We start from the raw sequence: 114,116 nt of genomic DNA on the forward strand, positions 1-114,116 counted from the left end.
TCCACGCGCATTTGTGTTTGACACCTTGGAATTGCCCGATCGGCCGACCGAACTGCACCCGCATCTTCGCGTATTCCGACGCGGTGGCGACGCACCAGGAAAGCACTCCGACCGCTTCGGCACCGAGCACCACGGCGGCGATCGACCGCGCCCGCGTCAGGCTGAGTCGGGAGAGAACCCGCTCGCTGCTGACGTCGAGACCGGCGATCTCGACCCGCGCCGAACCGCGCACGATGTCGATCGAGTCCTGGCGCGTGACCGTAGCGTCGTCCGCGTCCACTGCGATCCACACCGGTTCACCGTTGCGCCACAACGGAAGAAGCAGCACATCGGCGTGCTCGGCACCGAGCACTGCCTGCCAGCTGCCGTGCACTGTCGCGACATCACCGGACCACGCGGCTTCGACGATCCCCGAGCTCTCCAGCGCGACAGCCGCGGTCGTGGTCCCGTCGATCAGCCGCGGCACCAGTTCGTCGGCGGCTTTCCCCGCGTCCGCAACAAGCAGCGCGGACGCCAGCACTGTCGGCACGAAGGGGCCGGGAGCCCCAGACCTGCCGAGAGCCTCGAGCGCCACCGCGAGCGTCAGCAGCCCGCCGCCCACTCCGCCCCGGTCCTCGGGAACGTGCAGGCCGAGCAGGTCCAGTTCGGTCAGCGCCGGCCAGAACGGCGGGAACTTTTCCTCGGCGCCGCGGTCGATGTCGCGGCGGATCAGCTCGGAAGTGACGGTGTCCTCGGCGAATCCGGCGACGGCGTCCGCGAGGGCGACGTGCTCGTCGCTCAGGCCGAGCCCGAGTGCGTAATGCTGTCGTGCCACGGGAAGTCCTCTCAGCCGATCCGGTCGGCGATGTCGGCGATGGTCCACGGGCCTTCGGACTCGACGGTGGCGACGTCGTGCCAGCCGGCGAGTTCGGAGATCCCGCCGCCCTGCACCGCGAACACCTTGCCGGTCACCGCGCAGTCCGCCGCGGCCAGCCGGGCCACCAGCGGCGAGATGTTGGCCGGATGGAAGGCGTCGAACTCGCCCTCGGGCACTTCCGCCGCGAACAGCGCGCCCATGCCCGGAGTGGCGAGGGTCAGCCGGGTCCGCGCGACCGGCGCGATCGCGTTGACCCGCACCCCGTACCGTTCGAGTTCGTCCGCGGCGACGAGCGTCAGCGCGGCGATGCCCGCTTTGGCCGCACCGTAGTTGGCCTGCCCGGCATTCGGCATGAAGGTGCCGGACGCGGACGCGGTGTTGATCACTGACGCTTGGCGGTCAGCGCCCGCTTTGCTTTGCGCCTTCCAGTAAGCCGCCGCGTGGTGCAGCGGCGCGGCATGGCCCTTGAGATGCACGGTGATGACGGCGTCCCACTGCTCCTCGGTCATGCTCGCGACGAACGCGTCGCGCAGGATGCCCGCGTTGTTGACGAGGATGTCCAGCCCGCCGAACGTCTGCACCGCCTGGTCGACCAGGGCTCGCGCACCGTCCCAGCTCGCGACGTTGTCGGTGTTGGCAACGGCTTTCCCGCCGTCCGCGGTGATTTCCTCGACCACTTGCTGCGCGGGCCCGGCGTCCGAGCCGCTGCCGTCGTTCGCTCCGCCGAGGTCGTTGACCACGACGCTGGCGCCCTCCCGGGCGAGGAGCAACGCGTGCTCCCGGCCGATGCCCCGGCCCGCGCCGGTGACGATCGCGACGCGGCCTGCCAAGCTGCCCATGAAATTTCCTTCCGCGTAGGGATTAGCGGGTGACGACGGCGAGCCCGTCGCGGATCACCAGGTCGGAACCCGCCGAGGTGGCGAAGCCGTAGCTGGTCTCCGCGGAGTCGGAGGACAGCTCCCAGAACCGGGTGGTGATGTCCTGCCCGGGAAGCACGGGCTTCGCGAACCGCACGGCGAGGCGCTTGAGGCGGCCGACGTCCCCGTCCGCGAACTCGCGGAGCGCGGCCCAGGAGGTGAACGCCATCGTGCACAAGCCGTGATTGATGATCCCGGGCAATCCGGACAGCCGCGCGATTTCCTCGTCGAGGTGGATCGGCATCGGATCGCCGGACGCGGGCGAATACCGGAACGTCTGGTCCTCGTCGACGTGCTGCGTCACCTCGGCGAGCGGCGGCTTCTCGGCGATCGCGTCGTCGAGCGTGTGCCGCGGAGCCTGTTCGCCCGCGGTGGCCCCCGCGTTGACGCCGCGGAAGAACGCCGCCAGCCACTGCTCGTTGACGAGTTCGCCTGCCGCGTCAACGGTTTCCGCGTAGACCGTCACCGTCGAACCGGTGCTCAGCGCGGCGTAACCGGTGGCGCGCGCCCGCGTGGTCAGCACGTCGCCGGGGCGGATCGGCCGGCGGAAGTGGAAGTCCTGCTCGCCGTGCACGAGTTTCATCAGCAACGACACCGGAGCGACCTCCAGCGCCGCCGGCGCGAGCGAGAAGAACGTCGGCACCACCGCGAAAACCGGCGGTGCGATCTCCCCGGCGCGATGTGCGGGAATCGGATCGTTGGTCGCCGCGGCGTACTCCGCGATGCGTTCGGCGGTGACCTCGAAAACCTGCTCTTCGGTCCACTCGCCGAGGCCGGAGTCGGTGAAGGACACCGGTTCCGTCATGTCCCGGCCTCCGCTCAGGCCGCGACGAGCTGCGCGAACTTCGCCAGCGAACCGTCCAGGTCGGCCTGGGTGTTCTTGGCGACCGCCTTGCCGATCGGGCCGACGATCATCGTGCCGGTGAACGACGCGTCGATCTGCGCGGTCGAGCCGCCTTCGGCGGGTGCCACCGACAGGGTGAACTCGACCTTGACCCCGGCCATCCCGGTGCCCGCGATGGTGACCGTGTGCGGGGCGTCGACGTGCGTGATGGTCCACTCGATTTTGTTCGCCATGCCCATCACGGACACGACCTCGGTGACCCGGGTGCCCTCGGTGACCTCGGTCGGCAGTTCGCTTTTCCAGTTCTGGTGGATGCTCAGCCAGTTCTCCCAGCCCGCGAGGTCGGACAGCGCGTCCCACGCCTTCTGCGGGTCGACGGGGAGGGCCTGGGTGACGGAAACGCTTGCCATGACAGTGCTCCTTGCTGAATCAGGTACGGATGAGTGCTGCGGATCAGTGCTCGGCCTTGCGGTACGCGGTCACCACGACCGCTCCGCCGAGACCGATGTTGTGCTGCAACGCGACGCCGTCCTTGCCCGCGGCCGCTTCGACCTGACGGGCGCCGGCAGTGCCGCGCAACTGCCAGGTGAGTTCGCTGCACTGGGCGAGACCAGTGGCGCCGAGCGGGTGGCCCTTCGAGATCAGGCCGCCGGAGGGATTGACGACCCAGCGGCCGCCGTAGGTCGTGTCGTCGTTGTCGATGAGCTTGCCCGCGTCGCCCTCGGCGCACAGGCCGAGTGCTTCGTAGGTGAGCAATTCGTTGGCGGAGAAGCAGTCGTGCAGTTCGATGACGTCGAGGTCCGCCGGGCCGAGGCCGGCCTGCTCGTAGACCTTCGCGGCCGCCTTGCGCGTCATGTCCGCGCCCACCAGCGAAATCGCCGACTTGTCGGCGAAGGTGCTGTTCATGTCGGTGACCATCGACTGGCCGACGATTTCCACCGCCTGCCCGGCGAGACCGTGCCGGTCGACGAAGTCCTCACTGGCGAGAACGACCGCGCCGGAACCGTCTGACGTCGGCGAACACTGCAGCTTGGTCAGCGGGCCGTACACGGGCTTCGAGGCCAGCACCTCTTCGAGCGTGTAGACGTCCTGGAATTGCGCGTACGGATTGTTCGCCGAATGCCGGTGGTTCTTCACGCCGACCTTGGCGAACTGCTCGTCCGTCGTGCCGTACCGCTCCTGGTGCTCCTTGCCCGCCGCGCCGAACATGTACGGCGCCGGCGGCATCGCGAACTCCTGCAACTCGGCCAGCGCGAGAAGGTGGCGCATCATCGGCTGCTCGCGGTCGTCGAAGGTCGAGCCGAGCGAACCCGGCTGCATCTTCTCGAACCCGAGCGCCAGCGTGCAGTCGGCGAGGCCGCCCCGGATCGCCTGCGCGGCCAGGTACAGCGCCGTCGACCCGGTCGAGCAGTTGTTGTTGACGTTGACGATCGGGATGCCGGTCAGGCCGAGTTCGTACACCGCCCGCTGCCCCGACGTCGACTCGCCGTAGACGTAGCCGACGAAGGCCTGCTCGACCTCTCCGTACTCGATCCCGGCGTCCTCGAGCGCCTTCGTCCCGGACTCCCGGGCCATGTCCGGGTAGTCCCACTCGCGGGCGCCGGGCTTCTCGAATTTCGTCATGCCGACGCCGACGACGAAGACCTTGCTGGCCTGGGTGCCCACGCAGCACCTCCGATCTCGCTTCGCGATCTACCTTGGACACGTTGTCGAAGGCAATCTATGGTGGACACCATGTCCAGTCAAGTGCCGGGCCGCGCCGGTTGCGCGGGCTCGCGGCGTTAGGATCCGGTCGATGAAGGCCCCGAAATTGGCGAGCAGCGGCGACGGCCGGGACACCCGGTGGGACGAGCACCGCAGCGCGCGCCATGAACGGCTCCTCGCCGCGGCGCTCGACCTCATCGACCGGGAAGGCGGCGACGTCGGCGTCGCGGCCATCGCCGCCGAGGCGGAGATCCCGCGCTCAGTGGTCTACCGGCTGTTCCGCGACCGCGACGACCTCGACGAGCAGATCCGCGGCCGCATCATCGACGACCTGATGGAATCGATCTCCCCGGCGCTCGCGCCGAGCGGCACCATCCGGGAAGCGGTGCGCGCGGCGATCGAGACCTATGTGGACTGGGTGACCCGGCATCCGCACCTGCACCTGTTCCTCAGCCTGGGCTCGGCGACCCGCCGGTCGGTCGGCTCGCGCGCGGTGACCGGGACGAAGACCGCCATCGCCCTCAACGTCAGCGCGCTCATCTCGGAGACTCTGCTGTCCCGCGGCGAGGGCGACGGGCAACCCCAAGGGACGGCGGACAACCTGGCGTTCGGGCTCGTCGGCCTGGTCGACAGCGTCGTCAACCGCTGGGTCGCGCACCCGGAGTCCCGGAGCACCGCCGAAGCGCTCGGCGAATTCCTCACGAACGCGGCGTGCGCCCTGATCGAAACCACAGCCCGGGCGGCCGGGACGGGCATCGGGCTGGACGACGCGCTCCGGTGAGGGGCGGAGGGAATTCCGGCGCGGCCAGTGGGCCCAAGGCGCACGCAGAAAGAGCACCGCGATCCGCCCAGGCATCGTCGAAACACCCATGACGGACAAATTTTCCGGCGGCACGCCAGAAGGCCGTGCCCTGGTCGTCGACGGCATCGCTTGACCGGCCCGAGCCGATGCTGACCGTCTCCCCCGTGGCGAACCGGAGGCCCGGCTCCGGCGGGGAAAACCCCTCCGGACCGCGAACCGTCCACACTAGACGATCTTGGGCGAAGATCGTTGCGGCGCAACCCATCCCTCATTCGGCGCGATCATGTAACGACCGCGCCTCCGGCGAACGACTCCCTCATGGTCCGCCTCCGACGTGGGACCGCGCGGACCGTCTCCCCCGTCCCACGGAGAGGTGTCACGATGACTGCGTCTCGTTCCTCCCGTCGCGCGTTCGTGCTGGGATCCAGCATGCTCGCCGTCCTCGCCGGAGCCGGCCTGGCGTCGGCCGGGCCGCTCGCGGCCTCGCCGCCGGTCCAGTCGCCGGACAAACCGCTCGCCGGCGCGTGTTCGGCGCTCGTCGCGCAGCAGACCGCGGCCGGCAGCGTCAACTACCCCGGTTCCGAAGTGGAACCGCAGATAGCGGCGGACCCGACGGATCCGGACCACCTGGTCGGCTCGTTCCAGCAGGACCGCTGGAACGACGGCGGCTCGAACGGCCTGACGAACGTCGTCTCGCACGACGGCGGCGCGACCTGGTCGCTCGCCGCGACGCAACCGGCGTTCTCGCGCTGCGCCGGCGCCGCGCCGGGCTCGCCCGGCTACTTCATGCGCTCCACCGACCCCTGGGTCAGTTTCTCCGCCGACGGCAAGGTCGTCTACTCGATCGCCGACTCGTTCGACACCGGCGGCCCCGCATTCGGCGGCGCCAGCTCGATCATGATCAGCCGCTCCCTCGACGGCGGAACCACCTGGCAGCAACCCGTCACCGCCCGGCTGGACCGGTCGGACACCGTCCTCAACGACAAGGAGTCGGTGACCGCCGACCCGCTCAAGTCCGCCAGCGCGTACGCGGTCTGGGACCAGCTCGTCTCCCCGCAGTCGCACGCCAATCCCGACGCGTTCCTGCACAGCATCGCCTACCGCGGACCGTCGTACTTCTCTTCGACCGCCGACCAGGGCGCGACGTGGAGCCCCGGGCGGATCATCTACGACCCCGGGCAGAACGACCAGACCATCGGCAACCAGATCGTCGTGCCCACCACCGGCCCGGCGAAAGGCGTGCTGATCGACGGTTTCAACCTGATCACCAACAAGGGCGGCAAGTGCCTGTACACGCACGGCGGACAGCACTGCGCGGGCAACTCCACCTCCACCGCCGCCCTCGTCCGCTCCACTGACGGCGGCACGACCTGGTCCGACGCCATCGGAATCGACGTCCAGCAGGTCGCACCGGTGTCGATCGCCGGGCACCCGGTCCGCTCGAGCGACGACCTGCCCGAGTTCGCCGCGAACCCGGTCACCGGCGCGATCTACGCCGTGTGGCAGGACGGCCGGTTCGCCAACGGCACGTCGAAGATCGCCTTCGCGCAGTCCACGGACGGCGGCCTCACCTGGAGCACCACCATCCGCGCCGACCAGTCGCCCGGCAGCACCCCGGCGTTCGTGCCGCAGATCCAGGTGTCGGCCGACGGCACCGTCGGACTGACCTACTACGACCTGCAGAACGCGACCGCAGCCCAGCCCGGCCTGGCCGACGCCTATGTCGTGCACTGCCACGCGACCACGACCGACTGCACCAACCCGGCGTCGTGGACCGCGGGCGGCCAGACCAGGCTGTCCTCCACCGGATCGTTCGACTACACCACCGCCCCGGACGCGGGCGGCTACTTCCTGGGCGACTACACCGGACTCGCCCGCCGAGGCACGTCGTTCACGCCGTTCTACGGAATGTCCCAGCCGATCGCGACCGCGGGCCGCTCGGACATTTTCAGCAACTCGGTGCATTAACCACACCCGTCGCGGCAGCCCCTGTCCCGACGCCAGCGAAATGGAGGTCTTTCCGCGCAGTGCGGGCAGGCTCGCCTCGAACGAGGCGGCCTGCCCGCACTGCGGAACAATCCGCAGAAGGGAGCGTCAACCGGCACGACCTGCTGCCGGAATGCGTGCGTCAAGAACGAAGGGACCGCAGGCCGGTGCGGATTTCGCGGACCAGGATTTCAGGCTGTTCCCAGGCCGCGAAATGCCCGCCCTTCTCGGCCTCGCCGTAGTGGATCAGATTGCGGTAGGTGTCTTCTATCCAGCTTCGCGGCAAGCGCGGGATGTCCCGCGGGAAGACAGTCACCGCGACCGGAAGAGTCAGCTTCGGGCCAGCGAAGGTGGCCGATCGGTTCTCCCAGTAAATGCGGGCGGACGACGCCGCGGTGTTGGTGAACCAGTAAAGGGAGATCGCGTCGAGCATGTCGTCGACGCCGAGGGCCTCCTCGGCGAGCCCGTCGTTGTCGGTCTTGGACTGGAACTTCTCGTAAATCCAGGCGGCCTGGCCAGCGGGAGAGTCCGCCAGCGCGAATCCGGCGGTCTCCGGTTTCGTGCCCTGCAGGTGGTTCGACCCGCCGAGCTCGCCGGTGTAGCGGGCGAGGGTCTCGACCGCGTGGCGCTGTTCGGGCGACAAGCTGTCGGGAATCTGTGCGGGAAAAGCGTATTGGGTGTTCAGGTGAATTCCGAGAAGCCCTTCCGGCTGCATGGCCCCGAGAGCAGTGGTGACGACCGCGCCCCAATCCCCGCCTTGCGCGGCCCACCTCGGGTAGCCGAGACGCTTCATCAGCTCCGCCCACGCGCTGGCGATGCGCGACACCGTCCACCCGGTTTCCGCGGGCTTTTGGGAGAACCCGAATCCGGGGAGCGACGGGATGACGACGTCGAAGGAATCGGCGGCGTCCCCGCCGAACGAAACCGGGTCGATCAGCGGTCCGATCAGTTTCAGGAACTCGGCGATCGAGCCCGGCCATCCGTGCGTGAGCAGCAGCGGCAGCGCACCGGGATTCCGGGACCTGACGTGGACGAAATGGATGTCCAGTCCGTCGATCTCGGTCAGGAACTGCGGGTAGCGATTGAGTTCGGCCTCGAAACGCCGCCAATCGTAGCCGTGCTCCCAGTAGCCGACGAGCGCTCTGGCGTTCTCCACGCGAACGCCTTGCGACCAGTCGTCCACCGTTTCCGGATCCGGCCATCGAGTTCTGGCCAGCCGCTGCTTCAGCTCGTCGATCTCCTCATCCGGGATCGAGACGGCAAACGGGCGGACGAGAGCCGGCGACGTCGGTGCGGTCATGGGCTTCTTCTCCTGAACGTCGAAGCACAGCGCAACTCTTCATTGCACACTGGTGTGCAACCTACGCCATTGCACACCAGTGTGCAATGATGGCGGAGTGCCTGCCGAGTCCTCCCGCGCGCGCTCGACGAACGAGACCCGCGAGCGCATCCTCGACGTCGCCCTCGACCTGCTGGGAGAGAATCCCGACGCCGGCATGGGCGACATCGCCTCCGCCGCCGGCGTCGTCCGCCGCACCGTCTACGGCCACTTCCCCTCGCGCCTCGACCTGATCCGGACACTCACCGAACGGGCCGTCGCCGAGATGACAGCGGTGCTCGCCGAAGCCGACGCCTCCGCCGCGAAAGCGGACGCGACATGGGTCGAATTCGTCAGCCGCGTCTGGCCGGTGGCGCACCGGTACCGCGTGCTGCTGGCTTTGCGCCGCGGCGAGTACGGCGAGGCGATCCACGGCCTGCTCGGGCCACTCGACGAACTGCTCGCCGACCTCGTGAAGCGGGGCCAGGACAGCAAGGTGTTCGCACGGCACTTGCCCGCGGACATTCTGAGCCAGCTCGCCTACGGCATCGTGTTCTCCATCGCGGACAGCGACCGGTCGAACGAGTCCCTCGGTGCCCGAGCGGCGACGATCACGAGCCTGCTGCTGCTGGGAGTCCCCGAGAAGCGCGCCGTCGCTCTTGCGGACGAACAACCCTGACCCGCAGCAGACCCTCGACGAGGTGGTCATCCGGCTGGTGGCCCTCGGCAACCCGGTGGCGGCACACGCCGCAGTGGACCGGCTACGAGAGCTGCTCCTGCGGGCGGTCTTCCCTTGACAGGTCTCGTTCTCGGCCAGTTCAAGCGTTTCGCGGAAGCTCGGGCTTCTCTCCTGCTTCGCCGCATACTCGCCCCCAAAGAATCCCTTGTGGACAATGCCGGATCCCTGGCACGAAAAGCGAACCGAAGTCTCCGCCGACGCCACCCGGCGCCGGCGGCGGTCAGCCGACCGCCTCCATGAACTTCTCCAGCTCGCGCTCGATCTGCGCACCGCACGGCTGGAACCCGAGTTCGGTGACGCCCTGCTCGGCGTAAGCCGCGACCCTTTCGCGGATCTCCGCCGGACTCCCGGTAAGCGTCACGTCTTTGAGCATCGCGTGACCGCCCGCGTTCCAGGCAGCCTCGTCGGCCTCGTTGAGACGCATCAGGTGACCGTCGTGCACGGCGAAATGACGCTCCGGCTCAGGAGTCTTCTCGATCCGTGCCGCCCAGGCTTCGCCTCCCGGCATGGTGCGGACCGCGTCAAGGCCGCCCATGAACTCCATGCCGACGTGATAGGCGATGGACCACGCCGGTCCGGCAGTCTCCTTGACCCGGTCGGCGTCGACCGGCTCGTCGCCCTCCAGCACGGTGCCCCCGATGAACAGGGAGCCCCACGTGAAGTCCTTCATGCCGGCCGGAACCTGGCCGAAGGACATGATGCCGTCGACATCGAGGTCCTTGGTGACCTGCTCGCCCCTCGGGCCGAGGGCCGAGATCAGGATCGGAACGTCGGCCGCGGCCCGGTCGAGGCGGTCCGGCGAGGTGAGCATCTTGATCGGCGCGCCGTCCCAGGTCACCGTCTCGCCGCGGATCAGGCCGCGGTATGCGCGCACGTAGGCGGCGACCGCCGACCACGGGAGGCCCTTCTGCCCCATGGCGCTGCGGCCGGTGAAGCCGGTGCCGAACGCCACGGCGACGCGCCCGGGCGCACGGGACGCGAGCGTCGCCGTAGCCGCCGCGGCGGACATGGGGTGCCGCAAGCTGGGGACGAGAACACCGGGTCCGAGCCCGATCGTGCCGGTCAGCTCGGCGGCGCGCCCGAGGGTCATCCAGACGTCGGGACTCTGCTGGGGCGTGTCGAAGAGCCAGGCCCGCTCGTAGCCGAGCCGTTCGGCGACCGCGATGTGCTCCGGCGAGAGGAGGGTCGGGGCGAGGACGCAGGAGATGCGCATGGTGTTCCTTCGGCGAGTTCGGTGACGTCGTTGTCGAACCGGCAGGCGCCGGGCCGCAGGGAAATAGGCATACCAGCATTGCATACGTCAAGGCAATCGGCGAGTCTGTGCGTGACACACCTGCTTTCCACTTAATGACCGCCGAATCTGAACTTGTGCGACGTAGCTAAGCTAGCTACGGTTCAGTCTCTCGATGAGGGTGGCCCTCGTCGACGACAAGGAGACGGAACAATGACGTTTCGACGAAGGCACCGGCTCGCCATCGCCGGATCGGTCGCGGTGCTGGCCGCGCTCGCGCCCGCCGCGGCGACCGCGGCCGAACCCAGCCCGATCGCCGCCGCGCAAGCAGCGGTCGCAGCGCTCCCGGCGCCCTACTCGAACTGGAACGTGACCCTGGGCGCCAGCACGAGCGAACCGGGTGCGCTCACGCTGTCCTACGACAGCCCGGCGCTGGGCGAACGCACCGAGAATTCCGTCTACCTGCCCGATTCCTATTCGCCCACCGGCGGTGCGGCACCAGTGATGTACTACCTGCACGGCACCGTGGTTCCCTCTCTCGACAACCCCAGCCTGGCGCCGGTGACCAGCTACGAATCGCTGCTGAACATGGTCGGCTCGGGCGGCGGCTTCACCCAGACGAAGCTCGAGGACTTCCCGTCGCAGGCCGGCCGCGCGAACTTCATCGTGGTGGCCCCGGACACCGATCCGAGCCGCAGCTGGTGCCACACCTGCATGTGGACGGACGGCAAGCCCGGCGCTCTTCAGGCGCCACCGCTCACCGCGAGCACCGTCCCGGCCGAGACGGTGGTCATGAAGGAGATCATCCCGCTCACCGAAGCGATCTTCAACGCCCGCACCGACCGCGGCGGGCGCGGCGTCATCGGCTTCTCCATGGGTGGGGGCGCCGCCGAGGTCCTGGGTTTCCGCCACCCCGACGAGTTTTCCTACGTCGGCGCCATCAGCGGACCGTTCGACGTCGTCGACGACCCGTACTGGAACCCATGGGTGGAGGCCAACGGCTACTTCCGCGACCAAGGCTACGGAACATCGCTGACGGACAATGTCGAGTGGCGCAACGTCAATCCCAAGGACCTCGCGGGAAACTGGGCCGGCACAGGCGGTCATCTGATGCTGAGTGCGGGCGACGCGTGCGCTCCTCCCACCGACGCCGAGGGCGCGGCCGACTGCACCCGCTACCCGGCCCTCACCAACCCGGCAGCGACCCTCACCGAAACGCAAATGCGCCGCTCCGCCGACGAATCCGTCCCGCAACTCGCCGCGGCCGGCGTCCAGGCCGAGCAGTTCCGCGCATCCGGCATCCACGGCGCGAACAACCACCGCGTCTACGCCGATGTCATCGTCCCGCAAGCGAACGCCCTGTTCGCCAGCACAGTGCCCACGCCGGAAAAGGTCAACTACAAGAACGCCTACCAGACCTTTTCCGCTTGGGGCTACACCGTTTCCCGGTCGAGCACCACGCCGGCGTTCGTCACCCTCACCGACGCACGACTCGACGCCGGCTCGTTCACCGTGAGCGCGGAAAGCCCAGCGCAGGTGACGACCCCCGCCGCGTTCACGCCGGGCCGCACCTACCGCGTCGGCATCGCCAAACCCGGCAGCAGTCCGGAAAACAGCGACATCGTCGCCGACGGCGCCGGACGGCTCACGCTGCAACTCGACCCGTCGGACGGAGCCGTCACGGTCACCGTCGACACCACCGCATGACTTTGTCCCCGCTACCGGAAGGATCAGTCTCGTGATCGGGTTCGGACGGGTCCCCGTTACGCCGACCGCGTTCCTGCAGAGGGCCGCCACGGTCCACGGCGACCGGACGGCGGTCATGGAGGCGGGCAAAAGCCTTACCTACGCGGACATGTTCGATCGATGCCGCCGATTCGCCGGCGCGCTCGTGGGCCTGGGCGTCAAGCCCGGGGACCGGGTTTCGGTGCTGGCTCCCAACAGCGGCGCCATGCTCGAAGCACACTTCGGAGTCCCCTGGGCCGGAGCGATCCTGAACACGATCAACACGCGGCTCAGCCCGCAGGAGATCGCCTACATCGTCGATCACGCGGGCTCGAAGGTCCTTCTTGTCGACGCCGAGCTGGCGACGCTGGCCAAGGAAGCACTCGCCTGTGCCGCCGGACGTCCCCAGCTGATCCTCTGCGGCGGTCCGGCCGGGGAATCGTTCGAAGATCTCCTCGAGAACGCACCGCCGGTCCAGCTGCCCGTCGAGGACGAGTATTCGGTGCTGTCGATCAACTACACCAGCGGGACCACGGGCCGGCCCAAAGGCGTCAAGTACTCCCACCGGGGCGCGTTCCTGCAGGCGCTCGCGATGATGAACCACGTACGGCTCGACGCCTCGTCGCGCTACCTGTGGACGGTGCCGATGTTTCACTGCAACGGATGGTGTTTCCCCTGGGCGGTCACCGCGGCGGGCGGACAGCACATCCTCGTTCGCAGACCCGATCCCGCCACCGTGTGGAACGCGATCGCCGAGCACGGCGTGACCCATCTCAGCGGCGCGCCGACCGTCCTGATGCGGCTCGCCGCCGAACCGCCGAGCGTCGCGCCGGCGCTGCCGATCTCGGTGACAACCGGCGGGGCCCCTCCTTCGCCGACGTTGCTGGCCCGCCTCGGCGCGCTCAACTTCGACGTCATGCAGGTGTACGGGTTGACCGAGACCTACGGGCCGGCCGCGATCTGCGACTGGCGTCCGGAATGGAACTCGCTGGACGCCGAAGCCAAAGCCGTTCTCAAGGCACGTCAGGGTGTCGGCAACGTGGTGAGCGAGCCGATCAGGGTGTGGGCGGACGGGCGCGAGGTTCCGCACGACGGCAAGACCGTCGGCGAAATCCAGTTGCGCGGCAACAACGTGATGCTGGGCTACTACAAGGACGACGAAGCGACCTTGGCCGCCACGTGCGACGGGTGGTTCCGCAGCGGCGACCTGGGCGTGATCCATCCTGACGGTTACCTCGAACTCCGCGACCGGTCGAAGGACGTGATCATCTCCGGCGGCGAGAACATCACATCCGTCGAGGTGGAGCAAGCGATCGACGCCCATCCGGCAGTACTGGAAAGCGCCGTCGTCGGCCAGCCCGACGACGAGTGGGGCGAGATCGTCACCGCGTTCGTGACCCTCGCGCCCGGACAGTCGGTCACCGAGGCGGAGCTCATCGAACATGTCCGCGCACGGATCGCCCGGTTCAAGGCGCCGCGCCGCGTCTACTTCCGCGAACTTCCGAAAACCGCGACGGGCAAGATCCAGAAGTTCCGGTTGCGCAACCTCGACTGATCACCCTGCTGTCTCGCCGCACCGATTCCCGGGAAAGCGATCTGCGCGTATTCGCGAGACCGGCACTGTCCGCCTGGCTGTTCGAGACAGCCGTCCCTTCGCCTGCGGGAGCATGATCATGGAGCACAGGACACTGATCGTCGCCGCCAACGGGCGGGTCGCGAGCCGCGTCGCGGCGAGGCTTGCTGCCGCGGGCGACCCGCCCGATGTGCTCGTGCGCGACGCGGCCAAGGCCCAGCGCGTCCTGGTCGACGAGCACGGCCGCCCCGCCTACCGCGACTTGTTCGTCGGCGAACTCGCCAACGACGAGACGATGCGCCGTGCCATGTCCCGGGCCGCCGTCGGGTTCCTTGCAGTCGGAAGCAGCCCGGCCCAAGCGGATCTCGAGCGACAGGTCATCGACGCGGCCCGGCAGGCTTCACTCGGCCACCTCGTCAAACTGTCGGCCGCGTTGGCAGCCCACGACGCGGTCTCGTCCGTCCTTCGCGTCCACGCCGAGATCGAGGACTACCTTGCGGAAAGCCAGATCCCGCACACCCTCATCAGTCCGACGTCGTTCATGGACCTGGTGCTCGTCGGCGCGGCGTTCATCCGCGAAAAAGGCCGCTGGACTGGCACGGCACCCGACGGCGTCAACGCGCTGATCGACTCCGAAGACGTCGTCGACGCGGTGGTCCAAGTGCTCCGCGACCCCGCCCAACGAGGCGGAACCCACCTCCTCACCGGACCCGACGCCCTCAGCTGGCCCGACGTCGCCCGCGCGATCTCCGCCGTCACCGGCCGCACGATCGTCTACGACGCGGTATCGACCCGGGAACGACGGCACCAGCTGGAAAACGCCGGCCTTCCGGCGTGGCGGATCGATCTCCTGCTCGGCATCGACGAACTGAACCGGCACTCGGTCTACCGCACTCCGAACGACTCGGTCCGCCAGCTCACCGGTCATCCGCCTCGCGGCATCGAAGACTTCCTTCGCCGTCATTTCGCCGTCCTCGCACCGCCGGAGGTCCCGCCTTCCCGCTGACGGCCGTCTCGGGAATTACGCAGTGCGAAGGGGCGCGAGCCCGGCATCGCTTGCGAGTCTCACCACGTCGTCGAGATCTGGTTCCCTGCGGCCGCTACGGCGACCCGGGCCGGGGCTCCTTGGGCAGACCGAGCAGCAGCTCCCCGACGATGCCGCGCTGCACCTGCGATGAGCCCGCGTAGATGGTGCCGGCTCGGGCGTTCAGGTAGACGCTCGACCAGGACGCGGACGAGTTGGGCGCGCCGGGATCGTCGGTGTGGTACCAGTTCGGCGAGCGGCGTCCGGACGGAGCCAGCGCGTCGAGGCCGAGCACGTCGAGCGCGAGTTCGGTGACCGCCTGGTGGTACTCGCTCCACAGCAGCTTGAACACCGCCGCCCGCGGACCCGGCTCCTCGCCGTCGATCAGCTGCCGGGCCGTGCGCAGGCCGTGGCAGCGCAGCTGTTCCACCTGGACGTGGCACCAGGCCGCGCGCTGCCGGATGTCGGGGTCGCTGTCCAGCCCGCGGTCGCGGATCAGGCCGAGAAGCCGGTCCAGCTCGTTCCGGAACCGGATCGGCGCGTGCAGGGCGGTCTCGCCGCGTTCGAAACCGAGCAGCGTCATGGCCACCCGCCAGCCCTGGTCCACCTCGCCGACCACCAGCTCCCGGTCGGTCACCGCGCCGTCGAAGAACACCTCGTTGAAGTCGGTGTCGCCGGTGATGTTGCGGATCGGGCGGATCTCGACGCCGGGCTGGCCGAGCGGCACGAGAAGCATGCTGATGCCCCGGTGCGGCGGCGCGGCGCGGTTGGTCCGGGCGAGGACGAACATCCAGTTCGCCAGGTGCGCTCCGGAGGACCACAGCTTCTGCCCGGTGAGCACCCAGCGGTCGCCGTCGAGTTCGGCGCGCAGAGCCAGTGCGGCCAGGTCGGACCCGGCGCCCGGTTCGGAGAATCCCTGCGCGAAAACGTATTCGCCGGAAGCGATCCGGGGCAGGAAGCGGCTGAGCAGGGCGGGCGGGGACCAGCGCAGCATGGTGTTGCCCAGCATGCTGACGCCGAAGCTGTCGTTGTCGGAACCGAACGGGATCCCGGCCGCGGACAGCTCGTCCACCAGCACGACCAGTTCCGCGGCGGTCAGCCCGGCGCCGCCGTACTCCACCGGCCAGAGCGGCGCGACCCAGCCGCGTTCGGCCAGCCCGGCGCGGACCTCGGACCGGAAGCGGGCCCGGGCCGCCGCGTCCATGCCGCCGATCCCCTGCCAGTCCGCGGGGACCATCGCCTCGGCGAACTCCCGGACGCGGGCGCGGAACGCCGCGCCGCCGGGTTCGGTCCGCGGCATCGCCATCACGCCTCCCGATCGCCACAACATCGTGTCTACCTTCACAGTTGCGTAATGAGACTCATTAGTCAATGCTGAACGGCGACCGGTTCGAGGAGGAGCCCATGTCGATGCCGCTGAGCGCCGAACAGCACGAGCTCGTCGCGGTCGCCCGGAAGCTGCTTGCCGGGCCGGCCGGTTCGCTGCCGCCGGCCTGGGAGGCCCGGGACGCGGGGGCCGACCGGGCTCTCTGGCGGTCGCTGGGCGAGCTCGGCCTGCTCGGGTTAGGCGTGGCCGAGGACCGCGGCGGGTCCGGCGGGGGCATGCGCGAGCTGTGTCTGGTGGCCGAACAGGTGGGCATCGCGGTCGCCCGCATCCCGTTCTCGGGTGCCGCCGCGGTCCTCGCGTTCGACCACGAGCACGCCGACGCGGTCGCCCGCGGTTCGGTTCTGGCCATACCGGCGTGGGAGACGTTCCCGGTGGTTCCCGGTCGCCGCGCCGCCGCACTGGAACTGACCGGATCCACAGTGGACGGTGAGCTGCGCTCAGTCGGCTTCGGGATGGACGCCGACCTGGTGCTGGCCTTCGCCGGCGATACTCCGGTGCTCGTCGACCTCGCCGGTCCTGGCGTCGCAAGGTCGCCGCGAGAAGCGTTCGACGTGACCGAGCCGGTTGCCAGCATCCGGCTCACCCGCGCAGCGGCGACGGTGCTCGCACCCGTCGAGTACGCGCCGCGGACGCTCACCGTCGTCGCCGCGGAGCTGGTCGGCACCGGGCAGCGAGCCCTCGACGGGGCCGTCGAGTACGCCAAGCAGCGCCACCAGTTCGGCCGTGCCATCGGCTCGTTCCAAGCGATTAAGCACCTGCTCGCCGATCGCCACGTGCAACTCGACGGCACCCGGCTGCTCGTGGAACGCGCCGCCGCAGCGATCGACGAGGGGCGACCCGACGCAGAGCTCGCCGCGCGCACCGCACTCGCGGCGGCCACCGAGGCCGCCCAGCGCGCGGCCGGCGACGCGCTCCAGGTGCACGGCGGAATCGGCTTCACCTGGGAACACCCGTCGCACGTCTTCCTCAAACGCACCCGGGCACGCCGGTCGCTGTTCGGCTCGCCGGCCCGGCAACTCGACTCGCTCGGCGCTCGCCTGTTCGCCGCGCCGACAGGAGGCTGAGCCCATGAAACGGACGTCGTTCGCGAACTGGCCCTGTTCGATCGCGCGCACCATGGATCTGCTGGGCGACTGGTGGACGCCGCTGGTGCTGCGCGAGGCCATGTACGGGATCTCCCGGTTCGACGAGTTCCAGGAGCAGCTGGGCATCGCCCGCAACACCCTCGCCGACCGGTTGCGAAGACTGGTCGACGAAGGGCTGCTGGACAAGCGGCTCTACCACAGCGAGCCGCGCCGTTACGAGTACGTGCTGACCGAGAAGGGCAAGGATTTCTTCGGTGTGCTCGCCGCCCTCTCGGGATGGGGCGACCGGTGGCTGGCCGGCGAGGAAGGCGCGCCGGTCACGTTCCATCACGACTCGTGCGGCCACGACACCCACGCCGAGGTCGTCTGCGCCCGCTGCGGACAGCCCCTCCGGCCCGAGGAGACCTCGATGCGGATGGGACCGGGCTACCCGGAGCGGCTGAAGAGCCGCCCCGACGTGCAGCGCCGGTTCGGGGTCGCGTGAGCCGCATTTTTCTTATCAGCCAATCCCTTTGAGGACGAGGAGGCCTGACGGCTATGGAGTGGACGGGCGCACGGTACGCGGACAAACCCTCGGTCGAGGTGCGGACTTGGATCGACGCGCCGCCCGAACGGGTGTGGCCGTTGATCTCGGACGTGGACCGCATGCCGGACATGAGCGACGAACTGCAGGCGGTCGAATGGCTCGACGGGGCGGAGGGGCCCTCGGTGGGGGCGCGGTTCGTCGGGCACAGCAGGCACGAGGCTCTCGGGGAATGGTCGACCACGTCCCATGTCGTGGAGTACGAGCCCGGCCGGGTGTTCGCCTGGGCGGTCGAAGACCCGGCGAACCCCTCGGCAGTCTGGCGCTTCCGCATCGAACCTCGCGACGGCGGAACCGAGCTGTCGCAATGGATGCAGATGGGGCCCGCGCGTTCCGGGCTGTCCTTCGCCATCGACCGGATGCCGGAGAAGGAACAGAAGATCGTGTTCGTGCGGATGCGGGAGTTCGAACGCAACATGACCGCGACGCTCGGATGCATCAAGAAGCTGGCGGAGGAGGCGTGATGCGCACCGCGACGACGGTCGAGGCGTCCGGCGCCGGCAGTTTCGGCGAGGTGACGGACTTCGTGGTCGAGGCGGAGAAGCTCGGCCTCGACATCTGCTGGGTGGCTGAGGCGTGGGGCTCGGACGGGCCGTCCGCGCTGGGGTATTACGCGGCGCGCACCGAACGGATGCTGCTGGGCTCGGGGATCATGCAGGTCGGCACCCGGAGTCCGGTCGCCCTCGCGCAGACCGCGATCACGTTGTCGAATCTGTCCGGCGGACGGTTCTTGCTGGGGCTGGGAGCTTCGGGCCCGCAAGTGATCGAGGGGCTGCACGGCGTGCCGTTCGCGCGGCCGCTGGCGCGGATGCGGGAGACGGTGGAGATCGTGCGCCGCACGTTCGAGGGCGGCAAAATCTCGTACTCCGGTTCGGAATTCCGGATTCCGCTGCCCGGCGGGGACGCGGTGCCGATGCGGTTGTCGATGCGCGCCGAGCACGAGATCCCGATCTACCTGGCGACGCTGTCGCCGTCGATGCTCCGGCTGACCGGGGAGGTCGCCGACGGCTGGCTCGGCACCAGTTTCGTGCCCGAAGGCGCGGCGGAGGCGTACTTCTCGCATCTGGACGAGGGTCTCGCCCGCAGTGCGCGCACGCGGTCCGACCTGGATGTCTGCCAGGGAGCCGAAGTCGCCTTCGCCCCGGACGAGGACGCGTTGCGCGCGATGGTGGCCGGCCGGAAGAAGGAGCTGGCCTTCAGCCTCGGCGGGATGGGCTCGGCCTCCACCAACTTCTACAACAAGGCCTACAGCCGGCAAGGCTGGGCCGAGGCCGCCGCCGAGGTCCGCGAACGCTGGCAGGCCGGCGACCGCGACGGCGCCGCGGCCTCGGTCACGGACGAGATGGTCCTGGGCACCACGTTGATCGGCACGGAACCCATGGTGCGCGAACGGCTTCGGGTGTGGCGGGACGCCGGCGTGGACACGGTGCGCCTCTACCCCGCCGGCGACACCCTCGACGCCCGCCTCGCGACGCTGGCCAAAGCCATCGACCTCGTTCGCGAGATCGGGAGCAGGTGAGCGCGAGGGACCTGAAGTCCGTGAAGGGCCCCATGGGGGAATCTAAGGCCCTCAAGGGGCCCTTCACGGACAGGTCCGGCCGGCTCAGCCTCCGCCGAGTGCGGTCTGGGCGAGCGGGGAGGCGAACTGTCCGGCGAGTGCGGCGATCCGGCCGAGTACGGGACCGGACTGGCTGGGGTCGGTGGTGTCGCCGAGACCCGGGACAGGCTGGACGATCTGGGCGTACTCATCCGCCAGCGGGGCGACCGCGACCAGGAACGCTTGGTCCGCCAGCCGGGCCGCGAGGGGCGGCGTGCCGGAAAGCACCGGGGCCGGTTGGGGACGCGCGCCCGGTTCGGTGTCGCGCGCCCCGTTGCCCGCGCCGACGTACGTGTCGCTGAACTGGATCATCCGCTGGTGGGCCAGCGGCGCAGTGGTGGCGAGTTCGACGTCGTGGCCCGTGCCGGGGACGGCATAGGCCTCGACCGTGTTTCCGGCGGAATAGAAGGCCCGCTCATGCGCCTGCAGGGTGGCCGAGCTGGTGCAGTCGGCGGCGTCCAGCCCGCAGAAGATCGGGTCGTCCGTGCCGGTCACCGCGAGAACCGGGACGTGGATGTTCGCGATGGCGTTGGCGAACGGGTACTCGGCGAAGGTGGCGAGTTCGGTGAGGGTGTCGGTGTCCTTGAGGGTGTCCTCGTCATAGGCATCCAGGGCCGGCTCGGTGTTTTCGGGGTTCGTGAACACCGCGCGCGTTCCGGGAATGGTGGTGAAGTAGAGCGGATCGAGGCCCGAATCCGCGAACCGGGGGTCGCTGGTTGCCGGATGGACGTGCCCGGCGACCCGGGCGGTCGCGTTGACGTAGTTGAGCATGCTCGAGAAACCCGTGGTGATGATCGCGTCGACGTCGCCGAACGCGCCCGCCTCGCCCTGGGCGAGGATCGAACCGAGGCTGTGCCCCACGGTGACGACCTTCGGGTATGCGGTGCCGAACGCTCCGCCGCGTGCCGCGCGCACGACCTCGTGCAGGGTGGCGACGTCGGCTTCGAAGGTGTCGAAAAGCGAGAGCGGATGCAGCGATTGCCCGGCGCCGAGCCGGTCGATCGCGAGGGTGGCGTAGCCGGCCCGGTTCGCGGCGCGGGCGTAGGAGTAGGTGTCGGGCTCGACCGCGACGTCGAAGTAGGCCCGGTTGTAGGTCAGCCCTGGAACCAGGATCTGCAGGGACGTGGCGCCAGGCGGGGCGCACAACGTTCCGGCGATGGCGCCGCTTTGGCCGCCGACAGCGACCGGGACGGTGACGTTGCCGCACGTGGTCACTGCGTCGGCGTCCGCGTCGGCCACGCCGCCGGTCAGCATCAGGACGCATCCGGCGACGGCCGCCGCGATGGTCGGCAAAGATCGGGATCGCATGGGCAGTTGCCTCCGCGTCGTTGGGGAAGCACCTCGATGAAGTGCAGAGTTGCAGCCGCCTTCAGGACCGGGGTTTCAGTGCCCGGACATGCCGCCGTCCACGGCGAGCGTCGTGCCGGTGATGTAGGACGCGGCGGGGCTCGCGAGGAACACGACGGCGGCGTCGAGTTCCTCCTGCCGGCCGAGCCGGCCGAGAGGGCTGTGCTGGCCGATGAACGGCAGCAGTACTTCATCGGGCACTTCCGCGGTCATCTCGCTGGCGAAGTAGCCGGGCGCGATGGCGTTCACGCGGATACCCCGCCGGCCGGACCATTGCTGGGCCAGGTCCCGGGTCAGGCCGAGGACGCCTGCCTTGCTGGCGGCGTAAGCGGCCTGCGGCGCATAGGATTTGATCAGGGCGAGAACGCTGCTGATGTTGACGATGCTCGATCCTGGTTCCATCAGCCGGCCGCACGCCTGCGCGGCCCAATAGGCGCCATTGAGGTTGACGTCGACGACCCGGCGAAATTCGGAAGGCGATTCCCGTACGGCGGGGACGGCGGTGCCGACTCCGGCATTGTTGACCAGAATGTCGAGGCGGCCCCATTCGGCGACCGTTTCGCGGGCCATCGCCTCGCAGCTGTCCGGGTCTGTCACGTCCGCGTTCACCACCAGGGCGCGCCGGCCGAGGTCGTGCACCTGCTTCGCCACGTCCGCGAGCTTGTCGGTGCGGCGGGCGGCGAGCACGACGTCCGCGCCCGCTTGGGCGAGCGCCTTGGCGAATCCGGCGCCCAGCCCCGAACTCGCCCCGGTCACCACGGCGACTTTTCCGTCGAGCCGGAACAGATCCATCACGTTAGTCACCGTGCCTCCTGCTCAGAGCTTCGCCGTCGCGCGCAAACCGGCGGCCACCAGCGGTGCCACCGCGTCGCCCGCCGAGTCGAAACCGGAGCCGCGGGTCACGCCTTGCCGGAACCGCGCGTGGATGCCTTCGGCGATGACGGCGATCTTGAAATAGCCGAGTCCCAGGTAGAAGCCGAGCCGGCTCAGGTCGCGCCCGCTGGCGTCGGCGTAGTGCTGGGCCAGCTCGCCGGCCGCGGGCAGCCGGTCGCTCGTGGACGCGGCCGAACCGGCGAGCACGGGCGCGAACGCGGGGTCGGAGTACGCGAGGTGAAGCCCGAGATCGGCCAGCGGGTCGCCCAGCGTGGCCAGTTCCCAGTCCACGATCGCCCGCACGGTCCCGGGGCCGTCCGGGTCCAGGATGGCGTTGTCGATCCGGTAGTCCCCGTGCACGATCGAAGCGGCGCTCTCCGCCGGACACGCCGCGGACAGCTTCGCGTGCAGGGTGTCGAGGTCGGCCAGCGGCCTGGTCCGGACTCTCGTCCACTGGTCGAGCCAGCGGCTGATCTGCCGGCCGAGATAGCCCTGCGGACGGCTGAATCCGCTCAGGCCGACGGCTGCGGGCTCGACGGCGTGCAGCCGGGCAAGCACATCGACGAGGCCGTAGGCACAGCGTTCGATGCCGCCGCCGGGCAGAGCATGGAGTTGGGCGGTCGTCCTGATCACGGCGCCCTCGACATAGTCCACGACGGAGAATGGGACGCCCAGGACGGTGTCGTCGCCGAACTCGACAGCGTGCGCCACCGGTACGCCGCTCCCGCCGAGGGCGGCGATCACCCGGTACTCGCGGGCCATGTCGTGGGCGGACGGAGTAAGCCCGCCCAGCGGCGGACGCCGCAGGACCCACCTGTGGTCCCCGTCGGTCAGCAGGTAGGTGAGATTGGATCGTCCGCCTTCGAGCAGTTCGGCGGACAGCCGCCCGGAGAACCCCGGCACCCGCTCGGTGAAGAACCGCTCGAGCGCCGGCAGGTCCAGGCCGTCCAAAGCGGGTCGCGCCGAGCTGGTCACGAGCCGGCCGTTTTCTCGTGGTGGCGAAGGACTCGCCGGGCGATCGCCCACCGATGGGTCTCCGAGGGACCGTCGTAGATCCGGAACGGGCGGACCTCCCGAAGGAACCTGCCCAGCGGCAGATCGCCGGAGACGCCGAGCGAACCGCAGATCTGGAGCGCCCGGTCGACCACGCGCCAGATCGCTTCCGCGCAGAAGGTTTTGGCGATCGCGGTCGCCTGCCCGGCGCGGCCGCCCTGGTCGAGTTCCCAGGAGGCCTGCCGGATGAGGGCTCGCGAGGCGGCGATGTCGATTTCGTTGTCGGCGATCATCTGCTGGGTCATGCCCAGGTCGCCCAGCCGCGCGCCGAACAGCCGCCGGTCGGACGCGCGGGCCACCGCGATGTCCTGCGCCCGCTGGGCGATGCCGAGCCAGCGCATGCAGTGCGTCATCCGCGCGGGTCCCAGCCTGATCTGGGCGTAGCGGAAGCCCTCGTCCACCTCGCCGAGCACTGCTTCGTCAGGAACGACGCAGTCGTCGAAAAGGAGCTCGATATGGCCGCCGTAAAGGCTTTCGTCGAGAGTCTCGATGTGCCGGACCGTCCGCATGCCGGGGTTGTCCTGGTCGACCAGGAACATGGTGGCGCCGCCGCGGTCGCCCGGCTCTCCCGAGGTCCTGGCCATGCAGATCGCGAATCCGGCGCCGTCGGCTCCGGTGATGAACCACTTGCGGCCGTTGATGCGCCAGCCGCCGTCGACGCGGTCGGCGCGCGTGGCCAGCGCGTCGGGATCCGAGCCCGCGCCCGGCGCGGGCTCGGTCATCGCGAAGCAGGACCGGATGGCGCCCGAGGCGAGGGGACGCAGGTAGCGTTCCTTCTGCTGCTCAGTGGCGATGGCTTCGAGCAGGTGCATATTGCCTTCGTCGGGCGCCGCGATATTGAGCGCGAGCGGTCCCAGCAACGAATATCCGGCCGCTTCGAACACGACCGAGCGGCCGCGCATGTCGAGTCCGTGCCCGCCGTATTCCCGCGCCACGTGCGGGGCGAAGACGCCGGCTTGTTTCGCGGCGTCCTGCAGGTGCGTTCGGACGTCCTCCGAGCGCACGACGCCGCGGTGCTCTTCCTCGAGAGGGAGCACGATGTCGCGGACGAATTCCGCCGTCCGCTCGGCGAGCCGAGCCGCGACCGGATCCGGGCTGAGATCAATGGGCATGGGCGTTTTCCGTTTCGCGGGTCATTCTCGGATGGATCCGGACGGGGACCATGAAGTGGTGTCGATCGGCGAGAAATCGGCTGGCTTGTCGTCGAGCCGCTGCATGCGCGCATCCCGCCGGGCGTCGAGGACGTGCTCCTCGACCGGCGTTGTGAACACGTTCTCGACGAGGGTGTACTCCGCCGCCAACCGCCCGACGGGATTGAGGGCCGCCGTGTCGATGCGCCCGCGATCCAGATAGAGGTCGTCACGGATGTGGAACCGCTCGACCACCCCGAAAACGATGTGGTCGTCGAGGTCGCCGATCGGGATGATCCGTTCGAGAGTGCACTCGAAGGAGATCGGAGCGCCCGCGACCCGGGGGACCTTCACCGCCTGCGACGGCGCCTTCTCCAGTCCGACGGCCTCGAATTCGTCGACATCGCTGGGAAACTCGGCCGCGGTGCGGTGCATCTGGTGCGCCTGCGGCAACGTCGCCAGGTTCGTGCAGAACTCGCCGGTGTCGCGGATGTTCACGAAGGTGTCCTTGAGCTGGCCGTCGGAACGTGCCTGCATGGACAGCGACACCATCGGCGGCTGCCGGCCGACAGCGGTGAAGAACGAAATCGGCGCCAGATTCGCGACACCGTCGACGGACAGTGTGCTCACCCAGCCGATCGCGCGGGGCAGGATGCTGCCGATCAAGAGCTTGTAGGCAGCGGTGGGGTCCAAAGCAGACCCGTCGATGATCATCAGTCGGCTCCGATCGTCGGTTTCGCGGCATCCCTGCGTTTCCGGCTCATCCCTTGGCCGAGCGTGCTGATCCCCACGCGGCTCCCGGATTCACCCGGTCGGGATATTTCTCGAGCAGGAGGCGGTAGAGCTCCAGCGTGGTCGAGGTGCTCGCGGCCATTTCCTCGAAATCCCGGAGGTACTGCTTCGTCTGCCCGATGATCTCCGGATGATCACCGCGAGCGGGATTCTTGTGACCGGCCACGACCGCCGACGGATCCAGGGCGGCGAGGGTGTCCAGCGCGGCGATCCACGCGGCGCGCCCTTCGGCCGGAGATTCGGCGAGATAGAGGTGCACGTCGTTGTAGGCCGCGTCGCCGGCCACGACCAGCCCGATCGACGGCACATGCAACGCGGTGGTGTCGTCGGTGTCGGTGTGGCCGAGCTCGACGATCCGGATCTCCTCGCCTTCGAGCTCGAAGGCCTCCCCCGTCACGGGTTCCGGCAGGGCGAACCGATCCGGGATCTGCCCGGGGAACCGGGACTTCCAGAACGACTCGACGAACTCCGGCGAGCACTGGTTCCGGGCGTGCGCCACGACGGCGGGAGTGGCGATCGCACGAGCCCCGGGAAAGCGCTCGAGGAGGGCGGACAAGCCGAACCAGTGGTCCCCGTGGCCGTGCGTGAGGTAAATCGTCGTGAGGTTCTTGCCGCTGGCCGCCACCCAGTCCCCCAGCCGGCGCGCCTGCTCCACCGTCATGAGCGCGTCGACGAGGACGGCGTCGGATTCGCCGCTGATCAGGGTCGAGGTGATCGGCGACCACCACCGGCGGTCGAGGTCGGGAGGAAGATCGGGGATGGCGGTCGGGATGGAAGGGGCGACGTGGACGTCGTAGCGCAGTTTCGGCATGGCGGGAGCGCTCACCGGCCCTGGAAGGGCATCGCGGGCCGGGGTTCGCCGGACCGCATCGCCTTGACAGCGGTGGGAATCGCGGTCCGGCCGTCCTCGGTCTCGAAGAGCGGCAGAGCGATGTCGAACATGGCTTCGTCGGCCGCCGCGACCCCGCCGACCGCCCAGGTGCGCAGCAGCGCCTTGTGCGCCGCGTGTGCCTTCGTCGGTCCTTGCGCGATCTTGCGCGCGAACGCGGTGGCCGCGTCGTCGAGTTCGGCGTCCGGCACGACCTTGTTGACCACCCCGAACCGTTCCATCTCCGCGGCCGGGACCCGTTCCGACGTCAGCGCCCACTCCATCGCCCGGGACCGTCCGGCGCGCTCGGCGACCCGGTATACGCCGCCCAGCAACGTGACGATGGCGATGGACTGTTCCGGATGGCCGAACCGGGCGCTTTCGCCGGCGAACACGACGTCGCTGCGGACGGCCAGTTCGAAGCCGCCGCCCAAGCAGAGGCCCTGCACGGCGGCCACGGTCGGCACCGGCAACCGCTCGAAGTGGTTGAACGTCTGCATGAAGGCCTCGAACTCGGTGCGCATTTCGCGCTCGGTCCAGTCCGGCCACGGCTCGATGTCGCCGCCGTAGCTGAAGTCGGGACCGTTCGCCCGGAGCAGGACCGCGCGGACTTCGCTGGTCTCGATCGTATGCAGCGCCTGCCGGAGTTCGTCGATCAGCTGGACGCCGAGGCGGTTCTGGGGCGGGTTGTCCAGGCAGAGGATCGCGAGGTCGCCCTCGAGGGTGCAGCTGAGGTGGGTCATTTCGGTCGCCTTTCGATGAAGTGACGGTTCGCCGGTCAGCGCGGTCCGGGAACGGGAAGGAGAGGCGGCTCCGTTGCCGCGCGGACGTCGTCGGCTGTCACCCCTGGCGCCAGCTCGACCAGGCGCAGTCCCTCGCGCTCGACATCGATCACGGCGAGGTCGGTGATGATCCGGTGCACGACGCGGCGGCCGGTCAGCGGGAGCGTGCAGCGCCGCACGATCTTGGGAGAGCCGTCCTTGGCGACGTGGTCCATCAGGACGATGACCCGGCGCGCGCCGTGCACGAGGTCCATGGCGCCGCCCATGCCCTTGACCATTTTTCCCGGCACGATCCAGTTGGCGAGGTCGCCCGACTCGGAGACCTGCATCCCGCCGAGGATGGCGGCGTCGATCTTCCCGCTCCGGATCATCCCGAAGCTCGTGGCGGAGTCGCAGAAGGACGCGCCCGGCCGCAGGGTGACCGTTTCCTTGCTGGCGTTGACTAAATCGGCGTCGACGTCCGCCGGCGCCGGGTAGTCGCCGGTGCCGAGGACTCCGTTTTCCGACTGGAGCACGACTTCGATGCCCGCCGGGATGTGGGAGGGAACGCGGGCAGGGGCGCCGATTCCCAGGTTGACGTAGTCGCCGTCGGAGAGCTCCCGCGCTGCTCGGGCTGCCATCTGATCTCGGGTCCAGCTCATTCCGCGGTCTCCCGGGTGACGAGTTTCTCGATGCGTTTGTCCGCCGCTTCTTCCGCGGAGAGGGGAACGACGCGCTGGACGAAGACGCCGGGCAGGTGGACGTCGTCCGGCTCGATCTCGCCCGGCTCGCACAGTTCCTCGACCTCCGCGATCGTCACCTGGCCCGCCATGGCGCACAACGGGTTGAAGTTCCGGGCCGAGGCCCGGAAAACCAGATTGCCGTGCCGATCTCCGCGCCAGGCGCGGACGAGCCCGAAGTCGGTGCGAATGCCGGTTTCGAGGACGAATTCGCCGTCGAATCCCTCCGCGTCGAAAGTTCTCGTTTCCTTGGCGGGAGACGCGATCGCGACGCCGCCCGCGTTGTCGTACCGCCACGCCAGTCCGCCGTCGGCGACGGCGGTGCCGACGCCGGTCCGGGTGTAGAACGCGGCGATGCCGGAACCTCCGGCGCGCAACCGTTCGGCGAGAGTGCCTTGCGGCGTCAGTTCGACCTCGAGTTCGCCGGCGAGGTACTGCCGGGCGAACTCCTTGTTCTCCCCGACGTAGGACGAGGTCATCCGGCGGATGCGGTGCTCGCGCAGGAGAAGGCCGAGGCCCCAGTCGTCCACGCCGCAGTTGTTGGAGACCACGTCGAGCTCGGCCGCCCCTCGGCGGAGCAGCGCCGCGATCAGCACGCTCGGAACGCCGCACAGCCCGAAACCGCCGACCGCGAGCGACGCGCCGTCCCCGATATCGCGCACTGCCTCGTCCGCGGAATCGACAACTTTGTCCACAGTGGATCAATCCTTTCCGGCCGGGCGGGGCACGACGGGAAGCACGATTCGCGACGGGCGACGGCTGTCGTGAAACACGGTTTGCTCGGCCGCGCGCAAGGCGGTGTCGGTGCCGACCGGCGCGCCGGTGCCAGCATTGCGGTCCCACCGCGGGAAATCGCTCGAGGTGACGTGGAGCCGGAGCCGGTGGCCCGCGCGGAACACGTGGCTGATGTTCCACAGCCGGATCGTGAACTCGCAGGGCACGCCGGGCTCCAACGGCGACGGCTCGACGAAGGACTCGCGGAACTGGCCGCGCACGATGCCCTCGGCGAGGTTCTGGGCGTACCCGTCGGGGCGGACGTCGGAGATGACCGCGACGAAGTCCGCGTCCGCGGCGGTCGTCGCCGCGTGCAGGCGGACGGTGATCGGCCCGGTGATTTCGAGGTCCTCGGCCAGTTCGGCCCCGGTGTAGACCAGCACGTCGGCGCGGGACTGGTTCTTCCGCTGGTCGGCCACCCCGCCGCCGACGAACCGGCCGCCCGCGGTCGGGACGGGGTCCTCGGGGTCGTACCGGTAGCGGTCCGCGGGTTCGTCCGAGGGCGGATCGGCTGAAAGGGATCCGTCGCCGTTCAGCGTGTTCGCCGAGCCGTCGCTGTGCAGGTAGTACGAGGTGTACTCGGTGCGCGCGAGCGGCCACTCCCGTTCGTCGCGCCACCGGTTCTCCCCCATGACGAAAATCCGGACGGGCGCCACCGGCAACCCGGCCGCGTCGTCCTTGCGGGGATGCTCCTTGAGGTAGTGGTCGAACCAGCGGCGCTCGATGTCGACGAGGCTGATGGCGGCCTCGGGTCCGAAGTCGATGTCGCCGGTCCCACCGGACGTCGGCTGGTTGAACGGCAGCTGGTGCGCCCACGGACCCATCATCAGCGCGTGCCCGTTCCGCGCGGCCAAAGCGGACTCGCGCAGGCCGGTGAAGAAATTCGGAGTGTCCCGATTGGCGATGTCGTACCAGGAACCGATGTGCAGCATCGGCACGTCGATGTTGAACAGCTGCCTGCTGAGGTCCGTCGCCCACCAGTACGGGCCGTCGGCCGGATGCGCGAGGATGTCGTCCAGGAACGGCGCGCCCCGGCCGAGGCGGTCCGCCCAATCGCGCAACGGCAGGTGGCGCAGCGTGTCCTCGGTCAGCGCGGAGAACCGCACCGCCGGATCGACCTTCAGCTTCGTCAGCTCTTCGATCGCTTCGGTGTCGCCTTCGCCCGCGAGCACCGCCTCGGCCATGTTCACGAAATAGCTGAGCATCCAGCCGAGTTCGAGCGCGCCGCCGTTGTACCAATAGTTCTCGAACGCGAGCTGGTACGCCGAAACCGGGACGCAGGTCCGCAGATGCGGCGGCCGCTGAGTGGCCGCGAGGTACTGGCTGATCGCGCCGTAGGACTGGCCGAACGTTCCGGCCGCGCCGGTCGTGCCGGGCAGCGTCGCGGCCCATTCGATCGTGTCGTAGCCGTCCCGGGCCTCGTAGATGAACGGGTACCAGGCACCTTCGGAGGCGAAGCGCCCGCGGGTGTCCTGGACGACGACCACGTAGCCGTGCGAAGCGAAGTAGTGCGCCTCGCTGAAGTCCGCCGCGAGGTCGTTCACCCGCTTCCCGTAGGGCGTGCGGCGCACCAGCACCGGATACCGGCCCGGCTCTTCCGGCCGGTACACGTCGGCCCGCAGCACGACTCCGTCCCTGGTGGTCATCGCCAGGTCGTCCTCGCGTACGACCCCGAAGGCGCCGCGCTGTCCTTCCAAGGAGCCGCCAGACACCACGGTGTGCCGTCCCATCGTTCGGTTGACCTCCGCCGCGGCACTGAAAGCTCGCGACTTCCTCGATGACATAAGCATGAGATCTATGCCTATGTCAACCAATGCTCGCATTGACCACTTGACGGTTCCCGGTGACAGAACCGTAAGGGCAACGACTAGTGGGAAGGCGACGTCGGCTCGGAGTATGATCGCGCTATGACATGGCCAGCGACGGACCGCTACGAGCTGCTCGCGGCTCCCGGCGGCCTGGGTTTCGTCCAAGACGTGATCAACACGCAGTCCGCCGGCCGCCCGCGGGGAGCCGACCTGTTGAGCGACCTCGAAAGCGCCCAGAAATGGCTGGACGGCGCGCTGGGCTCCTGGGCCGCGCTGAACGACGCCGCGGAAGACCGGATCGAGCTCCAGGAGCGCGATCTCGAACACTTGCGCGACCTGCGAGCCGATCTCCACGAGCTCCTCGCCACGCGCGCCGACCCCGCTCTCGCCGCGGCGCGGCTTCACCCGGCCACGGTGACCGCGCGAGTGCATCCGGACGGCACAGTGCGCCTGGAGCCGCGCGCGGAAGGGTGGCGGCGCGTCGCCGCGGTGGTCCTCATCGAAGCGTTCCTGGCCCAGCAGCAGGACACCTGGCGGAGGTTGAAGGTCTGCCGCAACGAGCGATGCCGCGCGGCGTTCTACGACCGTTCGCGCAACACCAGCGCCGTGTGGCACGACGTGCGCTTCTGCGGCAACGCGATCAACCTGCGCGCCTCCCGGGCCCGCAAACGCAAGTCCGAAGCGGCGGCGCGCAGCGAGGACTGAGCGGGCTCGCCACGCGCTACCGCGGCAACGCGACCAACCTGCGCACCTCCCGGGCACGCAAACGCAAGTCCGAAGCGGCCGCGCGCAGCGAAAACCGCACAAGGCTCCCGCGCGCTACTTGCGGCAACGCGACCAACCCGCCCGCCCCACACACGCAAGCACAAGACCGAACCGGCCGCGCGCAGTGAGAAACCGAGCAAGGCTCACCGCGCGCGGCCGGGAAACCGGTCAGCTGCCGTGGAAGTAGCTCGGATCGACCTGGCCGTCGAGGCGGCGGCGGAGCTCGCCGGAGAACTTCTGCAGGGCGCCGAGCGGCCGATGGTGGATCGCCGCGTGCTCGATCTTGCCGTCCTCGTTCTTGGCCAGGACCGTGATTCCGGACAGCTTCACCCCGCCGAGCGCGGTCGCTTCCCATTCCAGGTAGGTGCGCGAACCGTGGGACGCCTCGTGGGTGAACGCCAATGATTCGTAGATACCGCTGGCGGTGGCCAGGATGAGCGTCACCAGGTCTCGGCCCTCGGCCGGCCGGTTCAGCGCACTCGCTTCGAGCACCGCGCCTGCGGCGAACGTCTGGGCGAAGCCGTCCGCGGTCTTGTCCGCGAAGGCTTGCGTCCACCCCTGCCCCGCATCGGCCGGGAACTCCGCGACGGCCCGTTTGAAGAACTCGCCGATCCGGGCGGCGACCCCGGAAGCCTGCTCCAGGTGCGGCCAGTGCCCCGCACCGTCGACCACGACAGTGGCGGCCTGCGGCAACCGCGGCGCGACCCCCGCCGATACGGCGTCGGCGGTGACGAACGGATCCCCGGCACCCGTCAGGACGAGCGCCGGACCCTTGTAGCGAGAGGGATTCGCACCGTCCGGATGGCCGCCGTTCCAGCAATCGGCCAGCGTCGCCACGACGTCGGGCCGCAACCGCGCACCTTCGGCGACGATCCGTTCCACGTCCGGATCGGACATGCCGACGGAAAGCTGCTTGCGCAGAGCGCGCTGTCCCTCCGCGTCGCCGCCGAGCCCGCGGAACGATTCGATCGCCTCGGCGGGCATGCCGACTCCCGCGAGCGGCACCGGAGCCACCAGGACCAGGCCCATCGTCCGGTCCGGACGAGCCGCGGCGACCAGCTCCGCGACGGCCGACCCCATGCTTTGCCCCACCATGACGAAGGGTTTGCCGAGCTGGTCCACGACCGTCCCGACGTCGTTCGCGAACCGGTCGTAGTCGAACGGCCCCTCAGCGTCGGCACGCGCGCCGCTGCCGGCGAGATCGATCTGGACGGACTCGAAGTCCGGTGCGTCCAGCTGCGAGACGACGCCGTCCCAGACGTGCCGGTCGTCGAGGAAACCGTGGACGAACACCACCGCGAACCGCCCTTCGCCGCGCCTGGTGGCCGCCGTGTCGAGGACCTGCGCAACCGCCGCGTCGGCCATGGAAACTCCCTATGGTTATGTCTCGATGCGGCGGGTGAGACACCGTGCCTGAACACACGCCATCGTGCATCTGGACTGGATTGGCAACTTAACCGTAAGCGTTTTGGTTATGTATCACAAGAGGCGACTGCACGCCGCACCGTCACGAGAAGCCCTCGGGCGGCACGCTGGCTGAAGCGAGCCGACCAGGCGCTGCCACTGTCTCCGCCCATCGGGCCATCAGCCTTCTGAGAGGCAGCACTAGTTCAGCGTCGGCAAGGTCCGCCCGGGCCGATCACCGCGCTCAGGTTCGGTTCTGCCCCAGCAACGCGCGAGAGATCGCACCGGCGCTCGCGGTCACGTCGTCGGCCAGCGATTCGACGGTCGCGGCCGTGAGGCGGAACGACGGGGCGCCCACGGCGAGCGCGGCGACGATCGTGCCGCTGGGGCCGAAGATCGGCGCGGCGAGCGAGTTGAGGCCGACTTCCCGTTCTTCCTCCGCGAACGCCCAGCCCCGCTCGCGCACCAGGTCGAGTTCTTTGTCCAGGACCTGCCGGTCGGTGACGGAGTGCGGGGTGAAGGCCTTCAGGCCGTCGTCGAGCGCGGCGGCCAGGGCCTGGTCGTCGTAGGCCATGAACACTTTGCCCGCAGCACCCGCCTGCAGCGGCAGGATCTGGCCGACGTAGCCGCGGTAGATGATCGAGTGCGTCGACTCGGCGCTCAGCACCGAGACGCGGCTGGCGCCTTGGCGGACGTAGATGCCGCACGATTCCCGGCACAGGTCGCGCAGCGCTGTCACATGCGGCCCGGCCGCCGCGATCAGGTCCGAGCCGGCCTTCGCCGCGGCCGACCAGGCGGTGACCCGCAGGCCGATGCTGTACTCCTGGCCTTGGCGCTGCAGCAGATTCTCGCCGACCAGCGTCCGCAGGATCCGCGCCACCGTGGAGGTGGGCAGGCCGGTCGCCTGGACGATGTCGGCGGCACGCAGGCGCGGAGTGGTCGCGGAAAAGCAGTCGAGGATCCGCGCCGATTTGCGGACCACCTGCACGGAACTGCCGCCGGCCTGCTCCCCGTCTGTCACCACGTCCGCACTCCCCTTTGCCGCATCGTGGCAATCGATGCCACTAGTCGGCGCAGAATCGCACGTCGCTTCCCGCCCGTCAAGGCCTTGACACGGGGCCGACCCAACGGTGAAAGTTGCCGCATCGTGGCATTGAGAGTCACCATGCGGCAAAGAGGAGTGTGCTCGTGTCTGAGACAGCGGGTGTCCGTGCCCGGTTGCGGGAACTGCTCGAGGAAAGGTCGGCGGTCGTCGCGCCCGGGGTGTTCGACGGGTTGTCGGCGGCTTTGACGGCGAGCGCGGGCTTCCGCGCGGCGTATCTGTCCGGGGCAGCCGTCGCGGCGGCGGCGGGATTGCCGGACGTCGGCCTCGCGACGCAGACGGAGTTCGTGCACCAGCTGGCCCTGGTCACCGGCCTCCTGGACGTCCCGGTGGTCGCCGACGCGGACACCGGATTCGGCGATGTCACGCACACCTACCGGACCGTCCGGCTGTACGAGCGGGCCGGCGCCGCGGCGATCCAGCTCGAAGACCAGGAATTCCCCAAGCGCTGCGGACATCTGGACGGCAAACAGGTCGTGCCCGCCGAGGAGTTCGCGCGCACGATCGAGGTCGCGGCCGAAGCGCGCCAGGATCCGGACACGGTCCTGATCGGACGCACGGACGCCTGTGCCGCCCTCGGCTTCGACGAAGCGGTCCGCCGCGCGAACCTCTACGCCGAGGCCGGCGCCGATCTGGTGTTCCTGGAAGCGCCGCGGACGCTCGACGAGGTGCGGCAGGTGCCGGCCCGGGTGAAGGCCCCGGCGCTGTTCAACCTCGTGCCGCGCGGCAAGACGCCCGCGGTGGAGCTGGCCGAGCTCGCCGAACTCGGCTACGCGCTGGTGATCATGCCCGGGTTGTGCGTCGGCAGCGCGGCTTCCGCGATGCGGTCCGCGCTCGAGCGCGCGGCGCGCGGGGACGTCGGCACGGACGGCCAGGATTCGCCGCGGGGCATGTTCGACGCGCTCGGCTTGCCCTTCTGGGAAGACCTGCGGGAGCGGTACGCGAAGGAGCCCGCCGATGCCTGACACCCTGATCCAGAAAGTCCTGGGCCGCGCGTCCGGCGGGCCCGCTGCGGTCGGCGAGATCGTGGTCTGCGACGTCGACCTGACGGCGCTCATCGACATCCAGTTCGCGCACGACCGGCTCGGCGACGTGGTCGAGGTCGCCGATCCGGACCGGATCGCGATCGTCTTCGACCACGCCGTGCCCGCGCCCTCGGTGCGGGACGCCGAATCGGGCCGCAAGGCGCGGGCCTTCGCCGCGGAACACGGGATCCGCAAGGTTTTCGACGTCGGACGGCACGGCATCGTGCACCAGGTCCTCGCCGAGCAGGGCCTCGCACGGCCGGGCAGCGTCATCGCTTGCACCGATTCCCACACCTGCGCGGCGGGTGCCGTCGGTGCCGCGGCTCGCGGGCTCGGGCCGGCCGAAGTGCTGCAGATCGTGTGCACGGGCCGCACGTGGTACCAGGTCCCGCCTTCGGTGCATTATGCGCTGTCCGGCCGAATCCACCCGTGGGTCAACGGAAAAGACGTCTTCCTGCACATCGCTGGCCGGTACGGCGACGCCACCGGGCACGCCGTCGAATTCGGCGGCCCCGGGCTCGCCGGGCTGCCGATGACCGACCGGCGGACGATCGCGACGCAGGGAGCCGAGATCGGCGCGGACTTCACCATCTTCCCCTCCGACGAGCTGTGCCTCGACTACGTTTCCGCGGCGGCGCCGGACGCCGAGCTGATGCCGGTGCGGCCGGACGAGGACGCGGCCTACGCGGCCGTCCGGCCGGTGGACCTGTCGGCCGTGCCGCCGATGGTCGCCCGGCCCGGCACCGTCATCGACAACACCGGGCCCGTCAGCCACCTCGCCGGCACCCGGATCGACCAGGCGTTCATCGGGTCCTGTGCCAACGGCCAGCTCGCCGACCTCGAAACCGCGGCCCGGATCCTCAAAGGACAGCGGGTCGCGCCGACGACCCGGCTGATCGTCACCCCCGCCAGCCAGCGGATCTACGCGGAAGCCTCCCGGCTCGGCTATCTCGCCGACCTCGTCGAAGCCGGGGCGACGGTGACCAATCCGACGTGCGGCGCCTGCTTCGGCTACCACATGGGCACGCTCGCCGCGGGCGAAGTGTGTCTCACCGCGAGCACGCGGAACTTCAAGGGGCGCATGGGAAGCGCGGACGCCGAGGTCTACATGGCCTCCCCCGCCACCGTCGCCGCGTCCGCGATCCGCGGGTCCATCAGCGACGTGCGGGAAGTCACGGGGGTGGCGGCGTGAGCGGCGAACTCGTGGTCACCGGCCGGGCCTGGGTGTTCGGCGACGGGATCAACACCGACGACATGTACCCGGGCTTCGCCATGCGGTTGCCGCTCGACGAGGCCGCGCGGCACGTGTTCCACGCGAGCCGGCCGGGCTGGCCGGACCTCGTCCGGCCGGGCGACATCGTGGTCGCCGGGCGGAACTTCGGGCTCGGGTCGAGCCGGCCGGTTCCGTTGCTGTTCCGGGAACTGGGCGTAGCGGCGCTGGTCGCCGAGCAGTTCAACAGCCTGTTCTTCCGCAACTGCGTCAACTACGGCCTGCCCGCGGCGACCCTTCCGGACGCCACGAAACTGATCGAAGAAGGCGAGACCGTGCGGGTCGATTTCAGCGAGGGCAGCCTGGAAGCCGGCGGTACGGCCCATCCGATCGCGCCCCTGCCGGAACTCCTGCGCTCCGTGCTCGCCGCGGGCGGGCTGTTCCCGCAGCTGGAGGCGGCCGGCAAGCTGCGCCCGGCGGGGAGCCGCGCATGAGCGCCGGGGACCAGGACACCGTCCGTTGTGTACTCATGCGAGGCGGGACGAGCAAAGGGCTCTACTTCCACGAGTCCGCCCTGCCGGAGCCCGGCCCGGCGCGAGACCGGCTCCTGATCCGGTTGATGGGTTCCCCCGACGTGCTGCAGATCGACGGTCTCGGCGGGTCGCGGCCGATCACCTCGAAGGTCGCGATCGTCGCACCGTCCACTCGCGACGATGCCGACGTCGACTACACCTTCGCCCAGGTCGCGATCGATACCGAGGAGATCGGCTACAGCGGCAACTGCGGCAACATCTCGTCCGGCGTCGGGCCGTTCGCGATCGACGAAGGTCTCGTTCCCGCGGTCGAAGGCACCACCGACGTCCGGATCCACAACACCAACACCGGCAAGATCCTGGTCGCCCGTGTACCGGTCGAGCGCGGCCGGGCGAAGGTCGACGGCGACTTCGCGCTGCCCGGGGTGCCGGGCACCGGCGCGGAGATCGTGATGGACTGGAGCGGGACCGTCGGCGCGAAGACGGGAAAGCTGCTCCCGACGGGCAATCCCGTCGACGTCATCGAAATGGCCGACGGGCAACGCGTCGAAGCGACCGTGTGCGACGCGGGCAACCCGGCCGTCTGGGCACGGGCCGGCGATTTCGGGCTGACCGGCAGTGAACTCAGCCAGGACATCAACGAAAACGCGGCGCTCGTCGAGCGAATTCTCGAACTCAGGGGAAAAGCCGCCGTGCTGACTGGGCTCTGCACCGATTGGCGAACCGTCGACCAGGACTCGCCGGGGATCCCGCTCGCGGGTCTCGTCGCCCCGCCAGCGGACTACGTCACGCTGAACGGCCAGGACGTCGTGGGCAGCGACATGGATCTGCGCTGCCGCCTGCTTTTCATGAATCGTCTGCACGAAAGCATCGCGGGCACCGGCTCCATCTGCCTCGCCGCGGCCTCGCGGGTGCCGGGATCGGTGGTCGCTTCCGTGCTGGAGACCAGGCAACCGGGCACGCTGCTCATCGGGCACCCGTCCGGCATCACCCCGGTGCGCGTCGAAGCCGAACCGGCCGCGCAGGCCCCGTTCGTCCGCTTCGGTCTGCTGGGGTTCAGCCGCACTGCGCGGAGGCTGATGGACGCCACCGCCTACTACCCGCGCTCCCTTTTCGCCGAACGCTGATCCGACACGACCGACAGGAGTCCGCATGGCAACGTCGCCGATGCTGGGTTATTCCGAAGGAACCGCGGCCGAGGTGGCCGCCCGGCTGGACCGGCTGCCGACCGGTCCCTGGCACCGGCGCGTCGTCGCGCTGATGGGGATCGGCACGTTTTTCAACTTCTTCGAAGTGGGGCTCGGCAGCCTGCTGGTCACCCTCGTCCCCGCCGGGTGGGTCGAATCCACAGCGGACAAATCGCTCGTCATCGGCTCGGCCTTCGTCGGGGAGCTGCTGGGTGCGCTGTTCCTGGCGCCGCTGTCCGACCGGTTCGGCAGGCGCCGGATGTTCCAGGTGAACCTGCTGGCCTACGCCGGACTGTCGCTGGTGTGCACGCTGGCCCCGGGCCTCGCGGTGTTCCTGCTGCTGCGGGTCCTGGTCGGGGTCGGACTGGGCGCCGAGCTCGTCCTGGTCGACACCTACCTCTCCGAACTGGTTCCGGCTGCTCGACGCGGCCGGCTGGTCGGAATGTGCTACTTCATCGGCTGGCTCGCATTGCCGGCGTCCGCCGTCCTCGCCGCGTTCCTCCCGCACACCCTGCTGGGGATCGAGAGCTGGCGCTGGCTGCTGATCTTCAGCGCGCTCGGCGCGGCGCTCGTCTGGTTCACCCGGCGCGGCCTGAGCGAATCACCACGCTGGCTGGCGGCGCAGGGTCGGCGCGCCGAAGCGCTGGCTGTCCTGCGGGAAATCGAGGGCCCGGGGAACCCGCCCGCGGAGCGGCCGTCCATTGCGGATTCTCCAGCGAAGGCCGCCCCGATCCGTCCGCACCTGCTGCGCCGGCCGCTGCTGGGGCGGACCGCACTCGCCTGCCTCGTCTGGGCGTGCCAGACCATCGGGGTGCTCGGATTCTCGAGCATCGCCCCGCTCGTCCTGATCCACAAAGGATTCGGCGTCCTGCATTCGCTCGGCTACACCGCCGCGACCGCGTGCGGCTTTCCGCTCGGCGCGGCGCTGGTCGTGCTGCTCGCCGAACGCTTCCAGCGCAAGCATCTCCTGGTGCTCTCGTCGGTCCTGGTCGCGGCGAGCGGCGCGACATTCGGCCTCGCGACGTCCGGCTGGCTCGTGGTGGCCGCGGGTACGGCGCTCAACGTGTTCAACGTCGTGATGGGCAACCTGAGCCACGCCTACACCCCGGAACTGTTCCCCACTGCCGTGCGCACGACGGCGGCGGGACGGACCTATTCGCTGTCCCGGCTGGTGTCCGCGGTATTCCCGTTCGCGGCATTGCCGCTCCTGTACTCCCTCGGCGCGGGTGTGCTGTTCAGCGTCTGCGCCGTGCTCATCCTCGCGATGAGCGTCGGAGTAGCCGTGTTCGGCCCGCGCACCAACGCCCGGCAGCTTGACACGATCTGAGAGGACAGAGCATGAACGAGACGGCCGAGTTAGCGGAATTCGTTGCCTCGACCGGGGAAATCCCGGCACTGGCGCACTCCCGGCTGCGCGATCTTTTCCTCGACTACATCGGGAATTCCGCCTTCGCCGCCGCCCGGGCCGAGAACGCGCCGGCAGTGCGCGCGGCCGTCGCCGAGCTCGATCCGGGCGACGGGCCCGGCACGGTGATCGGCGAAGCCAAGGGCTACCACTGGCCGTACGCCGCGCTCCTCAACGGGTGTTACGCCCATTCCCTCGACTTCGACGACACGAACCGGCGCCAGACCGGGCATCCAGGCGCGCCCGTCATCTCGGCCGCATTGGCCGAAGCCGAACGCAGCGGCGCGGACGGCGGCGCATTCCTGGACGCGCTGGCCGTCGGGTACGAAGTGAGCTGCCGCGTCGGCGCGGCGGTCGGGCCGACGAGCTACGACCGGGGCTTCCACTTGACCTCGACGTCGGGCATTTTCGGCGCGGTCGCTGCGGTGGCGAAGCTGCGCGGGTTCGACCAGCCGACGGTGGAGAACGCCTTCGGGCTCGCGCTCAGCAAGGCGGCCGGTTCGATGCAGTACCTCGCCAACGGGTCCTGGAACAAGCGGCTGCACCCGGGCTTCGCCGCCCACGACGCGATCGTGAGCGCCACCCTCGCCGAGGCCGGCGTACGTGGTGCGAGTGCGGCGTTCGAAGGCCAGTACGGCCTGTTGACCGGCTACAGCGACGATCCACGCCCCGCCGCGCTGACCGAACGCCTCGGTGACGAGTGGCTGTTGCTGGAGACCGGCATCAAACCGTACCCGTCGTGCCGGTTCGCCCACGCCCCGATCGACGCCGCACTCGCGCTCCGCGCCCAGGTCCCCGAGGCAGAACGGGAAGAGGCCGAGATCGCCATCGCCATCGGGCCGACAGCGATGAAGATCGTCGGCGCGCCGACCGCGGCCAAGCTGGCCCCGCAGAGCTCGGTGGACGCGCAGTTCAGCGTGTACTTCCAGGTCGCCCTCGCCTGGCTCGACGGAAAGGTCGACTGGCAAAGCTACGAACGCCTGCACGACAAGGACGTGGCAGCCGTCATCGGCCGGATCACGACACACGCGGGAAACCTGGCAGAGCACGGTGCGACCGTGACGGTCCAGGCTGGCGGACGAGAGCTGTCCACGACCGTCACCGCGCCGCTCGGCGAGCCCGAGAACTGGGTCGGCGGCACCGCCCTGCTCGAAAAGTTCACCAGCCTGGCCGGGGCGGTCTACGGCGACCAGCACGCCAAGAAGATCGCCGACGCGGTGGCGGGCCTTCGATCAGGAACTGATGTGCGGGCGCTGGCCAGGCTGCTCCGTCTGGGCTGAGGCAACCACGGATCGAACGATCGATCGACATTCGCGGTCGTCTGTCCACAGTGGAATCATCATCGTTCGCGTCACGGGCGATGGCGGAAGCTGATGCGCATCAGGCGGCTGTCAGCCCAGTCTTCGAGCCGAGTCGGCCGAATGGTGCCGGGGTCGTGGGGCTGATTGAGATCCGCGACGATCTCCGCCAGCACGGCCTGACGTTCAGCCGGGTCGGTCACCGGCGTGGCCCGTGCGGGCAGATCCGCGCGGATCCCGTTCTTGAGGTGGAAAGTGAAGTCGGGATTGGCGAGAAGGTTCGCATGCCAGTCGGTCGCGGTGCCGTTGGCACCGCTGCACAGGTAGGTGGCGCCCGCGGCCCGGTAGAAGAAGATCTCGTTGCGGCGTGACCGGCCGGTGCGGCGCCCCAGCGTCGTGAGGTCGATGATCCGTTCGCGGGCGCCCGCGGCGGGGGTGATCTCGATGGCTCGCCGGATGCGAACGGGCAGGTGCGACAAAGACCCGTCCCGTGCGGGCCGTCCGGTCGCGTCTGGAGTGGTCATGCCGGCTCGGCCTGAAGAGCGGGCCCGAGGAGGAGTCCGCCGTCGATGACGTACTCCGACCCCGTGATGAACGACGCGTCCGATGAGGCGAGGAACAGGAGAAGCCGGGTGACGTCGGCCGGCTCTCCGAGTCGCGGGATGGCGAACGGCTCGGGTGAATAGAAATCGGCGATTGCCGCGGTGGCGCCGGCTGCCGGTTCTTGGATGAAGGGGGTCGCGATCACGCCGGGGTGGATGGTGTTCACGCGGATGCGGTCCCGGCCGAGTTCGAGCGCCGCCGTTCTGGTCAGGCCTCGCACGGCCCACTTGCTGGCGACGTACGGCGCGTAGCGCGCCGTGCCGCCCAAGCCCATCGTCGAGGCGATGTTGACGATGGCTCCCCCAGTTGCGCGGCGCAGAGCGGGGGCGGCGACTTTGATGCCGAGGAAGGTCCCGGTGAGGTTGATGTCGAGGATGCGCGACCACGTGGCCTGGTCCGTGTTTTCAATTGGCACCGGCGGGTTCTGGACGCCCGCGTTGTTGACGAGCACGTTCAGGGCTCCGAAGGCGCTCTCGGCGTCCAGCACAGCGGCGGACCACGAACTCTCGTCGGTGACGTCGAGGCGGGTGAAGCGAGCGCGGGTCCCGAGTTCGCCGGCGAGAGCGGTGCCGCGTTCGGTGTCGATGTCGCCGATCACCACGTTCGCTCCCTCCGCGTGAAAGGCGCGTACGTGGCTCGATCCCTGGCCGCCGGTGCCCCCGGTCACGAGCACGGTCTGGTTGTCGAAGCGGTTCATCAGACGTTCCTTCGGCACGCGGGCGACTGACCGGGGTCATCGGCGATGAACGACCGGCAGATGGTGAGCCGAGCGACTCACCACTGCCTTGACACTAGGCGGGCCGCAGTGGCGAGTCAAGCCACTCACCTCGTATGCTCGGCCCATGAGCAAGGTCGTGCCGACGTACCACCAACGCGTCGCCCAGGAAAAGCGCGCGCTGATCGTGACGGCCGCGACCGAACTGTTCCTCGAGCTGGGCTACGACCGGACGTCGCTGGCGCGGATCGCGGAGCGCTCGGGGGTCTCGCGGGCCACCTTGTTCAAGCAATTTCCGAGCAAAGCCGCCCTGTTCGACGCCATCGTCACCGAGTCGTGGTCAACCGCTGAAGAGGAAGATCCTCCGCCGGCGGGCAATGTCGTCGACGGGCTCACCGCCATCGGCCGCCGTTACGCCGAACTGTTGAGCCGGCCCCAGATGACCGACCTGTTCCGCATCGTCATCGCCGAACTGCCGCGCTTCCCGGAGCTGGCCCACGCACAGTTCTCGCAGGGGAAGGTGCCCTACTTCGAGTCCGTGCGCAGCTACCTCCGCGCCGAGCACGAGGCGGGCACGGTGCGGATCGAGGACGTGGATCTCGCAGCGACCCAGTTCCTGGGCATGATCTCCAACTACGTCTTCTGGCCGACCCTCCTGGTGCCGGGCTGGAAGGTAAGCGCCGAACGCGTCGCCCAGGTGGTCGACGAGGCCGTCCGCACCATCGCGGCGCGGTATGGCGCGAGTGGACCAGCGACGTCCGCCAACGACTGAGTCGCGCCGATGCACGGCCCGCCGAGTGCTCTCAGCAGCGGGCCGAACCGGACAAGGGCGTTATCCCGCACCCAAACAGCCACGCGGGATTCTTCGGCGAACAGTGGGTTTCCTCGGTTTTCCTTGCGACGCGGGTGATTTCCGCTCTGGTTCCGGTAACGCTTCCGGGCTCCCGGCGATAGCGGTGTGAACGGATACCCGGTGGAGGTTTGCGGTGGGATGGATTCGTAGTGCAGTGAGCGCGGGCGCCATCGCTGCCTTGCTCACGGGCGCGCTGGCCGGGACACCGGCCGCCGCGTCAACTGACTCAACGAGCCCGAGCGCACCCGCGCATCCGGGCTCGGACTATCTGGGCTCCACCATCGGCAAGGATCCGACCGCGACGCCGAAAGCCGCCCCGCGCACCGCTATGGCCTCGGGCGTGACGACGCCGGGCATGGACGTCTCCCACTACCAGGGCACCGTGGACTGGGGCGCGGCCGCGGGCAACGGCGCGAAGTTCGCGTACATGAAAGCCACCGAAAGCACGACCTACGTCGACCCGCAGTTCACCGCCAACTACGCCGGCTCCGCGAACGCCGGAATCCTGCGCGGCGCCTACCACTTCGGACTGCCCGACACCTCGACCGGCGCGGCGCAGGCGCAGTTCTTCCTCAGCCACGGCGGCGGCTGGGTCGCCGACGGAAAAACCCTCCCGCCCGTGCTGGACATCGAGTACAACCCCTACAGCACCGCGGACTGGACCGGCTGGTGCTACAACATGACCCCGGCCCAGATCACCGCCTGGATCACCGACTTCACCACCACGATCCACGACCGCACCAACCGCTGGCCGGTCATCTACACCACCAACGGCTGGTGGAACCACTGCACCGGCAACAACCCCGGCTTCGCCCACGATCCACTGTGGATCGCCGGTACCGTCACGATGCCCGCCAGCTGGACGGACTACACCTTCAACCAGACCGCATCCTCAGGCACGTTCCCGGGAGACCAGGACGTGTTCAACGGCAGCGTCAGCGACCTGCAGGCCCTGGCCACAGGGGCCGAACCGGACAAGATCGCCGAGCACTACAACGCTCTCGGCGGGCCCGCCTCCTACCTCGGCAGCCCTGTCGGCACGCGGTACGCGGCCGCAGGCGGATGGGCGCAGAACTACCAGTACGGCATCATCGGCTACTACCCGCCGAGTGGTGCCTACGCCGTCCACGGAGCGATCGCCCAGCACTACCAGGAACTCGGCGGCCCCACCGGCTTCCTCGGCCTGCCCACCACCGACGAAACCCTCACTCCCGACGCCTCCGGCCGCTACAACCACTTCACCAACTCAGCCTCGATCTACTGGACCTCGACCACCGGCGCACGCTCGATCCACGACGCCATCCGGGACAAATGGGCCGCACTGGGCTGGGAACGCGGACTGGGCTACCCCACCACCGACGAAACCGGCACCCCCGACGGAACCGGCCGCTACAACCACTTCACCGGCGCCCAAGGCGCCTCCATCTACTGGACCCCCACCACCGGCGCACAATCCATCCACGGCGCCATCCGGCAAAAATGGGCCGCGCTCGGCTGGGAACGCGGCCTCGGCTACCCCACCACCGACGAAACCGCCACCCCCGACGGAACCGGCCGCTACAACCACTTCACCGGAGCCCAAGGCGCCTCCATCTACTGGACCCCCACCACCGGCGCACAATCCATCCACGGCGCCATCCGGCAAAAATGGGCCGACCTCGGCTGGGAAAAAGGCCCCCTCGGCTACCCCACCAGCGACGAATACGGCATCACCGGCGGCCGCCGCAACACCTTCCAGCACGGAACCATCACCTGGTACAGCGCCAACGGAAGCACCCAAGTCGCCTATAGCTGAATTCCGTGCCGCACAGGCGAACCTGCCGCGGAGCGCGTCACAGCGTCGTTCTCTGCGGGTGCCCTCGGAGAGCGGATCGTCGCCCGCGCCGCGGGGAGGGCGCGGGCGACAGGTCGTTCAGCGGGTGCGCCAGGTCGCCGGGAGCGCGGCCGAGTCGCGTCGACGGGTTCCTTCGCGGCGATGACTCCGAGAGCTGAGACGCGGACCCGACGCACCGCTTCTCTCGGACCAGCCGACAACAGACGTTGCAAGGCCCATTCGCACCATCACCGACTCGACGACCGCGCGCTGTCGGTGAGCAACGCACGAGCCCCGCGGAACGTATCCTCTCCGAAGCCCGACGGTTGGCCGAACACGCGGACCTTGCCCGCCGTCCGGGGCCAGCCTGGATCGCCTGTCTTGATCAGTTCGACCGCCGCCGCGTGTACCTCGTCGGCGAGGTCGCGGGGCGGGTGCGGACCGGCGATCGCGGCGACTCCTTCGGCGTCCAGGCAGTCGAAGTAGAACGGCACGTCCAGACAGTGCACTGCCTGGCCGAACACCGGTGACGGCCACGCGAAGCGGTACAGCCAGGTCGGAGCGTCGCCCCGGGCGTCGGCGATGTCGGCTGCCGCCACGCCGAACAACTGGTCGGTGACGTACCGGCCGAGCAGGTCCGCGGTGTCCAGCTCCGGATGAGCCGCGACGAATCCGGCCGCGTCCGGGACACCGGCGGCGGAGAGCAGGTCTGTCGCCGGGACCGCCGCCAGCTGGTCGCGGGCACGGGCGAACCCGAACGCGAACTCGTGGTCCGTCGCGCCGAGCACCAGCGGTTTGTCCGCACCGCACCCGGTCCGGAGTGAGTCCACAGTGGACAATTTGATCAGGTCGCCGTCGATGACCGGGCCGAGCGTCAGACCGCCCGCCAGGCCGGCGATCGCGGCTACTGGGTCGGCGGGCGGTTCTCCAACGGGGGCCAGCTCGCGTTGCACGGCAAGGATTCGCGACTCATCCACTGTGGACAGATCGGTGCGAGTGGGCGGTACGCCGAGCCGCCCGGCCAGGGCCCGGCCGAACGTCTCCGCCTGCTGGGCGGTGATGTGCGCGATCGGCCCGGACAGACAATGCGCCGCGGTGAACAGTCCCTGGGCCGCGGGAAGCCCGAGCAAAGTGAGCACCGCGGCGCCCCCGGCCGACTGGCCCGCGATGGTGACTCGGCCGGGATCGCCGCCGAACGCGGAGATGTTGTCGCGCACCCAGTCCAGCGCGCACAGCCAGTCGAGAACGCCGCGATTGGTGGGCGCGCCGTCGATCCAGCCGAAGCCGTCGAACCCCAGCCGATAGGAGACGGTCACCGTGACCACGCCGTCGCGGTTGAACGCCGCACCGTCGTACCACGGACTCGCGGGCGACCCGGCCACAAAGCCGCCGCCGTGGATCCAGACCAGCACGGGAAGCCCCTCCGCGTCGGGCGAAGGTGTGAACACGTTGACGTTGAGCGTGGACTCGCCGGGGACAGACGGTTCCGGGATCAGCGTCACCTCGGCCAGCTGACGGCGCTGCGGCGTCGCGCCGGGCCGGGTGGCGTCGCGGACACCGTCCCAGCCGCGGTGCGGCACCGGGGCGGCGAACCGCCGTTCGCCCACCGGCGGCTCCGCGAACGGCACGCCCAGGAACGCGCAGGACCCGCTGGGGCGACGCACGCCGCGCAAACGGCCCTGCCGGGTGACGATCTCGGTCATGACACTCCTCATCGGACAGTGCGGATCGGCGCGATGGCAAGGCTCGCCAGCAGCACCGCCGCGGCGGCGAAGACGAACAGGGCGGGATACCCGCCCAGTGCGGTGATCAGCAGCCCGGCGACCGCGGGGCTCGCCGCCTGCGGGATGTTCGTGGCGATGTTCAGGATCCCGAGGTCCTTGCCCGCGGCGGCGCCCCCGCCCGGAAGCACCTCGGTCATCAAAGCGGTGTCGCACGCCATGTAGGCGCCGTATCCGAGGCCCTGGATGGCGCCGGACACCACCATCCCGGTCACCGTGGGCGCGACCAGCGGCACCAGCAGCCCGGCCGCGAGCGCCGCCGACGCCAGGTACACGAAGATCTTGCGCCGCCCCAGCCGGTCGGACAGCCAGCCGCTCAGCGGGATCGACACGAGCGTGGTCGCCAGGCTCGCGAGACTGAGCAGCCCGATGGTCTTGTTCGCCGTCGCCAGCGGCAGGCGGATGTAGTCGGTGAGGATGTAGAGCTGGAAGCCGTAGACCACGAAATAGCCGAGAATGAACAGGAACCGGCCGGCGAACGCCCACGCGAAGTCAGGGTATCGCCGGGGATTCACCCAAAAACCGGCGAGAAACTCCCGCCAGGAGAACGGTTCCCGGGCCGCTCCCCGCGTCGGGGCGTCCGGGTTGAGCAGGACGAAGGCACCGGTGGCCACCAGCACCACCACTGCGAAGATCGCGTAGCCGACACCGACGTGCCCGGCGACCTGCCCGGCCATCAGGACGCCGCCGCTGACGCCGACCATGGTGCCGACGCCGACCATCGCGCTGGCCATGCCTCGCCGTTCGCGCGGGAACCGGTCGGCGACCACGGCCGACAGCGGGCCCTGCAGCACGTTCAGCGCCACCTGGATGATCACCCAGAAGACCGCGATCCAGAGCAGGCTGCGCATTCCGCCGAGGCCGAGCAGGAATCCCGCGCCGACGGCGGCGCCGCCGAGCATCCACGGCGCGCGGCGGCCGAGCCTGCTGCGGGTGCGGTCGCTCAGCGCGCCGGCGATCGGTTGCGCGAAAAGGGTGAAAACGAACGAAACCGTGGTGACCAGGGAAAGGTTCGCGACCTTGTGCGCCGGGTCCAGCGCGGCCACCTGGTTGGGCAGCAGCACCCCGATCAGCCCGGAGTAGGTGGCGAACAGGACCAGCGCGTTGACCGCGAGCGACGGCAGCAGCCGCAGCGTCGCGGTGCCGCGGGCGGAAAGGGCCGGGCCGGCGTGCGGCCCGGCCGTTCTGGCGGGGACGGGTGATTCGGGCATGGCTCTCCTCGCGTCCGGAGGCCGGGGTCGCTCGACATGAAAATCGAGTGACACTCGAAATTTGTGGTGAGTGCCAGTATGCGCGCGGACGCCCCCGACGGCAAGCCCCTGGCGCGACAGGGTTTCCAGCACAAAGGGCGGGCCCGGCCGAAGCCGCGCCCGCCCTGGAGATCGACTTATCCGCGCAGGGTCACGCGCTGCGACAGCGGAGTGTCGTCCACCGACGTTCCAATGTGGACAGTGAACGTCCCCGGCTCGGTCCGCCAGCCGCCGTCCCAGTGCTGGAACGCGCGCGGCGGAAGGGACACGATCGCGTCCGCCGGTCCCGGCGGCGCGTCGACGAGCGACCATCCCGCCAGCCACCGCGCCGGACGCTCGACCGCGCTGTCCGGCCGGGACAAGTACACCTGGACCACTTGGCGGCCAGCGCGCGCACCGGTGTTGGCCAGCCGCACCCCGACCGGCACCGGCTCGTTCGCGGGGACCTCAGCCGGCATCCGCACTTCGCGCAGTTCCCAGTCCGTGTAGCCGAGACCGTGCCCGAACGGATAAGCCGGCCGCTCGCCGTTCCGCAGCCAGCCGCGGTGTCCAATGTGGATGCCTTCCTCGTAGGACAGGACGCCGTCCGAAGGAACGCCCGAGAGCACTGACTTCTCGACGCCGGTCGCAGGCCAGCCCGCCGGCAGCCGCCCGCCCGGTTCGCGGACGCCGAGCAGCACGTCGGCGACGGCCTCGCCGAACCGTTCGCCGCCGAACCAGCCGAGCAGGACCGCCGCCACCTCGTCTCGCCAAGGCAGCAGGACCGGTGCACCGGAGTTGACCAGCACTACCGTGCGCGGATTGGCCGCCGCGACCGCACGCACCAGGTCGTCCTGGCGACCAGGCAGAGCCAGCGAAGTACGGTCGAAACCCTCGCTCTCGATGGTCTCTCCGGTCCCGACGACCACCAGCGCGACGTCCGATTCGGCGGCCAGTGCCGCGGCGGCCGCTATTTCCGCGTCCGGGTCGGCCAGCAGGGTCGCGGCGCCCAGGGTCACCGCCCGCAGCGGCAGGTCGACGTCGCTGGTGTACCGCAGCACGATCTCGGAAGCGCCGCCGCCGAATTCGACCGCCGCAGTTACGGCGGGCGGGTCGAGGAACGCGCCGCCGAGCAGGCCGCCTTCGGCGTCGGTGACCGTGTCGAGCACCTCGGTGCCGTCCACCGTCAGCACGAGCCTGCCGAGCGCGGCCGCGCCGACGTGGTGGGTGCCCGCCGGAGCGTTCCACGAGGTGCGCAGTTCGATCGTCGCCGTGCCGTCTGGAAGGTCGTCCAGCCACACCAGGGTCGCCGCCAGCCGATCCTGGACCGCCACTTCGGTGCCGTCCGCCGCGAGGAAGCGCACCCGCACGCCGCGCTCGCCGGTCACCGGATTGGTCAGTTCCGCCGGGTCGAAAGCGAGCACACCGTCCGTCACGGTCGCCCCGACGCGGTGGCGGACCACCTCCGCGCCGAGTGCCGAGCGCAGCGCGGCGAGCGGGGAGACCACCTCGCGCGGCCGCACGGTGGCGCTTCCGCCGCCCTGGATGCGGGCCCGCTGCGCGTTCTGCCCCAGCACCGCGACCGAGCCGAGCCGCGCCGGATCCCACGGCAACGCGTTCTCGTTGCGCACCAGCACCATTCCGGCGGCCGCCACCTCGCGGGCCAGCGCGACGCCGTCTTCGGCCGGCGGCGGTTCCGGGACCGCGGGCGGCAGCGTGTCCAGCGCGCCCACGCGGGCGGCCAGCCGCAGCAGCCGCCGCACCTTCTCGTCCACCGCCTCCTCCGGGACTTCACCGGCACGCACCGCGTCGACCAGCCGCTGCCCCCACGGACCCTCCGGACCGGGCATCACCAGGTCCTGTGCAGCGTTCGCCGCGGCCGCGGTACTGCGCACGGCCGTCCAATCGGACACCACCACGCCGTCGAATCCCCACTCCCGCGACAGCGGTTCGCGCAGCAGCGCATGTTCGGTCATCGTGGTGCCGTTGACGGAGTTGTAGGCCGACATCACCAGCCAGGCGCGGGCACGCACGACCGCCGCCTCGAACGCGGCGAGGTGAACCTCGCGCAGCGTGCGCTCGTCGATCCGGTTGTCGACGGTGAACCGGTCGGTCTCGGCGTCGTTGGCCACGAAGTGCTTGGGCGTCGCGGCGACGCCGGCCGCCTGCACGCCCTCGACGTACGCGGCGGCCAGCTCCGCGGTGAGCAGCGGATCCTCGGCGAACGCCTCGAAGTGCCGGCCGCCCAACGGAGTGCGCTGCAGGTTGATCGTCGGTCCGAGCACCACGTCCACGCCCTGGCGCCGGGCCTCGGCACCGAGTGCCGCGCCGTAGCGGCGGGCGAGGCCGGGATCCCAGGTAGCGCCCAGCGCGGTGCCCGAGGGCAGCGAAAGCGACGGGTCGCGCTCGTCGAAACTGCGCCCGCGAACGCCCGCCGGGCCGTCGGACAGCACCATCGCGCGCAGCCCGATCGCGGGCTCGGCGCGCGTGCGCCAGAAGTCGGCCCCGGTGAGCAGCCGCGCCTTCTGGCTCAGGTCGAGTTTGCCCAGCAGGGCCTGGATGTCGCGCTCCACGGCGTCTCCCGATGTGTAGAAGGTCGGTCCACCGTACCTCAAAATCGAGTGGCGCTCGGTTTTAGCCGTGGAGTAGGGTCGCCCCATGGCCGCATCCGGTCCCCGAGGGCCCTACGCGAAGGGCACCGAACGTCGGGAGCAGATCCTCCGCATCGCCCTGGAAGTGTTCACCGAGGGCGGCTACCACGGTTCGTCGGTGAAGGAGATCGCGCGACGCGTCGGGGTCACCGAATCGACCTTGTTCCACTACTTCGGGTCGAAGCAGGCGATGCTCGCGGCGGTCCTCGCCGCCCGCGACGAACGCACCGCCGCCCTGCTGGGCGCCGACGACCCGCTGCCCGGGCTGCTGGAAGTGGCGCGCCGGAACGCGCGGACCCCGGACCTGGTCCGCCTGTACGCGACGACGGCCGCCGAGGCCACCGAGCCGGGCCACGCCGCGCACGAGTGGGTCCGCGACCGGTACGCCCAGGTCTGCGCGGACATCGCCGACCGGCTCGCGGACCGCCTCGGCCCGGACACCGACCCGGCCTGGTTGGCCCGCATCCTGGTCGCGGTCATGGACGGCCTGCAGATCCAATGGCTGCTCGACGACCGCGTCGACATGGCCGACGACATCGAGCGGTTGGTGGCCCTGTTGGTCGCCGGCAAGTGACCGCGTTGCCCGGGCAGCGCGCGGCCTGGGCGGCGACTCCGACGCCGGACAGGTCGCGCGGCCGACGCCTCGGCCGCGCGACCCGGGTGCGTCAGTGCGCGATCAGGAGTGACGGGACCGCCGTCACGACGGCGAGGGTCAGGCTCGCCGCACCCCACTTGACGCCGACGCGCTGCCACGGGCGGCCGGCGTCCAACGCGAATCGGCCCGGTCCGGCGAAGGCCAGGGCTGCCGCGATCATGAACAGGACGATCGCGAGCCCGGAGTTCTCCAAGGGTTTGCCTGCGACCGCCGCGAACGCGTTGATCATGACGCCCATGACCATCGCCGTGCCCAGCGGCATCAGCAGGCCGGACATCAGCAGGAGGCCGCCGACGAATTCGCAGGTGCCGCCCAGCAGCGCGAAGGGCAGCGCCGGGTGGTAGCCCATTTGCGCGAAGGACGCTTCGGTGGCGGCGAGCCCGCCGCCGCCGAAGGCGCCGAACAGCTTCTGTGCCCCGAAGACGGCCAGCACGCCGAACGGGACGATCCGGACCAGCAACAGGCCCACGTCGGTGTGCGACCACGTGGTGCGGGTGCTGCCGGCGGCGATGGTCGGTTCAGCCGAGACGGTCGACATCGTTCTCCTCTTTCTGTTGGCGGGATGTGCTGATCGAGGCGTGGACGAGAGCGCGCCACACGCCCGGGTCGTACTCGCGGATCACCGGGAATCCCTGTCCGTACGGGGCCGTCCAGGCGAAGCTGACGCCCGGGTTGTGCACCGAGCGGCCGCCGGGCAGGAAGACGTGCGGGCTGCCCTGCACGAGATCCGACGAGGAGATCTCGAAATCCTCGTGGACCGCTTCGCGGTGATGTCCTCGGCGCAGTTCCCAGGCCAGCCGGGCGGCGTCGAGTTCGGAACATTCCTCGGCGACAGAGATGATCTCCGAGTACAACGATATGGTGCGACTGTCCACATAGAACGCTTTGCGGAGGGCCGCGTCGAGCTGGTCTGCTGCCCGCGCACCGCCGACCTCGGGCGAGCGTGCCGCGCGAACGGCTTCCAGCGCGGGCAGCATCGTGACGGGGTACTCGGATTCCGCGCGCTGCCAGGGACGCCAGCCGAGTTCCGGTTCCGTCGACGCGATGACCGCGATTTCCGCGTCCAGAATGGGTTTCGGGGTACCACGCCGGTTGAACAGTTCCAGAGGGAACGCGCGGTGCTCGATGACAAGCTCGCGGCTTGCGGATTCGCGACGCAGCCAGTGCAGCGCCAGGCTCGCCCAGGGACAGCCGATGTCGGAGAACACCACGATCGTGTTCGGAGGACACGAGATTCCGGCGGCCATCTCAGCGCCCGCCCGCCGACTGTCGCGCACCCGCGATCGCAGCGGCCAGTTCCGCGACGCCGGGGTCTTTGAGCACCTCGTAGTGGTCGCAGGCGAGGTCGACGATCGTCGGCGGAGCGGCCGAATAGCCGGTGCGGCCTTCGATGAACGAGTAGTCGTCGCCAGCCGCCTTGAAGATCGTGATGTGAGTGTCCAGACGGCGTTGCGCCAGCTCGTGGAAGCTGTACTCGAATTCGTAGGTCTGCGCCACGATCCGGGTGATCCGGCGGATCGTCGACGGGTCCAGCGCCGGACGAAGCTCGTGCACGAAGGCGACGAAGCTTTCCTCGTCCCGGGCTCGTTCGAGGCAATGCCGGAGGTCCGGGCCCGCGATCTTGCCGGCGAACACCGAGAACAGAATCGTGACGTACGCGGGGTTGGCGTAGGAGGGCTCCCGCCCGAAGCGCGCCGGGTCCGCACCGGGCACGGTCGGGTTGCCGGGACAGATCAGCAGCAGCTGTTCGACGCGTTCGCCGAGTTGTTCCAGCTGCCAGGCGGCTTCGAACGCGACGCGCGCCCCGAAGGAGTAGCCCCACAGCAGGTACGGGCCTTCGGTCTGGATCCGGCGAAGCTCCGCGACATCGGCGGCGGCCATCTCCCGGATCGTGGCGTAGGGCTGCTCGCCCGGGTTGATGCCGTGCGCCTGCACTCCGTAGAAGGGCCGTTCGCCGGCGGCTTCCCGTGCCAGCGCGCGGAGATTCATCGGATACCCGCCCAGCCCGGGCCAGCAGAACACCGGCCGTCCCGCCCCCGCGTCGCCGAGCCGGATCAGCCGGGACGACCGGTCCCCCGCTCCGCGCTCGATCCGTTCGGCCAGGCTCGCCGGAGTCGGGTGTTCGAAGATCGCCTGGAGCGGCAGCGCGGCGGCGAACTGCTTGTTGATCCGGTGGACGAGCGTGACCGCGGTCAGCGAGTTGCCGCCGGAAGCGAAGAATTCGTCCGCCATCGAGACTTCGTCGTACTTGAGCGTCTCGCCCCACAGCCGCGCGAGCACCCGCTGCGTCTCGGTGGCGGGAGCGACATACGGGCTCGCGGTGCGCGCGGGCCGCACCTGGTCGGACGCGGCGAGCGCCGTGCGGTCCACCTTGCCGTTCGCGGTCAGCGGCAGCCGGTCGAGGACCAGCACGTGCTGCGGGATCATGTAGTCCGGCAGCAGCCGGGCCAGGTCGTCCTTGACGATCTCGGCGGGGCCCTTCATGTGGAGGACGTCTTCCGCCATGCCCTCGCTGCGGATCTGCTCGGCGCTGACCCGCCCGCCGACGAAGAAATACGACGGCCCGGAGACCTCGCCGGCGGCGGAGAGAATCTCGTCGACGCGGCGGGCCGCCGGAAGCGGATGGCCCGACTTGGAGCTGTAGCCCGACGACATGAGCCCGAGGCCGAGTCCGTTGCGCTGCAAGTGATGCAGCTTGGTGCCGAGCCGGAGGTACTGCAGCCACGGCTGCTCAGCGCGGCCGATCGCGGTAATGCCGAACGCCGCCTGGTCATACACCCGCTGGTTGATGGCGATGACGTGCCGGGCCTGCACGAGGTCCTCGGAAATCTTCGTGAACTCCCCGTCGGCGTAACGGTATTGCCCGGCCGGGAGATCGGTGACGCGGCCGGGGTGGGCCTGGACGAAGAGGTCCGCGTCGTCGGGCCGGGGGCTGCCGTCGTCCGGCCGGATCTCGAACGTGCCGAGGTACTGGTCGCCGGCCGCGCCGCCGAGACTGTCCGCGATGGACGGATCGTGGCCGAGCGGCCGGATGTCCAGGCCGTAGCCGGCCAGCGCTTCCTCGAACACGCCGAGCATGTGCCCTGCCTCGAATTCGAGGACTTCGCCGATGTTGTTGCGGTAGACCGGTTCGATGGCCTGCTTCCGGCCGACGAAGTGCACCGAGAGTCCGGCGCCCGGCCATCGCGGGGACTCGCCGATCCGGACCAGGGTGTGGTCGACCGGGCGGTAGTAGTGAATGCCGGGTTCGACGCCCGCGATCCCGGTGGTGTCCAGGAACAGCTGGGTCGCGTACAACGCGCCGGGCGAGGCGTAGGCGTACTTCGGCAGCAGCCGCTCGTCGCTGTGGAACTGGCCGAACCAGCGCAGAAGTTCGCCCAGCTGCGCGAACGTCAGTTCGTCGAGCCCTCGTGCCCGGCCTCGCGGCGGCCGGTGTTCGAGCAGGTCGCGCAGTTCGGCCCGCGTCACCGGTCCGCGGTCGTAGTTGCGGTAGGTCTTGCGGGCGAAAACGGTGCTGCGCTGATGTTCGGTCTCGGCCCGGCCCGGCAGCGGGACCACCGGCTTTCCCTCCAGCTCTGCCGGTTCCCGCACGCCTGCGCCGGCGAGCTGGGCCTTGACCTGCAGCCGGCTTGACTTGGTCTGGTGGTGCGCGCCGTGGTTGCCCTGATCCATCAGGGCCGCTTCCTTCGGGTTCAGCTCGATGCAGGCGACGAGCGTGTCGAAACCGGTCCGCTCGTCGTTGGTGACGACCACGGCGGCCCGGCGGACCCAGGCGTGCTCCTCGATCGCCAGGCCGATCTCGTCGAGTTCGACCCGGTAGCCGCGCAGCTTGACCTGGTTGTCGGTGCGCCCGGCGAACTGGATGCTCCCGTCCGGGTTCCAGAAGGCCAGGTCCCCGGTCCGGTACAGCCGTTCGGTCGGCACGAACGGCGACCGCACGAACCGTTCCGCCGTTGCCTCCGGGCGGTTCAGGTACCCGCGGGCCAGCTGCGCGCCGCCGACGTACAGCTCGCCGACCTCGCCGATGTCCGCGGGCGAGCGATTCTCGTCGAGGATGTAGCACTGCGTGTTGTCGACCGGAAACCCGATCGGGATCGAGCCGGGGCCGTCGCCGAGCGCGTCCGGGTCCACGAGGTAGGACGTCGCGTTGATGCTGCATTCGGTGGGGCCGTACAGGTTGATCAGCGACGCCGCGGGCAGTTCGCTGGTGAGCTGGCGGGCCAGCTGCCGCGACAGGGCTTCCCCGCCGGAGAACACCCGCCGCAAGGACGTGCACTGCCCGAGCTGCTCGGTGTCCGCCAGAGCCTGCAGGAGAGTCGGCACGCCCTGCAGGGTGTTGACCTGGTGGCGGCGGACGGTGTCGATGACGGCGTGCGGATCCCGGTGGATTCCCGGCTCCCCCATCACCACCTTGCCGCCGAACGCGGTCGCGAGGATTTCCCACTGTGCCGCGTCGAAGCTCATCGGCGTCTTCTGCAGCACGACGGTGTCGCGGTCCAGATAGCCGACCGTGTGCAGCCAGCGCAGCTGCGACACGATGCCGGAGTGCTCGATCTGCACGCCCTTCGGACGGCCCGTGCTGCCCGAGGTGTAGATGACGTAGGCGAGATCGTGCGGAGACGGGAGCGGAGCGGGTCCGGCGGCGCGGTCGCGGGCCGCCCGCGGAGTCAGGACCGTCGTGCCGGGCGGCGCGATGGCCGCGACCCGGTCGGCGAGATGCTCCTGGGCGAGGACTGTCTTCGTGCCGCTGTCGGACAGCATGTAGCGCAGCCGCTCTTCGGGATAGTCCGGAGACAGCGGCAGATACGCGGCTCCGGCGCCGAGAATGCCCCACACGCCGGAGACCAGATCCGCCGACGGCTCCGCGAAAAGCCCCACGCGGTCGTCCGGCCCGGCGCCGGCCTGGCGCAGACCGGCGGCGAGGCTCGCGGCCTCGCGGTGCAATTCGAGGCGGGTCAACGACCGTTCGGCCGAGACGACCGCGATCGCGTCCGGCTGTTCCGCGACCTGCCGTCGCAGCAGGCTGATCAGGTCGGCGCCGAGACGGGTGACGGGTTTGCGGGTGCTGAGCTGGGTGGTTTCCACTGTCTTCCTCGCAGGCGAGCGTCCGGTCAGGACGACGGGGTGGGCAGGGACGGGGAGGAGGCCGGCCGGCTTTCGGCGGGCGGAAGCCGCGGGGAACGGGGCTGGGCGAGCTCGACGGCGACGACGATCACCACGGCGCCGGCGGCCTGGAGCACGGAAAACCCTTGCCCCAGAACGACATAGCCGAGCACCGCCGCGGCCAGGGGGCTCGCGAACCCGAGAAACGACACGGCGAGAGCGGGAAGCCGTTCGATGCCGCGGAACCAGATCAGGTAAGCCAGCAAGGCGCCGACGAGGCTGAGATAGGCGAACCCGGCCAGGTTGGTGCCGGAGACGTGCCCGGGCACTCCCTCGACCAGCAAGGCGAGCGGCAGCACGGCGAGCCCGCCGACGGTCAGCTGCCATCCGGTGAACGCGAGCAGGCTCGCGCCTTCCGGACGCCCCCATCGCTTCGTCAGCACCACGCCCGCTGCCATGCACGCGGCACCGCCGAGACCGCTCAGCACGCCGATCGCGTCCACGCCGGCGTCGGGACGCAACACCAGCATCGCGACGCCGGCCGCGCCCAGCGCGCAGGACACGAGGTGCCGGCCGGAAATCCTGGTGCGCAACAGCATCGCCGACAGCACGAGCACCAGCATCGGCTGTGCCGACACCATCAGCGCCGCCACACCGCCCGGCAAATGGTAGGCCGCGACGAACAACAGACAGAAGAACGCGCCGATGTTGAGCAGGCCCAGCACGACCGCGCGCCACCACCAGATCCCTTGGGGCAGCGCCCGGGTCGCCGCCAGCAGCACGAGCCCGGCCGGCAAGGCCCGGACCGCCGCGGCCAGCAACGGCCGGTCCGCCGGCAGCAATTCCGTGGTCACCAGATAGGTGCTGCCCCAGATCGCCGGCGCCACCGCGGTCAGGGCAGCGTCCAGCACCGAGTTAGCCGATTTCATCCGGAATCATTCCCCGCAAAAGGTCGGGTGCCGGCGGGCCGAACTGGCGAAAACCGCTTTCGCGTTCTCCGCGAAACCCGCCGGAAAGGTGAGCCCATCCTCAGTCGCGGACCGGCGGCGGACAAGCAACGCGCGGTTAATCACCGGGCAACGAGACATGGCCGAGCCCCCGCCCGGCCGTCAGTCGCGAGCCTCGCAGGCTATTGCCGAGGCCGTCGCCGGCGAAACCAATTCCAGGTGAACCGTGCGGTATTGCGCCTAACGGTCCAGCGAGAATTCCGCCAAGAACGGCACAACACCCAAAATCGGGGCCGAAAGCCGACCGCGATCCGGTGATCGTCATCGCCGCGGCACCCCGCTGTGACAACCACCACCGAGCTGCACCGGTTACCGTCCTCGGAAGGACGCGTTCACCGGCAGTACCGCTGGCGGTTTCCTTCCCGTGTTTGCATCCCCGCCATGACTACGCGACCGCGACCCGAGCGCACGCTCAGCCCCATGACCGCCGTGGCCGGCCGGCTGCCGGTCAACCAGCGCGGCTGGGCGTGGGAACTGAAGCAGGCGGGAGTCCGGGCGCTGGCCGTTCTCGACGAACACGGACTGCGCTGGCAAGGCCGCGACAGTGCTCCGGCGCCGGGCAGCCATCCCGCGCTGGCCCGGATGGCCGACGACCTCGGCGGCCGCAAGCTGGTCCTCGACGGCGTCATCTCGCCACCCCGCGACAAGCCGTCCTACCGTGCCTTCGACGTGCTTCGCATCGACGGCCACGACCTCACCGCGGAGCCCTACGCCGTGCGTCGCAAACTTCTCCGCAGCCTCGGCCTCAGCCGCTCGCCGGTGATCGAAATACTCCCGAGCCACCGCGGCCTCGGCCCGGCTCAGCTCGCTCAGCTGGCGCGGCAGCACGACGCCGCCGGGATCGTCGGCAAACACCTGGCCTCGCCTTACCGGCCGGGACAAGCGTCGCAGGACTGGATCGAACTCGATCTGCTGCGCGGCTGCGAAGCGGTCATCGGAGGCTGGCAGCCGAGCCAGGACCACGAACCCGATCACGTCGGCGCCGTCCTCCTCGGCGTCTACACCCAGGCCCGGCAGCTCGTCTACATCGGCCGGGTCCACTCGGGATTCACCGACGCGTCCCGGCGGGCGCTCGCGTCCGTCCTGGAGGAACTCGCCACCGACAGCTGTCCCTTCACCGGCCGCGGCCCGACCGGCCGCGACCGGAACGCCCGCTGGGTCCGGCCCACGCTGATCGCCGACGTGAACTACCGCGCCATCACCGCCGACGGCCGCCTCCGGCAACCGACCTGGCGCGGCCTGCGCACCGACATCGACCCCCGCGACCAAGCCTGGAGCGGATCACTGCGGCTGCGGCTCACCCATCTCGCCGATTAGCTCGTCTCCTCTTCGCGGCCTCCGGAGGTCCCGCGGGGGGCGGCGGTTTTGGTCGGCGTCACCGAATTCCGGGCGGCTGCGAGTCCCCACCCCGCGTCTTGCCCGCGACGGGACGATAGACGAAGACGTTGGGACGCAAGGGGATAACCCGGCCTCCCCTGACGAGGCCGTGCAGACGCGCATCCTTGTCGCGTCCGTTTCCCGGTCGCAACAAGCGCCCACTGCCCCAGTACGCGGAAGCCATTCGGTCGAGCAACGCGGCGCCGATCGACTGCCCCGCATTCGTCTTTGACAAGGACGGAGGCCCTTCCCTCGCGATCCCCTCCGACGGCCGGAGTGCGCGCCCCTAACCGAGCGGTGCTCCGATCGCCGGTGAATCGCCGCCATGAGCCGGGACTGCCGCGGTCGGCACGGAGAGGCGGCGGTGGAGATCCAGAACAGCCTTGGCCCTGGCGAACTCGGCCGGCGTGAACGGCAGCGACCGGGTCACCGTCACCGTGCCGCCTTCGGCCTCGGCCAGCCGCATCACCGTTCCGTCGATGCCCTCGCCGCGCACCGTCCCGCGCCGCCCGGGCGGTTTTCGTTCGATGCCGCAGTCGCCCATGACCGCCCTGAGGAGCTGATCCAGGTCCGGCTCGCGCGCGGCCGCGATCCTCAGCACGCGAGTCGGCAGGTCCACGAACTCGTGCGCGTCCGCCGGCACGACCCGCACCTCCCGGCCGCCGCCCCGTTCGACGACCGTCGCGATATCCGCCGCGGTCGCCCCGCCCGGCGCGCGGACAAGGAACTCGTCCACCACCCCGTCCGGTACCGCGAGCACCTGCAAGGAGACGATGTCGCACCCGTGCGCCGCCAACACGGTCGTGACCCCAGCCAGGCTGCCCGGCACATCCCGCACAGTGGCACGCACCCGCCACGCCACCCCGGTCCGCGGCGGGCAATCGTTCGCGGCGGGGTGCGCCGGATCAGGCCGCGGACGGTGCGTCCACCACCGTCTCCACAGGACAGTGGCGATCAAGAGCCCGCCCAAGGTGAACAGCACGACCGGCCCGACCCGGTTCTGCGACAAGGTGCTGACGAACAAATCGGCGACACCCGTGGCGATGAACAACGCCGCCAGCTCGATCAGCTCGCGGCTCATCGAGATCCTCGCTCGTTTGACGGCCTTCGGCCGTGCCTCGGCTTCGCTCATACGACCAGCATCCGTGCTCGCATTACCTCGCTCTCACCGACCTGTCACGATTCAGTTAACCGGACGGGTCCGCTCGCCCCGCCAAGGTCGGCCCCGCGGAAGGTGTCGACGACGCGGTCCGGAGTTTGCTGCTGCGCAACGCTGATCTCCGCCGACCTCAGGCGTCGCCCATACTGAAGCGCGAGGATCGGTGCCTGCCGAGCGTACAGAATCCACGACGGGGAGGCGGAGAGCGCAGCAGCTGCGGCAATGTTCGGGATGAGCCATCGCTTTGAACCGGAACGCGCAGCACGTCCGCCCGAATGCAGCCCAGAACGTCCGGCTTTCGATCCACAAAGGACGATTGCTTGCCGCGTTGACCGCGGGCTGAAACTACCGTCCTCGCACCGGCGCACCCCATGCCGTCTCTTCGCGCAGCGCTTTCTTGAGCACCTTGCCGCCGGGATTGCGCGGCAAGGGCGTGTCGTGCACGGCGACGTACTGCGGGACCTTGAAGTCGGCGAGGCGTTGGTCGAGGTAGTCCAGCATCGCGGCGACGTCGAACGAGGGCGACGACGGCACCACGACCGCGCCGACCTTCTCGCCCAGCACGTCGTCCGGCACCCCGACGACGGCCGCCTCCGCGACGTGCGGCGCGCCGGCCAGCGCGTTCTCGACCTCGACGCAGTACACGTTCTCGCCGCCGCGGTTGATCATGTCCTTGGCGCGGTCCACGATGTGCACCAGGCCTTCGTCGTCGATGCGGGCGAGGTCGCCGGTGTGCAGCCAGCCGTCGACGATCGCCGACGCCGTGGCCTCGGGCTTGTTCCAGTAGCCGGGAACGCGGTTCGGTCCCCGGACCAGGAGTTCGCCGACCCCGGTCCGCGGATCGGCGTCGGCGACGGCCAGATCCACCACCGGAACGGCGAAGCCGACCGAGTCGGCGTGCTCGGTCGACCACTCGTGCGGCAGGTAGGTCGCGATCGAGGCCACCTCGGTCAGCCCGAACCCGTTGCCCACCTTGGCCGACGGAAACGCCTCTTTGATGCGGGCGACCAACGCCGGCGCGATCGGCGCGCCGCCGTAGGCCACCCGGAGCACGCGGCCGGTGTCGAGCGCCGCGAAGTCCGGATGCGCGATCGCCAGGCTGTAGATCGCCGGCACCGTGACGAGGATGTTGATCCGCTCCTCCGCGATCGCGGCGAGGAATCCGCGGGTCTCGAAAGCGGGCAGGATCACCGTCGTGCCGCCGAGCGAGAGCTGGACCAGCAGCTGGGTATTGCATCCCGTCACGTGGAACAGCGGGACCGAGATCAGGTTGCGCAGCGAGGGCCCGTCGGCGCGGTCCAGTTCGAGTACCCGGATCGCGGTCTCCACATTGGACAGAAAGTTCTCGTGAGTGGTGATGGCTCCCTTGGGAAAACCGGTCGTGCCGCTGGTGTAGAAGATCGCGGCCGGGTCTGTCCGCACGGCCTCGTCGTGCACGGTCGCCGGGCCGGAAGGCAGCGGTTCGCCTTCCTTGAACACATACGTGGCACCGCAGTCGGTCAGCACGTAGTCGACCTCAGGTTCGGCGAATCGCGTGTTCACCGGCACCACGATCGCCCCGGCGAGGACGCTGCCCAGGAACGCGCACACCCAGTCGGCACCCGCCGGGAGCAGGATGGCGGTGCGGTCGCCGGGAGCGATCCCCCGCTCCCGCAGGCCGCCCGCCACTTCGGACGCGCGTTCCCACAGCTGTGCGTAGGTCAGGCGAGGCCCGTCGACTTCGACGACCGCCTCGACCTCGGGATGCGCCTGGACGGACGCCCGTACCGCGGCCACCAGCGACTCAGGCATGTTGTCGTACCGTGCCACGCCGTCGGGTCCGCGCGTGATCCCGGTCAGGTCGAACGGCCCGTGCTTGGTCTCGGTCATCACGCCCCCGGGGTGAAGTAGCGACGCGGATTGTCCACCATCATCACGGTGATCTGCTCGTCGCTGACGCCGTGCTCGCGCAACGCGGGCAGGACGTCTTCGCTGATGTGCAGGTAGTTCCAGTTCGGCACCGTCTGCTTCAGGAGCCGCTGGGACTCCTCGCCGGAGAAGAAGTCCATGTAGCAGGCCGCGTCGTGAGAGAGGACGATGCGGTCGGCGTAGCCCTGCTCGCACAGCGCGGCGATCGTCGCGACCCGGTCGGCGGTGGGGTTGAACAGGTCGAGGCCGAACCGGTCGCAGCCGATCGTCGCGCCCGTGTCCATGATCCACTTGAGGTAGTCGAGATCGTTGCTGTCACCGGCGTGTCCGATGACGACCTTCGTCAAGTCCACGCCGCGCTCGCGGTAGAACTCGAGGGCGAGCCGCCCCGTCTGGTGCGCGGAGTTGGTGTGCACGGTGATCGGCACGCCGGTGGCCAGGTGCGTTTCGCAGATCGCGGCCTGCACGCGTTGCTGGTCCGGGGTCAGGCCGCGTTCCTCGACCACGCCCTTGAGGAACGCCGCGCGCACGCCGGTGTCCGCGATGCCCTCGGTGATGTCCCGGGTGAACAGTTCGGTTATCGGCTCGGGTCCGTCGAACATCGCGCCCGGACCGCGATAGTGGAAATAATGCGGGATCTCGTCGAACGTGTACAACCCGGTCGCCACGACGATGTTGATGTCGACCTCGGCGTTGACCCGCTGGATGCGCGGGATGTAGCGACCGAGCCCCACCACCGTCGGGTCGACGATCGTGTCGACGCCCGCGGCCTTCAGCGCCCGCAGCTTCGCCACCGCGTCGTCGACGCGTTCGTCCTCGTTCCACCAGTCGTGCCCGTAATTGGCCATGATGTCCGGGGTGAGCACGAAAACGTGTTCGTGCATCAACGTCGGTCCGAGCTGGTCCGTGCTGACCGGCCCGCGAACGGTCGCGACCATGAGCTGCCTCCGCCTCGTCGTCGTTGACTGGTGGCCAGGAGTCAAACCGCCGGGAGGCGGGTCTGTCATTCGCCGGCGCGCACAGTTCTGTCGCGAACGCGCACGAGGGCAATTATGCTCGGCGGAACCGCCAGGAGGTGACGACGGTGTACCAGCTGGACAGCCTTGCCGTGGGCGACGGCACGACCGTCGGGGCCGCGGCACAGGACGCGTGGCGGGACTGGTGCCGGGCGGCGCACGGGCGCTTCGACTTCGCGTTCGACACCGACGTCTACCGCGCCCGGCTCGTCCGCCAGCACACTCCGACCTATCAGCTCATCGGCTGGACCGGCGACACCGAACTCGTCACCCGTCGTGCCCGCGACGTCCGCCGCGATCCGCGCGGCCACTACGAACTGCTCGTCCCCTTGCGCGGCAGCCTCAACGTCGGACCGGACGGCGCCGTGCGGCAGCTCGAACCGGGCGAAATGGCACTGGTGCCGTTCGACGTCCCGTTCCAGTGCGGGCAAGGCGCCGATGCCGCCGCGCTCACCCTGCTGGTGCCGGCCGAGCGCGTCGAAGGCCGGCTCGGCTCGCGAGCGATCCGCGGCCATCGCGTGTTCGGGAGCAAAGGCCTGGCACGAGCGAGCCGGGACCTCGTGGTGAGCCTGCTGCGCGAGCGGGCACACCTGTCCGGCGCCGACTTCGACGCCGGCTGCGATCGCGTCGTCGACCTGTTCTGCCTCGCCAGAGACGGCGCGACGGCCGAGCCTTCCGCGGGCGGCACCGTGCTCGACGCGGTCCGTCGGCACATCCGCGAGCACGCGACCGATCCGGAACTGTCCGTCTCCGCGATCGCGACCGCGGTCGGCTGGTCGACCCGCTACGTCCAGACCGTCCTGGCGCGGGCGGGCACCACCCCGACGGAACTCATCCGCCGCGAGCGCCTTGACCTGGCCCGCACCCGGCTGTCCAACCCGACGCTCGCCGGCCAGACCATCGCCGCCGTCGCCGCGTCCGTCGGCTTCGCCTCCCCGAGCGCCTTCAGCCACGCCTACCGCGAGCACTTCGGCTGCAGTCCGCGTGAAACCCGCAAGGACGCAGCTTCGTCGGGCTAGCGGAACGCTGGATCTCCTTGCGGGCGCAGGCTTTCGGGCGTCTCCGGGGAGATCGCCGGACGCCAGGTGGCCGGGTCGAGCTGTCCGCCGTACAGCGGAAGGTCGAGCGGCCCGTCCGCCGGGTCGGGTTGCGCCCACGGCCAGGAATCGCCGCTCGTTCCGTATTTGCGGGCGGCGGCGACCCGGTCGAAGTCCACTATGGACACCAGCGTCGCCTCGTGCGCGGCCGGGGCTTCGGCCTGGATGTGGCCTTCCGGATCGACCAGGAACGTGTCGCCCAGCGCGGTCGGCGCGGCGCCGTTGACCGTGGCGACCCAGATCTGGTTCACGATCGCGTTCGCCTGGTTCAGCGGGCGTTCCTGGGCCCGTCCGGCGGTCGCCGTCTGCACGACGTTCACCACCAGCTCCGCCCCCAGCCACGCCAGATGCCGCGTGACTTCCGGGAACCAGGCGTCGTAGCAGATCGACAGGCCGACGCGGCCGTAGCCGGGCAGGTCGAACACCACGAACTCCCGGCCTACGCACATCGGTTCGTACGGCCGCCAGGTGAAGATCTTCCGGTACGCGGCCACCAGTTCGCCGTCCGGGTCGTAGACGACCGCGGTGTTGTAGACCTTCCCGTCCTGGCCGCGTTCGAGCACGGTGCCGGGGATCAGCCAGATGCCCAGTTCCCGCGCCAGCTTCCCGAGCGCCGTGCCGCGCGGGCCGTCGAGCGGCTCGGCGTGCGCGGCGTACCACTCCTCGACCGAACCCTCGATCGGGCACAGGTGCAATTCGGGGTAGACCACCAGTTGCGCCGCGTGCGGCGAGGCCATCCGTGCCCGCAGCCCGGCCGCGAACCGTTCGAACGGTTCGGCCGCCGCCTGGACCAGCGCGATCCGGAGATGCCTGCTCATCGATTGTCTCCTCACTCCGCGAAAGACAGCAGGCCGTCGGTCATGGTCAGCCGGATCGGCAACGCCGCCAGCGCATCCGGGCCGCAGCCGACGGGATCGTCGACCCACACGGTCAGATCCGCCCGCATGCCGACGGCCACCGCGCCGCCGCGACGGTCGCCGATCGCAGCGGCCGGGGCCGCGGTGTAGCCGTGCAACGCCTGCTGCGCGGTCAGCGCCTGCGCGGGCCCGACGGGCTCCGCATCCGGGTGACCGGGTGCGCGCCGCAGTTGTGCCGCGGCCAGGATCGGGCGCGGGTCGAACGGCGCGACCGGCCAGTCCGAGCCGAGCACGAGCGTGGCCCCGGCGTCCAGCAGGTCCCGGCACCGCCAGCCGCGCCCCGCCCGTTCCTCGCCGATCCGGCGGGACCAGTTGTCGCTGTGGTCGGCGCGGGTGAACTCGGTCGCGTGCGCCGGTTGCATCGACGCGACGACGTCGTGCCGGGCGAACAGCGGAATCAGCTCGTCCGGGATGGTCTCGATGTGCTCGATCCGGTGCCGCCGCATGGATCCTGGCGACAAAGTGGCCATTGTGGACAGTGCGTGCGCGACAGCGGCGTCGCCGATCGCGTGCGTCGCGGTCTGGATGCCGCGCGCGGCGAAATAGCGGACCGCGTCGGAGTACGCGCCCGGATCCCGCCACGCGCTGTCCCGCGAATGCCCGCAGCAGTCCGGATCGGCGAGCCAGGCGGTGCTGTTGTCGATCGTGCCGTCCAGGAACATCTTGACCCCGGCGACCTCCCACAGCCGGCCGCCGACTCCTTGGCGGGCAACGAGTTCCGCGCGCCGGGCGGAGTCGTCGCCAGGGCGGCACCACGGCGCGATCCGCAGCCGCAGCGGCAGTTCCCCCGCCTCGTCCAGCGAGCGGTACAGCTCCAGCGAGTCGCCGTTGCAGTCCATGACGTGGCCGCCGGTGAGCCCGGTCGCGGCCATCGCTTCGAGCAGTTCGCGCAGCCGTTCCCGCCGCCGCGCGAACGGCTGCCGCGGCACCGGCGCGTAGGCGACCTCCAGTGCCGAGAATTCCAGGACCAGCCCCGTCGGCCGCCCGGTCTCGTCGCAGGCGAAGGCCGACCGGTCGGCGAACTCGCGCGGCCCGTCAATCCCCGCGCGCCGCAACGCTTCCTCGCTCAACAGCGCCGAATGCGCGTCGAACAGCCGAAGCACTGCCGGCCGGTCCCCGAACACATCGGCGAGCGGAGCGTTGGTCACCGGCCGGTCGCCGAAACAGTTCGGGTCCAGGCCCCAGCCGACGATCCACTCCCCCGTCTCCCGGGCGAGCGCCGCCCGCACGTCCTCGAGGGTGCGGCACCCGGTCAGGTTCACGCCGTCGGTGTCCTCGACCCCCAGCGCCGGATGCAGGTGGCCGTCGACCAGCCCCGCGGTGGTCACGGCTCCGTGCAGATCGAGTGCGTCCGTGCCGGCGCGCGCCGCGGTGCGCAGGGCGCGCGGGTCGCCGATCTCCCGGATTTCCCCGTCCCGCACGAGGATTCCCGTCGGCGTGCTGAGCGTCGCGCCTTCCCGGATGCGGGTGTTCACAAGCAGCAGGTCCGCTGCGGACATCGAGATTCCTTTCCAATTCTGGGTTTCAGGCTGCGGCCGGGGCCGGGTTCTCGTCGGGCGCGGTCGCCGCGAGCACGTCCAGACGCCGCCCGCCGCGGCGCACCGCCACGGCGGCGAACGCGATCGCGGCGACGAAGATCAGTCCGATGTAGATCCAGAACCGGTTCGCCGGCGGCGGCTGGGCGGGCAGCACGAACTCGTAGACGCCGTAGCCGACCAGCGCCACCGCGAGCACCGCGGGCAGCACGTGCTTGACGACCGAGAACTCGCCGCGGTCGTGCTTGCGGACGTAGAAGGGCGTGTAGAGCGAGGTCAGGAGGTAGACCAGCAGCAGCGGCACCGTGCCGATCCCGGCTTCGTAGGCCGACACCGTGACCGCGTTGCCGTCGGCCAGGAAGTACGGCACGACGATCAGCGCGGTCACCGCGGCCGTCCACAGCCACACCGCCGCGGCCGGGACCTGCGAGCGCGGGCTCACCTTCGCCAGCGGACGGGGCAGCAGACCGGCGCGGGCGGACGCGAACGTCCACCGGGAGCACGAGGTGATCGCGGCCAGGTAGCAGGCGGCCGGGCTGAGGAATCCGATCAGGTACACGAGCCAGGTCAGCCAGGGCGCGTAGTGATCGGCCAGCTCGACGTACGGCGCGGCGTTGGTCAGATCGCCCAGGCGCGCCATGCCCTTCACGGGACCGAGCCAGTCGGCGTAGCCGGACACCGTCGCCCACGTCGCCAGGACGTAGAGCAGCGCGACGACCACGATCGACGACAGGATCGCGATCGGCACGACCCGGCGCGGCCGCTTGATCTCGTCGGCCATCGCCGCCGCGTTCTCCCAGCCGATGAAACCGGACACCGACGTCGCGAAGGTGATGCCGATCAGCCCGGCCCACCCGCCCGGCTGCCCGCCCCGCGCGTGCAGCGGCGCGCCCAGCGAGGAGTGCGACCGGACCAGGATCACCGCCGACACCAGCGCGAGCCCGACCGCCTCGAGCAGGAACAGCAGCAGCGAGGTGCGCACCGACGCGGCGGCCCCGCGCAGCACGACCGGCAGCGTCAACGCGACCGCGAGCAGGGCGAAAACCGGCCACCAGAAGTTCGGCAGGCCCAGCGCCGTCTGCACCCACGAGCCGAGGAACACGACCACCGCGGCAATCGTGACCGGCCCGGACATGATGCTGAGGTAGAACGTGAACGCCGCGGCCGGGCGGGACAGGCCGCGCGCGATCGATCCCGCGCCGTGATAGGCGAAGGCGACGTACGACCCGGCGGTCGGGACCCGCCGCGCGAGCTGGGCGACGTTCCACCCAGTGAGCAGGATGCCGAGCGCGCCCAGCAGGAACGCCCACGGGGTGAACGTGCCCATCGCCGCGGCCACCAGGACGACGACGATGAAGATGCCCTCGACCGGGGCCATGTTCGCCAGCGTGCCGGCGAGGGCGCCGCCGAGCCCGATCGCATCGCGGCGCAGCTGGACTTCTCGATGTTCCGTCAGATCCGTCATGGGGAGTCCGTTCGAGGAGGGTTCGGCGGATGCCGGAGTGACTGTGGTCACGGGAGGCTGCCATATCGTCAATCGCGTAGTCAATGCCATTGACTACGGCATCGGTTAAGCTGGCCGCGATGACGAAACCCGCCAGCAGCCCCGCCCGCCGTCCGCGCGGGAGCATCACGCCCGACAAGGTCGTGGCCGCCGCGTTCGCCGTCAGCGAGCGGGACGAAGCGCTGACCTTCCAGGCGATCGGCGCCGAACTGGGTGCGCATCCGACCGCGGTCTACCGGCATTTCCGGGACAAGGACGAACTGATGCGCGGCCTGGTCGACGCGCTGCTGCGCGAGCAGCTCGACGAACTCGGCGAACCGCGGGAGAACTGGCAGGACGAACTGCGGGCGATCGCCGCCGCGCTGTACGACGTCTTTCTCAGGCACCCGCAGATCGGCCAGTACGCCGCCGCGCGGACGGCCCGCACCGAACACGAGTTCCGGATCGTCGAACGCCTCCTCGCCGCCCTGCGCGGCGGCGGATTCCCCAAACGGGAAGCCGCGCTCTGCTACCGCCTGTTCGCCGACGCCTGCCTCTCCTACGCCGCGCTGGACAGCGCATTCGCCAGCCTCTCCCCCGATACCCAGGCCGGCGACCGCGCCGCCTGGCAGCAGGAGTACCGCAGCCTGTCCCCCGCCGAGTTCCCGCAGATCGCCGAACTCGCCCCCGACCTCCCACCAGTGTCCGAACGCGAGACTTACCTGGCGTTCGTCGACACCGTCCTTTTCGGACTCGAAACCCGGCTGGCCCGCAGCACCCGGCCTGCCTAGCCGACCAGCGGGCTGTCAGCTCCACGAAGCGCGACTCCGATCCGAGCGAGCCGCTTGCTCCTGGGTTGTTGACCGCTTTGGCCTGTTCTCCCCTTGACTGAGCACCGCGGCTAGGAGTTGGACCGCTCCCCGGTGTGATCCACCTGAGCCGACTCGGCGGAAACCCTGCCCCGGCCAATCGGAAGAACACAGCAGCGGAGCGTCAGTCCGACGCCCGATGTGGGCTGGTCGGGTGAATCCTGCCGGAATGTCGATCTGGCCCTCATCCGAGCTGCCACGATGCCCGGTGCGTCCGCGACCTGGCGGGCGAAACCCTGGGGGAGGAATTCGCATGTCGGCGAAGAAGAAGGCCATGCTGTGCGCCGTCGCCACGCTCGCCGGGCTGGTGATCGCCGCACCTCAATCCGGTGCCGCGGCCTATCCCACCAACAACTTCGACGTGACGTTCGGGGCAAGCTACACGCGGGGAACCATCACGTGGTACGACCGGTCAGTGCGCCTGACCGGCACCATGCGGTCGCTCGCCAGCAGCGGCTGCCGCAGGACCATCGGATTCACCTACAACGCCGATGCCTCGAAGCAACTGGGTGAACACGGGACCAGCTCGCAATGCGGCGATGCCATCAAGGCGCTCCCGCCGATCGACGTGCCGGCGGACGTCCCGGGCGGCGCGGGATTCGTCACCGTCTGCCTGACTGATGGGGACGGTGTCGTCCTCGGTACTGCTCAAACCCCCGCCTGCCGGGCATACGCCCGTTCCGACGCCAGCTGACCGACTCGCCTGCTCGCCTCCGTCCGCCGGTCCACCAGAACTCGAGATTTCTCCCACGAGCGGCTACGTCAAACGGCACAGGGCACGATCCCTGAACGCTACGATTCCGGACGTGCCGCTCAACCGGGTCGAGAAGATTCCAGGGCTGGAGTACCGCGTCTCCGACTCGCCCTATATCGAGGGCGTGTATCGGGTGGCACCGAATGGCGGCTTCGCTCCCGAGCGCATGGTGTCGGTCGTGAACTCGAACTGGGAGCTGCTGGTGTGGGCGTCGGCCGGGGCGACCGCCGTTTCGGTCCGCGGTCCCGAAACCCGGCCCACCGTGGTTCCGTTGGACGGCGGGCTGGGCAGCACCTTCGGCGTGATCTTCCGCCACGGCGCCTTTCTGCGGAATCTGCCCGTGCGCGGCCTTGTGGACGGCAGCGTATCGAGCCCCTATACGACGCCGCGCTCCTTCGTGCTGCAGGGCAGCGAGTGGGAGATCCCCACCTACGAGAACGCGGAGACGTTCGTAGATCGCTTAGTCCGGGCAGGGTTGCTGGTGCGCGACCCGCTGGTGACCGACGTCGTCTCCGGGGAGCGGCCGATGCTGGTCACACCGCGCTCGGTGCAGCGCCGGGTCGCCGCGGCCACCGGCCTGACGCAGGGCATGATCCGGCAGATCGAGCGCGCGCGGCAGGCCACCATGCTGCTGCGGCAAGGCGTGGCCGCGACCGAGGTCGTCCATCTGGCCGGGTATCACGACCAGCCGCACCTGGCGCGGTCGCTGACCCGGTTCGTCGGCCGGACGGCGACACAGCTGCGGCAGCCCGCCGCCGGCGAGATGGTGTCGCTTCTGTACAAGACCGACGCCGAGGTGGGTCCGTAGGTTCGAAACAGCCGGAAGGCCCGGCTACGAGAACCGAGGAGCACCGATGGCTTTCACCCAGATCTACGTCAACCTTCCGGTCATCGACCTGGACGCGAGCACAGCGTTCTACGTGGCGCTCGGCGGAGTGCTCAACCCGCAATTCACCGACGAGACTTCCGCACAGGTCGCCCTCGGCGAGGCGGTGACCGTGCAGATCATGACGCACGAGCAGTTCAGCCAGTTCACCTCGCGGCCCGTCGCCTCCGGCGCGATCGAGTCGATCCTCGCGTTGCCCGCCGAATCAAAGGAGGAGGTCGACCGGCTGGCCGACGCTGCCCTGAAAGCGGGCGGGTCCGAGCCGCGCCCTCCGCAGGACATGGGCTGGCTCTACAACCGCGCGGTGGACGACCCGGACGGCCACAGCTGGGAACTGCTCTCGTTCGACGCCTCGGCCATGCCCGGCACACCGAAATGACGGACAGCGCAAGTGATTCGCCTCGAAACCGCCTCCCGCGCTCTGCGCAGACCGCCGCCGTCTCTTGCCGGACAGCGAAGAGTCGTCGCCCCGACCTTCCCCCTCACGGTTGCGGACCGGCCAGCAACTGCCCTCTACTCCTGCGGCGTCGCCACCTGCCCCGAACTCGGATCCCGCGGAAAGGTCAAGTCAGACAAGGCTTTCGTGAGGGTTCGCGGCCGAATTTCCAGTACGCGAACGGGGAGCACCCGGCGGTAGCGCGCGTCCACGGCACCGCTCAGCCGGGCATCGGAAGGTGCGCATAGCGTTTGAGAACCCAGGGTTCGCGCACGGGGCCAGGCCAGAGGACCACGCGGTAGAGATCCTCGCCCTGCACGCGGTCTTCGCTGATGGTGTCGAAGCCTTTCGCGTAGACGCGGGCGGTGTAGTCGCCGGACGGGACGGCGGTGCGGGGAACCGCTGGCCGGTAGTCGAATTTGGAGACCAGGATCCGGCCGCTGGCGACGCGGAGCCCGCTTTCGGTCACGTGGTCCCATCCCCCGAGGTCGTCGCCGGGTGCTTCGGCGCGGACGTCGAGGACGACGGGCAGCGTCATGCGGCGTGCGGTGCCGACGCCGAGCACGCCGTCGTCGGCGGCGACGAGGTCGTTCATCAGTCCTTTGAGGAACGCGCGGTCGGGATCGGGCCGCGCCGTGTCGTCCTGGACGAAAAAGCTGCCGTAGTCGGCGAAAACGTCGAGCTCCGCATGGGCGATCCGGGAGGGATCACGGTGCGGCGGGTCAGCCATGAGCGGTACCTGTACTCCGGGAGGTCTCCAGGGCTTCCGGGGTGAACACGTAACGCGTGAACCAGCGGTGCATCTGGCGTTGCAAGGGCAGGTCGCCATCGATGTGCACGTCCGGATGACGCAGCAGCTCGGCCCAGGACCGCTCGCCCAGCCACCATCTGGTCACCGCCATGGCCGGGGCCGCCAGCCAGATGTCGACGGCTGCCCCGGTGTCCTGCCCGCACAGGTTCACCCCGGTCCGCGACAGGTGCAGCCAGTACTTCTCGTCCCGGTCGGTGAAGTCGATGGCGACCACGACGGTCTGTTCCGGGAGGGCTTCGACGTTGATCCGACGCTGGATGTCCCAAGTCAGGGCGGCGGTGTCCAAGTCGTCCTCGGTCAACGCCGCGCTCTCGGTGGCCACCGCCCATCGGGCCAGTTCCCGCACCACCGGGGCCAGCGCGACGCCGGCGTCGGTCAACCCGTAGGAGTCGTCCACGACACCCGCGGCGCGCAGGGCCCGCAACCGTGCGGACAACGTCGCCCGCGGAATGCGGGGCAGGCCCCGGCGGATCTCGGTGAAGGTGGACGCGCCGAGCAGCAACTCCCGCACGATCAGCAACGCCCAGCGCTCGCCCAGCACGTCCAGGGCCCGCGCCACCGCGCAGAACTGCCCATACCCCGTCATGGTTCAAATGTTGAACTACCGCTCCGGTCGTGTCCAGCTGATGATCACATCCATGAGCGACGTGACGACAGCAATTGGAAACACCCCGTTGGTGCGGCTGAACAAGGTCGTGCCCGAGGGATGCGCGGAGATCTTCGTCAAGGTCGAAGGACAGAATCCGACCGGCAGCATGAAGGACCGGATGGCGCGGGCGATGATCGCCAGAGCAGAGGACGACGGGCGGCTGCGGCCCGGCGACACGGTCGTCGAGTACACGGGCGGCAGCACCGGCGCCTCCCTGGCGCTTGTCTGCACGGCGAAGGGATATCGCCTGCGGATTGTCACCTCGGACGCGTTCAGCGAGGACAAACTGGTCCAGATGGCGGCGCTCGGAGCCGAACTCACCGTCCTCCCGAGCGACCGGGGAATGATCACCAAGGCCCTCATTCTCGCCATGATCGACGAGGCTGAGCAGTTCAGCCGGCAGCCGCACACCTACTGGACCGACCAGCTCACCAACACCGACAGCATCGCCGGCTACCACCCGCTGGGCGAGGAGATCTGGACACAGACCGCGGGACGGGTCGACGTGTTCGTCCAGTCGATCGGGACAACGGCCTCACTGCGCGGCGCCGCGGCCCCGCTCAAGCGCCGCAATCCCGCGCTGCGAGTGGTCGCGGTCGAACCAGCCGAGTCCGCCGTGCTCTCCGGCGGGCAGCCGGGCGCGCACCGCATCGAGGGCATCGGGATCGGTTACGTCCCGCCGATGTGGGACCCGGACCTGCCGGACGAGATCGTCTCGATCGCCACCGCCGACGCCGAGGACATGGCCAGGCGCCTGGCCCGCCAGGAGGGTCTGTTCGCAGGGACCTCGTCCGGCGCGAACGTGCTCGCCGCCATCCAGGTCGGCCAGCGCCTTGGCCCGAGCGCGAGGATCGCGACCTTGCTGGTGGATTCCGGGCTGAAGTATCTCAGCACCGCTGTGTACCGGCGCGGATAAACGACCCTGTGTCCACCCGTGCGCGAACGCTTCGAATTTCTGCCGGTCGAGCAACTCGCGCGACGGGAACTCGATCCGGTGGTGAAACGGTGCCATCGGCATTACGGCTTCTACTGTCAGTGTTCGCAGGTGTACTGTCCGCATGTGCCGGTTGCGACCAAACCTGCACGGCTCAACCTCCACTGCCGGAGGTCTCCGCACGGGTCACGTAACCGGTTGTGCGCCGAGCGGCCATTCCGGCCATGTGCCCAGGAGCGCAGTGATGGTTTCTCGCCACCGACACGGCACCAGCGAGCTCGCCGCGCACGGGAAGGCCCGCCACCGCGCACCGGCGCTGCTGCGCGTCGTCCGGCGGGTCGATCACACCGGTAATCTGGTGGTGCTGACCGTGGCGGGTGACGTTGACCTGTCCACCCTGCCGGTGCTCGAACACCACCTGGCCGCCGCCGCGCCGCAGAACATGATCGTGGACCTGGACCAGGTCGGTTTCTTCTCGGTGGCCGGTGTCTCCGCGCTGATCCGGGCCTCCGGACACGCACGCGCCGCACGACGCCACTTCGCTGTGGTCGCCTCGAACTGCCCTGCCGCGCGGGTGTTGAGCCTGACCCGGGCCGAGCAGTCGTTCGCCGTGTTCGCGACGGTGCCCGACGCGATCAGCCAGCTGAGCTAGCGCTCGCTGCGGGCGTTGAGCGCTTCCTCGACGGTGTGATACAGCGCCAGGACGTCGTCGAGGCCGGTGACCTGGATGGGCCGGATCACCGGGCGGTTGGCGTCGACCACGATCCGCAGCGGTTCCCGTCGGGCGCGGCCGTGCCGGGTGGCGTCGACCAACGCGGTCAGCCCGGCGGAGTTGAGGAAATCGACGCCGGTCAGATCGAGGACGCACGGCTGCCCGGCTGCCCGGTCCAGCGTGGATTTCACCGCATCTGCGAGCAGGGGCGCGGTGTCCGCGTCGATCTCGCCGACCGCGACGACGACCGGGATGCTTCCCGCGACACGCTGGGCGATCCGCAGTTCCGCGGGGTGCGGCGCGGGTTCGGAAGGGCTCACTCTCCGTACGGTAGCGGCCAACGCCCGGACTCGCCGGTCCGGCGGCCTCAGCCCGGCAAAGGCGGGTGCGGGTCGCCAGGCGAGAGAGTCAAGTGCGGAGCCTTGCCGCTGCCGGCGGGCCGGTTCAGGACGAACTCGGCCCAGACGGTCTTGGACTTTCGATGCTGCTGAACGCCCCATCGATCGGTGAGCTGATCGACCAGCACCAGCCCGCGTCCCCCGGTGTGATCCGGCGTCCGCTTCCGCGGCGGCCACGGCGACGCGTCGTCCACCTCGATCCGCAGCCGCTGTCCGCTCTCGAGCAGTGCGATCCGGCAATACCGGGGCGAGGCGCCATGCCGGTGCGCATTGCTGACCAGCTCGTCCGACACCAGCACCGCGTCGTCGGCGGTGAGATCATCGCGACCCGCGAGCATATCGCGCACCAGTCTGCGGACCTCGCGAAAGGACGCGCCGTCCAGATCGCACATCACTTCGCAGGGCTGCTCGAAACGGACCGGCGGCTGCGGATCAAGCGACATCAGCGGAACAACCTCACATGTCAGGCACGAGAGCCTCCGTTACCCGGGCATGCGGCGGAGATACCCGAGAGTGGCTCGCAGCAAACTGACGTGTTCGTCACGGCTGCCGCAGCGGAAGGAGCGCCAGCGCTTCTTTCGTGTTGTGCTCCGCGATCCCCTGCATGAACGCCCGGTCAGGGAAGTCTCCGTCGAGGAGCCGCAGCGGACCGGCCACCAGCGACAGACGCATCGCGAGCATGTAGAAGTCGAGCCGCCGCGGATCGAGACCAGGCCGGACCAGCGCGGGGTACCGCTCGCCGAAGCGGAGCTGGAGGAAGACGTGTTCCCACTCGACGTCGAAGTACATCAAGCCCTCGATGTCGATCAGGACGGGTTGCCCGTCGGCATCGACCAGGACGTGGTCGGGTCCGAGTTCTCCGTGGACAAGTCCGTATTCCGTGCGCGGGCTCACCCGCTCGGCCAGTTCCCGCAGACGGTCGCGCAATGCGGCACCAGCGGCCGCGATGCGCCCGTCGCGCCGGGCTGCCTCCTCAAGGTCCCGCAGGGCGCGGTCGAGAACCCGTCGCTCGCACGAGACCTCAGACACGGGTCCGTTCCGTTCCAGCAGATCTACCCGGCCGTAGTGCTGGCCTTGGTGTCCGTGCATCACCTCAAGCGTCTCGGCAAGGTCGCCCAGGGCTTTCGCGGCGCGCGCGGGATCGGTTTCGAAGAGTGCTTCAAGCGTGCCGCCGGAGACGTCCTCGACCACGGCGACGTCCGCCGGATAGCGGGACCGGCTGTCATCCGCGAGGTGTACCCGCGGAACCCGTGCCCCGAGTCTGTCCAAGCTGCGCTGCGCGGCCAAGAACGGGGCCAACCCGGAGGCGGGCGCGAACGGGTCAGCCGGGTCGGCTTCTCGCGCGCCTGGCCAGAAGTTCTCCGCTTCGGCCCAGCTGTAGACGATCACGCTGGCTGTGCTCGTTCCGCCAAGGCGGACCCGGTACACCCCCTTCTTGCTCCCTCCGCGCAACCGGTCCACCGTGACTACGCGGCATCCCGCTCCCAGTGCGTCACGCACAATCCCCGCCAGGTCTTCGATTTCCGCGAATTGCCGCATCCGCAGAACCTACTGAAGCGACGCCACGCGCGCCGCTGGATTACTTCCGCATCCTCCGGTCCGTGGCCAGCAGGGCCGGTGGCCGCAGCGGGATTGGGGCCACGGCGCGAAAATCGGCGAGTGTCAGACGCAGCTGTAGTGCGGGTGGCTGGCGCGGTCGAACTGGGCGTTCCCACCGGACCTCACGGCGGCGAAGCCGGTGACACCGGGGAATTCGGCGTCACCGGCGAACGTCGGAGCGCAGCCACCGGTCAAGCGGGCAACTGCACCCCCGGCACCATCGCCGGATCGTTCCGGACGGACGCCGGGTTGGTTTCCCGCAATGCCCAGGCGCACAGGAACGTCACCAGCCCGGTCGCCGCGACGAACACCGCGACCAACGTGGTCGTGCCGGTCGACGCGATGAAAGCCGTCATGATGAACGGCGTCCCGCCGCTCCAGATGATCGCCGCCAGCTGGTAGGCCAGCGAGGCGCCCGAGAAGCGGATGTTCGGCGCGAACATTTCGCCGAGGAACGCGGCCAGCGGGCCGTAGATCGCCGACTGGAAGATGCCGCCCACGGTCACCGCGACCAGGAAACCCGCGATGGTCCCGGTGTTGACCAGCATGAAGTACGGGAACGCCCACAGCATCACGCCGGCCGCGCCGGCCATGACCATCGGGCGGCGGCCGAAGCGGTCGGACAGCGCGCCGCCGGCCAGGGTCGCGCCGACCGTGATCAGGGAACTGAACAGCGACGCCGTCAGCAGCGAGCTTTGCTGCATGTGGAGTTTCACCGTCGCGTAGCTGAGCACCCCGGCGATGCTGATGTAGAACAGCACGTTCGTCGCGGCGAGCAGACCGCAGCCGAGCAGGATTTTGCCCCAATGGCGGCGGATCGCCTCGCCCAGCGGAGCCCGCACGGTCTTGCCTGCCTTCCGGTCGGCGGCGTGCCGCAGCTGGCGGAACTCCGGGCTTTCCTCGACCTTCGCCTGGATGTAGAGCACCACCGGGAACAGCACCGCGCTGAAGAAGAACGGGACCCGCCAGCCCCAGCTCAGGAAGGCCGCGGGCGAGGTCGACGCGGTCGCCAGCAGGAACGCGACGTTGCCGAGGATGACACCGAACGGGACGCCCATCTGCCCGAACGTGCCGGCGAATCCGCGCCGCTTCGGGCCGGCCGATTCGGTCAGCAGCAAGACGATGCCGCCCCACTGGCCGCCGCACGCCACACCTTGGACGAACCGCAGCACGACGAGCAGGATCGGCGCGAACACCCCGATCGACGAGGCGCCGGGCAGGCAGCCGATCAGGAAGGTCCCGAGCCCCATGCCGAACAGCGACGTGACGACGACCGGTTTGCGGCCGTAGCGGTCGCCGAAGTGACCGGCGAGCGCGCCGCCGATCGGGCGGGCGACGAAGCCGGCCCAGAACGTGCTGAACGACAGCAGCGTGCCGATCAGGGGCGAGCTGTACGGGAAGAACACCTTCCCGAACACCAGCGCCGCGGCCGTGCCGTACAGGAAGAAGTCGTACCACTCGATCGAACTGCCGACGAGGCCGGCAGCAAGCAGTTTCCGCGGCATTCGGCCGTGCGGAACGGGCCCGTTGCGCGCCCCGTCCGGCCCCACCGGTGATGCGGTCATCAGCCACTCCTTTGTGCACTGAAGGGGTTTTCGCGGTGGACGAACGCTGCCGAGCCTCCTCGATGAGCGCCGCTGCCGGCTGCGGCATTCGAACCTGACGTCAGGTTCAGGTCGGCGAGCGGGTGCAAGTGTGCGACACGCTGACACGAGTGTCAATGGACCGGCGGCGCGGGCCCGTGCCGGACTTCGAAGCGTTACCCGCGATGGTCCGGAAAGCGCAGCGCGTTGGCCCAGATGCGGGTGAGAGTGTCGACGAGATGGTCGAAATCGGGCGGCCCGCCCTCGTCCAGCGCGAGCGTGCTGAAGGCGACGCGGCTGACCATCATGGACAGCGCGCGGGAGGTCAGCTCCGGGTCGAGGTCCGGATCCGCGAGGCCGCGCTTCTGCAGGTCGGCGATCCCCCGCGCGTTGCGGTCGATGAACGCCTGCGCTCGCCGGCGGCGCAGCCGCTGGAAGGCCGGGTCGATGTTGGCGACCTGGTCGAGCAGCGCCATCAGCTTGGCGTTGCGGCGATAGGTTTCCAGGTAGGCCCGGTTGCTGGCCGCCAGCACGGCGTACGGATCGCCGGTGTCGGCCACCCGTCCCATGCCCGGGTGCCGCATCTCCTCCTCCGCGACCGCCAGCACCGCCGCGAAGATCTCCTCCTTGTTCTTGAAATACAGGTAGAACGTGCCGGTCGAGCACTTCGCCTCGGCGGTGATGTCCGCGAGCCGCGCGTCGAGATAGCCGACGCGCTCGAACACCGCCCGCGCCGCCGCGATCAAGCTCGCGCGCGTGCGCACTCCGCGTTCGGTCGCCGGGGGTTCGCGCAGCAAAGCCGGGTTCGCCAGCGACGGAGGTGGCGAACCTTCCCAACCGTCGAGGTCCATCAGCAACTTATACGGGCAACGCGACGGTGCCTTCAACTCGCGGCCTGCGCGGAGGGAAGCCGGTCAGCCGGTCGTGGGCAGGGTGAGGACCTGGCCCGAGTCGCCGGTGCTGACAGTCACCGGCGCGAGGGCCAGCCCGCCCCGGTAGTTCAGGTCGCCGCTCGCCAGCAGGACGCGGATCGCGTGGCCGGCGGCGAACTGGTGCACGATGGCGGGCAACGTGATGTGCACCGGCGCGGTCGGGTCGGCCACCCGTGCGGGCGCGATCAGGTTGTGCACCAAGCTTTCCGTGCCGTCCGGGGCGACGTCGTAGACCTTCGCGAACAGCACGAGCTGACCGGCCGGCCCGGTCGCGCTGGTCAGCGCCGCGGTAGGCGCCTGCAGCCGCACGTCGAGCGTCGGCGTCCCGGCCACGTCGACGGCCGCGGGCAGGGCGGCCCCGGTCCACGACGCGTACGTGCCGGGAAGGTTGGAGTCCGGCGGCAGGTTCGGGGAGAACGCGTCGATGCCCGAGGAGCTGGTCGGGAATCCCGCCGGCGGGGTGACGAAGCTCTGCGAGCCCGCCGCGATCCGCGCCGGATCGGTGACCAGGCCGGTGCCGGAAAGGTAGTACCGCGTCGGGCTTCCGACCGGGTAGGCGGGCGCGGTGCCGTAGGCCGGGGTCGCGATCCCGGTGTAGGGCACCCAGTCGCGGAAGTAGGCGAACCCCGGGGAGGTGTCGGCCGGGCCGTTGGCGAGGTACTGGCGGAACCAGCTCGCCACCCGGGCGGTCTCGTATTGCGTGCCCGGGTCCGGATTGGACAGATCGAGCTCGCCCGGCGCCGGCGTCGAGCCCGAGTGTCCCCAGGACTGCCAGACCATTTTCACCGGTGTGCCCTGGGCTTTCAGCGTCTGGTAGGTCGCGGCCGCCTCGTTGAGGTTGAACAGCGTGTCGTTCTCCCCCTGCATCAGCAGCACCGGGACGTGGATCCGGCTGGAGTAGGTGCTGACCGACGCGTGCCGCAGCAAGGCCAGCAGGTCGCTCGTGGGATAGCCGAGCGTGCCCGCTTCGGCGAGCCCGGTGCAGACCTCGGTCGGGAAGTTCGGGCAGCCGATCACCCGCGACGGGTCGTACTGGAAACCGGTCGCGCTGTCGAGCAGCGCGCCCTCGGAGAAGAACAGCAGCGGCCAGGTCAGCTTGGTGACGCCGGAGCCGTTGGAGGTCACGCCGCCGCGCAGGTCGGTGTTGTTCGGGGTGAGCGAGTACGAGAGGTCGTTCCAGGTGATCAGCGGGACGAGCGTGTCGATCCGGGGGTCGACCGACGCCGCCGCGAACTGGACCTCGCCGCCGTAGGAGCCGCCGATCATGCCGACGCGCGGGTCGTACTGGTCGTGGTTGCCCGCGTGGTCGACCTGGTCGTGCACGACGGACTCGAGTCCCGCCACCGGCTGGGTATGCGCCGCGTCGGCGTAGGCGATGCCGTTCTGGCCGCCCAGGAAACTCACCAGCTGGCTCGCGGCCTGTCCGTCCCAGTCGGGGTCGTCGAGGGTGATCTTGCAGCCCGAACCGCCGAAGCCGAGCCCGGAATAGGACAGCACCGCGTAGTCCTGGCCGGCGAAATAGCGCGCGAGCCCGGCCTGGTCGTCTTTGGAGCCGCCGAACCCGTTGGTGGTCAGCACGGCCGGCACCCGATGCTGCGGTCCCGCGTCCGCGGGCAGGTAGAGATCGCCGACGATGTCGCAGCGCTCCGCTCCGCCCGGCCCGGCGAGGACGCTGAAATGCAGCGTCGTCACGGAAAAGCTGGCTGCGCTCGCCGCGGCTGTGCCCGGCACCGCCGAGAGCAGCATCGCTGCGGCTGCCAGTGCCCACGTTCGTCGCATCACGCCCGCCTTCCGCCCGCCGCTCCCAGCACCACCCCCAACGGGCGGGCGGCGAATCGGTTACGCGTCTTCGCGCCCGGCCGTGAGCGATCGTCACGATTGAGCGACAAGTCTGGTAATTCGAGCGGGTGAATGTTTACGGTCCGTCGCGATTTTTCCGATCGCCAGCCGCGCGACAGCGAGGAGATCGTAATGCGTTCGCGTGCCTTGATCGTTCCCTTGACCATCGCAGTCGTACTGGGCTGCGCGACGGCCGCCGCGGCGTCGACCCCATCGACGCAGACGGTGAGCCCGTCGACGACCTCGGGCGGGCAGGTGGTGGCGACGTGGACCGGCACCTTGCCGGGCGGGGCGAACTCCGGATCCGACTGCACCACGTCGGTGTCCGACAGCCTCAACGACCACCACGGCATCGATCTGCAGCTCCCCGCCGGGTTCTACCCGACGCACCGGCTCACCGCCGCGTTCACGATCACGCCGGACGCACCGACCGCGGACGTAGTCCTGACGGTCACGCGTCCGGACGGAACCCACAGCAACTCCGACACCGGCGGGGTCGGGGCGGCCGAGCAGATCGTCGCGGCCAACCCCGCTGCCGGCAGCTACGACGCGACAGCCTGCGTCTTCGCCGGCGGCCCGACGACCTACACCGGCAAACTGGTGCTCACCACGGATCCGCCCGGGGCGATCCCCGGCGGGTTCGGCTCGCCCGGAACCAAGAGCCCCGGCTACCGCAACTACTCCTCCCCCGCCGGCCTCGGCGACTCCGCGGGCGAACCGTCCATCGGCGTCGACTGGACCGCCGACCAGAGCGGCAACGGCGGCACCGCGATGTTCCAGGCCGGCACGCAAACCCTGCGCCTCGCCTTCGACCGGGCTGGCAACGCGTCGTGGAGCAACGTCACGGCACCCGTCGAAGGCATCACGACCCTCGACCCCATCCTCGACACCGATTCCGTGCACGGGCGCACCTTCGTCGCCCAGCTCGCCGGAACGCAAAGCCTGTTCTCCTACACCGACAACGACGGCGCCAGCTGGGTCGGGCCGACCCAAGGCGGCGCCCCGTCCGGCGTCGACCACCAGACCGTCGGCCACGGGCGGTACCCGGCCGGTCTGTCCGGGCTGACCTACCCGGACGCCGTCTACTACTGCTCGCAGTACCTGGAGGGCGCGTTCTGCGCTCGCAGCGACACCGGGGGGCTCACCTTCAACGGCCCGCGACCGGTGTACGACAGCATCACCAGCGGATGCGGCGGACTGCACGGACACCTCCGGACCGCCCCGGACGGCACCGCTTATCTGCCGAACAAGAGCTGCAACGGACATCAGGCCGTCGCGGTGTCCACCGACGGCGGCGACAGCTGGCAGGTCCGCCAGGTTCCGCTGTCCACCGGAGGCACCAGCGATCCGTCGGTCGCCGCGGACCAGCAGAACACGGCGTACTTCGGGTTCGTCGACGGCAGCGGCCACCCGGAGATCACGACGTCGGCCGACCGCGGCCAGACGTTCACCACACCCGTCGACGTCGGAGCCGCGCTCAACATCCAGAACGCGGTGTTCCCCGAGGTCATCGCGGGCAGCGGCGGCCGCGCCACTTTCGGGTTCCTGGGCACCACCACACCCGGCGACTTCCAGGACTCCTCGTTCGGCAAGTCGGCCGACGGCAGCACCTACACCGGCGGCGAGTGGCACCTGTACCTCGCCACCACCTACGACGGCGGGCACACCTGGACCACCGTCGACGCCACACCGAAGGACCCGGTGCAGCGCGGCTCGATCTGCCTGGAAGGCGTCGGGTGCTCGGGCAACGACCGGAACCTGCTCGACTTCAACGACATCACGGTCGACAAGTACGGGCGCGTCCTGTTCGCCTACGCCGACGGCTGCACCGGAGCCTGCGTCACTTCCCGCGCGGTCGCCGACAACTCCCACACCGCCAAGGCGGTCGCCGTCCGCCAGACCGCGGGCACGGGCTTGTTCGCCCAGTACGACAACAGCAACTAACCCCGCGTGGGCCGGGCGTGGGCCTGACCTGACCTGGCCTGGCCCGGCCCACGCGGTCACCGGTTGAAGACGTCCATGCCGAACGTGTTCACCCTGCTATCCACAGTGGATAGTCACCGGCGTTCATGCGAAGCGCACGACGTCCCATTCCAGGATCCGTGCTTCGGCGAGACCCTCGACCACGAACGGATCAGCCGCGATGAATCGTTCCGCGTCCTCGCGCGAACTGAAGATGCCCATCGACCCAGCCGCCGGATCCGGGACGGAGAACGGACCGAGCGCGAGCAGGCCGCCGCCGTCGGCGCGGAACTGTTCGTAGAACGTCCTGTGCCGCGGGTACACCTCGAGTATTCGAGAACGGTCGATTCCTTCGCGCAAGCGGTACATCACGACGAATTCCATGCCACACATCCTATGCCGTCCCAGGGCCTGCGCGGCTATTCCCGGAGACCGTCCACCCTTCTACTCCGAAAAGGGCCCCGGTGCGAAAAACGCCGACTAGGACGCCGCCCCGGTACGGGTATCAACGCCGGGACGGCGACGAGGTGAAATACGACGTGTGCGCAAGGCACAAAGCGTGGGTCGACGGGCAGCGGGAATTCTCGGGCTGCTTGGACAGTGGAGGGACCTGGGACGTCGACAAGCAGCGTTGCGCGCATGCATGAACGAGTTGCTGTGTCGCCGACCTTGCGCCCCCGCAGGTCGCAGTCGAGCGTGGGCACCGCCGCGGAGGTATAGGCCGAGGACGCTGCCCGGTCCGGTCGACGAGCTGCGTGCGCACGTTGCGTCCGTCCACTTAGGTCAAACAGGCCGCGGTACGACCACTCCCGATGGGATTGTCAGGTGCATCGGCGCCTGGTGGTCGTGTGCTCACGTCCGACTGGAGCGTGCGAACCAATCAGTTCTCCGCAGCCGCGCGGAGGATCGCCGCAGCTGAGCGCTCGACGTCCGTCTCGGTGGTCGACCAGTTGGAGACCGAGATGCGCTGGTAACGGCGACCGCGCCAGGTGGTGCCGCCCAGCCAGCAGGTGCCGTCGCGTTGAACCGCGTCGATGATCGCCTCCGTCCGGTCGTCGTCGCCGAAGCCGACGAGCACCTGGTTCAGGACGACGTCGTTGGCGATCTCAGCACCGCCTTCGGCGAGGAGCGCGGCGAACAGACGCGCAAGCCGGCAGCAGCGGTCGACGAGGTCGGCGACACCGTCGCGCCCCAATTCCCGCAAGGCCGCCCACACCGCGAACACCCGTGCGCGTCGCGACGCCTCGAGCGTGAGGTCGCCCATGCCGGACAACTCGGCAGAGCCTGCCAAGTAAGGGGCGCGATAGGCGATGGTCTCGGCGTGCAGTGCCGGGTGCGCGCAGAACGCGAAGCCCGAGTCGTACGGGACGTTCAGCCACTTATGGCCGTCGCACGCCCAAGAGTCGGCCAGTTCCAGGCCGTCGACCAGCGCCGCTGTCGTGGGGCTGGCCGCGGCCCAGAGCCCGAAAGCACCGTCGATGTGGACCCAGGCACCGTGGCTCTTCGCGAGTGCGCAGGCGGCGCGCAGGTCGTCGCAGGCACCGGTGTTCACGTTCCCCGCCTGCAGGCAGACGATCGTCGGACCCTCGCCCGCGGCCAGCACCCTGGCCAGGTCCTCGACGTCGATCGCACCCTGCGGACCCGCGGCCACCTCCTCGATCGCCCTGGTGCCGACACCGAGCAACCTCAGCGAGCGGTCGATGGTCGCGTGCCGCTCGACGCTCGCGACAACGCGCAGAGCGGGCGCCCCGGCGAGGCCGTCCCGCTCGACGTCCCACCCGGCTGCGGCGAGGACCTGATGACGCGCCACCGCGAGCCCGACCGTGTTGGCCGCCTGTCCCCCGGTGACGAACCCGGTCGACGCGGTGGCCGGAATCCCCAGGAGATCCCTGAGCCACCCGCCCGCGACGTCCTCCGCGGCGGCCGCGGCGGGCGACAGAGCGGGATTGAAACTGTTCTGATCCCACCCCGCCGCCAGGAAGTCCGCCGCGACCGCGGACCGCAAGGCACCGCCGATGACCAACCCGAAAAACCGCGGCCCCGCCGTCGCCACGAGTCCTTTCTCGGCGATGCGAGCGAGTTCCTCGACAACGGCGTCAGGAGGGCTGGAGCCGCGGGGAAGTTCTTCTCCGAAAGCCTTCCGCAAGGCCTCGAGGTCGACCGGCTGCGCAACCGGTCGATCACCCAGACCGGCCACGTAGTCAGCAGCCAGCTCCGCGGCCCGAGTGAAGAGAGAGTGCTCCTCGTGCATGGACGTCCTTCCCGATGCCACGACTACCCGGTGGCCAGGTTCTCATACGCCCGAGGGGAAATTCCCGGATTCCTGTCTCGGCGCGGAACATCCATCGAGGTCGGCAGGATCGTCTAGGCCGCGCTCGGTCCGGGACTCCACCGGCGACAACACGCAATGCTCACCGGCAACCGGTGCCGCGCGAACGGATCACCGAGTCCTCCCGAGGGAGCCCGGGCTCGCGTGATCGTCGATCGGACCGCAGGCTCGGACCTCCACGCCGCCATACAGGACTTCATCACAGCCCGCGGCGTGAGAACGACACTCGTGACCCGACGATGCCTGCCCGATGCGCGGCAATTCAGCGCGCTCTATGCCTGTACCGGGCCGCCGTCGTCCGAACGCGCCAGGTGCTCGACCATGTCCAGTTCGCGGCGGACGTTCGCGAGGATGCGTTCCACCGTCGGGGATTCCGGGGTCCGGTTGTCGCTCCGGACGGTGCGCACGGCCATCTCGGCGAGCTGGTCGGCCGTGTCCTGTTCGTCGTCGCCGTCTTGGTGCCACCAGGCGATCCAGTTGAGCATGCCGATGACGCCCAGTGCCGCGGTGCGGGCGTTGACGTTCCGGAATGTTCCGTCGGCGATGCCTCCCTCGATCACCTCGACGAGCTCCTTGAGCACGCGCCGACGACTGGCCCGGTAGGACCTCGCGAGGTGCTCCGGCAGATCGGACTCCGAGCGGATCATGAGCCGGAACCGGTTGGGATTCGCCATCTGGTTCAACGCCAGCGAACGCGCCATGCGCCGCAGCTTGGTGTCGGGGCTCAGGTCCGCCAGCGAGTTGATCTCGTGGAGCAGCTGGGCGGGCTGGTCGGCGATCTCGCTGACCAGCTGGGCGAACAGGTCGTCCTTGCTGGCCACATAGTGGTAGACCGCCTGGCGGGTCAGGCCGGTCGCGTCGGCGATGTCCTGCAGCGTCGTCCCGGCGACGCCGCGCTCGGCGAACAACCGGGCGGCGTTCTCCTTGATCTGCCGTTCGACGAGTTCGCGTCGCACGTTCGGCCGGCCCCGCCGCTTGGGCGCGGGGCCGGCCGCGTCGGCGGCTGGGGAAGTCATAGCGGCCAAGGCTAGTCCATCACCCGGTGAACGCGACGAGGTCGACACGCTCGCTGGCGACCGCACCCGCGGCGACAGTGCGGAGCCCGGCGGGCACGTCCGCGACCACCAGCGCACCGGTCGCGCGGCGGATGCGCTCGCCCGCGTCCAGCCGGTCCAGGGTCGCCTCGCGGTCGTCGGGACCGGTCAGCCAATACGCGGTCGCGTGCGGCAGGACGGCGATCAGGTCGGCCGTCTCGGGGGTCCACGGACGGGCCGAGATCTCGACCGGCACTGTCCCGCCGGCGTTCCGCAGCGTCTCGGGAGCGATGCGGCGGGGGAACCGGTGCGCGCCGCAGGCCAGGGGCTGGTCGAGGATCCATTCGGCGACCGAGGCCGGGGACGGAACCTCGTCGATCGCGACCCCGGCGAACGCCGCCAGGCCGGGCCGGGCGACCTGCGGCGCGGACTCGGCGAACCGGTCGACGGTGACCTTTCCCGCCCTCGTCATGTAGGCGATCATCAACTGCTCCACCGGCATCGCCAACCGGTCCGGGAACGAATCCCACCACGCCATCGAGCGCTCGGCGATGGCTTGCAAGTGCTCGACGGCGGGCCGCCGCTCCGCCTCGTACTTGGCGAGGGCCTCGCCGAGATCGCCGGAGGCGAGCACCGCGCGATCGAGCGCGATCGCGTCCTCCATGGCGAGTTTCGTCCCGGATCCGATCGAGTAGTGCGCGGTGTGCGCGGCATCGCCGAGCAACACCGTGTTGCGCGTGTGCCAGCTGCGGCAGCGGATCGTCCGGAACCGGAGCCACTTGGTGCGGTTGCCGATCAGGCGATTTCCTTGCAGCGTCTCGGAAAACGCCTCCTGGAGGTAGCTGAGCGAGAGCTGATCGCTTTCCCCGTTGGGCGTTTCCCGGGTCGAGACGTCGAATCCCGCTCGCCGCCACGTTTTCTCGTCGGTTTCGATCAGGAAGGTGCTGCGATCGGGGGCATAGGGATAGGCGTGCGCGACGAAGGTTCCGTGCTCGGTGGCGACCGGGGTGAAGATCGCCCTCGGCAACGCGAAATCGGTGCCGCACCACAGATACAAACCCTCGCCTTCGGTGATCTCCGGCCCGAACTCCTCGGCCAGGTCGGTCCGAGTCGCGCTCGAGATCCCGTCGGCAGCGACGACGAGGTCGGCGTCGATACCGGACGCCGACCGGCGCTCGCCGAAGCGCAATTCGACTCCGGCGTCCTCGGCGTACTTTTGCAGTACTGACAGCAAAGTCGCGCGCCCGATAGCGAGCAGTTCGCCGTGGGCCAGGCGTACCTCGTTGTCGCCGACGCGCATCGACATTTCGTGCCCGTGCGCGGCGGCGACGATGCCGTCGAGCGATTCCTCGTCGGCGAGCCGCAGGTTCCGCTGGGTCCGCGACGCCAGGCCGACCCCGAATCCGAACGTCTTGTCCGGCACGCCTTGTTCGTAGACCGTCACCTCGGCCTCGGGATGACTGCGTTTGAGCAGCCGCGCGGCATAGAGCCCACCCGGCCCTCCGCCCAAAACCGCGATGGTGTCGAGCTTCATGATTCGGCTCCTTGCGGGGTCGATTCGGCCGCGAGCAGTGCCGCTGCGTCGGCGCGTAGGCGCTTCTTGTCGATCTTCCCGACATTGGTCTTCGGCAGTTCCGGCACCCAGACCAGGCGTTCGGGCCACTTGTACTTGGCCACGCCGAGTGCGTCCATGTGCTGCTGCACCTCGGGCATCGTCAAGATCGCGCCGGTCTCGGAGACCAGGAACGCACAGGCCTTCTCCCCCAGCCGCTCGTCGGGCACGGCGACCACCGACGCGACCGCGACGTCCTCGTGCTTCATCAGGAGCACCTCGACCTCCTCGGCGTTGACTTTCTCCCCGCCGCGGTTGATCAGGTCCTTGATCCGGCCCTCGATCGAGACGTGTCTCCGGCCGCCGACCACGTGGATCGCGGCGAGGTCCCCGGTTCGGTAGAAACCGTCCGAGGTGAACGCCGCCGCGTTGTGCTCGGGCGCGTCGAAGTACCCCGGAATGGTGTACGGACCGCGGCAGCAGAGTTCGCCGACTGCGCCGTCCGGGACTTCGGTCTCGGTGCCCGGATCGAGGATCCGGACTTCGTCCGACGGCGCGATCGGCGTGCCGACGGTCGTCCTCCGCACGGGCTCCGGATCGTCCGCCCGGGTGACGAGGAACATGCCTTCGGACATCCCGAACATCTGTCCCGCCCAGTGCGTGCCGCCGTCGTCGACGCGGCTGAACAGGTCCGCCGGAACCTTGGCTCCCGACAGGACCGCGCGCCGGAGCGTACGCAGGACCGGCTCGAATTCGGCTGACCGCAGGGCTTGGTAGTGCCCGTGCCCGATCAGAACGTCGGTCACGCTGTGCTCAGCCATCAGCTCGAACGCCGCGACGTGATCCGGGGTAGCCAGGATCAACGTCGCGCCTACCGAGTGGGCGGCGTGCAGCGCGCACGAGATGCCGGCGTTGTGGATCACGGGAATGAGGTGCGCGAGCCGGGTATCGGCGTCCCAGCCCAGCGCCTGCGCGTACAGGAGGGCGTTGTTCCAGTACTCGGCGTGAATCCGCGGGATCACCTTCGGCACTCCGGTTGTCCCGCCGGACAGCTGGAACACCGCCACGTCCCGCGGATCGGTTTCGGCCTCGACGCTTTCCACGAACGCCCGCGCCTCGGCCGGACCGATATCGGCTCCGAGGTCTTCGATCCGGTGGGCACCGGAAGCCGGTGCTCCGACCGTGAGGACGGTGCGAAGTGTCGGGTGTCCGTCGGCGACGCGGCGGGCGAACTCGACCAGGTCGAATCCGAGCCCGGCTTCGACCAGGTGCGCCTTCGCGCCGACCTTGCGGCTGATGTGGCCGATCTCGTGCATCCGGTGCTGCGCCAGCGTCGCGACGGGCACCAGGCCCGCCTTGAGACAGCCGTACCAGGCCAGCACGATCGCCGACCGGTTGGTCGCCTGGAACAGCACGGGGTCGAGCCGCCGCAGGCCGAGGCGGCCCAGCGCCGCGGCGATCCGGTCGGTGCGCTCGTCGAGTTCCCGATACGTGAGCGTGCCCTCGGCGGTGATCAACGCGAGGCGATCACCGTGCCGCTGCGCGGATTCGTGCAGCCGCGCGCTGATCGGCGTCTCGCTCCATTCGCCGCTCGCCAGGTAACGCGTCGCGCGATCAGCGGGATACGGGACCACTCGCCCATCCCAATCGAATGCGGTCACTGGACGCTCCTCAATCGATCGGCGCGGCGGGCAGCAGCGCGGTCAGTTCGCCCACGTGGTCCGGGTGGTCGGCCGGAACGACGCCGGAGTACACCGCGGTCCAGCAACCCGGGCAGCACTGCTGGCGGAATACCACCTCGGCGTCCACGTACTCCGACGGCGCGGAGCGGATCTGCGGCCCCGCGGCGCTTGAGGGTCCCTCGTAACGGGCCAGCGACAGCTTGCCGGACTTGGTGTCGCCCAGCAGACGGCCGCAATGCGCGCACGCGATCACGCGGGCCTCGCCGATGGAGACCTCCGCCAGGTTGTCGTCGATCCGCCGGGCATTGCGCAGATCCACTGTCGCCTCTTGGGAGACAGGAGCCGCGGCGCGGTCGCGGCGCGCGTCCAGCATGCTCGCCCGCAAATCGGCGGTGCCGGCCGCGTCGAGTTCGCCGTTCGCGATCACCACGCCGTAGTTCGCGCGGGCGCCCTCGACGGTCACCTTGCCGTTCGCCACGTCCCAGGCCACCGCGTCCGGTTGACGGCGCAGCGGGTCGCCGTAACCTCCGCCGCCCTGCCAGTGCATGTACAGCACTTCGCCGGGTGCCAGGTAGCTCTCCGCGTAGCAGGCGCCGATTTCCTTGGTGCCGTTCAGTTCGTCGAGGCTGCCAGGCAGCTTGCCGGACGAAAGCAGTTCCCGCACACCGGAATCGCGCGCCAGGATCTCGAGGCCGGTGTTGCCGGGGAGGCCGCCGGCGAGGCCGCCGTTCTGCGCGACCGCCTTCCCCGCCGAAGCGAACACCAGGCCCATCGGCACGCTGCTGCCGTACGGGGTGACCGCGAGCGAGGCGCTCACGCCGCCGCGCATCCGGCCGGGCCCGCCCGAGTCGGGCTCCTCCCTGCGCCAGAGAGTCAGCAACGGGTAGAGGAATTCGGTCATTTCGGTGTCCGGGATCCGGCCCATCGGGATGCAGAACAGGCCGCCGGTGTCCATGCCGTCGGCCACCGGGCGCGCGCCGTAGCCGCCCGCCATGGGCTCCATCAGGATGTTCAGGAACGGCACCGGCTGCTCGCCGCGCTGGTCCAGTCCGGCGACGATGGCGGTGTCCCAGGTGCCGCAGCACGAGGCCTGGACGTTCTTGCCGAGGTCGACGTCGCGGTCGAGCATCTGCGCGAGGCATTCTGCGATCAGGTTCCCGGTGAGCCAGGCGGGCCCGATCGGGCCTCGGCTGACGGCGGCGGGGAAAGTGGCGTTGTTGATGGTGCCCTCTTCGGAGATCAGCTCGAAACAGCGCATGAGCCCGCCCGCGGCCCAGGGGATGTCTCCGGCCAGCACGGGAAGGAGGGCGAGCATCACGCCGCCGCGCATGCCGGCGTAGGTGCAGTTGATGACGCCGGTCTGCGGGTCCGTGCCGGTGAAATCGAAGATCAGCCGGTCGTCCGTTTTGGTCATCGCGACGGTGATCTTGTGCAGGCCGCGGTCGCCGGTCGACGCCTGGTCCTGGTAGCCGGTGGCCTTCCAGGTCCCGTCGGGCAGCCCGCTCAGCTTGGCGCGCAGCCGCGCTTCGGAGTCGTTCATCATCCGCTTCATGACGGCCTTGACGGTGTCCGCGCCGTACTGCTCGATCACCGCGAGGAGCCGGTCGCGGCCGACGGTGTTGGCCCCGATCTTGGCGCGCAGGTCGAGCCCGACGAGCATCGGCACGCGCGAGCGGCGGGTCCAGGCGTCGGCGACGTCGCGCTGCAGGACGCGGTCGCGGACCACCTTGATCGGCGGCGTCGGCACCGATTCGGAGAAGACGTCCGTGGCCCCGGGGTCGAACGAGCCGAGCCCGGAACCGCCGAGGTCGGGTTCGTGGCAGATGGCGCTGGTCCACGCGAACAGCTTGCCGTCGTGGAAGATCGGCTGGTACACGATGACGTCGCTCTGGTGCAGCCCGCCGCCGACCCAGGGATCGTTGCACAGGAACATGTCCCCGTCGGCGATGCCCGGATTGGCGGACCTGTTCCGCAGGGTCCAGTAGATCGCGAGGTCGACGGCTCCGACCAGCATCGTGTTGTAGAGGCCCACCTGGACCTCTTGGCCCGCCTCGTCGCTGACGGCGAAGTCGAAGTCGTTGGCGTCGGTGACGATCGGGGAACCGGACATGCGCTTGAGCGCTTCCCCCATCTCGTCGGTGACCGACCACAGCCGGTGCCGGATGACCTCGTAGGTGAGCGGGTCGACGGCGTCGATCTGCTCCTGGGTGACGGTGTGCAGCGGGACGGCGCCGCCGACGGCCCGGCTGAGCGCGTCGGGGTCGAGCGGGCGGCTGGAGAAGATTTCCGAGCCGGGGATCGGTGCGGTCATGGCAGTTCTCCTCGGGTAGGTCAGGCCTGGTCGACGGCGAGGTGCAGGTTGCCGAGCCGGTCGATGGTTCCGGTCGTGCCGTGCGGGACCACGACGGTGGTGGTGGGCACCTCGATCACCGCGGGGCCGCGAAGCACATGGCCCGCCCGGAGCCTGGGGTAGTCGTAGATGGCGGTGTCGACATAGCCGTGGCTCGCGCCGAGGCACACCTTCCGGGTGCCGGTGAGCGCCGGGGACGCGTCTTCGGAATCGGCTTTCTCGAGTTCGGGCAGCGTCGGCGAGAACGGCAGGACGCCGGTGCCGCGGACGCGATAGGTGATGGCTTGGATGCCAGCCTCGCGGAATCCGCTGTCCTTGCCGAAAAGCGCGGCGTACCGGGCCTCGAACAGGTCCGCCGCCTTGGCCACGTCGCCCGCGGTCAGCTCGCCAGCGGGAATCGGGGTCGCCACCTCGGCCAGCTGCATGGTGTAGCGCATGTCGATCTCTCGCTCGATTTCGACGGCCGAGAACTGCATGCCCTGCCGCTGCAGCATCTCGCGGACGGCGCCTTCGAGTTCCTCGAAATTGCGCTGCACCCGGACCGGGTCCAGCGGGAGCGCCGCCGGATCGGAAAGTTCCTTCGCCAGCACGATGTCCGACGACGCGAGCCCGTACGCGGAGAAGGCGGACGCGACTTGGCCGAGCGGGACGACGACGTTGGCGACGCCGATTTCCTGCGCGTACCGGCCGCAGTGCGCGGGGCCGGAACCGCCGAAGGCGTAGACGATGAAGTCGCGCGGATCGTGTCCCGCCTCGACCACGGTTTTCCGCAGCAGGTCGCCGGTCTGCGCGTTCTGCACCTCGTAGATCGCCGCGGCCGCTTCTTCGACGCTCAACCCGAGGGGCTCCGCGATGCGGGTGCGGATCGCGTCGCGCGCGAGCCCGGCATCGAGCGCGCGCCGCCCGCCCAGCAGGCCGCGTTCGGGAATGATGCCCAGCACCAGATTCGCGTCGGTGTTCGTGGGTTCGGTGCCGCCGTTGCCGTAGCAGGCCGGGCCGGGGACCGCCTGCGCGCTGTGCGGGCCGATCTGGAGGTTGCCGCCCGCGTCGATCCACGCGATCGCTCCGCCGCCGGACCCGATCGCGTGGACTTCGAGCGTGGGCACGTTGATCGGATGGTGGTTGATGATCGTGGTCGACGACCGCACCGGTTCGCCGTCGACGACGAGCCCGGCCAGGAAGGTGGTTCCGCCCGCGTCGGTGGCGATGATGTTGCGGTGGCCCAGTTGCTCGCCGAGCGACACCGCGCCGACCACGCCGCCGGTGAGCACCGAGCCCACCGTGGAGATCGCGTTCCCCGGAGCCTCGGAGGCGGCGACGGCACCGCCGTTGCTCTGCATCACCAGCAGCGGTCCGGCAAGCTTTTCCTTGCGCAGCTTGCTTTCCAGCTCGCCGAGGTAATCGCGAAGGCCCGGACCGACCTGGGTGCTCATGATGGTGGTCGCGTTGCGCGCGAACTCGCGGATGCGCGGCGACACCTCGCTGGAGATCGCCACGAACAGCCCGGGGTCGATCTCGTGCGCGATCTCCCGGATCCGCAGTTCGTGCGCGGGATTGCGGAAGGACCACAGCAAGGACACCGCGATCGCGGAGATGCCGTCGGCGACGAGCGCGCGCACCGCCTCGCGGACCTCGCCCTCGTCCAGCGGGACGACGACCCGGCCGTCGCGGTCGACGCGCTCGGTGACCTCCAGCGCGTGGCGCTTGCGGACCAGGCCGTGCGATTTGCTCTGCCCGATCGGGTTCTGGAGCTCCTCCGGCGCGCGGCCGAGGTAGCGGCCCTCGACGTTCATGATGTAGATCGAGTCGCGGTGGCCCTTGGTCGTCAAGAAACCGATGTCCGGGACCCGGTTCATCACCAGCGCGTTGAGCGACGACGTGGTGCCGTGCGCGATGTGGTGGGTGTTCGCCAGCATCTCCGCCACCGGGACGCCGAGCTGCTCCGCGAGCACGCCGAGCACGTCCATCACGCCGTCCGAGTAGTCCGGCGGCGTCGAGGCGGTCTTGCCCGCGAGCACCAGGCCCTCGCCGTCGTCGAGGACGGCGTCCGTGAACGTGCCGCCGACGTCCACTCCGATTACGTATGCCATGAGCTCCGCTCTCCCTTGAGCTGAACGATCCTAGGTGACCCAGATCACTAGTTCGACTACCACGTCGATTATTCGACGATAGCGCAGAGAAAGTCAAGCGGATGTGCCCGTCGCCTCTGCCTGCACGGATGACTTGACTGCTTGACGTTAGCGTCGAATACTCGTCGTTGACGCAAGCATTGAAGGGATCCTCATGACCACCCACCGGATCGGGCTCGTCGTACCGAGCAGCAACGTCACCGTCGAGACCGAGATGCCGGCCATCCTCGCGAGGCACCCCTCCGCGGACTTCTCGTTCCACTCGACGCGGATGCGCATGCACACCGTCTCGCCGGCGGGCCTGGCGGCGATGAACGCGCAGCGCGAGCGCTGCGTCATGGAGATCGCGGACGCTTCGCCGGAGGTGATCCTTTACGCCTGCCTGGTGGCTGTCATGGTCGGCGGCCCGGGTGAGCACCGGCGCGTCGAATCCGCTGTCGCCGAACAGCTCGCCACCGGCGGATCCGAGGCCCTTGTCCGGTCCAGCGCGGGTGCGCTGGCAGAGGGTCTGCGCGCGCTGGGCGCCCGGCGAGTCGCCTTGGTGACGCCGTATCTGAAACCGCTCGCTCAGCAGGTCGTCGAGTATCTCGAGGCCGAGGGTTTCGAGATCGCCGACTGGCGCGCGCTCGAAGTGTCCGACAACAACGAGGTGGGCTGCATCCCCGGCGAGCAAGTGATGGCGGCCGCGCGGTCGCTGGATCTGTCCGATGTGGACGCCCTCGTGCTCAGCTGCTGTGTGCAGATGCCGTCGCTCAGCCTGATCGAGCCCGCGGAGCAGGAGTTCGGGATTCCCGTTCTCTCCGCCGCGACCGCCGGCGCGTACAGCATCCTGCGCAGCCTCGGCCTCGACGTTTCGATCGACGGCGCGGGCAGCCTCCTGCGCGCCCGCGCCACCGTCTGAACTCACGTGAAAGGAGAACCGGCATGCCTGAATCGCAGCAGCATCTGGTGAAGGGCGTTGACCACGTCGCCTTCCCCACGTTCGACCCGGCCGGGACGGTCCGCTTCTACCGCGACACCCTCGGGTTCCCCGTGGTGCACTCGATCTGCGCCGCGGGCTGGGGCCCGGAGCAGCACCCGGACTTCATCCACTTCTTCTTCGACATCGGCAACGACGACCGGCTCGCGTTCTTCTACTACTTCGGGCTCGAGCAGTTCGAGGGCGGCCCGCAAGGCGACGTCTACGCGAAGTTCTCCGAAGACGTGCCCGTCTTCTTCATCCGCTCGCGCCACCTCGCGATCCACGTGGACAGCGAGGACCACCTCCTGGAGTACCGCCGCCGCCTCGACGGGAGCGAGTGGCCGGTCGAAATGCAGATCCAGCACGAGACCATCGAGTCGATCTACACCCACGACCCCAACGGCTACATGGTCGAGATCACCCGGGCCCTGCGGCCGGTGACCCCGCAGGAGGACCTCGACGCGAACATCACCATCGACGCCCTGGTCGACGTCGTCTCCGGGCCCGCTCCGTCGATGGACGCGCTGCTGGTCCGGAAGGCGGAACTCATCGTGGAGCGCGCCGAACAATGGCAGCGAGACCAGCCCGCGGAGGTGTCCGCGCGATGACCGCGGTTCTCTTGCTCGACGTTCCCGAAAACCGGCCGATCGTGGCGGTCGCCGCCGAGGCCGACACCGTCACCGTCGACCGGGTCGGCCCGTACTTCAAGGTCAGCGCTCCAGGCCCGATCGTCATCGACCGCCGCGCCACCGGCTGTCGGCACGCCGTGTGGTACAGCAGCGTCGCGGGCTTGCTGCACGCGAAAATCACGCAGTGGGACAAGGACGCCATGCGGCTGGAGGAACGATGACCGCCGCGACGACAGCGCGTCTCGGCGCCGGGCGGTACATCGAAGCGGCCGAGATCCCGCCCGGGACAGTCACCTCCGTGCACGAGCTGACGACCGCCGACGGCGCGAAGGTTTCCGGCGTGCTGCGGGCGCTCCCCGGCGCGGACACGGTCGTGTCGATCATGCATCCGCGGATGGACACAGCGCACCACGTGCTCGTGCCCGAGTTGGTGTCGCGGGGTTTCGCGGTGTGGACACAGGGCACCCGGTCCCCGAACAACGACCTGAACCTGATCCACGAGCAGGCCCTTCTCGACGTCGCCGCCGGCCAGGTTTTCCTGCGGGAGAAGGGATTCGCCGCCAGGATCACCCTCGGCCATTCCGGCGGCGGCACCCTCTTCGCCTTCTACCACGAGCAGGCGGGGCTGCCTCCGGAACAACGCATCGCCGCGGCCCCGTCGGGACGGCCAGTCGACCTTCCCTCGGCGGACCTGCCGATCCCGGACGGGGCCGTGTTCCTCGCCCCGCACCCGGGACAGGGTGCGCTACTGCAGCGGCTCATCGACCCGTCGGTCGCCGACGAAGCAGACCCGCTGTCCGTGCTCGACGACCTCGATCCGTTCGCCGCGGCCAACGGTTTCGCCGCTCCCCCAGCGTCTTCTGCCTACTCCGCGGAATTCGTCTCCCGGTACCGCGCCGCGCAGGCGGACCGGATCGCCCGGATCGACGCCGAAGCCCGGGCCCGGGTCGCGCTCGCCGCCGAAGCCCGGACCCGATTCAAGGTCACCCAAGACCCCGCGGACCGCCGGGCCGCGCTGGCCCCCCGCATCCTCACGATCTACCGCACCGACGCCGACCTCCGGTTCGTCGACCTGTCGCTCGACCCGAACGACCGGCCGTACGGATCGTTGTTCGGCCGGCGACCCGACCTCACCGACTACGGACTGGTCGGCTTCGCCAGGCTGGTCACCCCCGAAGCCTGGCTGTCGACCTGGTCGGCGAACACGACCAACGCCGATTTCCTGCGCTGCGCCCCGGGCGTCCGGGCTCCCTCCCTGTTCGTCGAACTCACCGGCGACGCCGCCTGCTTCCCGAACGACGCGAAAGCGATGGTCGCCGCGCTCGGCACCGACGACGTCGACCACCGCCGCGTCGCCGGAACCCACTTCGGCGGCCCCCTCCGGCCCGGCGACCCGACCGGAGCCAGCCTCGCGGCAGCCGAAATCGGCGAATGGCTCGCGGACCGGTTCCCGGGATGACACGACTGGTCATCACGGTTGCCGCCGTCACAGCTTCAGCAGGCAAGCCAGGTTGCCGACGCTAGTCTCGCATCGGCCCCTCGCTTGTCGCCCGACGGAGCGCCAAGCGAGCGGCGAGACTGTATCGCTTGGGGCGCAATACTTCTCAGCGATGAGGTCGTCCGTACGCCGTCAGGACACTGGCCGCCCCCTGCCGGCCACGCTTCGGAGCCACGGGTCGCCGACACTGCGGCGGTTGTAACGCTGGACAACGGGAGCAGGCGGCGGTCGAGAACGGTGCCGAGGCGGAGCAAAGCCATTCCGCGATCTCGCGCTTGAGGACCTGCCCGAAGCGGGAAGCACCGGTAAAACCCAACTCGACGGCGACATCAGCACCGCCGCCGTTGCCATCCAACGACGACGGCAGACGGGGCGACCGCGTCAGCGCACAACGGTTCCAAGTGTCCGAAGAGCACAGTGCGCAACCGACACGGTCTGGAATGAACGGTGAAGGCCTTCATTCCAGATCGTGTGGTCACTTGCTCCCGAGCGCGCGCAGGGTGCCGTCGAGTCGTTCCAGCGCGGCCGAGATCCATGGCAGCGATACGGGGTCCGTGCTGCGCAACGCCGTCCAGCGTTCGTCGGCGGTGCGTCCGTAGAGCAGGCTCGTCGCCGCGCGGAACCGCAGTTGTTCGGGTGCGTCGCCGAAGTGTTCGCCGGCGAGCACGCCTATGCCGTGCTCTTCGAGCAGGTGGTCCGCCAGCGCGACGCCCGTGCGGATGCCCCGTGCGGCCAGTTCGGGCCGCAGGACCTCGAGGTCGGGGTAGAGGTAGAAGGCAGCCTGCGGACGGCGGCAGGATATCCCCGCTTTGGCGAAGATGTCGTGGGCAGCGTGGGCGACAGTCGCGTGCAGCCGCCGGCTGGCTTGGACGTGCTCGAGAACGGGCGGCGGCGAGTCGAAGACGTACGCGGCGGCCGCCTGCATCGGCCCGGCCAAGCAGGACCATAGTTCGCTGCCGAGAGCCGTGATCCCGTCGGCAATCCGGTGCCCCGCGGATCCTTCCGGCACGCGCAGAAACCCGATGCGCCACCCGCCGAGGGCCATCGTTTTGCTCAACCCGCCGGTGACGATCGTGCGATCGGGCAACAGGGCGGCGGGGCTTTGCACCGCGGCGGGGTCGTAGGCGAGGTCGCGGTATATCTCGTCGCAGACGACGGTCAGTCCGTGCCGGTCGGCGAGTTCGCAGACCTGCTGCACCAGCGCCGGCCCGGCGACCGTCCCGGTCGGGTTGTCCGGGAGCGTGAGGATCAGGATCCGCGGATCGGCGCCGCGTGCTCGGGCGGCGGCCAGCGCCGAGGTCAGCAGCTCGGGGTCGGGAACGCCGCCCGCGGCGCCCGGAATCGGCACCGGGATCGTTCGTTTGCCCGCCAGCTGCGCTTGAGCCGCATAGGTAACCCAGGACGGAACCGGAAGCACGACGTCGCCGGGCAGCGTCGAAAGCGCCGCGTAGAGCAACGCCTTGCTGCCCGGGGCGAGCAGGATCTGGCTGGCGTCGGTCGGAAGCCCGCCCCGGGACAGGTATCCGGCGACTGCTTCCCGGGCCCGCACCGTCCCGGCGACCGGCGTGTACGAATTCTGCCCGGCCCCGTCGGCGAGCGCGGCGGCTGCCTCGGGAAGGACGGGAAGCCCGGCCTCCCCGAATCCGAGGTGGATGATGTCTTCGCCGGTCGCACGACGCGCGTTGATCGCGTCGTTGAGCGCAAGGGTCGCGGAGCGCGAAACCACGGAGTCCTCCTGGTGTCCGATGTGGATGGTGCGGGCCGGGTCAGCTGTCGGTCACGGGAAGCTGATACGTCCGGCGGACGCTGGTGCCCAGCTTGCCGATGTCGGCGCCGTAGATATGGATCGAAACCACAGTGGTTTCTTCGGCGTTGCGCACCAGGTGAATGTCTCCTGGCGGGGCGAAGCCGCACGCGATGCCCGGACCGTTGACGACGTCGGCGACGGCGACGAGGCGTGCGGTCGCGCCTTCCCCGCGCAGTTCGTACCGGCGCTCGGTTTCCGCTCCTTCGTAGACGCCGGCCACGCACCAGGCGATGTGGTCGTGGATCGGCGTTTCCTGCCCGGGTTCCCAGACCAGGGCGACCACGGAGAAGCTGCCGTCCGGTTCCGAGTGGACTACGTGCTGCCGGTACCGGTCGGGGTCGCCCACGCGATATTCGGGCGGCACGAGATTCGGCCGGGCCAGGAAGGATTCCAGCTGCGCGGCCACCAGCCGCGCCGTCTCGGCGGGCGGGCGCTCGCGGCGGACGATGTCGCGGACCCCGGAGACCAGGTCGGCAAGGACGGGTGCCGGATCGAGAGCGGGGACGGTTTTCACGGGGGCCTCCGATCGAGAGGGAGCGGGCGAAAGAAGGAATGCGGGGCGTCAGCCGAGAGCGCCGATCAGGTCGGTGATCAAGTCGTCCGCGTTCTCGATGCCGACTGAGATCCGGACCAGGTCGGCCGGTACCTCGAGCGCGGTGCCCGCCGCCGACGCGTGGGTCATGCGCGCGGGATGCTCGATCAGCGACTCGACCCCGCCGAGGGATTCGGCGAGCGTGAAGATCCGGGTGCCGGCACAGAGGTCGAGCGCGGCCTGTTCCCCGCCGGCCAGCCGGAAGGAGATCATGCCGCCAAAACGGCGCATCTGCTTGCGGGCGATTTCGTGACCCGGATGGCTGGGCAAACCGGGGTAGAGCACCTGGCTGACCGCGGAATGAGCGTCGAGTGCGGCCGCGATCCGTTCCGCGTTGTCGCAGTGCCTGTCCATCCGCACGCCCAGGGTCTTCAGGCCGCGCAAGGTCAGCCATGCGTCGAAGGGCCCCGCGATCGCTCCGGCCGCGTACTGGTGGAACTGGATGTGCTCGGCGAGTTCGGCGTCCCGGACGATCGCGGCGCCGCCGACCACGTCGGAGTGCCCGCCGATGTATTTGGTGGTGGAGTGCACGACGATGTCGGCGCCGAGGGCCAAAGGCTGCTGGAGGTACGGGGACGCGAAGGTGTTGTCGACGGCGAGGAGCGCGCCGGCTTCGGCCGCGACTCCGGCCAGACCGGCGATGTCGGGTACTCGCAGCAGCGGATTGGTCGGCGTCTCGCACCAGATCAGCCGGGTTTCCGGGCGGATGGCCGCTCGGACGGCGTCGAGATCGCTCAGGGACACCGGGCTCGCGGACAAGCCCCACCGCTGCAGGACTCGGGTGAACAGGCGCAGGGATCCGCCATAGGGGTCGTCCGGGATGAGGATGTGGTCGCCCGGGGCGCACACGGCGCGCACCACGGCGTCCTCCGCGGCGAGTCCGCTTGCGAAGGCGCTCGCGTAGGTGCTGCCCTCCAGCGCCGCTAGGCATTCCTCGAGCGCGGTGCGGGTCGGATTGCCGGCGCGGCTGTATTCGTAGCCGCCGCGCAGCACGCCCACCCCGTCCTGCTGGTAGGTCGAGGTCTGGTAGATCGGCACCACGACCGCGCCGGTGCTCGAGTCGGGCTCCTGCCCAGCGTGGATGGCAACGGTCTCGAACGCGTGAACCTGAGTCATGTGCAGCAGCCTGCTTCGACCCGCCCCATTCGGTCCACTTCGAGATTCTTGCCGTTCTAGCGGGTTCTGCTTATATCCCCGGCGCGGGGATTTTCGACCTGGTCGATCCCGAGATCTCGTCGGCCGCCGACTGGAGTGCCTCCAGCATCAGCCGGGTGGCCGGCACCGTGTTGAGGCTGGCCAAGGTGTAGGCGGCCACGATCCGGGAGTCCGCGGGCGTCACCGGGCGGCTGACGATGTCGGGATGGCGCAGGAACGACTGGACCATGCTCGGCATCATCGCGATGCCGGTCCCGGCGGCCACGAGGCTCTGCACCGCGAGGTTGTCGTCGGTAGTGAAGTCGATGTCCGGCTCGAAACCGGCCGCCGCGCAGCACCGGACGAAGTGGCTGCGGCAGCGCACGCATCCGGCGATCCAGCGTTCCTCGGCCAACTGGGCCAGTTCGACCGACCGGCGCCGGGCGAGCGGGTGCGCGCGCGGCAGCAGGACGACCAGCGGATCGTGCAGGAGCTCGAGGGTGACCAGGCCGTCGGGCTGAGGCTGCTCGGATTCGGCCTCGTAAGTGAAGGCCAGTGCGACGTCGCAGTCGCCGCGCCGCAGGGAATCGATCGACCCGGGCGGTTCGCCTTCCAGCAGTTCGACGCGAATCCCTGGATGCCGGGCCCGGAGCGCGGCGAGGGCCGGCGGGATCAACGTGGCGTTGGCGCTGGGGAAGGCGCAGATCCGCACCTGCCCGGCTTTGAGCCGGGTGATGGCGGTCATCTGCTTCTGCGCGGTGGAGATCGCCCCGAGGATGCCTGCCGCGTGGCGCGCGAGGACTTCGCCGGCTTCGGTGAGCCGGAGACCGCGGCCCGCCCGCACGAACAACGGCGTGCCCACCGCCCGTTCCAGGCCCTTCATCTGCTGGCTGATGGCTGGCTGCGTGTAGCCGAGATTCCGCGCCGCGGCGGCGAACGAACCGGCGCGCACGACCTCGTGGAAAACGCGAACCTGCCTCGAGTCGAACATCGCCGAAGAATAAGCAGCACTTTGAGACGTGTAAAGAAACCGGGTCTGGACTTTCGCTGGTGATACAGGTCATGGTTGCGCAACCCAAAATCGCCCCGCACAGGAGACGCCCACCCAGCCCGTCGCCTCGTTCCACCGCATACCGGCCAGGAGCGGCCCGCGCTCCCCGAGCACGCAAGGCTACTTCGATGAAGCTCTCCCGTAGACCATTCGCCCGCATCACGACGGCCACCCTCGCCGGCGCGCTCGCCGTGCTGGCCTCCGCCTGCTCGTCCGGCTCCGCCGGCACGACGACGGCCGACGGCGTCAAGCTGGTCAAGGCCGGTCAGCTCACCACGTGCACGCACCTCCCCTATCCGCCGTTCCAGTACGAAAAAGACAACAAGGTAGTCGGGTTCGACGTGGCGATGATCGACCTCGTCGCCGCGAAGCTCGGTGTCAAGCAGGTCATCGTGGACCAGCCCTTCGAGACGATCAAAACCGGCGCGGTGCTGAACGCCGGCGTATGCGACGTCGCAGCCGCCGGCATGACGATCACCGACGCGCGGAAGAAGAACCTGGACTTCACCGTCCCGTACTTCAACGCCACCCAGGCGGTACTGGTGCGCAAGGGGCTCGCCGTGACCTCGCTCGAGGATCTCAAGGGCCAGCACCTCAAGCTGGGTTCCCAGTCTTCGACGACAGGCGAGGATTTCGCCCACAGCCACGGCGTGGACTCCCAGTCGTTCGAAAGCTCCGACGCCGAGCTGAACGGCTTGCGCACCGGGCAGGTCGACGCGGTGATCCAGGACTTCCCCGTCGTGCAGAACTGGCTCAAAGACGCGGCGACCGCGCAGAAATTCCAGCTCGCGGTCAACCTGGAAACCGGTGAGCGGTACGGCTTCGCGGTGAAGAAAGGCGGCAATCCGCAGCTGCTGCAGCTGACGGACAAGGCCATCGCCCAGGCGAAGCAGGACGGCACGTACAAAAAGCTCTACGAGCAGTGGGTCGGCCCCATGCCGGCAGGTGCGGACGCCTCGTGAGCACCCGAGTCGACGAAGAAGCGCCGGAGGCGCCCCGGCTGGCGAGCGGCGCGAGCCGGTGGTCGCCTCGGCGGAGGCAGCGGGCGGCGCGCACCGTCCAGTACGCCGTGTTCGGCGTGGTCCTCGTCCTGGTCGCGGTTCTGGCGGATTGGCAGCGGCTCGGGCAGCAGTTCCTGGATCCGGCCGTGGTCAAGGAATTGTTCCCAGACCTGATCACGGTCGCGCTGCTGAACACGGTCACCTACACGGTCAGCGGGTTCGCGGTAGGCCTCGTGCTCGGACTGCTGATCGCGCTGATGCGGCTGTCCTCGGTCGGGCCGTACCGGTGGGTCGCGATGGCCTACATCGAACTGTTCCGAGGGCTGCCCGCCTTGCTCATCTTCATTTTCGTCGGGGTCGGGGTGCCACTGGCGTTTCCCGGCATGACGTTCCCGGGCGGCGCATACGGCCAGGTGGCCTGCGCGCTCGGCCTGGTCTCGGCCGCCTACATGGCCGAGACCATCCGCGCCGGAATCCAGGCTGTCCCCCGCGGCCAGCTGGAAGCCTCACGCACCCTCGGCATGTCCCACAGCACCGCCATGCGGACGATCGTGCTGCCGCAGGCGTTCCGGATCATCGTGCCCCCGCTGACCAACGAGCTTGTCCTGCTGTTCAAAGACTCCTCTCTCGTGCTGTTCCTCGGCGTCACGCTGGAACAGCGGGAACTCACCAAGTTCGGTCGCGACCTGGCCAGCCAGCAGGCCAACACGACGCCGATCTTCGTGGCCGGATTGTGCTACCTGCTGATCACCGTTCCGCTGGGCTATCTGGTGCGCAGGCTCGAAGCCCGGCACGCGAAGGCGCGGTGAGAGGATGGCGGCCCTCCCCCTCCGCACACGACCGACCCGGACCACCAGCACCGGCAAAGGCACGGGAGCCGACATGACAGCAGCGATCGAAATCCAAGGCCTGCACAAATCGTTCGGCCCGCTGGAGGTGTTGCGCGGCATCGACTTCAGCATCTCGCCCGGCGAGGTGGTGTGCGTCATCGGCCCGTCCGGATCCGGCAAGTCGACGCTGCTGAGGTGCGCGAACCTCCTCGAACAGCCGACCGCGGGACGCGTGCTGGTCAGCGGAGTCGACATCACCGATCCCGACGTGGACATCGACCGGGTGCGGCGCCGGATCGGCATGGTCTATCAGCAGTTCAACCTGTTCCCGCACCTGAACGTGCTGAAGAATCTGACTGTCGCGCAGCGCAAGGTGCTCAAACGCGGGCAAGCCGAAGCCGACCGCGTCGCCCGCGAAAACCTCGCCAGGGTCGGCCTGGCGGACAAAGAACGCAGCTTCCCGGCACAGCTGTCGGGCGGGCAGCAGCAACGGGTCGCGATCGCCCGCGCGCTCGCGATGGGCCCGGAACTGATGCTGTTCGACGAGCCGACGAGCGCCCTCGACCCCGAACTGGTCGGCGACGTGCTGCGGGTGATGCGCGGCCTCGCCGACGACGGCATGACGATGATGGTCGTGACCCACGAGATGGGTTTCGCCCGCGACGTCGCCGACCGTGTCGTCTTCATGGACGGCGGGGTCGTCGTGGAGGAAGGCGCGCCGGAGGAAGTGCTGGGCAATCCCCGACAGGCACGGACACGCTCGTTCCTCGCCCGGGTGATCCATGCCGAAGCCGCGGACCCCGTCGCGGAGACAACGGCCTAGGCCGCCGCGCTCGTCCGGTTCCATGACGCGCCAGGGATCCTGATCGGCACCAACCATGACACCTCCCGGACAAGTCCGCCACGATGACCGCCGAACTCGGCCTCCCGGCCCCGTTCGGCCGCGGAATCCTGACCGAGGTCGGCGACCGGACCACCTCCCGGCTCGAAGAGACTCTCGACACGACCAGCGCATCGTTCCCCGCGCCGCCGGAAGCCGTGGACGTCGGCGCGGCGGTTCTTCCGGTGCTGCTTGAGAAGATCGCCTGCAGAAGGCAGTCCCCGTCGATGACCTTTCTATCGCCGACATCACCTTCCGCTGGAGATTCGGGCACGTGCCCCGCTTCTCGGCAGCTGACCTCTCTCCCCCCCCGACGACGACAAGAACCACGGCAGCAGCGGCAAAACCATCCTCAGCAAAGGAATTGCTCGCACCGCCAACGTCAACAACCCGTCCACAATCTGCGGCCAGACCGCCGCCGTCGTCCCATCCGCACCAAACCGGAGCGCCCCGCCGACGTCGAGGCCGAGGTCCGCGCTCCCGGGAACCGTCGCCGGACTGGATATCGCCCATGCCACTGGCCTGACGCTGTTCGCGATGGTGCGGCGCACTGACGAGCGGGGGTCGTCTACGCAAAGGCTTCGGGTTCGTCGCCGACGCGTCCCCGATCGTCAGCCGAGACCTTCGATGATGCGGAAGTCGCGCTCGAAGCCGTCGGGGAGTTCGGCCAGCGCCTCCTGGTAGGCCGCGCTCGCGCGTGCGGCGACCGCCTGCTCGAAGGTGTCGAACTCGATCAGGACAACGCGCTCGGCGATTCCGGCTTCGTATCCGACGACCCGGCTGCCGCCGCGGGCGAGCACCCGCCCGCCTGCGGCTTTGACGGCCAGACGGGCCAGTTTGTTGTAAGCATCAAGCCTTTCGGGGTCCTCGATGGCGGGGTAGACACTGACCCAGTAGCCCTTGGCCACGGTCCCTCCTGTGTTCGGAATTGATGGTCAGGAACATACTCAGGTCACTGGCCGGCGCGCTGTCTTCCCCTGCACCCGAACCTGCCCGTCGCGGGACGGCGGCCAGGCGTAGCTCGCGTCCCGCTACGACCGGGTGCGAGCGATGCGCGGCGACGACCTTTCGCGGTCTCCACTGTGGACAAAGCGCGCCCTCAGGGACGACGCTGACGAAGCTTCAGCAGCGCCACGGATTCGACGCAGCTGTCGTGGGCACACAGCACCCGGAAACCTTCATTTCCTGCTCGCATTCGATTCTTCGAAGCCGGCTGACCTAACTCGGTGCGACGCGTTTATGCAAGGGTTTTGCGCGATGGCGGCAGGGGCGTTCGACGGAACGCTCAAGGCGGAACACACGACAGGTCGTAACATCGCGTCTTTCCTGCAGCTCGAGTGGGAGCCGAAGCGACAGCCCTGATACGGCGGGTGAAGCAGGCGTTCGATCCCGCCGAGATCCTCGGGCCGGGCACCTGGCGATGCTCGGCGTCAGTCAGCGACGCGTCGGCTAGGACGGCGGTGGGGCTGCCACCCGAACCGCCGCGCAGGCACGCCCGGACGAGGGTAACCAAGCCGATCATCCGGCCACCCGCACCACGTACTTGCCGTTCCCGCGCCCTTGAGCCAGCAAGTCATGCACCTCGCCGACCGCCGCCAGGGACTCCACCACCGTGATCGGCGGCCGGATCTCGCCCGCGGCGATCATGCCCAGCCCGCGCTCCAGCGCCGAGGCCGCCACCCCCGGCGCCGTCGCCGTCAGCCTGCTCATGCTGAAGCCGATCACGCCCACGTTGCCGCCGATGAGCCGTCCCGCCGGGGGCAACGGTGCGGGCGCCCCACCCGCCGCGTTGCCGAACAGCACGATCCTCGCCCCTGGGGCGGCGACGTCGAGATCCACCTCCAGCAGCCCGGTTCCGGTCGGATCGAGGACGACGTCCACTCCGTCCGGCGCCACCCCGCGGATCGCCGCCGCGAGGTTCCCGTCGCGGGCGAACACCTCGTCCCAGCCCGCCGCCCGGCCGGCTTCGATCTTGTCCGGCCTGCCGACCGTGCCCACGCGGGTTCCGCTGCCGAGCGCCGCCGCCACCTGGCTGAGCACCGATCCGATGCCGCCGCTGGCCGAGTGCAGCAGCACCGACTCACCGGGCCGCAGCCTCGCCCGGTCGGTCAGCAGCAGCACCGCCGTGGCCACGACCAGCGGGGCCGCCGCGGCCTGCGCGGACGACACGCCGTCGGGCACCGCCACCGTGACGCCGGCCTCCGCGACCGCCACCTCCGCCAGCCCGCCACCCGGCGTGAAGGCGGCGACCCGCTGCCCCGGCCGGACGTGGTCCACGCCGCTGCCGATCTCTTCGACGGTCCCCGCCACCTCGAGCCCCGGCACGTACGGCCACGCGGACGCGTAGCCCGGGTCGCCGCGGCGGGCCATGACGTCGATGAAGTTGATCCCGGCGTGGCCGACCGCGATCGTCACCTGCCCCGGCCCGGGCCGCGGCCGCTCCGCCTCGGCGACCGACGTGGTCGTCGCGTCGGCCGACGGCCCCGCGATGCACAACGCTCTCACTGCGCCCTCACCTTTCCGAATCACGTGGATCCGGGCCCGCCGGAGTCACCGGGCCCGGGACGACGTCGCCGAGAACCCGCCCGACGTACCGGCCGCCTTCGAGCACGCCGGGATCGTCGTGCGCGGCCAGGATGAAGCGGTACCGGCGAGCCGCCTTCACCGCGCGCATCTCCTGCACCACCGACGTCGTGAAGTTGTTGCTCAGCGCCGGATCGCCGGGCACGAGGAAGGTCGGCTGGACTCCCGCCACGAAGCCGTCCCGCGGCTGGTTCCGCAACGCGCCTTCGACGTCGTAGAAAAGGTCACCGCACAGGTAGGCCTCGCCCTCCGCGGTGTCGACGACGATGCCGATCGAGCCCGGCGTGTGCCCGCCCGAAAGGCGGCACGTGATCCCGGGGAAGAGCGTCTCGCCCGGGCCGCCCGGCTCCAGGTCGAGGAACCGCAGCGCCCCCGGCGTGTAGAGCCGCTCGATCAGGTGCAGCAGGTCGTCCTTGGCGTAGGCCCGGCCCTGGATTCCCGTGCAGGCGCCGCCGAGCTCCCCGCGGTTCACCACGACCGGCACGGACATCGGCACGCGGTGCAGGTGCCCGGCGTGGTCGCGGTGCAGGTGGGTCATGATCACGCAGGTCAGGTCGGCCGGTTCGAGCCCGTGGGCGGCCAGCTGCTCCTCGAACCCTTGCCCGGGACCGATCTCGCCGCCCGCGCCCAGGACGGACGGATCGCGGTAGCCGGCGTCGACGAGCACCGGCCCGCCGTCGCCGAACAGCAGGAAACCCTGTGCCGGCACCGCGATCCGGCGTCCGGGCGGGATGCCGCGCAGCCGCATCGACTCGTCGATGACCACGGACCCGAAGTTCAGCCGGTGGATCTCGAAGGTCATCGACCCTCCCGGTGCCGCGCGTAGCGCCGCCAGGCGTCGGAGATCGCCTGGCGGATGGCACCGGCGCCGGTGCCGAGGTAGTTCTGCTCGACGACGGCCAGGATCGGCGCCGGATCGGCGGAGAGGTCGGCGCCGAGCAGCAACTCGGCCACCCACTGCCGGACTACGGCCGTCGCCGCGGTCGCCTCCGCCTCGATCACGGTGTGCGTCCGCCGGTCCACGCGCAGGCACACGGAAAACAGCTCGTGCGCGCTGTGCGCGGCCGAAGCCGCGGCCACCTTCGCATACCCGACGACGATGAGACTGCCTGCCGCTGTCATCGCGGGATTGTCCCACCCGACAGGCCCCGGGTGCTCGATGTGGACGGTCATGACCGTGCCCGCGCCAGCTCGGCCGGGCTGTCCTCCGCCGCGGGCTTCGGGCGGGCGAGCGCGAGACACCCCGCTCCCGCGACCATGGCCGCCACCATCACGGCGAACACGAGCGTGAACGAGCCGCTGGCCTGGACGATCCAGCCGATCGCAACCGGCCCCAGCAGGCCGGCGAGCTGGGTGCCCATGTTGATGAATCCCAGCCACGTCCCCACTTCGCCCGGGCGCACCACGTCCATCGGCACCGACCAGAACGGCCCCAGGCCCGCGTAGAGGAAGAAGCCGGACGCGGTCAGGAACACCGCGGACGCGGTCGCGTCCGGCGCGGTCGCGGTCGCCGCGACGGTGACCGCGGTGAGCAGGTAGGTGACCGCGACGAACCCGCGTCGCGACCGGTTGAACCACCGCTGGCAGACGTACGCGCCCAGCAGCATGCCCACCGTCCCGGCGAGGAACGGCACCGTCGAGAAAACCCCGGCCCGCAGCAGGGTCAGCCCTCGGTAGGTGAGCAGGTAGGTCGGCAGCCAGTTCATCAGGCCGTACAGGACGAAGCCGAAGCAGAAGAACGCGCCGAAGGTGAGCCAGATGTGCGGAACCCACCACCGCCGTGACCGTCGCGCGGCTTCCGGCGCCGGTCGCGTCACCAGGTTCCGCCGCCCGGGCGCGTCCCGCATCACCGCGAGGACCAGCACGACGCACAGCACGCCCGGAACCAGCGTCGCGTAGAAGACCGAACGCCAGCCCCACGTCGCGATCAGGGGGAACGCGATCGAAGGCGCCAGCGCGGGTCCCAGGGTGAGCGCGGTGAGCATCAGGGCCAGCGGCAGCGAACGCCGGCCCGGCTCGAACCAGTTCGACAGCGCCCGCCACAGCGGGGGCGCGTGGAACCCTTCCCCCGCGCCCATCAGCAGGCGGACGACCAGCAGTGCGGCGAGGCTGCCGGCGACCACGCCGGTCAGCACGCTGAAGACGGTCCACCACGCGATCGCCGCGGCGATGACCCGCCGCTGCCCGAACCGGTCCGTCCACGCGCCGGCCGGCACCTGCACGATCGTGTAGCTGAGGAACAGCGCGCCGGAAACCACGCCGGCGACCGCGGGCGACAGCCCGATTTCCTTGCTGATGAACGGAAGCGCCGAACCGAGGGCGACGCGGTCGAAGTAGGACACGAGGAGGGTGAGCCAGAGGACGCCGAGCACGACCCACCGGTACCGTCCGGTCAACGCGGTTCTCATGGCCGTCAGCTCACCTGCGCTTCGGCCGGCGCGGTGTCGAACCCCGAGTCGGCCGGGAGGAACTCGTTGACCGGGGAGCCGAGGAACTCCGGGACCTCGTCCGGGTCGTGCAGGCCGACCGCGAAGCTCTTGATCAGCGGATCGTCCTGCAACCCGGGCGTGTGCACCTCCAGCAGCGTGCACGGCCGCCCGGTCCGGTTCCACGACCAGTGGATCCGGCCGGCCGGGACGCGGAGGAAATCGCCGGCCCGCAGGTGGAACGCGCGGTCCTCGACGAAGACCCACAGTTCGCCGTCGCGCAGCCAGTTGAGCTGTTCGCAGTCGTGCGTGTGGGGCCGGGAGTGGTAGCCCGCCGGCCGGGTCGCGAGCATGAGCGACGAGGAGTTCCCGAAGACGGCTTGGGTCGTGAACGACGTGTCGCCCATGTCCGCGGTCTCGGCCGGGACCCGGTCGCCGGGCACGTGAATCGACATCGCATCTCCCTTGACGCGTGAGACGGGCGGCGCGGCTGCGACACCGGTCAAGGGAGGTGGCTCGACAGAGGGCGACGTGGAGGGGCGGCCCGCCACCGACGCGCGGTCGATGTCATCTGTTGACGCGTGGACTGTAATCCGGCGCCGCGGCCGGAAGCAAGAGCCGCCCTCGCGCCTGGCCGGCTCGATCAACGTGAACGCCATCGCCAGACAAGCGGCCCGCGAGCCCGGTCCTTTGGTCACCTTCGTGCGACGGCGCGCGGTGAACTCGTTCGGGTTGGTGGTGTGTAAGCGGACCCGGTGCTCGGCCAGGCAGTCGTCGAACGCCCGCAACTCGTCGACGTCGCCGGTGACCTTCGCGACTGCCTCGGCGAACTGGGCGCCGTAAGCGGTCTCGAAGGCTTTCACCGGGTGCGGGGCGTGTTCCGCCAGGCGGATGTTGGCGTGGATACCGTCCGCACACCGACACCCGCAGTCCACACTGGACAGACAACGTTCGGCGAACGTGCACCATCGCGGCGGACAGGCCCTTCGCGGAACGCGAGACACTGGCCCAGCGGGCACGAAGTCCCCGCTGGACAAGCCATTCAGGTACGACAACGGCAGCCCCTCGGTGGTTTTCGGGCGATGTCGCCCCACAACAATGGGAAGTCGGCAGCCCGGTCCAGCAGGACGTTTCGGCAAGCTGCTCGGCCGGAGAGCCACGGCTGCCCTGGATAGGAAATCACCGAGATCGACTCGGCGATTCGACAGTTCCGCCAGGCCGAGACCGAGCGGCGCGTTCGCGGCCGGCGGAGTCAATCCGACCGCGACACCGCTGTGCCGACCCCAGTGGTCGAACTACCGTTGCAGTACTTACGTGCTTCAAACGACTCGCCAAACCCACCACCTGAAATGTGCCCTCAAGGCTGATTACGAGGTGAAGGTAAGGTTGTTGATGTCGATCCAGCCCATGTGATGTCCGCCGAGTTCGCAGAGAGCCCAGAGGCGGTTGTCGTTCCATGTGGTCTCGTACACGTAGATTATGACCTGATACGGGAAGCGTGCGACAACAGGTGAATCGGCGACGGCTGCGGAGTGGGCCTGCACGTCATCGACGGCGGTCACCGCACCGTGCTGCCAGCTGAGGTCGCAGTCGTCGGTCTGAGGAGCAGTGGGGATGTCCTCCTCGGAAATCCACGACACGGTGTATCCCCAATGATCACCGGCGAGGCCGGTGCGATTCACCGTGAGATCCCAGACGTGTCCGTCACTGACGGTGAAACAGAGGTCCTGGATGTCGTCACCAGGATTCGCATGACCCACGAGTGCCGAGTAGACAAAGGGGGTCTCGTGCATCCAGGTGCCGTACTTGTTGACCGTGGTTCCGTAAATGCTGGCGGATGCACTGGGGGCGATGACGAGTGTCGCGGCGAGCACGACTCCGAGGACGGCTGCTGCGAAGGTCGCCTTACGTCCGCGTCGTCGAAACATGTTCGTCCTCCATTGTTGTTTCTCTTCTGTCCGGCAGGTACATCCGGCGGAATGAACTCAGTTGTCACTGGGAATGGAGAAATAATGTGGAGCGGAGGCCACGGTCGCCGCACTGCCTTTTGCGCTGTGCGGCTCAGGTCGCCCATGGAGATCCAGGGCGCTGTGCCGCTCCAGTGGTCGCTGCCGAGACGGGTCTCCGCTGTAGTCACCGAAGGCGCTTTTTGCCCCCCGTGATCGGAACATGCTTGTCCTTCGGTGGTGAGCTTGAGGGCGGTCAGACGCCGAGGACCGCGCGGCAGGCGGCCATGAGGATGCCCTCGGTGCTGTCGGGGGTGGCCGGCGAGGTGCCCGGCGGGGAGAACCGCAGTGGGGCGGGCAGGTCGTAGGAGCAGGCTGCCGTGCCGACCCCGGCGATGGTCGAGTCGCCGCTCCACCAGGTGTTCCAGCCGGCCTCGTAACCATAGTTGCGGTCCAGGCCTGCCCAGGAGACCTCGTCGCTCGGGACGTAGCAGTTGACCTCGTTCGCGTAAGACATGATCCACAGCGGTGCCACGCCCATCCCGCGAATGCCGATGTCGTAACCGCTGAGCACCTCGTTGGCGAGCGCCAGTACGGTGAGGCCGCCGAGTCGCCAGCACTGGATGGGCATCGGCACGGACTTCAGCACCGTGCCGTCGTCGATCTGGGAGATGATCAGCTGAGCGTGCCGGCGCGCGGCACCGTCCGGCCCCGTGTCGTCGGGTTTGATGTTGTCCACCCGGTACTGGTATTTGGCACGCAAGGCCGCGACCGCCGCCGGATCCGTCATGTCCACGGTGAAGGGCAGCTGGATCTCGGTGAGCGAGGTGGTGACGGGTCCGGTGACCGGCTGGAAGCTGCCGTTGCGTACGACGTCGAGCACCGCGTCGGCCAGCACGGTCCCGTTGTTCTGCACATCGGCGTCGCCGCTCATGGTGATCGGATTGAGGTCCCCCGCGGTGCCTTGGAAAAAGAGCGCGGGCACGCCGAGCGCGTTCTCGATCGCCTCCGAAGCGAATCCCGGATGGTCGCTGTCATACACGGTGTCGTTGTTGCGGGACACCGGATGGCAGGCATGGCCGAACAGCACCGCGAAGGGGTTTCCGTCGCTCTGCCGCCGGGCCAGCAGCACCGACACCCTGGGCAACACGTAGGGCAGGTCATCCCGGTTCTTGGCGAAGGCCGCGTCTCCTTCGGCGTAATTCAGCGTCACCGGCGTGGCGGCCGCCTGTCGTGTCTGCCGGACGAGGTCGACCAGTGCGTCCACGTACAGGTCCGTGTAGTCGTTGATCACCTTGACCTCGTCGGGCCCCACCCCGAGCAACACCACCGGGTTCGGCCGGTCGCCGATGATCGGACCGGAGTGGGTGTGGCTGGAGGCCATGAGGAAGTCGGAGCTGGCGTCGACCAGCCCCGCGCTGACCACCCCGTCGCGAACGCGCTGATGCACGCTCCGGGGGATGCTGACGATGTCGATCCGCAGCAGCACGTTCGGCGAGCCGTTGTCGTAGATCACGGCGCAGTGCGCGCGCAGCGACCGTGCCACCTGGTGGTCGTTGTTGGCGCGCAACCACCAGCCATAGCCGCCCATCCAGGGATTGCTGTCCGGCGTGACGTCGAGCGTGCCGACGCTCATGGCCAGGCCGGTGCTGCTGTCCTGCGGCGCGTTCGGGTCTTGGACAGCCTGCGCGGACCGGGTCGTCGCCTCGGCTGGTTGGGTGGTCGCGATCAAGACGGTGGCGCCCGCCAAGCCGCGGAGCATTGTTCTGCGGTCGATTCGTGTCACGAACCGACCGTAGGCAGCGGACGGTGCGCGGTCTTGGACAAATGCGAACCGCTGATTCACGTCACGTCCCCTGGGCCGCACGACCGGGGACCGACAGCGCCCGGACCCCGGTCGGGGTGATCCCCGCCAGTGAGCGCACATCCCGGGAAAGATGCGCCTGGTCGGTGAATCCGCACTCCTGGGCGATCCGCGCCAGCGGCATCCGCTGGGCGCCCTGGAGCAACGCGAGGGCGTGCTCGAAGCGCAGGATGCGCGCCGCGAACTTTGGCGAGCAACCTACCTCGCGGAGGAACCGTTGTTCGAGAGCCCTTGTGGTGATGCCCAGATGCTCGGCGACCCGCGCGATCGGTATCCGGCCACGGCTGTGGCGCAGGAGGTTCCACGCCTCCACCCCGGTATGCCGTGCGGACAGTTCGGCGACTCCGGTGCTCCGCAGGAACACATCCAGGAGGCCGAACCGGGCAGCCCAGTCGGGGGCGTCGGCGAGTTGTTCGACCAGCTGCCTTACCGTCCGCGGCAGCAGGAGGTCCGAGAGCTCGATCTGACGGTCGTTGATCGTGTGCAGGTCGAGGCGGAACAACGCACGGGCGGCCGGCGGGGTCAGGCCGACCGCCACCCCGCTGTGGCGCCCGACCTGGTCGAACTCCTGCGCGCGGCGCTGCAGCCCGCTGACCGGGACTCTGACCTGCGGGGAATCGCGAGCCCCTGCCGCGACCCGGCGTGGCGCCTCGATATCGAACAGAACCGTGAGGTAGCCGCGGGGGAACAGGCGCCGCCGCACCGGCCTGGCGGTGACCGTCCGGTAACCGAAGTATCCAGCCACGCCCAGGCGCAGGGCAGGATGCGGCTTGGCGTGCACCACGGTCGGGGTGTCCAGCTCCGTGACATACCGCTGCGCCACGAGGTCCCAGCCGTTCACCGTCACCCGTTCCTTCATGCCTCGTCCGTACGCCCGAAAGCCGGTCTGTGGAGGCCTCGGGCACGCGGCCACGGCACCCTGGAGTGCGGCACCTCCCGCGCCGGTCGCCACCAGGACGGCGACGGCCAGGTCGTCGCGCTCAGGGAGCCCGATCACTTTTTTTGGCTGTGGCGGCGGTGGCCGGCCGCCGGACGGCCCGCTCGAATTCGGCACGCGATCCGGACCGGATCTTCACCACCGCGACGAGCGCCTCGGTCATGCGGTTCCGCTCGGGTACTGCTCCAAGAAGACGTTGCGCGCACGGGGCCGCCGGCCGGGATGCGGGACTGGACCGGCCGGGTAGCCGATCGTCACCAGCACCGCGATCGCGAGGTCGTCGCGGTCGCCGAGGCCGATCACTTTCTTGACCTTGGCCGGGTCCCAGCCGTTCATCGGCGCCGAGGCCAGGCCCATGCTCGCCGCGGCGAGCATGACGTAGGTCGCGGAGATCATCGCGTTCTTGACGGCGTTCTCGCGCACCAGTCCTCGGTCGGCCAGATCGCGGAATTCGGCTCGGGAGGCGAACATGGCCGCGAACTCCGCGTTCCAGGCACCGGCATCCGCCGCCCGCTCCGCGACGTCGGCGTGGTCCTCCCGCCATGCCTCGGGCTCGGCGACGAACACCAGGCACACCGGAGCCTCCGCCGGCTGCGGCTGCCCGCCCGCCGCCCACGACAGGCCCTCGCGCCCCGCCTCGCCGGTGACGACGACGATCGAGCGATCCTGCATGTTCCACGCGCTCGGCGCCTCGACGGCCAGGTCGAGCAGTTCCTCCAGCAGTGCGGCGGGGACGGGGTCCGGCCGGTAGTGGCGGACCGTGCGCCGGGCTCGGATCGCGTCAGGGACTGAAAGTCGTGGTGAACTCATGGATCTCACTATCGGAGAGTGACAACCGAATAGGAAGTAGGCACCTTTTGGTGCGCTACGATCCATCCGTGAGTGTTTATGTCGAGTCCAGCGGCCTGCCCGCGGACGTCTACTCGGCCAAGTGCCCCACGCGCGAGGTCCTCGACCACATCGCCGGCAAGTGGACGGTGCTGATCGTCGACGCCCTCGCCGACGGCACCCTGCGCTACACCGCGCTGCTCCGCCGCATCGACGGCATCTCCCAGAAAATGCTGACTCAGACGCTGCGGCAGCTCGAAGCGGACGGGTTCGTGACCCGCACTGTCCACCCGACCGTGCCACCGCAGGTCGAATACGCCCTCACCCCGCTCGGGCACAGCCTGCGGACCCCGATCGCCGCGTTGCGGGAATGGGTGGAGGCCCACATCAACGACATCGAACGCGCCCGCCGCGCCCGCTGAACCCCGCCTCGTCATCGCACCGGGCCCGAGCACCGAGCCAGCAGCCCGGCCAGCCGGACGAGGTCGCCAGAGTGCACGTCGACGTGCGGGCTGAACCGCAGCAGCGGGCCGGTCATGTGCTGCGGGGCGCGTTCCGGCCCGGCGACCGAGCAGACCACGCCGTGGCGCAGCAGCCGGGCCCGCACCTCGACCGGATCGACGTGTTCGTCCGGACGCAGCGCCACGATCGCCCCTGGCGCCGACGCCGGGTCACCCGCCGACCATCCGGCGACGTCCGCCAGCGCGGCGCGCATCGCGCGGCCCACGCCGTCGAGCCGGTGCATGATCCGCTCCGGGCCGAGTTCGTGGAACTCCCGCAGAGCCACCGCCAAACCCGCCCGGCCGGCGACGAACGCCTCCCGGCTCTCCAACCGCCGCACCGGACGCGGCTCCCCCGGCCACGCCCGCGCCGCCAGCGCCGGAGCCCGTGGCACCAGCTTGGCCTGCCACGGATCCGCCACCGCCAGGTAGCCGACACCGCGTGGCCCGCACAGGAATTTCCGCCCCGTCCCGTAGGCGGCCGCCGCGCCCGCGGGCAACGGGAATTGCCCCAGCGCCTGCGCGGTGTCCAGCACCACCGGCACCTCGTACGGCGCACACGCCGCGACGCACTCGGCGACCGGCTGCAACACCGCCCGATGCGACAACGCCGCGGTCACGTGCACCAGCGCCGGACGCTCCCGCCGCAGCCGCGCCCGCAGCGCGTCGACGTCGAGGACACCGCGGGAATCGACCTCCAGGAGCTCCACCCGCAGACCCCGGTCGGCCAGCGCCGCCAGGCTCGGCCCCCAATCCGAGCGCGGCGCCCACACGACCGCACCAGCCTCCACCGGCCAGGCCGCCAGCAACTGCGCCAGCGCCGTCGACGCGCTCTCCGTGAAAGCCACGTCGTCCGCAGCG

The 114,116-nt window shown here is 69.6% G+C and carries 103 protein-coding genes and 2 pseudogenes (2 of these 105 cut by a window edge); 39 read left to right on the forward strand and 66 right to left on the reverse strand.

Going from position 1 to position 114,116, the window contains the following annotated elements; genetic code table 11:
- The 5 genes in view from ATK30_RS00230 to ATK30_RS00250 are tightly spaced (at most 43 nt apart) and all read right to left on the reverse strand, a layout consistent with a single transcriptional unit that may run on beyond the window.
- On the reverse strand, positions 1-814 hold the start of the coding sequence (locus tag ATK30_RS00230) for an acyl-CoA dehydrogenase (protein WP_101433707.1). It extends 1,412 nt beyond the left edge of the window; 814 of the gene's 2,226 nt are visible here — the first part of the coding sequence; its start codon is at positions 812-814; its stop codon lies beyond the left edge, outside the window.
- 11 nt (positions 815-825) lie between these two features.
- Positions 826-1,695, reverse strand: a complete 870-nt coding sequence (locus tag ATK30_RS00235; RefSeq protein ID WP_101433708.1) for an SDR family oxidoreductase — start codon at positions 1,693-1,695, stop codon at positions 826-828.
- Positions 1,696-1,717: 22 nt separating this feature from the next.
- Positions 1,718-2,578, reverse strand: a complete 861-nt coding sequence (locus ATK30_RS00240; protein ID WP_101433709.1) for a MaoC/PaaZ C-terminal domain-containing protein — start codon at positions 2,576-2,578, stop codon at positions 1,718-1,720.
- Positions 2,579-2,592: 14 nt separating this feature from the next.
- Entirely contained in the window at positions 2,593-3,027 is a 435-nt protein-coding gene (locus ATK30_RS00245) for a type II toxin-antitoxin system Rv0910 family toxin (protein ID WP_101433710.1), read from the reverse strand.
- A 43-nt stretch (positions 3,028-3,070) separates the two neighbouring features.
- Positions 3,071-4,282, reverse strand: a complete 1,212-nt coding sequence (locus ATK30_RS00250; protein WP_244194442.1) for a lipid-transfer protein — start codon at positions 4,280-4,282, stop codon at positions 3,071-3,073.
- Between the two features lie 130 nt (positions 4,283-4,412).
- Here ATK30_RS00250 and ATK30_RS00255 point away from each other — a divergent pair, with 130 nt between their 5' ends.
- Both ATK30_RS00255 and ATK30_RS00260 read left to right on the forward strand, forming a co-directional pair.
- A complete protein-coding gene (locus tag ATK30_RS00255; RefSeq protein WP_158242408.1) occupies positions 4,413-5,102 on the forward strand; it encodes a TetR/AcrR family transcriptional regulator in 690 nt (229 codons plus the stop codon).
- A 402-nt stretch (positions 5,103-5,504) separates the two neighbouring features.
- Positions 5,505-7,091, forward strand: a complete 1,587-nt coding sequence (locus ATK30_RS00260; protein ID WP_101433713.1) for a sialidase family protein — start codon at positions 5,505-5,507, stop codon at positions 7,089-7,091.
- A gap of 160 nt (positions 7,092-7,251) precedes the next feature.
- On the opposite strand, the gene ATK30_RS00265 is transcribed toward ATK30_RS00260, so the two are convergent.
- The gene (locus tag ATK30_RS00265) at positions 7,252-8,409 is read right to left on the reverse strand and encodes an epoxide hydrolase family protein (RefSeq protein WP_101433714.1); all 1,158 of its coding nucleotides are present in this window, start codon (positions 8,407-8,409) and stop codon (positions 7,252-7,254) included.
- Between the two features lie 97 nt (positions 8,410-8,506).
- Between ATK30_RS00265 and ATK30_RS00270 the strand changes: the two genes are divergently transcribed.
- A complete protein-coding gene (locus ATK30_RS00270) occupies positions 8,507-9,106 on the forward strand; it encodes a TetR/AcrR family transcriptional regulator (protein ID WP_101433715.1) in 600 nt (199 codons plus the stop codon).
- On the forward strand, positions 9,087-9,224 hold the full coding sequence (locus tag ATK30_RS44920; protein WP_158242409.1) for a hypothetical protein: 138 nt from the start codon (positions 9,087-9,089) through the stop codon (positions 9,222-9,224). The genes ATK30_RS00270 and ATK30_RS44920 overlap by 20 nt, the downstream gene beginning before the upstream one ends.
- Before the next feature lie 162 nt (positions 9,225-9,386).
- Here ATK30_RS44920 and ATK30_RS00275 read toward each other — a convergent pair whose 3' ends face one another.
- Positions 9,387-10,379, reverse strand: coding sequence for an LLM class flavin-dependent oxidoreductase (locus tag ATK30_RS00275; protein ID WP_101433716.1), 993 nt, complete (start codon positions 10,377-10,379; stop codon positions 9,387-9,389).
- Between the two features lie 231 nt (positions 10,380-10,610).
- On the opposite strand from ATK30_RS00275, the gene ATK30_RS00280 reads away from it, so the two are divergent.
- The 3 genes from ATK30_RS00280 (at position 10,611) to ATK30_RS00290 (ending at position 14,701) form a co-directional block, all read left to right on the forward strand.
- Positions 10,611-12,104: an alpha/beta hydrolase gene (locus ATK30_RS00280; protein WP_101433717.1), complete on the forward strand. Its 1,494-nt coding sequence runs from the start codon at positions 10,611-10,613 to the stop codon at positions 12,102-12,104.
- 31 nt (positions 12,105-12,135) lie between these two features.
- The gene (locus ATK30_RS00285; protein WP_244194443.1) at positions 12,136-13,677 is read left to right on the forward strand and encodes an acyl--CoA ligase family protein; all 1,542 of its coding nucleotides are present in this window, start codon (positions 12,136-12,138) and stop codon (positions 13,675-13,677) included.
- Between the two features lie 118 nt (positions 13,678-13,795).
- Positions 13,796-14,701: an NmrA family NAD(P)-binding protein gene (locus tag ATK30_RS00290; protein WP_158242410.1), complete on the forward strand. Its 906-nt coding sequence runs from the start codon at positions 13,796-13,798 to the stop codon at positions 14,699-14,701.
- 94 nt (positions 14,702-14,795) lie between these two features.
- On the opposite strand, the gene ATK30_RS00295 is transcribed toward ATK30_RS00290, so the two are convergent.
- On the reverse strand, positions 14,796-16,025 hold the full coding sequence (locus ATK30_RS00295) for an acyl-CoA dehydrogenase family protein (protein ID WP_244194444.1): 1,230 nt from the start codon (positions 16,023-16,025) through the stop codon (positions 14,796-14,798).
- Between the two features lie 98 nt (positions 16,026-16,123).
- Between ATK30_RS00295 and ATK30_RS00300 the strand changes: the two genes are divergently transcribed.
- Genes ATK30_RS00300 through ATK30_RS00315 form a run of 4 tightly spaced genes read left to right on the forward strand, consistent with a single transcriptional unit; the run spans position 16,124 to position 19,293 of the window.
- A complete protein-coding gene (locus tag ATK30_RS00300; RefSeq protein ID WP_158242411.1) occupies positions 16,124-17,170 on the forward strand; it encodes an acyl-CoA dehydrogenase family protein in 1,047 nt (348 codons plus the stop codon).
- A 4-nt stretch (positions 17,171-17,174) separates the two neighbouring features.
- Positions 17,175-17,675 (forward strand): winged helix-turn-helix transcriptional regulator, encoded by a 501-nt coding sequence (locus ATK30_RS00305; protein ID WP_101433720.1) that lies wholly within the window; start codon positions 17,175-17,177, stop codon positions 17,673-17,675.
- A 53-nt stretch (positions 17,676-17,728) separates the two neighbouring features.
- Complete coding sequence (locus ATK30_RS00310; RefSeq protein ID WP_101433721.1) at positions 17,729-18,238, forward strand: SRPBCC family protein; 510 nt, start codon at positions 17,729-17,731, stop codon at positions 18,236-18,238.
- A complete protein-coding gene (locus tag ATK30_RS00315) occupies positions 18,238-19,293 on the forward strand; it encodes an LLM class flavin-dependent oxidoreductase (RefSeq protein ID WP_101433722.1) in 1,056 nt (351 codons plus the stop codon). The genes ATK30_RS00310 and ATK30_RS00315 overlap by 1 nt, the downstream gene beginning before the upstream one ends.
- Before the next feature lie 84 nt (positions 19,294-19,377).
- Here ATK30_RS00315 and ATK30_RS00320 read toward each other — a convergent pair whose 3' ends face one another.
- From ATK30_RS00320 to ATK30_RS00365, 10 genes are all read right to left on the reverse strand, one after another.
- A complete protein-coding gene (locus ATK30_RS00320; RefSeq protein ID WP_101433723.1) occupies positions 19,378-20,679 on the reverse strand; it encodes an alpha/beta hydrolase in 1,302 nt (433 codons plus the stop codon).
- Between the two features lie 75 nt (positions 20,680-20,754).
- Complete coding sequence (locus tag ATK30_RS00325) at positions 20,755-21,522, reverse strand: SDR family NAD(P)-dependent oxidoreductase (protein ID WP_101433724.1); 768 nt, start codon at positions 21,520-21,522, stop codon at positions 20,755-20,757.
- A gap of 12 nt (positions 21,523-21,534) precedes the next feature.
- On the reverse strand, positions 21,535-22,566 hold the full coding sequence (locus ATK30_RS00330; RefSeq protein ID WP_244194445.1) for a phosphotransferase family protein: 1,032 nt from the start codon (positions 22,564-22,566) through the stop codon (positions 21,535-21,537).
- Entirely contained in the window at positions 22,563-23,756 is a 1,194-nt protein-coding gene (locus tag ATK30_RS00335) for an acyl-CoA dehydrogenase family protein (RefSeq protein ID WP_101433725.1), read from the reverse strand. Before ATK30_RS00335 ends, ATK30_RS00330 begins: the two co-directional genes overlap by 4 nt.
- Positions 23,757-23,777: 21 nt before the next feature.
- Entirely contained in the window at positions 23,778-24,488 is a 711-nt protein-coding gene (locus ATK30_RS00340; RefSeq protein ID WP_101433726.1) for a flavin reductase family protein, read from the reverse strand.
- A gap of 46 nt (positions 24,489-24,534) precedes the next feature.
- Entirely contained in the window at positions 24,535-25,392 is an 858-nt protein-coding gene (locus ATK30_RS00345; protein ID WP_244194446.1) for an MBL fold metallo-hydrolase, read from the reverse strand.
- The gene (locus ATK30_RS00350; protein WP_101433728.1) at positions 25,389-26,177 is read right to left on the reverse strand and encodes an enoyl-CoA hydratase/isomerase family protein; all 789 of its coding nucleotides are present in this window, start codon (positions 26,175-26,177) and stop codon (positions 25,389-25,391) included. Before ATK30_RS00350 ends, ATK30_RS00345 begins: the two co-directional genes overlap by 4 nt.
- 35 nt (positions 26,178-26,212) lie before the next feature.
- Complete coding sequence (locus ATK30_RS00355) at positions 26,213-26,857, reverse strand: 3-oxoacid CoA-transferase subunit B (RefSeq protein WP_101433729.1); 645 nt, start codon at positions 26,855-26,857, stop codon at positions 26,213-26,215.
- A complete protein-coding gene (locus ATK30_RS00360; protein ID WP_101433730.1) occupies positions 26,854-27,630 on the reverse strand; it encodes a CoA transferase subunit A in 777 nt (258 codons plus the stop codon). The genes ATK30_RS00355 and ATK30_RS00360 overlap by 4 nt, the downstream gene beginning before the upstream one ends.
- A 6-nt stretch (positions 27,631-27,636) precedes the next feature.
- Entirely contained in the window at positions 27,637-29,439 is a 1,803-nt protein-coding gene (locus ATK30_RS00365; RefSeq protein WP_208637207.1) for a CocE/NonD family hydrolase, read from the reverse strand.
- Between the two features lie 177 nt (positions 29,440-29,616).
- Here ATK30_RS00365 and ATK30_RS00370 point away from each other — a divergent pair, with 177 nt between their 5' ends.
- Positions 29,617-30,222, forward strand: a complete 606-nt coding sequence (locus tag ATK30_RS00370; protein ID WP_101433731.1) for a CGNR zinc finger domain-containing protein — start codon at positions 29,617-29,619, stop codon at positions 30,220-30,222.
- Between the two features lie 228 nt (positions 30,223-30,450).
- On the opposite strand, the gene ATK30_RS00375 is transcribed toward ATK30_RS00370, so the two are convergent.
- Together ATK30_RS00375 and ATK30_RS00380 are read right to left on the reverse strand one after the other, a co-directional pair.
- Entirely contained in the window at positions 30,451-31,647 is a 1,197-nt protein-coding gene (locus tag ATK30_RS00375) for an alpha/beta fold hydrolase (RefSeq protein WP_101433732.1), read from the reverse strand.
- Positions 31,648-31,930: 283 nt separating this feature from the next.
- Positions 31,931-32,710: an IclR family transcriptional regulator gene (locus ATK30_RS00380; RefSeq protein ID WP_101433733.1), complete on the reverse strand. Its 780-nt coding sequence runs from the start codon at positions 32,708-32,710 to the stop codon at positions 31,931-31,933.
- Positions 32,711-32,874: 164 nt separating this feature from the next.
- On the opposite strand from ATK30_RS00380, the gene ATK30_RS00385 reads away from it, so the two are divergent.
- The 6 genes from ATK30_RS00385 to ATK30_RS00410 are packed head-to-tail and all read left to right on the forward strand — an operon-like array spanning position 32,875 to position 39,428.
- Positions 32,875-33,753, forward strand: coding sequence for an isocitrate lyase/PEP mutase family protein (locus ATK30_RS00385; RefSeq protein WP_101433734.1), 879 nt, complete (start codon positions 32,875-32,877; stop codon positions 33,751-33,753).
- Positions 33,746-35,005: an aconitase/3-isopropylmalate dehydratase large subunit family protein gene (locus ATK30_RS00390; protein WP_101433735.1), complete on the forward strand. Its 1,260-nt coding sequence runs from the start codon at positions 33,746-33,748 to the stop codon at positions 35,003-35,005. The genes ATK30_RS00385 and ATK30_RS00390 overlap by 8 nt, the downstream gene beginning before the upstream one ends.
- Positions 35,002-35,517: a LeuD/DmdB family oxidoreductase small subunit gene (locus tag ATK30_RS00395; protein ID WP_244194447.1), complete on the forward strand. Its 516-nt coding sequence runs from the start codon at positions 35,002-35,004 to the stop codon at positions 35,515-35,517. Before ATK30_RS00390 ends, ATK30_RS00395 begins: the two co-directional genes overlap by 4 nt.
- Positions 35,514-36,683 carry a 2-methylaconitate cis-trans isomerase PrpF family protein gene (locus ATK30_RS00400; protein ID WP_167441794.1) on the forward strand — a complete coding sequence of 390 codons (1,170 nt, stop codon included), beginning with the start codon at positions 35,514-35,516 and terminating at the stop codon, positions 36,681-36,683. The genes ATK30_RS00395 and ATK30_RS00400 overlap by 4 nt, the downstream gene beginning before the upstream one ends.
- 25 nt (positions 36,684-36,708) lie before the next feature.
- Entirely contained in the window at positions 36,709-38,070 is a 1,362-nt protein-coding gene (locus ATK30_RS00405) for an MFS transporter (protein ID WP_244194448.1), read from the forward strand.
- A gap of 11 nt (positions 38,071-38,081) precedes the next feature.
- The gene (locus ATK30_RS00410; protein ID WP_101433737.1) at positions 38,082-39,428 is read left to right on the forward strand and encodes an MmgE/PrpD family protein; all 1,347 of its coding nucleotides are present in this window, start codon (positions 38,082-38,084) and stop codon (positions 39,426-39,428) included.
- Between the two features lie 71 nt (positions 39,429-39,499).
- Here ATK30_RS00410 and ATK30_RS00415 read toward each other — a convergent pair whose 3' ends face one another.
- Positions 39,500-39,925 (reverse strand): nitroreductase/quinone reductase family protein, encoded by a 426-nt coding sequence (locus ATK30_RS00415; RefSeq protein WP_244194449.1) that lies wholly within the window; start codon positions 39,923-39,925, stop codon positions 39,500-39,502.
- 41 nt (positions 39,926-39,966) lie between these two features.
- Positions 39,967-40,746 carry a glucose 1-dehydrogenase gene (locus ATK30_RS00420; protein ID WP_101433739.1) on the reverse strand — a complete coding sequence of 260 codons (780 nt, stop codon included), beginning with the start codon at positions 40,744-40,746 and terminating at the stop codon, positions 39,967-39,969.
- A 145-nt stretch (positions 40,747-40,891) separates the two neighbouring features.
- On the opposite strand from ATK30_RS00420, the gene ATK30_RS00425 reads away from it, so the two are divergent.
- Together ATK30_RS00425 and ATK30_RS00430 are read left to right on the forward strand one after the other, a co-directional pair.
- Positions 40,892-41,536, forward strand: coding sequence for a TetR/AcrR family transcriptional regulator (locus tag ATK30_RS00425; protein ID WP_101433740.1), 645 nt, complete (start codon positions 40,892-40,894; stop codon positions 41,534-41,536).
- Positions 41,537-41,771: 235 nt separating this feature from the next.
- Positions 41,772-43,412, forward strand: coding sequence for a GH25 family lysozyme (locus tag ATK30_RS00430; protein ID WP_167441795.1), 1,641 nt, complete (start codon positions 41,772-41,774; stop codon positions 43,410-43,412).
- 266 nt (positions 43,413-43,678) lie between these two features.
- On the opposite strand, the gene ATK30_RS00435 is transcribed toward ATK30_RS00430, so the two are convergent.
- From ATK30_RS00435 to ATK30_RS00445, 3 genes are all read right to left on the reverse strand, one after another.
- Positions 43,679-45,133 carry a carboxylesterase/lipase family protein gene (locus ATK30_RS00435; protein WP_208637208.1) on the reverse strand — a complete coding sequence of 485 codons (1,455 nt, stop codon included), beginning with the start codon at positions 45,131-45,133 and terminating at the stop codon, positions 43,679-43,681.
- Between the two features lie 8 nt (positions 45,134-45,141).
- The gene (locus tag ATK30_RS00440; RefSeq protein WP_101433742.1) at positions 45,142-46,422 is read right to left on the reverse strand and encodes an MFS transporter; all 1,281 of its coding nucleotides are present in this window, start codon (positions 46,420-46,422) and stop codon (positions 45,142-45,144) included.
- Between the two features lie 176 nt (positions 46,423-46,598).
- The gene (locus ATK30_RS00445; RefSeq protein ID WP_244194450.1) at positions 46,599-49,013 is read right to left on the reverse strand and encodes a beta-glucosidase family protein; all 2,415 of its coding nucleotides are present in this window, start codon (positions 49,011-49,013) and stop codon (positions 46,599-46,601) included.
- A gap of 85 nt (positions 49,014-49,098) precedes the next feature.
- On the opposite strand from ATK30_RS00445, the gene ATK30_RS00450 reads away from it, so the two are divergent.
- A complete protein-coding gene (locus tag ATK30_RS00450) occupies positions 49,099-49,665 on the forward strand; it encodes a TetR/AcrR family transcriptional regulator (RefSeq protein ID WP_101433744.1) in 567 nt (188 codons plus the stop codon).
- Between the two features lie 91 nt (positions 49,666-49,756).
- Here the strand turns inward: ATK30_RS00450 and ATK30_RS00455 are convergent, their stop codons facing one another.
- Genes ATK30_RS00455 through ATK30_RS00470 form a run of 4 tightly spaced genes read right to left on the reverse strand, consistent with a single transcriptional unit; the run spans position 49,757 to position 55,778 of the window.
- Positions 49,757-50,284, reverse strand: coding sequence for a DoxX family membrane protein (locus ATK30_RS00455; protein ID WP_101433745.1), 528 nt, complete (start codon positions 50,282-50,284; stop codon positions 49,757-49,759).
- Positions 50,265-50,993 (reverse strand): DsbA family oxidoreductase, encoded by a 729-nt coding sequence (locus ATK30_RS00460; protein ID WP_208637209.1) that lies wholly within the window; start codon positions 50,991-50,993, stop codon positions 50,265-50,267. The genes ATK30_RS00455 and ATK30_RS00460 overlap by 20 nt, the downstream gene beginning before the upstream one ends.
- Before the next feature lies 1 nt (position 50,994).
- The gene (locus tag ATK30_RS00465) at positions 50,995-54,831 is read right to left on the reverse strand and encodes an amino acid adenylation domain-containing protein (RefSeq protein WP_101433746.1); all 3,837 of its coding nucleotides are present in this window, start codon (positions 54,829-54,831) and stop codon (positions 50,995-50,997) included.
- A gap of 26 nt (positions 54,832-54,857) precedes the next feature.
- On the reverse strand, positions 54,858-55,778 hold the full coding sequence (locus tag ATK30_RS00470) for an EamA family transporter (protein ID WP_101433747.1): 921 nt from the start codon (positions 55,776-55,778) through the stop codon (positions 54,858-54,860).
- Positions 55,779-56,276: 498 nt separating this feature from the next.
- Between ATK30_RS00470 and ATK30_RS00475 the strand changes: the two genes are divergently transcribed.
- Positions 56,277-57,173, forward strand: a complete 897-nt coding sequence (locus tag ATK30_RS00475; protein WP_158242412.1) for an ATP dependent DNA ligase — start codon at positions 56,277-56,279, stop codon at positions 57,171-57,173.
- A 346-nt stretch (positions 57,174-57,519) separates the two neighbouring features.
- Here the strand turns inward: ATK30_RS00475 and ATK30_RS00480 are convergent, their stop codons facing one another.
- From ATK30_RS00480 to ATK30_RS00490, 3 genes are all read right to left on the reverse strand, one after another.
- Positions 57,520-58,365 (reverse strand): ACT domain-containing protein, encoded by an 846-nt coding sequence (locus ATK30_RS00480; protein ID WP_101433749.1) that lies wholly within the window; start codon positions 58,363-58,365, stop codon positions 57,520-57,522.
- Positions 58,366-58,737: 372 nt separating this feature from the next.
- Positions 58,738-60,261, reverse strand: coding sequence for a class I adenylate-forming enzyme family protein (locus ATK30_RS00485; protein ID WP_101433750.1), 1,524 nt, complete (start codon positions 60,259-60,261; stop codon positions 58,738-58,740).
- The gene (locus tag ATK30_RS00490) at positions 60,261-61,238 is read right to left on the reverse strand and encodes a phosphotriesterase family protein (protein WP_101433751.1); all 978 of its coding nucleotides are present in this window, start codon (positions 61,236-61,238) and stop codon (positions 60,261-60,263) included. The genes ATK30_RS00485 and ATK30_RS00490 overlap by 1 nt, the downstream gene beginning before the upstream one ends.
- Positions 61,239-61,384: 146 nt before the next feature.
- Between ATK30_RS00490 and ATK30_RS00495 the strand changes: the two genes are divergently transcribed.
- On the forward strand, positions 61,385-62,335 hold the full coding sequence (locus tag ATK30_RS00495) for an AraC family transcriptional regulator (protein WP_158242413.1): 951 nt from the start codon (positions 61,385-61,387) through the stop codon (positions 62,333-62,335).
- On the opposite strand, the gene ATK30_RS00500 is transcribed toward ATK30_RS00495, so the two are convergent.
- From ATK30_RS00500 to ATK30_RS00510, 3 genes are read right to left on the reverse strand one after another with little or no spacing between them, the layout of a single operon-like run.
- Positions 62,332-63,231 (reverse strand): carbon-nitrogen hydrolase family protein, encoded by a 900-nt coding sequence (locus tag ATK30_RS00500; protein ID WP_101433753.1) that lies wholly within the window; start codon positions 63,229-63,231, stop codon positions 62,332-62,334. The two genes, ATK30_RS00495 and ATK30_RS00500, sit on opposite strands and share 4 nt — an antisense overlap.
- Positions 63,232-63,242: 11 nt before the next feature.
- Positions 63,243-64,829: an amidohydrolase gene (locus tag ATK30_RS00505; protein WP_101433754.1), complete on the reverse strand. Its 1,587-nt coding sequence runs from the start codon at positions 64,827-64,829 to the stop codon at positions 63,243-63,245.
- A 25-nt stretch (positions 64,830-64,854) separates the two neighbouring features.
- The gene (locus ATK30_RS00510; protein ID WP_158242414.1) at positions 64,855-66,330 is read right to left on the reverse strand and encodes an APC family permease; all 1,476 of its coding nucleotides are present in this window, start codon (positions 66,328-66,330) and stop codon (positions 64,855-64,857) included.
- Positions 66,331-66,449: 119 nt separating this feature from the next.
- Between ATK30_RS00510 and ATK30_RS00515 the strand changes: the two genes are divergently transcribed.
- The 4 genes from ATK30_RS00515 (at position 66,450) to ATK30_RS00530 (ending at position 69,236) form a co-directional block, all read left to right on the forward strand.
- Positions 66,450-67,139 (forward strand): TetR/AcrR family transcriptional regulator, encoded by a 690-nt coding sequence (locus tag ATK30_RS00515; RefSeq protein WP_158242415.1) that lies wholly within the window; start codon positions 66,450-66,452, stop codon positions 67,137-67,139.
- Positions 67,140-67,470: 331 nt separating this feature from the next.
- Entirely contained in the window at positions 67,471-67,911 is a 441-nt protein-coding gene (locus ATK30_RS00520; RefSeq protein WP_208637210.1) for a hypothetical protein, read from the forward strand.
- A gap of 112 nt (positions 67,912-68,023) precedes the next feature.
- Positions 68,024-68,779, forward strand: coding sequence for a helix-turn-helix domain-containing protein (locus ATK30_RS00525; RefSeq protein ID WP_244194451.1), 756 nt, complete (start codon positions 68,024-68,026; stop codon positions 68,777-68,779).
- A 46-nt stretch (positions 68,780-68,825) separates the two neighbouring features.
- Positions 68,826-69,236 (forward strand): VOC family protein, encoded by a 411-nt coding sequence (locus tag ATK30_RS00530; RefSeq protein ID WP_101433756.1) that lies wholly within the window; start codon positions 68,826-68,828, stop codon positions 69,234-69,236.
- Between the two features lie 277 nt (positions 69,237-69,513).
- On the opposite strand, the gene ATK30_RS00535 is transcribed toward ATK30_RS00530, so the two are convergent.
- Both ATK30_RS00535 and ATK30_RS00540 read right to left on the reverse strand, forming a co-directional pair.
- Positions 69,514-70,023: a hypothetical protein gene (locus ATK30_RS00535; protein WP_101433757.1), complete on the reverse strand. Its 510-nt coding sequence runs from the start codon at positions 70,021-70,023 to the stop codon at positions 69,514-69,516.
- Positions 70,016-70,690: a winged helix-turn-helix transcriptional regulator gene (locus ATK30_RS00540; protein WP_101433758.1), complete on the reverse strand. Its 675-nt coding sequence runs from the start codon at positions 70,688-70,690 to the stop codon at positions 70,016-70,018. The genes ATK30_RS00535 and ATK30_RS00540 overlap by 8 nt, the downstream gene beginning before the upstream one ends.
- A 52-nt stretch (positions 70,691-70,742) precedes the next feature.
- Between ATK30_RS00540 and ATK30_RS00545 the strand changes: the two genes are divergently transcribed.
- On the forward strand, positions 70,743-71,669 hold the full coding sequence (locus ATK30_RS00545; RefSeq protein WP_208637211.1) for a PLP-dependent cysteine synthase family protein: 927 nt from the start codon (positions 70,743-70,745) through the stop codon (positions 71,667-71,669).
- Positions 71,670-71,931: 262 nt separating this feature from the next.
- Positions 71,932-72,339 (forward strand): STAS domain-containing protein, encoded by a 408-nt coding sequence (locus ATK30_RS00550; protein WP_158242416.1) that lies wholly within the window; start codon positions 71,932-71,934, stop codon positions 72,337-72,339.
- On the opposite strand, the gene ATK30_RS00555 is transcribed toward ATK30_RS00550, so the two are convergent.
- From ATK30_RS00555 to ATK30_RS00580, 6 genes are all read right to left on the reverse strand, one after another.
- Positions 72,336-72,719, reverse strand: a complete 384-nt coding sequence (locus ATK30_RS00555) for an anti-sigma factor antagonist (RefSeq protein ID WP_158242417.1) — start codon at positions 72,717-72,719, stop codon at positions 72,336-72,338. The two genes, ATK30_RS00550 and ATK30_RS00555, sit on opposite strands and share 4 nt — an antisense overlap.
- 47 nt (positions 72,720-72,766) lie before the next feature.
- Entirely contained in the window at positions 72,767-73,240 is a 474-nt protein-coding gene (locus ATK30_RS00560) for an ATP-binding protein (RefSeq protein ID WP_101433761.1), read from the reverse strand.
- A 97-nt stretch (positions 73,241-73,337) separates the two neighbouring features.
- The gene (locus tag ATK30_RS00565; protein WP_101433762.1) at positions 73,338-74,336 is read right to left on the reverse strand and encodes a phosphotransferase family protein; all 999 of its coding nucleotides are present in this window, start codon (positions 74,334-74,336) and stop codon (positions 73,338-73,340) included.
- Positions 74,337-74,587: 251 nt separating this feature from the next.
- A complete protein-coding gene (locus ATK30_RS00570) occupies positions 74,588-75,961 on the reverse strand; it encodes an MFS transporter (protein ID WP_101433763.1) in 1,374 nt (457 codons plus the stop codon).
- Positions 75,962-76,155: 194 nt separating this feature from the next.
- Positions 76,156-76,830, reverse strand: coding sequence for a TetR/AcrR family transcriptional regulator (locus tag ATK30_RS00575; RefSeq protein ID WP_101433764.1), 675 nt, complete (start codon positions 76,828-76,830; stop codon positions 76,156-76,158).
- Positions 76,831-76,893: 63 nt separating this feature from the next.
- The gene (locus ATK30_RS00580; protein WP_244194452.1) at positions 76,894-78,690 is read right to left on the reverse strand and encodes a CocE/NonD family hydrolase; all 1,797 of its coding nucleotides are present in this window, start codon (positions 78,688-78,690) and stop codon (positions 76,894-76,896) included.
- A gap of 192 nt (positions 78,691-78,882) precedes the next feature.
- On the opposite strand from ATK30_RS00580, the gene ATK30_RS00585 reads away from it, so the two are divergent.
- Positions 78,883-80,694, forward strand: coding sequence for a sialidase family protein (locus ATK30_RS00585; protein WP_101433765.1), 1,812 nt, complete (start codon positions 78,883-78,885; stop codon positions 80,692-80,694).
- Between the two features lie 123 nt (positions 80,695-80,817).
- Here ATK30_RS00585 and ATK30_RS00590 read toward each other — a convergent pair whose 3' ends face one another.
- From ATK30_RS00590 to ATK30_RS00620, 7 genes are all read right to left on the reverse strand, one after another.
- On the reverse strand, positions 80,818-81,096 hold the full coding sequence (locus ATK30_RS00590) for a YciI family protein (protein WP_101433766.1): 279 nt from the start codon (positions 81,094-81,096) through the stop codon (positions 80,818-80,820).
- A 496-nt stretch (positions 81,097-81,592) separates the two neighbouring features.
- On the reverse strand, positions 81,593-82,963 hold the full coding sequence (locus tag ATK30_RS00595) for a pyridoxal phosphate-dependent decarboxylase family protein (protein ID WP_101433767.1): 1,371 nt from the start codon (positions 82,961-82,963) through the stop codon (positions 81,593-81,595).
- Positions 82,964-83,313: 350 nt separating this feature from the next.
- Complete coding sequence (locus tag ATK30_RS00600; protein WP_101433768.1) at positions 83,314-84,057, reverse strand: TetR/AcrR family transcriptional regulator; 744 nt, start codon at positions 84,055-84,057, stop codon at positions 83,314-83,316.
- A gap of 19 nt (positions 84,058-84,076) precedes the next feature.
- Positions 84,077-85,609, reverse strand: coding sequence for an FAD-dependent monooxygenase (locus tag ATK30_RS00605; RefSeq protein ID WP_101433769.1), 1,533 nt, complete (start codon positions 85,607-85,609; stop codon positions 84,077-84,079).
- Positions 85,606-87,288: a (2,3-dihydroxybenzoyl)adenylate synthase gene (locus ATK30_RS00610; protein WP_101433770.1), complete on the reverse strand. Its 1,683-nt coding sequence runs from the start codon at positions 87,286-87,288 to the stop codon at positions 85,606-85,608. Before ATK30_RS00610 ends, ATK30_RS00605 begins: the two co-directional genes overlap by 4 nt.
- 10 nt (positions 87,289-87,298) lie before the next feature.
- Positions 87,299-89,620, reverse strand: a complete 2,322-nt coding sequence (locus tag ATK30_RS00615; protein ID WP_101433771.1) for a hydantoinase B/oxoprolinase family protein — start codon at positions 89,618-89,620, stop codon at positions 87,299-87,301.
- A gap of 20 nt (positions 89,621-89,640) precedes the next feature.
- Complete coding sequence (locus ATK30_RS00620) at positions 89,641-91,749, reverse strand: hydantoinase/oxoprolinase family protein (protein WP_101433772.1); 2,109 nt, start codon at positions 91,747-91,749, stop codon at positions 89,641-89,643.
- Positions 91,750-91,942: 193 nt separating this feature from the next.
- Here ATK30_RS00620 and ATK30_RS00625 point away from each other — a divergent pair, with 193 nt between their 5' ends.
- From ATK30_RS00625 to ATK30_RS00640, 4 genes are read left to right on the forward strand one after another with little or no spacing between them, the layout of a single operon-like run.
- Positions 91,943-92,689 carry a maleate cis-trans isomerase family protein gene (locus ATK30_RS00625; protein WP_101433773.1) on the forward strand — a complete coding sequence of 249 codons (747 nt, stop codon included), beginning with the start codon at positions 91,943-91,945 and terminating at the stop codon, positions 92,687-92,689.
- Positions 92,690-92,712: 23 nt separating this feature from the next.
- The gene (locus tag ATK30_RS00630) at positions 92,713-93,357 is read left to right on the forward strand and encodes a VOC family protein (protein WP_101433774.1); all 645 of its coding nucleotides are present in this window, start codon (positions 92,713-92,715) and stop codon (positions 93,355-93,357) included.
- Positions 93,354-93,599 (forward strand): hypothetical protein, encoded by a 246-nt coding sequence (locus ATK30_RS00635; protein WP_101433775.1) that lies wholly within the window; start codon positions 93,354-93,356, stop codon positions 93,597-93,599. The genes ATK30_RS00630 and ATK30_RS00635 overlap by 4 nt, the downstream gene beginning before the upstream one ends.
- Complete coding sequence (locus tag ATK30_RS00640; protein WP_101433776.1) at positions 93,596-94,837, forward strand: alpha/beta hydrolase; 1,242 nt, start codon at positions 93,596-93,598, stop codon at positions 94,835-94,837. Before ATK30_RS00635 ends, ATK30_RS00640 begins: the two co-directional genes overlap by 4 nt.
- 514 nt (positions 94,838-95,351) lie before the next feature.
- Here the strand turns inward: ATK30_RS00640 and ATK30_RS00645 are convergent.
- From ATK30_RS00645 to ATK30_RS00660, 4 genes are all read right to left on the reverse strand, one after another.
- Entirely contained in the window at positions 95,352-96,602 is a 1,251-nt protein-coding gene (locus tag ATK30_RS00645) for a pyridoxal phosphate-dependent aminotransferase (RefSeq protein ID WP_101433777.1), read from the reverse strand.
- Between the two features lie 40 nt (positions 96,603-96,642).
- The gene (locus tag ATK30_RS00650; RefSeq protein WP_208637212.1) at positions 96,643-97,197 is read right to left on the reverse strand and encodes a cysteine dioxygenase family protein; all 555 of its coding nucleotides are present in this window, start codon (positions 97,195-97,197) and stop codon (positions 96,643-96,645) included.
- A 48-nt stretch (positions 97,198-97,245) separates the two neighbouring features.
- On the reverse strand, positions 97,246-98,391 hold the full coding sequence (locus tag ATK30_RS00655) for a cystathionine gamma-synthase (RefSeq protein ID WP_101433778.1): 1,146 nt from the start codon (positions 98,389-98,391) through the stop codon (positions 97,246-97,248).
- Positions 98,392-98,461: 70 nt separating this feature from the next.
- Complete coding sequence (locus ATK30_RS00660; RefSeq protein ID WP_101433779.1) at positions 98,462-99,400, reverse strand: LysR family transcriptional regulator; 939 nt, start codon at positions 99,398-99,400, stop codon at positions 98,462-98,464.
- Between the two features lie 188 nt (positions 99,401-99,588).
- Between ATK30_RS00660 and ATK30_RS00665 the strand changes: the two genes are divergently transcribed.
- The 3 genes from ATK30_RS00665 to ATK30_RS00675 all read left to right on the forward strand — a co-directional run bounded on the left by ATK30_RS00665 (position 99,589) and on the right by ATK30_RS00675 (position 102,114).
- Positions 99,589-100,422 (forward strand): transporter substrate-binding domain-containing protein, encoded by an 834-nt coding sequence (locus ATK30_RS00665; protein WP_101433780.1) that lies wholly within the window; start codon positions 99,589-99,591, stop codon positions 100,420-100,422.
- Positions 100,423-100,460: 38 nt separating this feature from the next.
- Positions 100,461-101,270, forward strand: a complete 810-nt coding sequence (locus ATK30_RS00670) for an amino acid ABC transporter permease (protein WP_101433960.1) — start codon at positions 100,461-100,463, stop codon at positions 101,268-101,270.
- Positions 101,271-101,343: 73 nt separating this feature from the next.
- Positions 101,344-102,114, forward strand: coding sequence for an amino acid ABC transporter ATP-binding protein (locus tag ATK30_RS00675; protein WP_101433781.1), 771 nt, complete (start codon positions 101,344-101,346; stop codon positions 102,112-102,114).
- A gap of 668 nt (positions 102,115-102,782) precedes the next feature.
- Here ATK30_RS00675 and ATK30_RS00685 read toward each other — a convergent pair.
- Positions 102,783-103,079 (reverse strand): DUF1330 domain-containing protein, encoded by a 297-nt coding sequence (locus tag ATK30_RS00685; protein ID WP_101433783.1) that lies wholly within the window; start codon positions 103,077-103,079, stop codon positions 102,783-102,785.
- A 142-nt stretch (positions 103,080-103,221) separates the two neighbouring features.
- Here ATK30_RS00685 and ATK30_RS47200 point away from each other — a divergent pair.
- Positions 103,222-103,787, forward strand: a pseudogene (locus ATK30_RS47200) (FAD-binding oxidoreductase).
- On the opposite strand, the gene ATK30_RS00695 reads toward ATK30_RS47200, so the two are convergent.
- The 10 genes and pseudogenes from ATK30_RS00695 to ATK30_RS00735 all read right to left on the reverse strand — a co-directional run bounded on the left by ATK30_RS00695 (position 103,690) and on the right by ATK30_RS00735 (position 112,737).
- A complete protein-coding gene (locus ATK30_RS00695; protein ID WP_208637215.1) occupies positions 103,690-104,676 on the reverse strand; it encodes a quinone oxidoreductase family protein in 987 nt (328 codons plus the stop codon). The pseudogene ATK30_RS47200 and the gene ATK30_RS00695 sit on opposite strands and share 98 nt — an antisense overlap.
- Before the next feature lie 7 nt (positions 104,677-104,683).
- Entirely contained in the window at positions 104,684-105,556 is an 873-nt protein-coding gene (locus ATK30_RS00700) for an MBL fold metallo-hydrolase (protein ID WP_101433784.1), read from the reverse strand.
- Positions 105,553-105,876, reverse strand: a complete 324-nt coding sequence (locus tag ATK30_RS00705; protein WP_158242418.1) for a DUF3870 domain-containing protein — start codon at positions 105,874-105,876, stop codon at positions 105,553-105,555. The genes ATK30_RS00700 and ATK30_RS00705 overlap by 4 nt, the downstream gene beginning before the upstream one ends.
- A gap of 47 nt (positions 105,877-105,923) precedes the next feature.
- Complete coding sequence (locus tag ATK30_RS00710; protein WP_101433786.1) at positions 105,924-107,162, reverse strand: MFS transporter; 1,239 nt, start codon at positions 107,160-107,162, stop codon at positions 105,924-105,926.
- Between the two features lie 5 nt (positions 107,163-107,167).
- Positions 107,168-107,635, reverse strand: coding sequence for a cupin domain-containing protein (locus ATK30_RS45885; RefSeq protein WP_341867333.1), 468 nt, complete (start codon positions 107,633-107,635; stop codon positions 107,168-107,170).
- 174 nt (positions 107,636-107,809) lie between these two features.
- Positions 107,810-108,043 (reverse strand): annotated as a pseudogene (locus tag ATK30_RS45890) (IS256 family transposase); the annotation flags it as partial.
- 504 nt (positions 108,044-108,547) lie between these two features.
- Positions 108,548-109,108, reverse strand: a complete 561-nt coding sequence (locus tag ATK30_RS00720) for a hypothetical protein (RefSeq protein ID WP_101433788.1) — start codon at positions 109,106-109,108, stop codon at positions 108,548-108,550.
- A 274-nt stretch (positions 109,109-109,382) separates the two neighbouring features.
- Positions 109,383-110,912: a hypothetical protein gene (locus ATK30_RS00725; protein WP_143271327.1), complete on the reverse strand. Its 1,530-nt coding sequence runs from the start codon at positions 110,910-110,912 to the stop codon at positions 109,383-109,385.
- Positions 110,913-110,973: 61 nt separating this feature from the next.
- Positions 110,974-111,849, reverse strand: coding sequence for an AraC family transcriptional regulator (locus ATK30_RS00730; protein WP_101433790.1), 876 nt, complete (start codon positions 111,847-111,849; stop codon positions 110,974-110,976).
- A 237-nt stretch (positions 111,850-112,086) separates the two neighbouring features.
- Entirely contained in the window at positions 112,087-112,737 is a 651-nt protein-coding gene (locus ATK30_RS00735) for a nitroreductase family protein (protein ID WP_101433791.1), read from the reverse strand.
- 68 nt (positions 112,738-112,805) lie between these two features.
- On the opposite strand from ATK30_RS00735, the gene ATK30_RS00740 reads away from it, so the two are divergent.
- The gene (locus tag ATK30_RS00740; protein ID WP_101433961.1) at positions 112,806-113,177 is read left to right on the forward strand and encodes a winged helix-turn-helix transcriptional regulator; all 372 of its coding nucleotides are present in this window, start codon (positions 112,806-112,808) and stop codon (positions 113,175-113,177) included.
- 11 nt (positions 113,178-113,188) lie between these two features.
- Here the strand turns inward: ATK30_RS00740 and ATK30_RS00745 are convergent, their stop codons facing one another.
- Positions 113,189-114,116: the 3' portion of an aminotransferase class V-fold PLP-dependent enzyme gene (locus tag ATK30_RS00745; protein ID WP_101433792.1), read on the reverse strand. The gene runs 254 nt beyond the window's last position; the window shows 928 of its 1,182 coding nt (coding positions 255-1,182); the start codon falls outside the window, past its right edge; the stop codon is at positions 113,189-113,191.

This window comes from Amycolatopsis echigonensis (genome assembly GCF_002846615.1).
In the GTDB taxonomy this organism is placed as follows: Bacteria; Actinomycetota; Actinomycetes; order Mycobacteriales; family Pseudonocardiaceae; genus Amycolatopsis; species Amycolatopsis echigonensis.

Coding starts and splice junctions, on each gene's coding strand:
- ATK30_RS00235 (WP_101433708.1), bottom strand. CDS start 1,695: ATGGGCAGCTTGGCAGGCCGCGTCGCGATCGTCACCGGCGCGGGCCGG.
- ATK30_RS00240 (WP_101433709.1), bottom strand. CDS start 2,578: ATGACGGAACCGGTGTCCTTCACCGACTCCGGCCTCGGCGAGTGGACC.
- ATK30_RS00245 (WP_101433710.1), bottom strand. CDS start 3,027: ATGGCAAGCGTTTCCGTCACCCAGGCCCTCCCCGTCGACCCGCAGAAG.
- ATK30_RS00255 (WP_158242408.1), top strand. CDS start 4,413: ATGAAGGCCCCGAAATTGGCGAGCAGCGGCGACGGCCGGGACACCCGG.
- ATK30_RS00260 (WP_101433713.1), top strand. CDS start 5,505: ATGACTGCGTCTCGTTCCTCCCGTCGCGCGTTCGTGCTGGGATCCAGC.
- ATK30_RS00265 (WP_101433714.1), bottom strand. CDS start 8,409: ATGACCGCACCGACGTCGCCGGCTCTCGTCCGCCCGTTTGCCGTCTCG.
- ATK30_RS00275 (WP_101433716.1), bottom strand. CDS start 10,379: ATGCGCATCTCCTGCGTCCTCGCCCCGACCCTCCTCTCGCCGGAGCAC.
- ATK30_RS00280 (WP_101433717.1), top strand. CDS start 10,611: ATGACGTTTCGACGAAGGCACCGGCTCGCCATCGCCGGATCGGTCGCG.
- ATK30_RS00290 (WP_158242410.1), top strand. CDS start 13,796: ATGGAGCACAGGACACTGATCGTCGCCGCCAACGGGCGGGTCGCGAGC.
- ATK30_RS00295 (WP_244194444.1), bottom strand. CDS start 16,025: ATGGCGATGCCGCGGACCGAACCCGGCGGCGCGGCGTTCCGCGCCCGC.
- ATK30_RS00300 (WP_158242411.1), top strand. CDS start 16,124: ATGTCGATGCCGCTGAGCGCCGAACAGCACGAGCTCGTCGCGGTCGCC.
- ATK30_RS00305 (WP_101433720.1), top strand. CDS start 17,175: ATGAAACGGACGTCGTTCGCGAACTGGCCCTGTTCGATCGCGCGCACC.
- ATK30_RS00310 (WP_101433721.1), top strand. CDS start 17,729: ATGGAGTGGACGGGCGCACGGTACGCGGACAAACCCTCGGTCGAGGTG.
- ATK30_RS00315 (WP_101433722.1), top strand. CDS start 18,238: ATGCGCACCGCGACGACGGTCGAGGCGTCCGGCGCCGGCAGTTTCGGC.
- ATK30_RS00320 (WP_101433723.1), bottom strand. CDS start 20,679: ATGCGATCCCGATCTTTGCCGACCATCGCGGCGGCCGTCGCCGGATGC.
- ATK30_RS00335 (WP_101433725.1), bottom strand. CDS start 23,756: ATGCCCATTGATCTCAGCCCGGATCCGGTCGCGGCTCGGCTCGCCGAG.
- ATK30_RS00340 (WP_101433726.1), bottom strand. CDS start 24,488: ATGATCATCGACGGGTCTGCTTTGGACCCCACCGCTGCCTACAAGCTC.
- ATK30_RS00350 (WP_101433728.1), bottom strand. CDS start 26,177: ATGACCCACCTCAGCTGCACCCTCGAGGGCGACCTCGCGATCCTCTGC.
- ATK30_RS00355 (WP_101433729.1), bottom strand. CDS start 26,857: ATGAGCTGGACCCGAGATCAGATGGCAGCCCGAGCAGCGCGGGAGCTC.
- ATK30_RS00365 (WP_208637207.1), bottom strand. CDS start 29,439: ATGGGACGGCACACCGTGGTGTCTGGCGGCTCCTTGGAAGGACAGCGC.
- ATK30_RS00370 (WP_101433731.1), top strand. CDS start 29,617: ATGACATGGCCAGCGACGGACCGCTACGAGCTGCTCGCGGCTCCCGGC.
- ATK30_RS00375 (WP_101433732.1), bottom strand. CDS start 31,647: ATGGCCGACGCGGCGGTTGCGCAGGTCCTCGACACGGCGGCCACCAGG.
- ATK30_RS00390 (WP_101433735.1), top strand. CDS start 33,746: ATGCCTGACACCCTGATCCAGAAAGTCCTGGGCCGCGCGTCCGGCGGG.
- ATK30_RS00400 (WP_167441794.1), top strand. CDS start 35,514: ATGAGCGCCGGGGACCAGGACACCGTCCGTTGTGTACTCATGCGAGGC.
- ATK30_RS00405 (WP_244194448.1), top strand. CDS start 36,709: ATGGCAACGTCGCCGATGCTGGGTTATTCCGAAGGAACCGCGGCCGAG.
- ATK30_RS00410 (WP_101433737.1), top strand. CDS start 38,082: ATGAACGAGACGGCCGAGTTAGCGGAATTCGTTGCCTCGACCGGGGAA.
- ATK30_RS00420 (WP_101433739.1), bottom strand. CDS start 40,746: ATGAACCGCTTCGACAACCAGACCGTGCTCGTGACCGGGGGCACCGGC.
- ATK30_RS00425 (WP_101433740.1), top strand. CDS start 40,892: ATGAGCAAGGTCGTGCCGACGTACCACCAACGCGTCGCCCAGGAAAAG.
- ATK30_RS00435 (WP_208637208.1), bottom strand. CDS start 45,133: ATGACCGAGATCGTCACCCGGCAGGGCCGTTTGCGCGGCGTGCGTCGC.
- ATK30_RS00440 (WP_101433742.1), bottom strand. CDS start 46,422: ATGCCCGAATCACCCGTCCCCGCCAGAACGGCCGGGCCGCACGCCGGC.
- ATK30_RS00450 (WP_101433744.1), top strand. CDS start 49,099: ATGGCCGCATCCGGTCCCCGAGGGCCCTACGCGAAGGGCACCGAACGT.
- ATK30_RS00455 (WP_101433745.1), bottom strand. CDS start 50,284: ATGTCGACCGTCTCGGCTGAACCGACCATCGCCGCCGGCAGCACCCGC.
- ATK30_RS00460 (WP_208637209.1), bottom strand. CDS start 50,993: ATGGCCGCCGGAATCTCGTGTCCTCCGAACACGATCGTGGTGTTCTCC.
- ATK30_RS00470 (WP_101433747.1), bottom strand. CDS start 55,778: ATGAAATCGGCTAACTCGGTGCTGGACGCTGCCCTGACCGCGGTGGCG.
- ATK30_RS00475 (WP_158242412.1), top strand. CDS start 56,277: ATGACCGCCGTGGCCGGCCGGCTGCCGGTCAACCAGCGCGGCTGGGCG.
- ATK30_RS00480 (WP_101433749.1), bottom strand. CDS start 58,365: ATGAGCGAAGCCGAGGCACGGCCGAAGGCCGTCAAACGAGCGAGGATC.
- ATK30_RS00485 (WP_101433750.1), bottom strand. CDS start 60,261: ATGACCGAGACCAAGCACGGGCCGTTCGACCTGACCGGGATCACGCGC.
- ATK30_RS00490 (WP_101433751.1), bottom strand. CDS start 61,238: ATGGTCGCGACCGTTCGCGGGCCGGTCAGCACGGACCAGCTCGGACCG.
- ATK30_RS00500 (WP_101433753.1), bottom strand. CDS start 63,231: ATGAGCAGGCATCTCCGGATCGCGCTGGTCCAGGCGGCGGCCGAACCG.
- ATK30_RS00505 (WP_101433754.1), bottom strand. CDS start 64,829: ATGTCCGCAGCGGACCTGCTGCTTGTGAACACCCGCATCCGGGAAGGC.
- ATK30_RS00510 (WP_158242414.1), bottom strand. CDS start 66,330: ATGACGGATCTGACGGAACATCGAGAAGTCCAGCTGCGCCGCGATGCG.
- ATK30_RS00515 (WP_158242415.1), top strand. CDS start 66,450: ATGACGAAACCCGCCAGCAGCCCCGCCCGCCGTCCGCGCGGGAGCATC.
- ATK30_RS00520 (WP_208637210.1), top strand. CDS start 67,471: ATGTCGGCGAAGAAGAAGGCCATGCTGTGCGCCGTCGCCACGCTCGCC.
- ATK30_RS00530 (WP_101433756.1), top strand. CDS start 68,826: ATGGCTTTCACCCAGATCTACGTCAACCTTCCGGTCATCGACCTGGAC.
- ATK30_RS00535 (WP_101433757.1), bottom strand. CDS start 70,023: ATGGCTGACCCGCCGCACCGTGATCCCTCCCGGATCGCCCATGCGGAG.
- ATK30_RS00540 (WP_101433758.1), bottom strand. CDS start 70,690: ATGACGGGGTATGGGCAGTTCTGCGCGGTGGCGCGGGCCCTGGACGTG.
- ATK30_RS00545 (WP_208637211.1), top strand. CDS start 70,743: ATGAGCGACGTGACGACAGCAATTGGAAACACCCCGTTGGTGCGGCTG.
- ATK30_RS00550 (WP_158242416.1), top strand. CDS start 71,932: ATGGTTTCTCGCCACCGACACGGCACCAGCGAGCTCGCCGCGCACGGG.
- ATK30_RS00560 (WP_101433761.1), bottom strand. CDS start 73,240: ATGTCGCTTGATCCGCAGCCGCCGGTCCGTTTCGAGCAGCCCTGCGAA.
- ATK30_RS00565 (WP_101433762.1), bottom strand. CDS start 74,336: ATGCGGCAATTCGCGGAAATCGAAGACCTGGCGGGGATTGTGCGTGAC.
- ATK30_RS00570 (WP_101433763.1), bottom strand. CDS start 75,961: ATGACCGCATCACCGGTGGGGCCGGACGGGGCGCGCAACGGGCCCGTT.
- ATK30_RS00575 (WP_101433764.1), bottom strand. CDS start 76,830: ATGGACCTCGACGGTTGGGAAGGTTCGCCACCTCCGTCGCTGGCGAAC.
- ATK30_RS00580 (WP_244194452.1), bottom strand. CDS start 78,690: ATGCGACGAACGTGGGCACTGGCAGCCGCAGCGATGCTGCTCTCGGCG.
- ATK30_RS00585 (WP_101433765.1), top strand. CDS start 78,883: ATGCGTTCGCGTGCCTTGATCGTTCCCTTGACCATCGCAGTCGTACTG.
- ATK30_RS00590 (WP_101433766.1), bottom strand. CDS start 81,096: ATGGAATTCGTCGTGATGTACCGCTTGCGCGAAGGAATCGACCGTTCT.
- ATK30_RS00595 (WP_101433767.1), bottom strand. CDS start 82,963: ATGCACGAGGAGCACTCTCTCTTCACTCGGGCCGCGGAGCTGGCTGCT.
- ATK30_RS00600 (WP_101433768.1), bottom strand. CDS start 84,057: ATGACTTCCCCAGCCGCCGACGCGGCCGGCCCCGCGCCCAAGCGGCGG.
- ATK30_RS00605 (WP_101433769.1), bottom strand. CDS start 85,609: ATGAAGCTCGACACCATCGCGGTTTTGGGCGGAGGGCCGGGTGGGCTC.
- ATK30_RS00615 (WP_101433771.1), bottom strand. CDS start 89,620: ATGACCGCACCGATCCCCGGCTCGGAAATCTTCTCCAGCCGCCCGCTC.
- ATK30_RS00620 (WP_101433772.1), bottom strand. CDS start 91,749: ATGGCATACGTAATCGGAGTGGACGTCGGCGGCACGTTCACGGACGCC.
- ATK30_RS00625 (WP_101433773.1), top strand. CDS start 91,943: ATGACCACCCACCGGATCGGGCTCGTCGTACCGAGCAGCAACGTCACC.
- ATK30_RS00630 (WP_101433774.1), top strand. CDS start 92,713: ATGCCTGAATCGCAGCAGCATCTGGTGAAGGGCGTTGACCACGTCGCC.
- ATK30_RS00635 (WP_101433775.1), top strand. CDS start 93,354: ATGACCGCGGTTCTCTTGCTCGACGTTCCCGAAAACCGGCCGATCGTG.
- ATK30_RS00640 (WP_101433776.1), top strand. CDS start 93,596: ATGACCGCCGCGACGACAGCGCGTCTCGGCGCCGGGCGGTACATCGAA.
- ATK30_RS00655 (WP_101433778.1), bottom strand. CDS start 98,391: ATGACTCAGGTTCACGCGTTCGAGACCGTTGCCATCCACGCTGGGCAG.
- ATK30_RS00660 (WP_101433779.1), bottom strand. CDS start 99,400: ATGTTCGACTCGAGGCAGGTTCGCGTTTTCCACGAGGTCGTGCGCGCC.
- ATK30_RS00665 (WP_101433780.1), top strand. CDS start 99,589: ATGAAGCTCTCCCGTAGACCATTCGCCCGCATCACGACGGCCACCCTC.
- ATK30_RS00675 (WP_101433781.1), top strand. CDS start 101,344: ATGACAGCAGCGATCGAAATCCAAGGCCTGCACAAATCGTTCGGCCCG.
- ATK30_RS00700 (WP_101433784.1), bottom strand. CDS start 105,556: ATGACCTTCGAGATCCACCGGCTGAACTTCGGGTCCGTGGTCATCGAC.
- ATK30_RS00705 (WP_158242418.1), bottom strand. CDS start 105,876: ATGACAGCGGCAGGCAGTCTCATCGTCGTCGGGTATGCGAAGGTGGCC.
- ATK30_RS00710 (WP_101433786.1), bottom strand. CDS start 107,162: ATGAGAACCGCGTTGACCGGACGGTACCGGTGGGTCGTGCTCGGCGTC.
- ATK30_RS45885 (WP_341867333.1), bottom strand. CDS start 107,635: ATGTCGATTCACGTGCCCGGCGACCGGGTCCCGGCCGAGACCGCGGAC.
- ATK30_RS00720 (WP_101433788.1), bottom strand. CDS start 109,108: ATGTTTCGACGACGCGGACGTAAGGCGACCTTCGCAGCAGCCGTCCTC.
- ATK30_RS00730 (WP_101433790.1), bottom strand. CDS start 111,849: ATGAAGGAACGGGTGACGGTGAACGGCTGGGACCTCGTGGCGCAGCGG.
- ATK30_RS00735 (WP_101433791.1), bottom strand. CDS start 112,737: ATGAGTTCACCACGACTTTCAGTCCCTGACGCGATCCGAGCCCGGCGC.